This is a genomic window from Clostridium sartagoforme, assembly GCF_039521405.1.
GTDB lineage: Bacteria > Bacillota > Clostridia > Clostridiales > Clostridiaceae > Clostridium > Clostridium sartagoforme.
Genome location: NZ_BAAACH010000011.1, coordinates 288357 through 403699, shown reverse-complemented (window position 1 = coordinate 403699; position 115343 = coordinate 288357). Strand labels below are relative to the sequence as shown.

Genomic DNA, 115343 nt, shown 5'->3' with positions numbered 1-115343 from the left:
CTTATCTCTTGATATGATTTTTATATTATTTTGAGTTATTTTAATTGGATTATTGCTATCTTTATTAATAGCTAATTCTACAGTGTAGACACCTTCTTTAATGCCACTTGGCAATGAATTTATATTATTAGTTTCTCCACTATCATAGTTATTTCCTTTATATCTAATTGTGTAATTAATTGCTCCACTTAATTTGTTTCCATATTCATCATTAAAACTATTACTTTCAATTAAATTATTATTCTCATTTAAATATAATAGGTTATTTAGTTTAACATTATATGTTTTTTCACTTCCTATCATAATTCTTTTACCTTCATTACTGATGAAAGAGTCTTTAATTTCTATATTTTCACTTTCAGGCCCATTATCGTATTCCTTAATAATTGATGCTCTATTTATATAGAAAGTATTTGGTGATACAAAAATATTTTTATTAATATCAAGTGTATTAAATCCATAAGAATCGCTATCTAATGAATAATATAGTTCATCTACAGAATATTTAGATGACTTATATTTTACATTGACTGTTGCATTATTAGTTATACTAGATACTACATTACCTTTTCCTATCTTACTTGATGTAAGATATATATTATCCAAATTTTTGGATTCAACTACTAAGTCATAGTTATCTTCTTTCGCAAAATACTTAAAATATGGTTTTATTTCATCAAATTCTTTTTCAAAGCTATCTGTATTTGAGCCGTAATACGCATTGCTTTTCTTTATCAAGATAAACTTTATAGTATTTATATTCTTAAAGCTATTTTTATCTAAATTAACTGTATATCCAGTAAGAGAACTATCTATTATTTCCTTAGTATCTTTATTTAAGGAATAATCTTTATATATAACCCTATCCCCATTAGCATTAAATCCTTCAATAGAATACTTACGTGATGAACTATTAATTTCATCATTACTAATGTACAAATAACCATCAATTATTTTATATCTACCAACACCACCACTAACCAGGGGTTGTCCTAATGGATCTTTCGCTGGAATAATTTTATATTTTGATTCATCCAAAGTATATTTAATAGTATTAGATTCAAATATTCTTCCGTTAAAATCTATACTATAAAATACATCTATATTCTTACCAAATTCATTCAAATAATTATTTACTGTATAGTGTCCATTTCCACCATTAGTATATATCCTACTTTGTTCTTTGTTCTTTCCATCAACTATCTTATTAATGTATTTATCATTAATAAGATTAGAACCTACCAAATTTTCATACTTATCATATAAATATAAGTTGGCAGTAATTTTCATATTCTGAGTAAATAATAGACTATCTGAGGTTTCAGCTACTAATCTTAAAGGTTCTCCATATTTAATAGCATAGCTATCTGTATTAATTGCACTTGATAGCTTCTTTACATAATTATAACTTTCATAATCTTGAGAGTTATTATTAACTACTTGAAAGCTATAATTATCAAATATATTTTTACTTATATAATCCGAATTTTTTACTTCTAATGTAGCCCAACTACTACCTAATTTAATATAATTTACTTTATAGCCTTCATTATTTTCTATCAAAATTTGAGAAACATTATTATAATCCAAATTTATATTAGTTGTTTTATTATTAACGACTTGTACTAACATACGTTTATTAGAGTTATTGTAGTCCTTGCAATAAGCACCAATCAAAAATTCGCTTCCATCAATATAAATATTTTTATTATTATATTTCTCAAGAAAACTATTAATTGAAAAATTTTCAGAATAATCTTCACTAATAATATCCATATCATAATATTCTATTACACTTTTCTTTTTGGATATTTTAAAATTTAAGCTAAATTCTTTATTATTTGGTATAGAAATATTAAGCTTAGCCTTATTTAATGATGTTCCTTTAACTTCTACTGTTGAATTATCTATTTTTACATCACCATAAAGGACATATTCATCCTTGATTGTTCTACCAAAAACACTAAAATTATTTCCTTGTACTAAATAACTTTTATCTATATATGTAATTCCTTCTGTAATTGGTATTTCTATAGTATTACTTCCAGATCCACTTGTTATTATGAGCTTACCTGAGAATACATTATCTCCATTAGGAGCCTTTACACCTATTTTTAATATATTGCTAGAAGAACTTTCTGTTATAGCTACATATTTATTTGTATCAAATACATGCTCTTGTTTGTTTGATAATTCTCCTAAAGATATCGAACTATTTTCTCCAATGCTATTCTCTTCTAAAAACTCTGCATCTTGATATGATTTCATTTCTTCTTTAAAATCTTTTAATTCAGATAATGTAGTTGCTGATACCTTATAGTGCAAATTGGATAAAGTTATTGTAATTACAAATATATATGTAATAATTAAAGACATTATTTTCTTTCCTTTAGCCATTTATCCCCCTCCAAATATTATTATTCACTTTATAATTTTAATGTATTTGTAATATTTTATCAATATTTGTATTTTATAATAATTTTTGTATATTTATAATCATACTTTTTCCTTTAACCTAAAATAAGACTGCATCATACTGAATGACTCATCCAATATAATACAGTCTCAACTTTTGTTTATTTTTATAAGTTTATGAATATACTAAATAATATAAAAATATTATTATATTATTTTTCTTTATCTAATCAGTACACTTCTTATCAATAAAAGTAAATCAACAATCTATTTTATTCTTTTTGTACATAGTACTAAATCAAATATATCGATTATATTATCTTTGTTAAAGTCTAATCTAGAATTCCAATTTATTTCATCTTTCTTTTTATTGTATTTTAGTGAAACATCTGATAAATCTAAAATATCTACTATTCCATCATCATTTAAATCACATTTATCCTTAATATTGACTTCAATAGTCTTTTCAATATAATTTCCTGCCAAATCCTTTACTCCTAAAGTTATATTTTGTAGTCCTACTTGACTCCAGTTAGGTTCACTAACAAATTCAATATTAACTTGTCCTCTATTATCACTTGCATTTAAAAATTGAGATGCTTGGACTTTTTCATCTTCTATAATTGAATCTATTTTTATTCCATCTATAACTGGTAAAGTTTTATCAATAACAAAGCTAATTGCTTTATCTCCTTCTTCATTTGATCTTGCTTTTGTAATATCTTTAAGAGATATAGTGTATTCTCCCTCTTCATTTAAAATTCCATCATTAACATTATTATATTCTTGTCCACCTTTTACTATATTAAGAATCTTATCATCTATTCCAGAAATATTAACTTCAATGTCACTTTTAAAATATGATAGATTACCTACTGATTCAGTATCACAAACTGTAATCCATCTATAGTCTTCATATATATCTCCATTATTGCCTTTTACTAAATATTTAATTAAATATAGACCTTCTTTATTAATATCTACTTGTCCATAACATTCTAATTTATTTGTAAGGTCGCCTTCTAGGTTATTGAAAAAGTTTACTCCCTTAAGAGGACTAAATTCTTCACCTTTTTTAATTACTTTATTTTCTGTACCATTAAATGAAGACTTTACATTAAAATTATATTGTGTTTTATCTGAATTATTTAAAACTTTATAATTTTCCGCTTTATCAAATAAAGTTATATTAGAAATCCACCAATTGCCACTTTGCATATCTGATGGTATTTTATAATTTAACTCAAAGTTTCCTGTATTCTCATTATATTTAGGTTCTAAAAAGTTTATCATTCTACTTCCATTATATAAATCTACTTTACAATAAGAATTTGCATCAAAACCCGATTCCATATCTGATGCTTTTATTGTTATGCCTAAAGTATCTCCTTGCATAACTTCATTATTTAATATATTTACATTATCTATACTCGGAGCTGTATTATCATTAGCATAATTAATCACTTTAAAATTATATTTTGTTTGGTCTAAGTTATTTAAAAGTGTATAATTCCCTGCTTTATCATTTAAATAAATGGACCTTACCCACCAATTCCCATTTTGCACATCTGATGGTATCTTATAATTTAACTCATAGTTTCCTGTATTTGCGTTATATTTAGGTTCTAAAAAGTTTATCATTCTACTTCCATTATATAAACTTACTTCACAATAAGTATTTAAATCAAAACCTGAATCATCATCTGATACTTCTATTATTATACCTAAAGTATCTCCTGGTTTAGCTTCTTTATTTAATATATTTACATTATTTATACTTGGAGGTGTAACATCAGTAATATCACTAATTACATTAAAATTATATTTTTCTCTATCAGAATTTTTCAAAAGTACATGGTTATTTGCTTTATCATATAAAAAAACAGAGTTTATCCACCAATTCCCATTTTGCATATCTGATGGTATTTTATAATTTAGCTCAAAATATCCTGTATTTGCATTATATTTAGGCTTTAAATAGTTTATCTTTCTATTTCCATTATACAAATCTATTTCACAATAAGTATTCTCATCAAAACCAGACTCTGTATCGGATGCTTCTATTATTATATTTAAAGTATCTCCTGGTCTAACCTCTTCCTTATTTGATATTGTTATATTATTTATAACTGGCGGTGTAGTATCAGATTGTGCATAAGCTGGTAAAGTGTTCATAAAAACTATAATAATAATTAAAAAACAAAGTATTTTCTTTTTCAAGTTGATATCCCCCTATTAATTTCCTATATTTACTTTAATAAGATAATTTTACATTATTTTAATTAATACTTCCAGTTAAATAGAATAAAACCTTTTATAATCTTAAAATTCGTTCTATATTTTTATTGCATTATTTGATAAAACATTAAAACAAAAAAGTGATGATATTTATCTACCATCACTTTTTACTATTTTTAATTATCCTTATTTTTATTTTTCCTAAATTTGTAATAATAGTATCCTAATCCACCTAAACCGACTATAACTATTAGCACATATATTACATTAGCAATATTATTTTTAGATACTTCCATTTTACCATCATTATTATTTGAACTTTTATCTCTATTTTCTTTGTTATCTTCACTATTAGAGCTACTTTCTCCATTTGAATTGTTTTTATCATTAGATTTCCCATCATTTGAACTTTTATTATCACTAGATTGTAAATTATTACCTTCAGCATTACTTAAACTATTGCTTCCTGAATTACCACTATCACTAGTAAAGCTACTATTTCCATCTGCTCCACCATTGCCAGAAGTATTGTTACTTTCATTATTATTTGAACCATTATTAGATTCATTTGATGAGCCACTACTAGAATCATTCACTCCATTATATCCTAAGAACTTATAATCATAATTCCTAACAGTATCTCCATATCTTTGTACTAATTTTACTTTCATATTATCTTCATTAATTGATAATTTATCATCATTAAGTACTTTAGCTTTTATCTTTACTAATGTTCCTGATTCACTTAAACCATCCAAATCTCCTAAAAAAGTAAATGAATAAGATGCAGTATTGCCATTTTTATTGGTTTCTCCCCCAAGTTCCATTATATTATCTATATGTTTTGTAACATATTCCGTAGAATTAATACTTTCTACCTTTAATTGATTTGTATTATATATGAAATCTATAGATGCAGCATATAATTTATCAACATCGCTTAAATTAACAAAAATTTCAATATTAGAATCCTTTTTAATTTCTCCTATTACCTTAGCCTCTACAGATGTATTATTTGCTGCAAAAACTTTAACTGGGGTTATTAATATAAATAACAACAATAGCATTGTTATTATCTTCTTCATCTTTCACCATTCCCTCATTTTAATTATAATGTTTTGATTTATTCTTAAAGAAATATTTTCAATGTTATATTAATTATATTTTATAAAATCCCTTTAGATATATATATCATATCAAACAAATCAATTATTGAATCTTGATTTATATCTATTTCAGGATAAAAGTTATTTGTTTTGTTATAATTTAGTGCTACTAATGACAAATCAGCTATATCAACCTTTCCATCCTTATTAGTATCTAATTTACTATACCCAGGTATGAAAGCAGTTTCTTGATTATTTACAAACTTTATATTTGCATCATTTATAAATCCATTACTATTCCAATCATAATACCCACTATAGATACCCTCATTAATATTAGTTGTTCTATCTGCAAAAATTTGATATCGTCCTGAACCATTTTTATAACTAAATTTTAAAGCTACTATGTTTCCAGCGTATCCACCATATCCACTAACTGTTGGATTTATATTGTATAATACTTCTCCAGTACTTGATAAAACCTCATTAGCTCCAGTATATAATGCAAGCTTATATCCATTATAATCCTTTAGGTTATTAATATCATTGCCAGATAATTGTAAATCTATAGTAAGGGCATGTTGTGCAGCTTTTTCACCCCAAAATGGATCAGATGCATATTTTACATTTGCTCCCAAATACTTATTTCCTAAATATCCCCCATAGTATCTCCAATCTGCAGGGTCTGCATACCCCCTAGATATATAGTTCTTAGAAAACTCTATTACACTATCTCCTGGAGTATTAAATACATCTGCTGCTTCTGACGCATTTGAATCTACTGCATTAATTCCAAAAAGGTTATTTTTCTCTTGAGCAATCCAAGAGTTTCCCCAATTTGATTCATTTATAGCAATTGCTAATGCTAATACAGGATTTACACCATATTTATTTTGAGAATCAATTAATGCTCCGCCTATTCCTCTTAACTTACTTGTTGCTTCTGTGTTATTCTCTATAAATGAATTAATATTTTCTGCAGTATAGCTTGTTCTAGTTCTAAATGGTAAATATCCATAATAATTATAATGTGGCTTATTATAATTTACCGCATTACTGTTATTACCACTTTTTAAGTCGTTAATAAGTTTATTTAATCCATCAACTCTACTTGAGCCACTATAAAAAAATATTCCATCATAACTATAGTACTCAACTCCAGGTACTAAATAATCAGGTGCTACTCCTATTCTTATTGAGTATCCATTGTTATCATTTAAATCAGTCATATTAAAAGATATATAATGATATAAAAAACCATTTTTCACTAAATAGCAACTTGGATTTGTTACTTGATTTATTGGTACAACCACTAAATCATAATTTCCAGATGCAGAATCCTTATTTATCCACCCTGAATAACCATTCACTTGTATTTTAGCAGATTTTCCAGCATCCTCTATAATTGGCACATCATCTATATATCCTTGATTTATATAAGTATATGCCCTACTTAATGATGAGTCTGAATATATATATGTTACTTCTTGAATACCTTGAATAGGAACTCCACCTCTATGATTCCAAACCCTCCCCATAGAATTAGTTGAATAGATAACTTGTCCATCACTGTTTATTATTGATGGAATTACTGAATTATCACTATATACCTTTTTCAACTCCATTACTCCTGATATTGCTTCATTAAAATCATTTGTATCCTCTATATATTCATATGTCCCATCACTATGAGCTAATGTGACTTCATAATTTGATTCAGTTTTTGTCTTTAATACTTTATAATTACTAATAGCATCTATTTTTTCAATTACTTCTTCACTATAATCTTTAGTATCTTTATAAATATACGGCATTAAGTCCTTTGCACTTGCTTCTTCGTAAATTTCACCTTCGATTGGTTTTCCTTTAACTACGGCTTGTACAGGTATTTCTGTAAAAATAAGTAATACAAAAGTTAAGCATAATAAAAATTTCTTCATAGTATAATCTCCTTTTTTAAACTTTAGCTTAAACCTTAACTCTTTTATATAAGTTACTTAATACTAATTATTTTATATATTATAAAATAGTTAAATACTTTATTATAATATTAAATATTTATTGTAACTTATACAATATAATTTGATTATATACTATTAATGTGATTTTTCATAAACCTTTTTATAAAAATGTTTATGAATGTAAGAAAAATTATTAATTCTGTTATTATATTTTAAAGCTACTAAACTTAACTTTAAAATGTCAATAACTCCATCTTCATTTATATATAGAAGCCTCTCCAATAGCATAGTATTTTCCATAATAAGCCCATTATAATTATATCTCTCCCATTAACTATAATTATAGCTTCTTCAATCATCCAATTTATTTACATAATATTTAATTTATAGTAGAATTATATAGAAAACTAATTTTAAATTTTTTAAACTAGGGGGGGATTTAATATTGAAGAATAAATTTAATTTGTATAAAAATAAAATTTCGCTATTTTTATCTATTTTATTTTTATTTCAAGTAGTATTATTTAATACAAATAATACTGTATTTGCTGCCACTACACCTTCGGTTTCATATACTGTAACTGGAGAAACTAGAATAGGAAATACTATTGAAATAGCTGTAAATATATCAAATGTAACTGATTTATATGGTGGCTCTATTGATTTCGTTTATGATACAAGTTTATTAGAAATTCAAAGTGTTACTAAAGGTAATATATTTGGAAGCAATGAAGTTCTTACTCCTTTAGGAGCTAATGGTAAAATAGAAAGCGGACAAGCTTCTTTTGCTGTTTCAATGAAAGGAATTAAACCAGGGGTAACTACTAATAACGGTACTTTAGCCATTATAAAAGCAAAGATTTTAAAGGAAGGAACAGTTAACTTAAAGACAACTAGTGATAACTCTTCTTTAAGCTTAAGTGGATTTACTACAAGAGTTAAATTAAGTTCATCTTTGCCTTCAAAAATAGACTATAGTACTGAAGATAAAATTATTACTCTAAATAATACTATTCCTCTTACGGCTGGTAAATATGAAGAAACTAATACTAATATTTCTTATATTGGATCATGGAATCCTCAAAACCACAGTTCTTACTCTGGTGGTTCTGCTATGCTTTCTAATAAGCCTGGCGATTCTATCACATTCCAGTTTAATGGTACTGGTATAAAGCTTTATTCTTATGCTTCTTCTATTTGTGGTATCTCTAAGATTACTATTGATAATGAGGTTTTCACTATCGATAATTTTTCAAGCATAGCTACACCTAATAAATTAATTGTTGATAAGAAGGGCCTTACTTATGGTAATCATACTGTTACTATTGAAGTTTCTAATACGAAGAATCCAGCTTCCAGAGACTATAATTTTGTTCTAGATAAATTTGAGATTATTAATTAAACAAAAAATGAAAGTATATTTAAATCAATTTAAATATACTTTCATTTTTATTTAAAATTATTTCTATGTTATTTCTATGCCTACATTAGAATCTATTTCCCTTAACTTCTTCGCTGGTACCCCTGTGTATAATCCTAATTTCTCAGTGCTTTTTATAATTAAGCTTCCTGCACCTATTAATGACTCATCTTCAATTGTTAAATTATTTATTATAGTTGAACCTATTCCTATAAAACATCCTGTTTTTATTTTTGTAAATCCAGCTATATTATTTCCAATTGATATAATATTATTATCTCCTAAAGTACTATCATGTCCAATAACTGTATTGCTATAAATAATATTATTACTCCCTATTCTTACATTAGGCTCTATAACAACATTAGATAAAATCAGGTTATTACTACCTATATTTATAGGATTGTTTATAATCACACTTTCATGGATATAGTTTATAAAGTCATATCCTTTTGATTTAATGTCATTATATATCTTATTTCTAATTCTCATATTTTTATATCCAATAGCAGTTATAAACTTATATCTTTTAGCTGGAAACTTAGACTCTATATCCTCAAATGGTATTATATCTTTTCCCTCTAAGTATTTACTATTTATATATTTCTTATCTACAGTAAAACAAATAACATTAAATTTCTTACTAGCATTTAAATAATGATAAACTTGTTTTGCTAAATCTCCACATCCAAATATTATTACATCTATCATTTATAATTCTTCTCCTAACAATATACCCTCAACCTCTAAATATTCATAATATGTATCAAATTGAAATAATATATATCCATATCTGTTAGAACTATCTGTTACCTTTGTAAATACCTTATCTATAGGTAGGAACTTCTCAATAATATATTTGTTTATATGCCCGTAATTTTCTATAATATTATTTAAATCTTTCTTTGTAAAAATAAAATAAACAAAAGAATATTTATTATATTTCTTTTTAACATTGCTAACCTTTCCTAATGCCTTATTAAGTACAACTTTAGTAAAATCAACTCCTGTAGATAACCTTACCAAATCACTTCCTATGAAATCTCCACCCATTCTCGCCCCTATTTCTATAATAAATATTTCGTCTCTATCAACTTTTATCTCAACATGAGATGCTCCGTTACAAATTTCTAATGCATTTAATCCATTAATTGCGATTTCTATAGCTCTTGATAGAATTTCTTCTTTTATTCTTCCAGGTTGAAGATGAGCTTTCTCTATAAAATTTGGTGCTCCTGTAGTGAATTTTTCTGTTATTTGTAAAAATGTATGATTGCCATTGTCACTAAAGAACTCCATACTATATTCTTTGCCTTCAATAAACTCTTCTACAATTACTTCCTTACAAAAAGATTCATTCTGAGCCTTATTAATTGCTTCATCTAACTCATTGATATTATTAATTTTATTTACACCTCTACTACCTGATCTATCAGTTGGCTTTGCTATCAATGGGGTTCTCATGTTATTAATTTCACTATTATCAAATGATGCTCTAACTTTATTAAATTTAGGACAAGGAACTCCATTCCTAGATAATACTTTTCTCATTTCATATTTATCAGTAGAAACTTTTGTACAAAATAGTGAATTGCCCACAAGATTTAATTTTGCTGCAATATAGTTAACTGTTAGTATCGCTAAATCTGAGCCAATTGATAATACTGCATCAATTCCTATTTCTATACACTTTTTTAGGATTCTTTCTTTCTCTGTAATACTTATATTGTAAAAGAAATCACAATATACCTTCCCTACAGCACCATCCTCCCAAGCAAAAACATGAGTCTCTATATTATTCTCTTTACATTTTAATATTAATTTAGCTTGATATTCATTTGCTCCAATTATCGCTATCTTCATTTATAATCCTCCGGATCATTTTACTTTTAATCTTATCTTAATATAATCAAATTATTTATTATAACATATCCACATTATATTAAGAAATCATTAAAATTATTTCAATAGAATCATATAATCATTTCAAGTTAATTTATTTATTTATTTAATAAAAAAGCTGTTAATCTTTTCTATTATATATTGAACTTGCTCTTCTTCCAAACCATAATACATAGGTAGCCTCAATAACCTTTCACTTTCCATAGTAGTATATTTATCCTCTCCGTGAAACACTCCAAATTCTAAACCTGCTTTTGATGAGTGAAGTGGTACATAATGAAAAGCCGTAGATATATTTCTATCTTTTAAATAATTTATTAATTTACTTCTTTCTTCTAAATTTTTAACTTTTATATAGAACATATGTGCATTATGTTCACATTCACTTGGAATATATGGTAATTCAATTATACCTTTATTCTCTAAATCTTTTAACCCTTTATAGTATAAATTCCAACTACTTATTCTATCTTTATTTATCTTTTCTGCTTCTTCTAATTGAGCATATAAATATGCTGCATTAAGCTCACTTGGTAAAAATGATGATCCAATATCTACCCATGAATATTTATCAACCTGTCCTCTAAAGAATTTACTTCTATCAGTACCTTTTTCTCTTATAATTTCAGCTCTTTCAATAAAATTTTTATTTTTAATTAAAATGGCTCCACCTTCACCCATACTATAGTTTTTTGTTTCATGAAAACTATAACATCCAATATCTCCAATTGTTCCTAATGCTTTCCCCTTATAGGTAGACATTACTCCTTGAGCAGCATCTTCAATAACATATAAATTATACTTTTTTGCAATATCCATTATCTTATCCATTTTACAGGAAACCCCTGCATAGTGAACTGGAATTATAGCTTTTGTTTTTTCTGTTATAGCATCTTCAATTAAATTTTCATCTATATTCATTGTATCTGGTCTTATATCTACAAACACAATCTTAGCACCCCTCAGAACAAATGCATTTACAGTAGAAACAAATGTATATGATGGAGCTATGATTTCATCTCCAGGCTTTATATCACATAATATAGCAGCCATTTCTAAAGCATGTGTACATGATGTAGTTAATAAGGTTTTAAGAATATTAAATTCATTTTGAAACCATTCATTACACTTCTTAGTAAAATTACCATCTCCACACAACTTTTTATATTCTTTAATTGCTTTACATATATATTCTTCTTCTTTTCCAACAAAAGGTGGAATGTTAAAACTTATCATATCAAATCCCCAATCTATAATATATTCTTCTATTTAATATCTATGATAAATAAACTATTTATACATTTCATTATAATATTTTAAATAATCTCCTGAAGTAACATTATTCATCCATTCTTTATTATCTAAATACCATTTGATTGTCTTAACTATTCCTACTTCAAAAGTAGTTTCAGGATACCATCCAAGTTCTTCCTTTATCTTGCTTGGATCTATTCCATATCTTCGATCATGGCCTTTTCTATCTTCAACAAACTTTTTTAAATTTTCAGTTACCCTACTCTCTACATTTTCATTGATATATTTAATAACTGTATCAACTATTTGAAGGTTTGTTCTTTCATTATGTCCACCAACGTTATAAACCTCTCCAAGTTTTCCATTATTAATAACCATATCTATGGCTTTAGCATGATCTTCAACATATAACCAGTCTCTTATATTTAATCCATCCCCATAAATAGGTAAGTCCTTTAAATTTAAGCAGTTATTTATTAAAAGTGGTATTAATTTTTCAGGAAATTGGAATGGTCCATAGTTATTAGAACATCTTGTTATGTTAACTGGCATTTTATAAGTATCTGCATATGACTTAACCATCATATCTGACCCTGCCTTACTTGCTGAATATGGGCTGTGTGGATCTAATGGTGTTGTTTCCATAAAATATCCTGTTTCTCCAAGCGAACCATATACTTCATCAGTTGACACGTGTAAGAACTTAACCCCTGTTTTCCATCCTTCTTCTGTTTCCCAAGCATTTTTTGCACAGTTTAATAACTTAACTGTTCCAAGTACATTGGTTTTAGCAAAAATCTCTGGTTCCTTTATACTTCTATCAACATGAGATTCTGCTGCAAAGTGAGCTACATAGTCTATTTCATATTTTTCAAACAATGAAGATACTAAATCAGCATCACATATATCACCTTGAACAAATATATGTCTTGAATCATTTTCAATACTCTTTAAATTTTCTAAGTTCCCTGCGTAAGTTAATTTATCTAAGTTTATAATTCTTATATTTTCATATTTATTAAGCATGTATAAAACAAAATTAGAGCCTATAAATCCTGCTCCACCAGTTACTAAATAAGTCTTCATCCAATCACCTACTTTAATCCTCATTAATAATATCAATCAAATATTTTCCATATCCAGTTTTCATTAATGGTTCTGCTAATTCTCTAACTTGATCTCTTGATATCCATCCCTTTCTATATGATATTTCCTCTAAACAAGCTATGTAAGTTCCTTGTGTATTTTGAATTACTTCAACAAAGTTAGATGCTTGTAACATAGATGAATGAGTCCCCGTATCTAACCATGCCATTCCACGACCAAATATTTCTACTTTTAACTTATTTTCATGCATATACAATCTATTTAAATCAGTTATTTCTAATTCACCTCTTTCAGAAGGTTTTAAATGCTTAACCCTGTTAACAACAGTATTATCATAAAAATATAACCCTGGAACTGCATATTTAGATTTAGGTTTTAATGGCTTTTCTTCTAATGAAATAACATTTCTATTTTCATCAAACTCAACTACTCCAAAGGCTCTAGGATCTTGAACATACTGTCCAAAAACTACAGCTCCTTCCTTTAATTTAGCAGCTCTTTCTAAATATCCAACCAATCCTTGTCCGTAAAATATATTATCCCCTAAAATCATGGTAACATTATCTTTTCCAATGAAGTCCTCACCAATTAAAAAAGCTTCGGCTAGACCATTTGGTGATTCTTGAATTGCATATTCTATTCTCAATCCTAATTCTGAACCATCTTTAAATAGCTCTTTAAAACTAATAATATCTCTTGGTGTAGATATTATTAATATCTCTCTAATACCAGCTAACATAAGAACTGACATTGGATAATAAATCATAGGCTTATCATAAATAGGCACCATTTGTTTTGACATTGCTTTAGTAACAGGATAAAGTCTAGTCCCTGATCCACCTGCTAATATTATTCCTTTCATAATTTACACCTCTATATTTTTATAATTTAGTTTTTAAATATTTCTTGCAAGTCCAATATTAATTTCTCTTTTGAAAAATACTTTTTTACACTTTCAATATTTTTCACATTATCATTTAAATCTAAAGGAGTTAATAAGTCATTAGAACTTGTAGTTGCATCAAATACTGTCAAATCGTGAGCCTTGCAAAACTCCCATGTAGTTATATCACTTCTTATATAAACCTTTTTACCAAATCCAAGTAAAGAAGTTATATTACCCACCGCTTGCTGTCTTTTATGGTTAAATATTGCTACATCTATTTTACTTAATATCTCTAAATATTCCTCACTATTCATAAAATTTAATAATGGACTAAATTTATTACCAAATATTCTTTTACCTTCATTTATAACTTTATTTTTATAATCTTCATCTCCATAAGATAATGGACAAATTATTTTTATATTTTTATCTAAATAATTTTCTAACTTTTTAAAGATATCCAAGTGGTTATTAGTGGGATCTGCAGAATTTCCTATTTGTATATAAATTGTCCCATTATTATTTATATTACTTTTAGGTAAATTATAATCGTTATAAAGATTGCTTGGATACATAAATGAATAAACATACTTTCCTTTTGCTCCGTACCATTCTTTAGCTAACTCATAGTCTCCTTTTATATGAGTTATCAATCCACCTAAATTGCTTATTATTCTTCTTCTAATAACTTCATTTAAATCAGATTTTAAATTTTTATTTCTTATTTTATATAAATATAAGTCTGCACCCCAAATAACCCAATTACTTTTTTTTAGTGTAGTTTTACTAATTAATAAATAATACTTAAGCCAATTAGGAATAAATAATGAGTGTATGATAACTTTATCTGCCTTATTTATATATTTAATAACTTCTATTATATTGTTTTTATTATCTCTATTGACATATATTATATTGTTATATTGTTCTACTTCATATTTTTTATAGTTATCATTTTTACCATGTACTATAAATAAATGCTCATTTACATTAAAAGTGCTATTTATAAATTTAATAAATGGAACAGTAAACTTTTCCTGTGGAAATAAATGTACTACCATATTTACCTCTCTAAACTTATTTCTTTATCTTATTTTTAGCTATATCTATTAGTTCTAAAAATACATCTTTATATAAAAACATCACTATAATTATGTTGATAAAAGTTAAAATTACTACACCTATATTAAATCTATAGAAACTTGAATATGTGGCTAATATATATACTGCTATAGTTGATATAGCAAATTTTTTTAAGTCATAATTAACATTATAAAGTTTTCTTGAAAAATATGTTCTTAACATAAAGAATATTATATATGAGAATCCTGTTGATATTGCTGCTCCAGTAGCTCCAAATTTAGATACAAGGAGTAAATTTCCTATTAAATTTGTTAGTGCTGATATTGCTGCTACATATATATGTTTCTTAGGCTGCTTTTTAAAATTAATACCTATTACTGTAGTTTCTGATATTGTGTACATTATAGGCATAAACACTAAATAAGGAAAAATAAAGACAGCTTCTCTATATTTAGACCCTAGTAATAAAACTATTATATCTTTACAAGAAATAAGCCCAATTGCAATAACTAACATTCCAACTGTTACTATTTTATTTATCTTTTGAAAGAATTCTTTATCATCTGGATTTTCCGAATATTTCTCAAATGCTACTGGTGTCCAAAAAGTAGTAAATGTAGCTTGTACAGCATTTAGCAATGCAATTATAGTCATAGCTCCATTATATAACCCTACTTGCTCATATCCTGAAAACTCTTTAATTGTTATCCTATCTATTGATTGGAATATCCAAGTTACTGCCATAGAAAATACTAGTGGTAAACCATACTTTATAATTTCTTTTCTTGATGTATTTAATTTAGTTATACCCACACTCGTCCACTCTTTATTTTCTATTGCAACAGCTAAGAATGTTATTAATGCATTTGTTAATACTATTGCTAATGTTAATGTCATATAATTATTTTTATAAACAAAAAATATTGCAATAACAAATAACAAATTAGCTATTTTCATTATTATATTAAGTAAAGAATATAATTTAGCCTTTTGCTTCATTCTAATCTGAAGTAAGGCAAATCTTGAAATTATACTTAATAATAAGTTTATTACTAATAATACTGTAACCGCAAATGATTCTTGCTGAACTATATATATTGATATAGGTTTATAAAAAACTATAATTAAAACTCCTATAAATAAATTTATTATTAAAGGTAGCTTAATACAATTCCTTAAAAGCTTTCCTCTATTCTCCTTTTCTTCATCATAATAATATCTAACATACGCTTGATCTAATCCCAGAATTCCTATTATTAATAATAAGTTTGTAACAGTATTAAACATACCAAATTTTCCATTTTCCTCCGGACTTATCATTCTAGTTATTATTGGAGATGATATAAAACCTAACATTAAAGTTACTATACTGCCTATTCCAAACTCCATAAATTTTTTTAACAAATTATTATTCATAAAGATTATTCTCCTAATCCTCCCCTTATTCTGAAATTAATTTTAAAAGTACACTATGATGCTTAAAGCTCTACTAAATAATTCTATTATTCTTATGCTCGGAATCAATATCTCTATCAATTAAAAATAATAGAAGGCAAAATGGAGTGAAAAATACCCTCCCTTGAAATAAATTTGTAGTAATACCTCCAATAATTACAACTAACAACAACTCTAAAACTAATCTGTTTTTACTTAATTTATTACTCTTATATATACTATATAAAAGCAAACAATATCCAATTAATCCAAATATTCCATACGATATTAACATATATAAATAAGAATTATCAAAAGTTGATAAAAATCCTTCTGTACCAGCACCTATAGAAAACAAGTTTCCAAAAGGCTTAAAAAAATTAAAATCTTTAATTAATTCTATCCAATTGATCCACCTAATAAATAAAGTACTATAAAATCCTTCAATAAATCGTGGAATTATTACTAATATTATCATAAATGCTATAGTTGATACTCCCATAATTATAAACTTTATCCTCTTCTTACTACTTCTAATTATTAGTCTAAATATATCTATAATTAACAATATCAATACTGTTTTATTCGTACTTAAAATTATATTACCACTACATAAATAAAGTAAAATTTTCTTTCTTTTTATTGCAGATCCTCTTATAAAAAAATAACTTAAAATATTATAATACGCAAATAATGTACTATCTCCCGCTAAGGATGGTACTCTTAGCATGCCATTAGTTGACCATATCTTTATTCCTGTATATATATCTATTCCATAAAACTGATGTCCAGCATAAAACTGTGAAGTCCATTCCCAACCTAAAATTCTTTGACTTATACCCAAAATAAAACCTAAAACAACTTGAAATGATAAAATAATACAAATATTTTTATATATTTTTTTCTTATTATATTCATCAATATTAATCTCATTTAATAAAGTTAATAGTACAAATGGAAAGTATATATCTCTTAATACAAACAAAAAATTCCTCATGTTTTCTAAGAAGATTAAGTTAATTAAAAATATAATACTTACATAAGAAAATAAACCCCGTGTAAAATACTTACCTTTTATTCTAAATCCCTCTTTTAAAATTATTATCATACTAATTATCATAATTACTAATATAACACAATCTGGTAAAATTGACTTTATAATAAGCAAATTTTCACTAGCTGATACTAGTTTTACAAAAATGCCACTGAATGTAACTAAAATAATATATATATATATTAAATATTCTAAAATCTTTTTCATAGGATGTCTCCTTTTTCTATAGGTATCATAATTATTGCTTACTATATAGCTTTAAAAAAAGTTCTATTTGCTTTTGTAATGAATATTCTAATATATTTTTTTCTATATTATTAAAATACTTTTTCACATATTCCCTACTTGAAAATAATTCAATTCTATTTTTTAAATCTTGTAAATCATCAAACTGAAATGTTTCTCCAGTCTTCGAATTATTAATTATCTCAAATATGCCACCTTTATTTGATCCGATAACAGGAAGCCCATATTGATTTGCCTCAATAACAACTCGTCCAAAAGGCTCGTCCCAAATAGATGGAATAATCAAAACATCATTATTTATGAATTCAATTTTTAATTCTTCTGAGTTTAACTTTCCTTTATATAGTATCCTATCATCATTTAGACAATAATTTTCTACTAATGGTTTTAATTCACCATCTCCGCAGATATTTAGTCTAATATTGCTATTATCTATCTTATTAAATACATATAATAAATTTTTCACTCCCTTAATTTCATACAAACTTCCTACAAACAAAAATTTTATAATGCTATCCTTTTTTCTTCTTTTTTCTTCAATTATTTCTTTTGTATCACTTATGTCTATTTTAATACTATTATTTATATGTTCTTTAATTGAATATTTAAAATATCCTTTATCTATAAATTTATTTAATGTAAATTGTGATGGAGCCGTAACTATATCAACATATTTAGTTTGTCTTCTAAAGTAATATCTATATATAACTAAAGTTAATTTTATAAAAATAGATTTCTTTTTTTCAATTTCTAATGAACATGTTGGTGACAACAACCAATAGTCTCGCAATGTATGAACTATCTTTATATTTTTTTTTTTACATATTTTCCAAAATAACGGAGAAATTCCGAATAAATTATTTGTATGAACCACATCTGGACTAAAGTCACCTAATACAAAGTTAAACTCTCTTAATGCAGTATAATTTCTTAGTTCAATAATTTTATTTTTTATCTTTGATTTTAGATTTCCATTTTTTTTCACCATTTTCTCAATATTAAATAATCCTGCTTTTCCTCTATATACTACAATATCATTTATAACGTCTTTTTTAATATCTTTTTGAAAATTATCTATACAGTATATTGCTAAATCATGCCCTTGTTCTCTCAATCCTTCTGCTAGTAACTTTACACTATGCTCTGTTCCTCCTAACATATTTGGGTAATAAAATGAATTTACAACCAATATTTTCATATAGCACCAATCTTTCCTTTAATAAAAATTTCGTTAATCTATCTGTTTACTATATTTTTATACAATGTCTAGTTCCTATAGCAAAATAATCCATTAAGTTTAATAATATCTATGCAGATTAATAGAGTATTAATTTAATTAATTATTTAAATAAAATTAAATATTATATTCTATAATTCATATATATTAAGCTATATAGTATAATCTCATGCATTTACTTTTATATTATAAGGTATTATTAATTAAAATTTATTTCTTATTAATACTTGAGAATTTATAAATATTTAATATATCTTCAGCTATTTTTTCCCAACCATATTCATTTTCAACAAACTTTCTTGAGTTGTATCCTATTTCCTCCAAAGTAACCTTTTCTATGTTTAATATTTCTTCCAACTTATCTGCAATAGCTATTTCATCTTCTTTTTCAATTAAATAACCAGTTTTTCCATCTTCTATAATTTGTTTTAATCCCCCTACATTTGTAGCTATAATAACTTTTTCACATGCCATTGCTTCTAACGCTGATAAGCTTACAGCCTCCATTAAAGATGGAATTATAACAAAATCTGATAACTTTATAACTTCATTCATACTTTTATAATCTATATTCCCTAATAATTTTATACTACCTTCTAGCTTGTTTTCTCTTATATAATCCTCAACTTGTTTCTTATATTCAGGATAATCGTTATATTCATTCCCTGCAAATATGAAATTATATTGATTTATACCTCTATCATTAAGTATTTTTATACCTTTAACTAAATATATTATACCTTTTGTTGGTGCCCACCTTCTAGGACATATAACAACTTTTTTATTTGCATCAACATCATACTTTTTTCTTAATTCATTAATTTCATTTCTACTAACGTCTTTAAAAATATCTAAGTTTACTCCATTTGGTATATAGCTATATTTATTATCATCAATTATTCCTCTAAAATCAGCTAATTCATTACTTGGAGCTATAATGTAACTAAAATGTTCGGTTAATTTTTTTATTAAAAATTTACTAATAGGTAACTTTTTTAAAAATAGAAATTCTCCAGTATGATTAGTAAATATAACTTTAAACTTCTTTGATAGCTTCTTTGATAGTTTTATACTAGATATAAAATCATGTTGATGTAAAATAATCTCATCGGAATTATCATTTTTAATTTCTTCCATCAAATATTTAAATACTTCCATTAAATATCTATTATAAAAATTTTTTCTTCTATATCCATAAAATAATCCCTTCAAACTCCCATCAGATTTTTTTCTTAATTCTTCATATTTTAATTTATCACTTTCATCACCAATACCTACTATATGTACATTAATTCCATCTAAAATTGAGAATTCATTTTCAACTCCTATAGTAGGCTTTATTATTTTTACATTTATACCCTTTTTGACAAACTCGTTCGATAAATTATATATATGATTTTCTACTCCTCCAATAGATGGATAAAACATAGTTGTTAACATATATACAGTTTTTTTCATTTTATTTATCTCTCCTTAACAATTCTTCGTACACCATCCAAGTTTCCTTAGCACATTTATCCCAGGAAAATTCCTTACTTTTTTCATAACCCTTTTCTATTATTCTATCTCTTAAATTTTTATATTGTATTAAATCAATTAACTTTTTACTTATATCTTCTACTGAATATGGATTACAAAACAAAGCATTTTCACTACCTATAGTTTCCTTAAAAACATCAATGTTAGATAGAAGAACAGCTTTTTTTCTACTTAACGCTTCTAATGCGGGTAGTCCAAATCCTTCATAAATGGATGGATAAGCAACAAATAAACACCTATTATATAATTTTTCTAATTCATCGTAAGTTACATATCCTGTTATTATCACACTAGATTTAATTTGTAATTCATTTATTTTATGTTCTAATTGATTAAATCCCCATCCCTTTTTGCCAACAATAACAAACTTTAATTTAGGATTTATCGTTAATGAATTTTTAAATGCATCTAAGAATCTAATAAGATTCTTAGATGGAGCAATTGTTCCTACAAATAAAATAAACTCCCCATATATTCCAAACTTAGTAATATCAGTATTTGAATTAATATTACTTACTATAGGCTTATTAAATCCATTATTAACTATTCTTATTCTATCATCAGATATATTCGGATAATACTTTTTCAACTCTTTATATGTAAATCTTGAAATACATATTAACATATCAGCATTTTTAATTGTCTGATTAAATAAAAATTTCTTTGTCACTATTTGATTGCTAGTATAGTGTTCTTTAACTGTTATGAAAGCTAAATCATGTATAGTAGCAATCCTTTTTGATTTTGAAACAATCGGACTAGCATAATCCGGAAAATGAATAATATCATACTTATTATATTTATTAGCCAATTTAACTTGTTCAGTTAGTATTCTTGAAGCCGAAGACTTACAATCTTTTACTATAACTTTTTTCAAATTATTAAATTCATTTTTAAAACTATCGTTTAATATTAAATCAATTTCTGTTTTTTTTAAATTATTATATTGAAGCATTAAATTTTTAGCATAACTTGATATTCCTGCACCCTGCTTAGAATATAATAATCCATTAAAAAGTATTTTCATAACTTATCCTCTAATCTATTGAATTTATTAAATTAATTTTCTATAAAATCCTTAAATTTTTTTATATCTTCCATATATTCTTTATTTACTATAAAAATTGTATCCTCTGTTTCTACAGCCATGGTATCCTCTATTCCTATCATTACAATCCTTTTATTATTATTTATTGCCATATTAGATTTTGATTCAATTACTTTTACATTTTTAGTTATTATATTATCATTTACATCCTTTTCTCTATACCTATCTAACGCTTGCCAGTTTCCGACATCATCCCATCCAAACTCACTTGGAACAACATAAATATTCTTAGACCTTTCAAGGACAGAATAATCTATTGAAATTGACTCCGTATTTTTATAATTGTTATTTATAATTTTCTGTATTTGTTCTTCTTTTGCACTCGCTAACAAATGAAGAGCTTCATAAGTATTAGGCGAATATTTTTTAATGTTATTTAAGATATTATCTATACTCCACAAAAACATTCCGCCATTCCAAAGGTAATTTCCTTCATTTATATAGACTTCTGCTTTTTCTTTATTAGGCTTTTCAACAAAGGCTTCAACTCTAATAAAATCTCGATTATTAGTTATTTGATTTTCATGACTATACCTTATATAACCATAGCCAGTTTCTGCTCTCGTAGGTTTCATGCCTAAAGTTATAATTGCTTCATTATTATTTTTTATAAATTCATCGGCACTAAGAACTATATTTCTAAATTCATCTTCATCTTTAATAATATGGTCTGAAGGTAAAACTACCATATTTGAATCTTTATAATATCTTTTTATAATAAATGCTGATAGAGCAATACATGGAGTTGTATTCCTGCCTTCCGGCTCAACTATTATATTTCTTTCTGAAAGTTCTGGAAGTTGTTCTTTTACTAAACCAACATATCTTTCGCCAGTACATACAAATATTCTTTCTATAGGAATAATAGATCTTACCCTATTTACTGTCATTTGAATCATAGTTTCTTCACCTATTAAATTCAAAAATTGCTTTGGCTTCTCTTCTGTTGATAAAGGCCAAAATCTTGTTCCTTTTCCCCCAGCCATAATTAAAGCACATAACATAAAATAACCCCCTTATTATCTCTAGTCTCTTCCAAATAAATCCCTAGTATAAACCTTCTCTTCTACATCTAATAATTCTTCTACCAATCTATTAGAAACAATAACATCTGACATCTTTTTAAACTCATTTAAATCTCTAATCACTTTTGAGTTAAAGAAATTATTTTCTTTTAATGCTGGTTCATAAACAACTACTTCTATTCCCTTTGATTTAATTCTTTTCATTATTCCTTGAATAGATGAAGCTCTAAAGTTATCTGAATCTGTTTTCATTGTTAATCTATATATTCCAACTACCTTTGGATTTCTTTTTAGTATCATTTCGGCAATATGATCTTTTCTTGTTCTATTTGCATCTACTATTGCTCCAATAATATTGTTAGGAATATCTTCATAATTTGCCTTTAATTGCTTTGTATCTTTAGGTAAGCAGTATCCTCCATACCCAAAGGATGGATTATTGTAATGACTTCCTATTCTTGGATCTAATCCTACTCCTTCAATTATATCTTTAGTATTAAGATCTCTTATTTCTGCATAAGTATCAAGTTCATTAAAATATGCGACTCTTAATGCTAAATAAGTATTTGAAAATAATTTCACTGCCTCTGCTTCTGTAGAGTCTGTAAATAGAACTTGTATATCTTCTTTTATTGCTCCTTCTTTTAAAAGGTTAGCAAATTTTTCTGCTCTTTCTGATTTTTCTCCTACTATTATTCTTGAAGGATATAAATTATCATATAATGCTTTTCCTTCTCTTAAGAATTCTGGTGAAAAAATTAAATTGTTAGTATCAAACATTTTTCTTACTTTTTCAGTATATCCTACTGGAACTGTTGACTTTATTACCATAGTTGCTTCTGGATTAATTGCTAATACATTTGCAATTACCGCTTCTACTGTTCTTGTGTTAAAGTAATTTAATTCTGGATCGTAATTTGTTGGGGTTGATATTATTACATATTCCGCTCCTTGATATGCTTTATATGAATCAGTTGTTGCTATTAATTTTAAGTTTTTATTTTTTAAATAATCTTCAATTTCTTTATCTACAATAGGTGATATTTTATCATTAATCATATCCACCTTGTCTTGAATTATATCAAGAGCTACAACCTCATTATTTTGAGCTAATAATATAGCATTTGATAACCCTACATACCCTGTTCCTGCAATTGCAATTTTCATATTAAGTCCCCCTATTTTTTCCCTTTAACAAGCATTTTTATCTCCAAACAACACTCCTGCTGTTTTTAATATTAATTTTAAATCTAACCAAAAGCTTCTATCATTTACATACTGTAAATCAAGCTTCATCCAGTTTTCAAAGTCTATATTATTTCTTCCTGAAACCTGCCAGTAGCATGTAAGCCCCGGCTTTACGCTTAATCTTTTTAGCATCCATGGTTCAAATTTTAATACTTCCTTTGGAAGGCTTGGCCTAGGTCCAACTAAGCTCATTTCTCCTTTTAACACATTTATTAATTGTGGAAGTTCATCTATACTTGTTTTTCTTATAAACTTTCCTACTTTAGTAACTCTAGGATCGTTTTTCATTTTAAACATAGGCCCAGACATTTCATTTTTCTTTGCTAACTTTTCTTTTAATTCTTCAGCATTTTGCACCATGGATCTAAATTTATACATTTTAAATTCTTTTTTATTTAATCCAATACGCTTTTGTGAAAATATTGCTGGTCCTTTTGATTCTAGTTTTATTAAAATAGCCACAACTAGTAAAATAGGGCTTAGAATTATTAATCCTAATGTCGAAGCTATAATATCTAAAGCTCTTTTAGATATATTATATATAGCACTTTCTTTTCTTTCAATTTCTATTATTTCCTGCTCATTGATCTGAAGTCTTTCCATCACTAATTCTCCACCCCTTTTATTTATACATAATATTGTTTATTTAATTTATACTTTATTAAATATCCCAAAAAGTCCTTTTTTCTCTTTGATTAAATTTCCTATATACTTTACTTCTTTATTAATCAAAAGATTTTCTCCTGAATCTAATAAATAATTAAAGTAGTTTTTATCTAATTTTCTTATAGCTTGTACTCCATCTTTCATATTAGGATTTCTTTTTGCATCTCTATGAGCATCTGATCCTATAAAGCTATAAATTTTATTTTTTATATAAATTTCTGCATTTTTTTGTACTTCTTTTCCAAACTCTCCTGTAATACTTCCAAGATTTAATTGAAAAAGAAATCCTTCTCTTATAAATTCATTTATTAGTGAAGGATTTTTTATAAATTTTCTATATCTTTCTGGATGAGCTATAACAGGTACTATACCTTTAAGTTGCAGCTCATATATATTTTCAATAGCTTCTTTACTAGAAAAATCCCTCATGTTAAATTCAATAAGCATGTACCTTGAATTATTTATTGTTCCTATATATCCATTATCATAATTTTCTAATATATTTGATGTGTAATATACTTCTTGTCCACAATATATATCAATATTTAAATTTTCTTCCTTTGCTAAGCTTCTTACAACCTCTGCCTTTTCCTTCACTTCTTCTAGAGGTACTTCAAAATACCCTGGCATATAATGAGGAGTTAAAACTAACTTAGTAGTTCCCCCTAAGACAGCTTGCCTTAGCATATTCAAAGTCATTTCCCTAGACTTCGATCCATCATCAATTCCATATATTAAATGAGAGTGTAAATCTACCATTTAAAAACCCCCTTTTTCTAGGAAACAAGTGTCAGGTAACAGGTCTCACTTAGTACCTGTTCCTTGTTCCCTGTTACCTGTTCCCTTATTCCCTGTTTTTACTTTTCTCCGTAATAGTAATAGTATTTGTTTCTACTATTGTCTAATCCATTTAAAACTGTTCCTATAATATTTGCATTTACTTTTTTTAATAAACTAATTGCATTTTGAACTGAGTCTTTTTTTGTTCTTTCTGCTCTTACTACTAAAATTGCTCCATCTGCTTTTGTTGCTAGTATTTGTGAATCTGTAACAGCTTGAACTGGAGGTGTATCTAGTATTATATAATCAAAGTTTTTCTTTAATGCATCTAGTAATGTTGTCATTGCCTTTGATGAAAGCATTTCTGATGGATTTGGCGGTATTTTACCAGATGTCAATATTACTAAATTGTTATTATATCTATGCATTGCTGTAGCTAATTCTTCTTTTCCTATCATTACATCTGACAAACCTACTATGTTTGAGATTTTAAACTTTTTATGTAGTGATGGTTTTCTTAAATCACAGTCTACTAATATTACTTTTTTTTCTCCTTGAGCTAAACATAAAGCAAGATTTCCAGCTGTAGTTGATTTACCTTCTCCTGGTTCTGAACTTGTAACCATTATTACTTTATATTCTTTATCAAAGGATGAATATTGTATATTTGTTCTTAATGTTCTATAACTTTCTGCTGCTATAGACTTTGGTTCTTTTTCTACTATAAACATATTATCCTCCTAAACTTCCTTTACTGTAGGTATTACACCAATTACTGGAATGTCTAATTCTCTTTCTAATTGTTCTTTTGATTTAAAAGTATTATCTAAGAATTCTAATAGGAAGGCTAATCCTACACTTACCATTAGTCCAAGTAAAAATGCTATTGCAATATTCATTTTTTTATTAGGACTAATTGGGTTTTCTGGTAATTGAACCTCTTCTATAGTTTTTATATTTCCATTTGGAACTAATTCTTTTGATGTTTTTATAAATTCATCTGTTAGTTCTTGTATAACTACCTTTGCTTCTTGAGGATTATTGCTTTTATATTTAATTTGTAGTATTTGTGTATCTGTAACAGGTGACACTGTTAAATTTGCTAAAACATCTTCTGGTTTTAACTCAAGGCTTGTACCCTGTAAACTTCTTGATACTAAATCTTTTGTTTTTATTGCTTCTGAATAAGTTTTCATAAGTTTTTGATACATAAGGACATCATTTTGGTTATATGCTTGATTATCTCCTTCATCTTTACCTATAAAGACTTTTGTACTTGCTTCATATTTAGGTTTTATTACAAAGAAACTTAATGCTGCTGAAATTATAGTAGCTATTAATGTAATTGTAACTATCATTAACCATCTCTTTTTTAAAGCTTCAAATAATTCATCTAATCTTATTACTTGTTCTTCCACTGAAATTTCCTCCCAATATATAATTACGCTTTCAGCTTATTATATCATTAATAGACATAATTTTTATACCCTTATTTAAATTTTTAATAAACTTTATATTATTATTAAAATTTATATTTAATCATTAGTAATATAATTTTTGCAAAAAATCTGTATATTTTTTTCAAGAACAATACAAAATTATAGCACAAATTTATATTATTGTTTTACTTTTTTAACGACAATTTTTCTCTATATTTAAACACAATTTATATATTCGACATTTATTTAAAATTCATAACTTTTTTTATTTATAATATCATATTTTTTATTTATATAGTTAAAATTTAATTATATTTTTTCCTAGAAGTTTATGTGTTTTTTAGAATATTTTTTTATAAATATTTTCTGTGCCACTAAAATTCTATGAATTTTAATTAAATTATTTAATTAAAATGATGTTATTAAAAAAATAACATATGTAATCCTATGTTAACTTAAATTGTATTTTTAATTTCATTTAACACTATACTAATTTTTGTATATATTTGTCGTTTCATATAATATCTATTTTTTAACTTATTTTATATCAATATTATTTTTTGTATAAATATTCTTTTTTATTAATAATTATGCATAATTTTGAGTGTAAAATAAGATACTCAGATAATATCTGAATATCTTATCTAAAAAAGCCATTTTTCTTCTTTTTTGAACTTTTTAAGACTCTTTTTACTCTTACTCCATCTGGCTTTAAAATGAACAAACTCTTTTTACTTAAATCTTCTATTTGCTTATCTATATATTCTGCTTCTATTTGTTCTTCAAAACCAATAAATTGATATATATTTCTTTTTACTAATGCTTTTGCTGCTTTTTGAATTTTTTTACCATACACACCCTTTAAACTTGCAGGATCTAATTGAAATAAACATTCTTCATCTATAAGCTTGTCTATCTTCTTGTTATCTTCTATTATTTCATTTATTTTCTCAGGGCTTACTATTATAGGTACTAAATTTCTAAGTTTATATTCAAAAACGATTTCTAAAAGTTCATCTATTTTACTACATTCCTCTACATCTAGTAAAACAAAATTTGTTTTATTTATACTTCCTAAATTTCCTTTTATATACTCTTTTAAATTTTCATAATTATCTCTTAGTAAATTGGCTGAATATAGAGTTAAGTCTATTTCCTTTGCTTGTAAGTAGGCATTTAATTCTTCAACTATATTATTAACCTCTTCTATGTTGCTTTTGCTTTCTTCATCATAATATGCTGGGGCTAATACTAATCTTTTTATATTTAGCTTTCCTGCTTCATCTATTTTTTTAAGTAAAATTGTTGACTTGAAGTCGCCTTCTTTAACTAACTCCTTAAAAATCAAATTCGCAAATACCATTTTATCCCTCATTCCATCCATTATATTTTAATTATAAATCCAAAAATTTAATTAAACTATACTTTTATTTCTACAGCTTTTGACAGATAAATAGTAATTTTATGTATTTGCTGTAATAAATCGGTCAAATATTTGGTAAATTTATTTTTATTGCCACATTTAGTTCTACTATTTAATTTATATTTTAGTAAGATTAATCTAAAACATCTAAATAACCGTAATTTTTGTATTTTTTTAACTAAAACTTTTTTTATTTTTTTCTCAATTCTTTTATTTTAGGGGTATTTATTAATGAAAAGTTTAATTTAGGAGGAAAGATAAATGAAGGATTTATTAAAAAGAGCAAAGAATAATGATTCTTTAGCTAAAGAGGAAATAATAAAAATGTATTATCCATTAATAATTAAAGAATCTAAAATAATTTATTTAAAAAATAAGTCATTTGAAGATATTGTTCAAATTGGAATATTAAACTTACTTCATGCCATAGATAAATTTGATTTAACTAGAGATGTAGGTAAATTCCCTTCTTATGCCCTTTGGGCTATTAAAAATGGCTATAGATATCTTTGTAGAAATGAAATACGCTATAATGATGAGATTAGTTTAAATAATAAAACTGATAACGACTTTGAATTAGGGTTAAATATAGTTGACGAAAGTATTAATATTGAAGAAAAAGTTATTAATGATATTTTATATGAAGAACTTTACCTAGCCCTAGAAAAACTTGACTATGAAGAAAGAGAAATAATAGAGTTTTTATATATTTCTAATAGCAAACCAAACCTCTCAAAATTCTCTGTTCTTAAAGGAAAAGATTACTACTATTGCAGTTGTTTGAAAAAGAGAGCGCTTAAAAAGCTGAAAGCTTTTTTTAGGTAACAAGTAACAGAGATCAGGTAACAGGTAGTGAAACAAAATATAATGGATAAAAATAATATTTTAAAAACTTTGCACTATAATAACTTAATAAAAATTCAACATCTTCAACTGTATTTTTATATTTAATTTCCATAATATCAACTCCTATATTATGATATAAATTTCGCTAAAAGTATCTTTAGTGAATAATAAAAGCCAATGATTATAAATCATTGGCTTTTCAATTACGCTAAATTCAACTTTAACGCAATTATTTTTATTCAATTTAGATAATAATGGCTTAGATTTTAAGTTTAAAAGATTAGAAATATATGATTATTAATAAGCAACTATATTTCCATATCCATTAGCGGTACTAGGCATTGGAGCATACGGATATCTTGTCCATTTAGTATTAGCTTGTGCATTATACCAATATCCATTATAAGTATATTGATAATATTCAACCATCATTCCATATCCACTATTATAGGCTTCTTGGAAAGGACCATAAATAGCTGCTTCTTCTAATTCAGCTACAGCTGTTACGATACCATATATCGTTGTAGCTGCATTTAAATATTTTATGAAAGCTGCTGCTGCACTTGTAGCCTTAGAAGTAATATAATTCTTTACAGCAGAAATTCCTCCACTAGCAGCTAGGCTAGATAATGTTTTAAAAAAGTTCGCATCATATTGAGAAGCTAACATATCAGCAAGATTTTGACGTGTAAGGTATTCTACTTTTCGATATTTTATTTGATAATTATATGCTGTTGATGTTGGTCCCCCATGTGTGTATGTCCAAGTACCACCATTAGGAGCATAAAATGTTGAACCAGTTAATGCCATAAGAGATATTCCGTTATTATTAGATTGAGCAAATAAAAAACTATCCTCAAAATCTTGTAAATAATTAGATGGTGCATTTAAGTGTCTAAGAACAATTTCCTTATTCTCTTCAATATCTGGATAATCATTTTCGCTCGCAAAAACCGTTAATGAAGGACCCAATAATAAAATTGTATTATATTTTTTACTTTTTACAATATATTGAATTTAATGCTATATTTATATAACAGGGGATATTATGCTATATTTAAAGAGAAAATAAGGAGGTTATAATAATGAAAATTTTTGTGTATTTATATTGCATATGTGTTTTATTTATTAATATTAAAAATTTATTTAATAAAAACTCAACTAAAAAGAAAAAAATAAAATTTATTCTTAATATAGCTGTATTTTCAATTGCTTTAATATTAAATTATTATTCTAGTACTGAGTACAATCCACTATATATTATTTTTCTTATTTTATGTATACCTTTATTAATAATTTCTCTAATAGAGAATTTTAAAGAATAAAAATTATAGTTTTTTGTTTACTATAAATAAACTTATAAAAAAAGGTACTATTTCGCTATGATTATAGCGAAACAGTACCTTTTTACTTTGAATTTATTAAGCTATTTCATTATTCATAATCAATTCAAATCATATATATAACTTTACACCTTGAACATAGTGATTTTTAAAATTAATATTTCTGGGGTTATGAACCCCCCTACAAGCATTTTTACCTGACACATATTCCCTGCTCCCTTTCCCCTGTGCACTGTGAACTAAAAAGAAATTTGCACTAAATAATTTGTGGACTAAATTAATCATTAATTACTAATTGCTGCTTTAATTTTTCCATAACTTTGTCTCTCATATATCTTACCTTATAATATTCAAGCTTTAAATTTTCTGCATAAGCTTTTAGGGTATTTCCCTCCACATAAATTGAGTTAAGTAAAGCTTTTTCTTCTGAATTAAGTTGTTCTATAGCTTTGAATAAGTTGTTATTTAGTTCTTTTTTAATATAGTCTTCTGATATATTTACATCTTCATCTATAATTTCTTTTATTTGTATTGAGTTTGCTATTGAATTGTTTAACTTATTTTCATAATATCTTTTGCTTGCTTTTTCTATTTCTTTATTCATTTGATTTTTAATACTCTTTTGCACATAAGATGGAAAAGAATTGCTTAAATCAACATTAAACTTATCTATTGCTTTTATTATTGTAAGTCTTGCTATTTGCCTTATATCTTCTGATTCATATCCATATATATAGTAACTAATTGATGTTTTATAAACTAATGGTTCAAATTCTTTTAGTATTTTCTCCACTGCTTCTTTATCACCTTGTTTAGCTTTTAATATTAAATTTATCATAAATTATCCCCTCCAAAAACTTTATATTTTAATTATAGCAAACATATGTTCTAGGGGCTATAATTTATTATCGCAAGTTTTGACATGAAAGTTTTTAACCTTGAAATTTTTATTTTTAAGCTTTATGTATTATACTATATATAACAATTAATAATTCACAGTTAACAATTAGCAACTAATAATCAATAGTTAAATATTTGTAACTTATTGATATGTAATTGTTAATTGGCTTTTGGAGGAAATTATTTATGAATCAGAAAATCAAATTAATTTGCATTGATATGGATGGTACTTTACTAAATAGTAACCATGAGATTAGTGAAAGAAACAAGGAAACATTAAGACAAGCAAAAAAGCTTGGCGTTAATATTGCAATTACTACTGGCAGACTTTTTGGATCTGCAAGATATTATTCTAATTTAATTGGAATTGAAAATACTCCTGTTATAGCTTCTAATGGAGCTTATATAAAAACTAATTATGAAGATATTCCTATTTTAGAAAATTCTATTCCCAAGGAAATTGCTATTGAAATATATAAAATTATTAAAAAGCATAATTTAAAAATCAACTTTAATAGTTGGGATACTCTTATGAGGGAAGATGAAGTTCCTGATGATCATGCTTATACTATCATGAATAAACAGCTTCCTGAAGATAAGAAGGTTAAGTTTATTATAAATAGTGATTTTATATCTGCTATAGAAAGTTTTGATGGTAAAATCCTTAAGGGTATTGTAATTGAGAGAGAAAATTTAGATAACCTATGGGCTGCTAAAGATGAGCTTAAAGAAATATTTGGTGATAAACTTCATGTTGTTAGTTCTGGTACTGATAATATTGAAATTATGATTGGAACTACATCTAAAGGAAATGCCGTTGCACATTTAGCTGATATTCTTAATGTAACTGCAGAAGAAGTTATGTGTATAGGTGATTCTGAAAATGATATTTCAATGCTTAAATTTGCAGGTATTGGAGTTGCTATGGGAAATGGTCTTCAAATTACAAAAGATATTGCTGACTACATTACTGATACTAACGATAATGATGGAGTTGCTAAGGCAGTAGAGCACTTTGTGCTTAATTAGTTAGCAGTGCACAGTGCACAATTCGCAGTTAAGGATTAAACTACTGCGTAGTTTTTGAAGTTTAAATTTATAATTCAGCTAAGCTGAATTATCTCCATAACTGTGAACTGTGCCTTGTGAACTGTGAATTGTCTAAAACAGTGAACTAAAATAGCTTTTACACAGTAACTTTTAAGTTTTCTAAAAAGCTCACTAAATTATTAACTGTAGCCATATCTTTTCTTTCTAAATCTGTTGGTTGAAGTTTTATTCCAAATACTTCTTCTATTTTTAGTAATACTTCTATTATTCCTAATGAATCTAGTAATCCTGCTTCAAATAGATCTAAATCTAAATCCTCTCTTATTTCATCTGTTCCTGTAACTTCTTCAAAAATATCTAAAACTTTATCTTCCATTTTTAATCCTCCTAAATTTTAAGTGTATTTTATCTAAAAAGCCATCCTGAAAATAAGAATAGCCCAAAGCATGCTACGTTAAAGTTAATTGCAATTTGTGTATATTGAAACCACTTTTCTTTTTTATGTTTTTTATAAAACTTCCATTTTCTTTGTAGTATATCTGTAAGTACTAGTACTAAGCCTTGATATAATCCGTATATAATATAAAATAAACTCAGTCCATGCCAGATTCCCATAACAAGCATAGTTATTATTTGCGCTACATGTGATGCGGTGAATCTGCTTTTAAACCTCTTTTTTCTCATTGAGCTTAATACAATTCTAGAATATAAATAATCTCCAAACCATTTTGATAAGGATATATGCCATCTAGTCCAAAATTCTTTCATATCTTTACTTAAAAATGGCTTATTAAAGTTATCTGGTGTTTTTATTCCTAGCACATAACTTGTCCCAACTGCGAATGAACTGTATCCTGCAAAGTCAAAGAATAAGTATAAACTATAAGCATACATATAACTTAATCCATTTAAGAATGTTATTTCTGTTGGTATTTTAATCATCCACATAGTATTAATTATGTATGCTATGACAAATTTATATCCAAGGCCTATTATTATTTTTCTAAGACCAATATATAAATAGTCCTCTAGATATTCCTTTTTCTCTATTTTTCTGTTTAAATCTTCTTCAAACCTTCTAAATCTATCTATTGGTCCTGAGCTTAGTGTAGGGAAGAATAATAAGAAGTAAACTAATGTTGAAAATTTAACTTCTTTTATTGCTCCATCATATATTTCGATTATCATTTGTATTGCTTTAAAATTAAGGTATGATAATCCAATAAATCCCATTGGCCCAAAGCTAACAAATACAGATGTTTTTGTTATAATAACTGGTAACATTGATGAAAATAATGCTAAATAATAAATTATTTTATTGTCAGTCTTTTTTCTTATAAATAAATATCCATATATTACTGTAAATTCACCTAAAATAAACATAATAAATAGCATTAAATTATATTTTCCAGTTCCAATAATTAAGCCAACCATCAATATGGATATAATTACTCCATATGACTTTATATTTTTTCCTCTTATCCCCATTATTATTGCAGGTATAAATGATAGCAACAATATATATAGGTATAAATAATCTCCATACTGTGCTAATTTCATTATCTAAGTTCCTCCATAAGTTTCTTTCTATCAATTTTTCCATTTGTGTTTATTGGAAATTCCTTTAAAACCTTTATGTTTCTTGGAATCATATATGAAGGTATATATTTTTTTAGTTCATCCTTTATTAATATTGAATTTTTTAAACTACTTAACTCATTTTCTTCTTTTAATGTAACAAAAGAAGCAAGATGAGATATTTTTTCATCCTTATATACTGGAAATACAACACAGTTATTTACATTAGATACTTTTCTTAAATTATTTTCAATATCTTCAAGTTCTATTCTGAAACCATTAAGCTTTATTTGAAAATCTTTTCTACCACAATAATATATAATTCCATTTTCATAATAAGCTAAATCTCCAGTCTTATATCCTCTTAAAACTTCACCATTAGCTTCCTCATAAAAGAATACTTTATTTGTCATTTCTTCATTATTAAAATATCCTTTACTTATACTTTTCCCTAATGCTAATAGTTCTCCTTTTTCTCCATCCTTTAAAGTATTTCCTTTATCGTCTACAATTTTTAATATTCCTCCATCCATAGGATATCCAATAGGAATAGATCTTTCATCTTCTAACATTTTTTCTGTAACATCTATAGCTGATAATAATACAGTACCTTCAGTTGGACCATATCCATTTATTATTCTTACTCCTTCAAATCTTTCCATCAATTCTTTAATTAGTTTTTTGGAAAGTACTTCTCCAGCAAAAAAGAATGTTCTTAAATTTGGCATAAGACTACTATTAAAATTAGAATCTTTAATACACATCTCTGCAAGAGCTGGTGTTGATACCCACTCTTTAATATTTGATTCCTTTAAATTTGAAAATAAAAGTTTAAAATCTTCTAATGTTTTCTTTGATAAACTATTCAATGTCTTTCCGTATATCAATCCTAAGTATATAGGTATAACTGATACATCAAAGGAATATGACACTTGATTCATCATAACATCACTGCTATCATCTAAGTTCATATATTTTCCAAACCAATTATTGAATGAATCTAAGTTATTCTTACTTATTTGAACTCCTTTTGGTTTTCCTGTGCTTCCTGATGTAAATAAAATATATGCATTTTCATCATCTTTAACCCAATTTTCTTCTGGAACAACTTGTCCCATCAAGCTGCTTATTATATTTTCTATAGATGTCTTATTATATACTTTCTCTATTCCTAAGTCTTCTTCTGTAAAATTTATTACTATCTTAGCTTCAACTTCTTCAATTACTTGTTTTACTCTTTCAACTGGAAAAGTTACATCTAATGGTATATATGCTCTTCCTGATTTTAAAGATCCAAGCATTAAAACTAATATTAAATTTTCTTTATTCCCATGTATTACTATAGGTGACTTATCTTCTTTATATTCTTTTATAAAATAAGTTGCTATTGCATCTGACATTTTATCTAATTCATTATAAGTTAGCTGTTCCCCATCACAAATTACTGCCAAGCGACCTTCATTTGCATATTTTTTTACATTATGCAATATATCCATATTTATTTCTCCTTAATCACTTTATTAATGTTTTATAATTATCTAAATTAATTAATTTCAATCTAAAATTGATTATATATAAATGGTAGATCCTTTAATGTTGATAATATAAATATTAAAAAAATTGCTATTAATATCACTGTTAAAATTAATGAATCTATTAATTCCTTTTTATCTTTCATTAAAGTACTTATACATTTCTTCATTTATATTTAACCAACCTTTCCATCCTAAATGCATTACATCACTTAAGTAATACTTTTCATATTCTTTATTTTGTAAATTTAATACATCAAATCCGTTTTCTTTAGCAATAGATTCTAATGTACCATAAAATTTTATTCTTTCTTCTACAGTCCATCCTAGATGATCGTAATATAAGCCATTAACAGGCATTAATATAATAAGTGGTTTTGTACCTAATTCATTACTTACTTTTAAGAAAAATTTATAATCTTCCAACTCAGGAGCACTCAATAAATCTTTTTCTTTCCATTTATCTTTAACTTCATCATAATTTTCTTTTATATAAGTATTATAATAGTCATCATCTAAGTTTAAGTCATTATTAGTTACCTTTGAAGCCCCTTGCCCTTCTGCCTTATTATATTCTTCTCCCCAATTTATTACTTTTAAAATTTTACCATCACTATTTTTTTTATTAAGTTTTTCTAATGTTTTAATAGTCTGAGCTTTATCTTTTGTTTCTAGCATATACTCTTTTAAATTATAATAAGGTTTTAACATTGTTAAGATAATTTTTGAAAGTATATCATCTCTAACATATAATTTAGCATAAACTGCTTCTTCTATATATTCACCACTTTGCTCTAATAAAGTTCCAACTCTTTCTGCAAAATACCGTTTACTATCATTACTTAATTTATCGTTATGAAAAAAATTATAGAATTGGAATTCTGAGAAATTAACGCTAAACTCACTTCCAGTTCCTTTTATAGGATCAAAATCAAACCATTGTGCAGATACAATAATTGCAATTTTATCTTTAGATTTTAAATTATTGGTACTACTTAAAATAGCCGAATGTTGCAATGTTTGTGTATGCGCTCTTCCATAAATACTTACATCATAATCCGCCCCTTCAAAAGGGAAAAAATTTATTGGATTTTGTTCAATTTTGGCACTCAATTCTGATGATCCTAATAACATTAAATCATCATCACTTTTCATTTTATCCTTGAGAAGTCCCCCTCTATCTCTTACAATATTATTATATGTATGCTTTACACTTGAAATATCCTTTATATCTTTTAGTGATTCATACTTTTTATCTAAAAACTTGTTCAATGCTACGGAAAAAATAATAATTAAAGCTATTGGTATTAAAAAATATTTAAATTTCTTCATGATTACTCCTATTTATTATTTTAATATATAAATATATATATTATTATTCTATATTAATCTCTTCCCTTAAATAATTATTCTCTAAAATATTATTATTAATTTACTCCTCACTTATCATTTTTGTTTTTATTCTTTTAAACTTCTTAGCCTCTTCTAAGGTTTCTGCTGGAGCTCCAACCATCACTTGATTATCTTCAACTGGTTTTGTTATTACTGAACCCATTCCAATTGTAACATTTTCGCCAATTCTTATTCCATTTATAATTGAAGTATTTGGTGCTAACCATGAATTTTTACCTATAATACAACTTCCACTTACTTCTGCACAAGCTGTGACTATTGAATTTTCTCCAATAAATACATTATGAGCTATATGCACATGATCATCAATTTTAGCATAATCTTCTATTATCGTAGGTTTTATTGTTCCTGAACAGATAGTTGTTATTGCTCCTATTTCAACATTATCCCCTATCATTACTCCCCCTATATGAGGAATTCTAAAGTTTTTCCCTTCATAATCCTTTTCAAAACCAAATCCATATCCACCAATAACACAATTTTCTCTAATAATACAATTTTGACCTATTCTTACATTGGCCTTTATTCTTGCACCGGATAAAATTCTTGTGCCTTTCCCTATAGTTACATTTGGCCCTATAAATGATCCTGGTTCTATTTTTACTGAACTATGAATATCAGCAGATGAAGCTATATATGAACCATTTATTGTTTCAACTTTGTAATTTTCTTCTTGCTTTGACAATATAAAGTCTACAAGTTTTGCATATTCAAATCTTGGATTTTTCACAAATATATATGCATTTTCATTATAGGATATATGGTTCTTGTATTCTTCTCTTAATAATATAAATATATTTTTAGCTTTATTAATTTTTTCTATAAACTCTTCTTTATATTTATTAACAAATAAAATTGTATTGTTCTCCATATCATTTAAGGTTGATATTCCTTGTATTTCAAAATTAGAGTTCAATACTATATCTTCATATTCTAATTTTTCAATTACTTCATTAATTGTAATCTTCACACTCATTCTCCTTTACTATAAGATTTTTCTTATTATAAATCGTTATATTATTTGATAAGTCATTACTCATCTTTCTTAATTTATATTGTAAAAAACCTTTTAATCTTTCTTGATTAACTAATGATTTTTCCTTCCACCAAATTGCGTGAGTTAAAAATTGAAGTTTTTCTGGTAAATCTTCATTTAACATACAACAAATACACCCATTTTGCCATATACCTCTACTATCTGATATATAAGCAAACTCTTTAAAGAACCTTTTTGAGTAAGTATTTATATATTTCCCACATTTTAAATCACTATTTAGAATATACTGAGATGGCCTATGAAATGATACGGTTTTTATATCTAAATCAAAATATATCTTTATTATTTCGCTCTCTTTATCTATATACGAAATTAATTCTTCTCTTGAATTACAAATATGTGATGTTTCATCATAATGTAATCCTATTTCATGTCCCAATTCAACTATCTGCATTATAATATTCTTATATCTATTCTCAAATATATTATAAAATGGTGAACTAATCCATATAAAATAAACAGCCTTCATTCCGAGATCAGCTTCGATCTTTGCCATCTCTAATGCAGCATCTAAATCTAGATCAATATCATGTCTTATTATAATTTGTCTACCTTCTATTTCTTCATCAAAAAAGGTACTTTTATATCCTTTGTCTTTTGCTAATGTTAATATTTCTTTATAGTGATTAAATGAAAAATTACACTTCATCAAATTCATCTCCTAATTATATATCTCCCATATAAAACCTATTAAACCAATTTTATATAACACATATGTATTTTTTATTATAATATTTTTTATCTTATCTGTATATAATTGTATATTAAAACCATAAAAATGCAATAAAATGATTATTAAATTCATTTTATTGCATCATTAAATTTAATTATTCTTCACTTTTACCAACACCAGACAATATTAATCCTTTGTTATGATCTAATGCCCAGCTAATACCCCAGTCATTTTGGAATATAAGGATATTTCTATCTTTAAAGTCTTTAACTTTTTTAGTATCTGAAGTTAAATTTAACTTATCCATATCAATATCTTTATTTTCTATCCATCTTACATATCTAAATGAAAGTCTATCCATCTTAATATCAACGTTGTATTCATTTTTTAATCTGTATTCTAAAACTTCAAATTGAAGTACACCTACAACTCCAACTATTATTTCTTCCATTCCTATAAATAGTTCCCTAAATACTTGGATTGCCCCTTCTTGAGCTATTTGTGTAACACCTTTTACGAATTGCTTTCTTTTCATTGTATCTACTGGTCTTACTCTTGCAAAATGTTCTGGTGCAAAGGTCGGAATACCTTCAAATTTAAATTTCTTTGATGGGGCACATAAAGTGTCTCCTATTGAGAATATACCTGGATCAAATACTCCAATTATATCTCCTGCATATGCTTCTTCAACTATTTCTCTATCTTGAGCCATAAATTGTTGTGGTTGTGCAAGTTTGATCTTCTTACCACCTTGCATATGATAAACATCTTCACCTTTTTCAAATTTACCTGAGCAAATTCTCATAAATGCAATTCTGTCTCTATGAGCTTTATTCATATTTGCTTGAATTTTGAATACAAAGGCAGAGAAGTTTTTATCAAATGGATCTATTTCTCCTATGCTTGAGTTCCTTGGTAGTGGTGCAGTAGTCATTTCTAAGAAGTGCTCTAAGAATGGCTCAACACCAAAGTTTGTTAAAGCTGATCCAAAGAATACTGGTGTTAATTCTCCTGATTTTACTTTTTCTATATCTAAATCATCTCCAGCTATATCTAAAAGTTCTATATCTTCCATTAACTTATCGTGAAGAGCTTCCCCTAGTATTTCTCTAAATCTTGGGTCATCTACTGAGCCTTCAACTGCCTCTACTGCACTTTGACCATGATTTCCCGCTGAAAAGGCTATAATTCTATTGTTATCTCTTTCATAAACACCTTTAAATTCTTTACCAGAGCCTATTGGCCAGTTCATTGGATATGTTTTTATTCCAAGTTCATTTTCTATTTCTTCTAATAATCCAAATGGATCTTTTGATTCTCTATCCATCTTATTTATAAATGTAAATATAGGCATTTCTCTAAGAGATGCAACATGGAATAGCTTTCTTGTTTGATCTTCTATACCCTTTGCTCCATCTACTACCATTACAGCACTATCTGCTGCCATAAGAGTTCTATATGTATCTTCTGAGAAGTCTTGGTGTCCTGGTGTATCTAATATGTTTATACAATGTCCTCTATAATTAAATTGCATTACTGAGGAAGTAACTGAAATACCTCTTTGCTTTTCTATTTCCATCCAGTCTGATACTGCATGTGTAGAAGCCTTTCTTGCTTTAACTGAACCTGCAAGTCTTATTGCTCCTCCATATAGTAAGAACTTTTCTGTTAATGTTGTTTTACCTGCATCTGGATGGGATATAATAGCAAAGGTTCTTCTTTTTTCTATTTCATTTATGTAATCTGCCAAAGTAGCTTCCTCCTTAAAATTAAGTTTTAGGCACATGAAAATAAATAATAAACCAAAGATGCGACGAATATTTTGTGTAAGACAAGGAAGTAAATTTTCAGATACTGGTAGTTATCTAAAAATTTACTGACGCAGTATTACGCAAAATAGGCTAGCATACTGGTCTATTATTTATTTGATTGTGCCTTATCTCTATTTCTCTAGTTATTCATTATACCCTAAAGTTTAATAATTTAAAATGAAAATTTGAAATAAATTGCGAATATAAAGGCTACGATAAATAGCTATGTTTCATAAGCTAAATAGCTACGAAAAGAAGTACTAGGCTCGGAGAACTACTATGCCAAGAGTTTTGGTTAAACTCGCTGCGCTCAGACAAACCAACAACACTAAGGCATAGTATTTCTTCCTTCACCAAGTACTTCTAGTTTCTAAACTATATGCTTATTTCACATATTCTATTTACCTTCGCCAACTTATATTAAGAATTTAAATTAATAATGAATTAAGTTATTAGTAAAAAATAATTGGTGATGGACATTAAAAATTTAGTTAAGTGTAGCAGACTATAATTGAGCTTGTTCCCTGTTCCCTGATACCTTTTTCCTAAGAAGCTTGCTTCTCAAAATAAAACAAGTGTTCATTTAAATACTATAAACCCAAAATTGAATGCATTGTTCTAAAAATAAACTTGATTTAACTTTTATAAATCCATCTTTAGGATTATTATAAATTATATTCCCATTATCTATATAATTATTGTTGTCTTTATTACTATCTAAAGCATTAAAATAATTTATTCCATTTATAGTTTCAATTCCATATAAAACTAAGTAATGGCCTTCTGTTGTAAAGTCCCCTTGTCTCATTAATGCAACTGCTATATGCTTCCCATCGCTTACAAGTCTTTTTACTTTTGATATTTCATCGCTATTGAATTTTTCTACATTTAACTTATATCTTTCATCTTTTACTACATTATCAAAGAACTTTACTTCAGTATTATTATTACAATATCCATTTTCTATTGAAAACTCTGCCATTTCAATTGGAGTTATTTCTTTTTCTTTTATGGTTGACTGTATCATCGCCATAGCTGTTACCCCACACCCTGTTTTACCTAATGGATTACTATCAGTTTTGTATGGATATCTTGCCCACTTTTCATCTTCTTGATTGAAGTATTTTATTTTGTTTTCATATTTTTTATTTAATAATATATTATAGTCTATATTTTTATCTCTAATATCATCAAAATTTTCTTGTAGTTGATTATTCATATATTTAGCTTTTTTATTTAATTCTTCATAGCTTTTATAATAAGTAGCCTCTAAGTCCCTAATTTTATTTTGGTACTTTTCATCATTAGTTTCTCCATAAAGTTTCATTAAATAATCATATTGCTTTATATATGCTGCTGGATAAAATCTTTCTCTTTCTAAAACCTCTTCACTAAGATTTAGTGCAGTTTCATTTTGTCCTAAAGCTTCATGTAAATAAGAAAGATTCCATATTACCATTGGATCAAAAGGATTAATTTCTTTGCTATCTTCTAATAGTGAGATACCTTCTTTTAAGTAATTTTCATCTTTGCTTTCATCATATAGATTTTTATTTGCTTTAGCTTTATTAAAATACCCTCTATAATCTCTTTTAAAGGAAATATTATTTGAAAAACTGAAAATCTTATCTGATAAATTTGAATTGGTATCTATAAAGTAATTTCCAATTACTATACTTGTCTCAAAAATTATAAAGTAAATAGAAAGACTAGCTATTGTTATATATAAATACTTACTTAAATTAAAAGCTTGTTTTTTATTGTCTTCATATATTCTTTTGTCTTTCTTATTTTCTCCACCTCTTATGTCTCCTAATGCCACTAGCATAACAAGAATTATTGGAAAGGTGCTAAAAGATAAATCAAAATCTAATAATGAATGTAATAATATAGTTCCATACGATAATATTAAAGAAAATTTGTGCTTACTCTTACTTTTAATTAACATCATTAACCCTAAAATAATTACTGTAATAAATATTAAGGCATTTACTATACCTGTATCATATGCAACTTGCAAATAGGAATTATGTATATACTTAACATCATAAAAAGCTGTTGCATTGGCAAATGACTTATATTGAAACATATTTATTCCATTACCTAAAGGATTCTTTATAATACTTTTTATTGAATCTTCATATATAAGAAGCCTTTCTTGTAGGGTTCCTGTATATAATGAAATATTTTTCAATCTATTTATTAGATTATTATTACTAATGATTAATAAAATCAGTGATATTACTCCTAAGCCATAGTATAGCTTATCTCTAAGTCTAATATTTTTAATAAAATAGTAAAGTATAATAAGTATAGGAATTACTAATAGTGAGTAAATCCTTAGTTTCTCCATAATAATATATAGTATAGTTGCACAAAAAAATCCTTCTAGAGATATTATTACTTTAACATTATTATTTTTGTAATCTGAATATAATTTGTAAGCTATGTATATTAACGATAAAACTAGTGTAGTTCTTGAACCTGTAAATAGTAAAGTTAAAAATAGTATTATTTCTATAAATTCTGTAAGATTATCTTTTTTTCTAATTTTGTTTAAATATAAACTAACTAACGCTAATAAAGCATAACTATTTGCATATCCTATATTTCCAAAAACTCTAATTCCTTGATATAACCCATGATAGAAAATATAAAATAAACTAACTACTATTATTGACAAAAGTATATATTTTGAGATTTCATCTTTATTTTCATATTTAATAATATATCCATAAATTAAATAATATATGGCCATATTTAAGTATAGAAAACTTCCTGAAATACTTTCTATATATGGCGAAATTATTAATTGTGATAATAGGATTAATAAACTCATAACTCCTATTATATAGAAATATTTATTTTCCTTAATTTTATTTTTATTTTTTATAATAAAAATACTTCCTACTAAAAACAAAATTAAAGTAGCTAAATTTTCTTTTAAAATTGATGATGGTATTATAAATGGTAGTATTCCTATTATTATTTCAAACATAAACAATCTCCTTGTTTCAAAAAAATCCATGCAATAGATTTCTAACTGCATGGATTTATACTTTTACTAATTTATTTTAAGCATGTTTTCTTTTTCTAAAAAACATAATTCCACCAATAGCAACTATTCCAATTGCTAAAACTAGAATAACATTATTAGATACTACTGATCCTGTTTCTGGAAGATTTCCTTTTCCTGTCTCAGTATTATTATTTGTATTGTCATTTGCTCCTTCTGATGGAGATGAGCCTCCATTAGTATCTGTTACTTTTTCTGCAACAACATATTTAGAAAAGTGTGGTGTCTTAAATGTTATTTTGTTGCCATTTACTACTGTTTCCATAGCTTCAAAAGTTTTTTCTACATCATTGTAATAATAAACTACAAGCTTGTCTTTATTTAATTCCTTAAGATCTTCATCTGTTAAATTTAGAGTAACTTCAGCTAGTCCATCTTTAAAGTTGTGAATATTTAATGATTCATTACCCTTAGTTATAATTAAGTTGAAATCAAATACTTTATTAACTGCTTTAATTTGCTTAATTATATCTGAATTTTCTACAACATCTAATTTAATAGTAACATTATCTGCTCCTTCTAAAAGGCTCTTATCTATTGTAGATAATGGTAAGTTCATTGTTACTCCATTATTTATAGTTATATTTAAAGATCCTGTTCCACTTTTTAATGACTCAACATCTTTTATTAATACTTCTACCTTCTTAGCTGAAGCTTCTGTATTAACCTTAATTTCATTTTTATCATTAGGATTAATTTTAGATACTTCTGCAATCACCTTATCATCTGATGGTATTACTACTACATTCCCATTATCCCCTGGGTTATTTGGCTCTTCTGGCTTATTTGGTTCTTCTGGATTTGAAGGTTCTCCAAGAGCATCTTTTTGAATTATAGCAAATCCATTATAATTTACTAACATTATGTTATCATTACTAAATACCTTCATATTAGTGTAACCTCTTCTTTTATCATCATCAATTAATTTGTTTACAGATTCAGTCACATCTAAAACTTTATGTAATTCATTATTTTCTATTTTACTAATATATACTTTACTATCATCTTGCTCTAATAACCATATTTGTTTTTCATTATCATTTATACTAACTTGTGAATTTTCCAATGTAGTATAATTTTCTTCAAATATATATTGGTTACCTTCTAGTTTATACTTGCTAATTCCATTTGCAGAGTTAAAGTAAAGCCTATTATTTAAGTCTGCTAAATATCTTTCCCATTCTCCATAAAAATCTATTTTACCACTTGAGATAAACTCTCCATCACTAACTTTTATTATACTATCATTAGTTCTTACCCATGAATCGTCATATGTATACTCATGTATATACATATTATTGTTATCAACTATATAATCAAAATCATTCTTTGCTACATATATATAGTCCTTAAATATCACTCCACTATACATATTTTTCCCACTAGTGTAATTTTTATTATCTACTGCAAATTGAATTATTGATTCATTAGTGTAACTACTATATATTCTTACTTTAAGCTGACCACTATCATTTTTATAAGAATAATAGCTATCTCCATTATCTTCATAATACTTATCATCAATATTTATATTGGTATTTACTTCTTCGTTCACTTTATTAATTATTTTTTGTGTTAATTCTTTTGTTAAAGTATTATTATTATATTCTGGGTTACCTGTATAATTTTCATTCCACTTTTCTTTACTTATACTAGAAAACTTATTAGTTTTAAAATCATATTCTTGATAATAGTCACCTTCTGATGCTTGAATATAACTTTTAAAAACTTTAATCAATGACTTACTATTATCATTTTGGGAAGGTATAATTTGAACATCATGATACCCTTCAATTTCTTTCAATACAGTTTCACTTCCAGCCTTTACTAACGAAATTGTTATTTTCCCTTCCCTAAGTTTATCACTTGCATCTCCATAAGCAACTAAGAAAGAGTTTTCATATTGTCCTTCTGCTCTTAAATAATAATCACTTTTTACTAAAGTTGTATATTCATTTTCTGCCGCTTTAGCTATAGTTTGCAACAAACTTGTAGGTAGTAAAGATATTGCCATAAAGTAAGTTAGCATACTAGCTATAAATAATTTAAATTTTCTCATTTTCCCCTCCATTGAAATATAAATATATTTGCAAAATCAACTGCAAGACTTATTATAATATACATATTTTACATATTCAACTAAATTATACTTTATTTTTACAAGTTTTTCTTATATTTTCACTATATTATTTACATTTTACCAATAATTTAATTCATTATTAATTTAAATTCTTAATATAAGTTGGCTAAGGTAAATAGACTGTGAAATAAGCATATAGCGAGAAACTAGAAGTACTTGGTGAAGGAAGACCTACTATGCCTTAGTGTTGTTGGTTTGTCTGAGCACAGCGAGTTTAACCAAAACTCTTGGCATAGTAGTTCTCCCGAGCCTAGTACTTCTTTGCGTAGCTATTTGGCTTATGAAACATATCTATTTATCGTAGCCTTTATATTCGCAATTTGCAACAAATTCTCATTTTATAGGGAACAAGTATCAGGTCTTAATTATAGAATGATTCGTATTTAAAATATAGAGTTTATTTTACATAAGGTATCCTTATAAAAAATGGATTAAGTTTCTATAGATAATAAAAAGGCATGGTCTAGCCTTCTATTAAGAATTCTATCCATGCCCTTCTTCTATAATTGTATCAATTTAGATTACACTTCTATCTTTTTTCTCTTTAAAGTTAATGCAAAAATTCCAAGTGTACTAATTACTAATCCTATAATTAATATATTAGAACTAGTTTCATCTCCTGTTGCTGGTAATTCTGGGGTAGTTGAAGGATTTCCAAGTTCTTTATTCATTAGCTTTGTAATATCAACAAGAGCATTCAATGCTTTATCAACGTCTTTTTGTGTTGCATTATTATCCTTTATAACTTTTTCTACTGCTTTTAATGCTTCTTGATATTTTCCCCAATTTTCTTTTGAGTGATTTTCTTCTTTATAATAAGCTAAACATTCTTTATAAAACTTTTCTAACTTAGTTTTATCTACTTTATCAACTTGAGGTTTCTCAACCTTTAGCAAATTATCTTGTGCTACCTTAAGCTTTGATAAAGCATTATCTATTGCTGATTGTGTTGATGCATTTATATATACTTCCTTAGCTTCTTTCAATGCTTTTACAAATATATCTTTTTCTGCTCCATCTAGATATTTAGCTAAGTTAATTTTTTCAGCTTCTGCAATTGCATTTCCTAATTCATTTCTATTAACTTCTTCTGGTGTCTCTACTAATTTTAATGCTGCTTGTGCTTCTGAAAGAATTTGGATTGCTTTATTAATTTCATCTTGTGAAACTGCATTTCCAATTAAAGCTTTTGAATCTGCTAACGCTTTTACAAATGCATCTTTTTCTGCTCCATCCTTATATAAAGTTAAATTAATCTTTTCTGAATTTGTAATAGCTTCTTCTAAAGCTGTGTAATCTAAGTTTTGATTTTTAACAGTTACTGTACATTCTGCTGCTAAACCTGCTGCATTTGTTATTTTAATCTTAGCAGTTCCTGCACTTATTCCTGTAAGAATACCATTTTCATTTACCTTTATTACATTTTCATCAGAAGAACTCCATACAATACCTTTTAGAACAGTATTTTTTTCATGTTGTGGAGCTAATAACATTTTTTCCCCTACATTAAGTGTTAAGTCTTCTAATGTTGCTGTATCTGCAACCTTTTGTATAAGAACTGGAACAACTTCTGCTACTGCTGCAAAATTACCTTTACCTTGCTCAACATAAATTTTAATTGTTTTTGCAGTAAGTAGTTTATTAAACTTAGCAGTTTCCCAAGCTCCTCCTAGTGTATTCGAGTCTGAAACAATAATAGAATCTGATACTTCTAAAACATTTCCTTCTGCATCTAAAATTTCATATTTGTATTGTTGTACAATACCATTATTTGCACTTGGTCTTTGTTGTAATTTAAATCCTCCAATTTCAATTTCTTTTCCTAAATCTACAGTTAAAATTGCTGGATTATTTTTACTTACAACAAATCCACTACCACTCCAGTTTGAGTGCCAGAATGTAGAAGAATCTCCATCAGTAGTTGCAGAAGCTACTCCACTTCCTGCTCCTTCACCTGTTGGTTCTTCTGTATTTGCACTTGAACTTATATTACTTAATTCCTCTCTTGGAATGTCTATTACAACCTCATCTACAATTTTCATTTCAAATATAACTTCTTCCCCATTTGGAAGTGTTGCTGTAATAGTTGCATTTCCTCCTGCTAGTGCTTTTACAATATTTGCATCCTTATCTATAGCTGCTATATTTTCATTACTTGAAGTCCATTCAATTTTATCAAGACCACTTCCGTAAATTTTAGCTATTTCGCCTTTATAAAGATTTAAACTTGAAAGTGTAACTGCAATAGCATCTTTATCCTCTGTAATTACTAAATTGTCTAGAACAAAGTCTGTTTGTCCCATAGATCCACTGCCTGCTTTACTTCCATTTTCATAAAGACCAATCCAAGTTTGTCCGCTTCCACTACCAATAACTTGCATATTAACATGTTTTGTCTCTCCAGGAGCTTGTGCAAGATACTGTTCTGCTGTAGGAGCAGTATAATTTGTTCCTTCTCCAATTACCATAGCATATGCTTTGTCTGGTCCTGACTGATAATCAAATTCAACATTATATACTTTACCTGCTTCAAAACGGAAGTTTTGTGGAAGAGTCTGATAAATTATTCCTGTATTCGCACCGTGATGCTTTAGTGACCAATTTCCTGAAATTACATCATCAATTAATCTTCCATTCCAGCCTGCTTGTGTATATGGTTCATGTAATTGTGATAAATGTGTTACAGGATCTGAAATTCCTTGTGCAGAGCTTAATACAAATGGATATAACCCTTGCACTACTGTTTCAAAATCTTGCTTAAATACTCCATCTTCATTAAAATTATTTAATTTCTTTTCTACAATACGGATATCATCCATATAAGTAGAGCCTTGTCCTGCTGATCTAGATAAAGTTAATTTTGCAGTACTCTTTTCTGCTACAAATGAAACTTGCATACGTTGCATTTTACTTCCATTCTTTTGATCAGATTGAACATAGTTATTTAAAATTGAGCCTTCAGTATAATTAGAAACTGTCTTACTTCCTGTATTTACTTCTATAGTTGCCTTTGAATTACTGTTATTTTCTACATATATTTCTGCTACATAGTCAATCCCTTCTTTTAAACCAGAAATAGTTGTTGTTACAGATACATTATCCAAAGGATTATTAAATGCTAATCTTTGATCGCCTGTATTTGCTTTTTCTATTACAACTGATTCATTTTCTATATCTCCTGACCATTCATCTGAAGATAATTTTTCTCCAGCTGCATATCCATTAAATCCTGGATCTATAACATAATCAGATTCACCAAAATTATTTTTTAGCTCCTTAATTTCTGCACCCTTTGCTAATACATAGGCTGTAGCTGCTTTAGCCTCTATATTTATAGAGCCATTATTTACAGGAATATTCACTTCATTTATACGTCCTTGATCAGAAAGTTCATACATTACAACATTTCCAAGTCCTTCCCATCCATTTGGAAGATTCCATGTAGTTTTTCCACCTTCTAAATTCCAGTGGTATAATTTTTCCGATCCATCCTCATCTGTCCATGGTAATAAATATTCAACATCATTTAATACTACTTTGCCATTTAAAGTTATTGTACGTTCAATATTATCATCGCTTCTTTGCTTTTCATTTCTTGTTACAACAACTTCATCTCCTGCATCATTTTTCAATGTGATTTGTTTTTCGTGATTTCCCACTGGTGATTGTCCAGCTTGATAGTTCTCCCAATCTGTTACATAATAATGTTGTAAGAATTTAGTAGGTAGATTTTGATTAAATGTTTGTAGAATGTAGTTATTAAAGTTTTTATCTCCACCCCATCCTTCAAATCCATATAATCTGTATCCTCCAAGCAATGGATTATCTGCTGTTCCTCCATACTTTGGATAATTTAACACTTGTGAATCTCTATGATCGTTTCTGATGAAACGAATAATATCACTATTAAATCCTTTTGCACTTGCTCCACCATAAGCCGCATCTGTTGACCAATGTTGCCATGTAGAATCATATTCTCCTTGCGCACTAAATTCTGTTGTGAATCTCCAGCCAAGAGAATTTATTTCTTTTGCAACATTTCTTGTTTCCCATGCATCTTGATACCATACGTCAAGATATATAAAATCCATATTATCTTTACGACTTTCAGCATCAGCTTTAATTTCTTCTTTTGTTGCAGTTACTTCACCTAGTGAATTTTCTACTGCTTGTGGCCATTCTCTATTATAGAAATCTGTTCCATTAATACGATCATATAATTGTACAAGACGTTTCCATCTTGCTTGACTTGATAAATCCCAAAGCTTATCTATTACATGTGACTGATCTAACCATCCCCATCCATTTCCAAATGGTTTTTGTAACATATCTTCATTAAATGAAGCTGCTTCTGGATATACTTCTTGTGCATTTATGTGGATACCAATGTCAGTATTATAATCATGTGCAATTTTAATTAAACTTTGGAAATCTTCTACTCCACCTTGTCGTTCTGCAATATCTGCATATTCTGAATTTGCAGAATCATGACCTTCATTTCCATAGCCCTTTAATACAACTGATTGTGGAAGTCCATCTGTTGCAAGATATACTTTTTTAATATTATCAGCTGTTGTTAAATAAGGGTTAGATGCCATACTTGCAAAATTCATAACAATACGGTGGTTTACCATATCTTTTACTGTTTCTGATTTATACGGGATATTCATAATATCACGGAATGCAAGTGCTCCATCATTCCAGTCAATATCTTTATCTCCATTTTCATCTGCTGCAATAGATACTTTTGTACATGGTAAATCACTTACTGGATAAGCTTCATATTGGCTAGCTGCTGCTTGTCCCCTCTTATCTCCTAATTCATAATACCATGCTGCACTTGTAAGGCTAATTGAATCCGCACCATTATTTCTAACAACACGTTTATCGCCTTCAGCTTCTGAATTACTATAAAGACCTGCACTTAACTTTTCATTTGTAAGGAATCCATATAAATATGAATCTGTTTCTGATGGAATAAATCCATTTTTAAAATCTATAAAAACATCTCCACTTACTGTAGTTGTTGTAGATGTTTTTGCGCCTGCAAAATTAGAACCTTCTTCTACAGCATCTATTGTTATAAGATTTAAGCCTGGAACATTAATGGTTGCAATCTTAGCACAACCTTCTGCCTTATCTAAGGATATTACTTCCCATGTTAAATCATTTTCCTTTACACTTACTTTTACCTTCATATTTAAATCAATATTATTTTCAGTATTCTTAACATGCATTGCATATATTCTGAAGTTTTCAGCATCTTCTTCCACTGTAACAGTTGGCTCAATTGTTACACCATTGATTGCTATTGTATTAATATCAGTCTCATTACCACGGAAATATTGATCTTTTACCTCTTCTCCATTTTCAAGCATTTGATATCTGGCAACAACTGGGAAGTCTTTTCCTATATATACTTTCATTCTATCTGATGCTATACTATCATATTGTGTTAAATCTAAAGGTGCCTTTTCTTCCAATATAACATCTATTATATTAGCTTTATCTTCAATATTTATAACTTTAGAATATGCTTCATAACCTGGTTTTGTAACAGCCATATTATACTGTCCAATTTCTAATCCATCAAACTGATACTTACCATTTATATCTGCTTCAGTTGAATTTACACCTATACGTACAACTGCCCCTGGAATTACTTTTCCATCTTTTGTTGAAACAGTTCCTGATGCAGGTACAAGTTTTGAATACTTTTCCTCAAAAATTTGTCCTTGACGGTTTGCACAGAATACCCAATTATCTTCCATACAATTTATTCCGTTATATTTTACATCTGAAAAAGAAATTGTTGTTGCTCCATTTGTCTTTACACCAAATCTTCCTTTCCCAGCATTTTTGTTAGCAAAGGTAATCAAATCTTGATTTGTAACTCTAGATGTAACTCCATTAACTGTTACTGATAATGTTTCATTGCTTATTGATATAGACATTTGTAATTCTTCACCTTCAACAGGTGTAGGAAGACCTGGAATCTTTGGATAAGAACCTCTTCCATCTAAATTATATTGGTAATACCATTGACTACTTGAGTCATATCCAACATATAGCCAATTATTATCGTTTACATAAGTATAAAAAACTCCCCAGTTATTGCTTGGCTTTAACTTTAATGAAAGTTGTCCTGAAGCTTCCATCTTTTTATCGTTATCAAGTAATAAAACTGGTGCTTTTGTATTTGCATTACCATAAGCATGTCCTCCACCATTGTTAGATCCTCCTGTTAAAACAAACCACTTTTCCCCTTGTTCAGATGGTGTCTCCTCTTGTGATTCTCCTGGAATCTCTACTGCTGGTTCCCATAGTTGCCCTGCAAGATTTTCCTTATATAATGTCCATGTATTATAGTTACTATCCCCAACTACTACATTTGAGAAATATATATCAGTGTATTCTTCTTGATATCTAGCGGCTCCAAATCCTATTTGTCCATTTTGATCCTTCAGACTAATAAATTCAGCTGTCTTAATTAAAGCTTCTCCACTTTTACCACTTGTCTTATTTTCTACACTTACTTTAAGCCCATCTTCTTGATATTGTGTATTAATGTTTACTATATCATTTTGATTTAATTCTGGTAGTCCATTAACTGATGGATAGCCTGTGCCACCATTCTTATATTCTATAAACCAACCTGTTACTCCATCATACCCGATATATCCCCAATGATTATCATCTACATATTTTGTTACAAAACGAAATCTTGTATGATTCTTTGTACTTCCTACTTTCATTTGAAAACTAATTGACTCATTTGTAATATCATTTTTATCTGATAGCACAAAAGCCTCTGGAGTCGTACTGCCAAAATGACCATTACCATTACCACTTCCAGCTTTTATGTGTGCTGCAATTTTGGGTGCTGCTAAAACATGTAAAGATGGCAACAGGCATGTTGAAAAAAATACAGTAAACGCTATCAACGCTGACCAAAACCTTTTCATTTTCCCTTTTATAATATTAACCATATACATAAACTCCTTTCCCTTAGTTTAAATTTGTGATTGTACTAAATTTTATCAGCTTTTTATCTTTCCTCCTTTCATTTCTCTCCTTCATTTGAAAGTTTCTTACCCTATTATTATAAAATGTAAAATATGTTCTTTTATAATAATAGGAATTTACAAATGTATCTTTTTATTAATCTTTACCCTTTTAGAAATTTTTCTAAACACTGTATTTATATAGTGAATTTGGGTATAAATAGTATGAGCTAATTTTACATTATTTATTAGTAATAAAATATTATTATGTTAGTGAAAAGTTATATTATCTTGCTGTATTTTTTCTCTTTAGATATAGCTTTAACAACTTAACTTCTATAAACAATTTAACCAAATATTCTTGAAATATAATTTCCTATAAAGCAAAAAAAACTCCCTAAGGAGTTTTGACAACAATTATACATTATTCATTTCATCTATTGCTCTTACATTCCACTTAACAAAAATTACAAGTGCAATATTAGCTGCTGCCGTTATAAGTAAAATTATTCCTATTGGTATTCCGGCTTCTATTACCTGCCCGTATAATAATTGCCCTGGGGCTACACTTATAGTTGCAATGGCTGTTGAAAAGGCTGAAACTTTACCTAACATTTCTAATGGTACTTCCTTTTGTATAAATGTTAATGTTAGTACATTTGATAATGATAAAGACATCATAATTGCCATACCAGAAATGCCAAATAAAACTGCTAATACATAGTTATTTGCTTTCACGGCTCCTAATGAAGACATTAGTAAAACTCCTGCAATCATTGGAAAATATGTATAATGTACCTTTTTCATTGAAAACATCTTTGGTTTTATGCTTATCCAAAATCCTCCTATTATCATTCCTAAAACAAATATTCCCTCAACTATTCCATAAATTTGTGATGGTAATCCTAAGAAAATATTTATAAAGTATGGTGCTAGTATTGTTAGCACTGGAACTAAAAAGATATTACATAAAGCATATGAAGCTATAATTCCAAGAACAACCTTTTTCTTTTTTGATAGATATTTGAAGGTTTTGTACATATCTATAAAGGAATCTTTTATAAATCTTACTGATAAAACTTTGTTTTTAGGTTTATTTCTTGTTATTTCAACTGTTGGTGCTATCTCCATATCAGATATATCTGTAACTAAATTTAGATCTTTTTTATCTAAAGAACTAACATTAAAAGCTTCTTCTTCATATACAGTCTTAATTACATCTGGAATATCTAAAAACATTTCCATTACTGCTGAAGCAAAAAAACTAATTGCATTTATTATGACTATTAATTTTAATCCAACTATTCCATATAAAATTCCTGCAAGTATTGGTCCTAAAAAATTTACTACTGATCCTACTTGACTTATTATTCCATTGGCACTTGTTAGTTTTTCTTCATCTACTACTTGTGGAATTGAAGCTGTTACTGCTGGTCCATATAATGTATAGCATATTGATAGCATAAACATAACTGCTGCAACTATCAACTTATGATCATTTCCACTAAATACTACAAAGGCATACCCTCCAATTAGTATTGAGCAGAAAAGGTCCAAATAAACCATTATCTTTTTTCTATTTACATTGTCTGATAACATCCCAGCAATTGGTGCAAATAAGATATATGGTATTGTTGATATAGCTAATATATTTGCAAAGGTAGCTGTACTACCTGTAAACTCTAGTAAGTATAAGGACATACTAAATCTTTGAATTGCGTTTCCAAACAAAGATATAATTTGCCCTATAACTATTATTATAAAATTTTTATTTTTCATGTTCACCCCTTAGAAGTTCATATTCCATACATATTGGATATTCTCCATTTTCACTCCTTTGAAGATTAGCCTCTACTCCATATATTTCTTTTAAAGTACATTTCGTAATAACATCTATTGGTTTTCCCTGACAAATAACTTTTCCCTTTTTAAGACCTATTATGTTATCTGCGAACCTACAAGCATTATTAAGTTCATGAAGTACTATAACTACTGTAATTTTCTTTTCCTTATTAAGTTTTTTTAGTACTTCTAATACCTCAAGTTGATATGACATATCCAAGTAAGTTGTAGGCTCATCAAGCATTATAATATCCGTTTCTTGAGCTAAAGTCATAGCAATCCATGCCCTTTGTCTTTGCCCTCCAGATAAATTTTCAACTTCTCTATCTGCAAACTCTAAAAGTCCAGTTTCTTCAATTGCCCAATCAATAACTTCTTTATCATGGCTATTTAATCCACCTATCATCTTTTGGTGTGGAAATCTCCCGTAAGCTACAAGTTCTCTTACTGTAATCCCACTTGGACATACTGGTCCTTGAGGAAGAAATGCTACTTCTTTTGCTATAGATTTTTCTTTTATTTTCTTTATATCTTTACCATTAATTAAAATATTTCCAGACCTTGGCTTATTAATTCTTGCTATTGTTTTTAAAAGAGTTGATTTTCCACAACCATTTGCTCCAATTATTATACTAACTTCACCCTTTGGTATAGATAGATTCATATTTTCAATTATTATATTATTTTCATATGAAACTGATAAATTCTTTATACTAATAGCTTCCATAATTATTTCTCCTTCATCATTAAATAAATAAAATATGGTACTCCAAATATTGATACAGTAATTCCAACTGGAATTTCAATTGGAGAAAATAAATTTCTTGAAACTGAGTCTGCAAGAAGAATTATTATAACACTTATTATTGCTGATATTGAAACAAAGTGCTTATGATAAGGTCCAACTAGTTTTCTTGCAATATGAGGAGATACAAGTCCTAGAAAGCCAATGTTTCCTGCAAAAGCTGTTGCAGTTCCTGCTAATATAACTACATAGCTTAAAAACTTTTTTCTTTCTTTTTCTATATTTAATCCTAAAGATATTGAAAGCTCATCTGAGAGATTTAAAATATCTAATTTCTTATGGTTTAACAATACTAATATGAACATTAAAGTTATTATTGGTATAATTACTTTAGCATAACTCCACCCTGATCCCCAAAGGCTTCCTGATGTCCAAACTAAAACTCTGTTGTAATCTCCAACTCCCCCTCTAAATGTACTAAATACTATAAATGCATTAAGAGCTGAATTCATACCTATACCAATTAAAAGTAATCTTTTTGGCTTTATTCCATTTTTGCTAGATAACATATACATTATAAATGAAGAAACTGCTGCTCCAATTATAGCCATAAAGGGAAGAACAAAAATAGATAAAGAACCAAGCTCACTATAATAATTTGCTGTTTTATATGTAATGAATAAAACTGCTGCAACTGCTGCTCCTGCATTTATACCTATAATTCCTGTTTCTGCTAAATCATTTTTAGTTATGGTTTGAAGTATTGAACCTGCTGTAGATAATGCAACTGCTACAAATATTCCAACTAACATTCTTGGAAGTCTTATATTTAAAATTGCTGTATTTTGAAGTTTTGTCCCTTTTCCAGCTAAAACATTGATAACTTCTAGTGGAGATATTTTATAGGTACCCCAGCATAGTGTAACTAAGAAGGAGGCTATTAATAAGATTAATAAAATAATTAAAACTATTCTAAATCTTTTCTTTTTCATTATCCTCTCTCCTTTCTAGCCACAGCTATAAAAAATGGTATTCCTATTAAAGCTGTAAATACTCCAATTGGAGTTTCATATGGATCTAATAACATTCTTGCTGCAACATCTGCAAATGTTAAAAGTGTTGCTCCTAATAAAAATGAACATGGTATATTTCTTCTATAATCTTCACCTAATATTTTTCTAACTATTTGTGGAACAATAAGTCCAACAAAAGCTATATTTTTTCCAACTGCTACTGCTGCTGCACACATTGGTATAATAACCATAAGTGTTGTAAATCTTATTTTTTCTGGATTCTGCCCAAGTCCAATTGCAACATCATCTCCAAGGCTTAGAATATTGATTTTAGGTGATAATAAAATTCCTATAATAAGTCCTATAATTCCTACCCAAAACACTAACCTAAAATCTGCCCAACTTGCATTTCTAAAACCACCAGATACCCAAAATCCTATCATTTGAGATTGATTTGATAAAAGTCCTATTATAGTTGTTAAAGAAATGAAAAATGTACTCATAGCTGTTCCTGCTAAAAGTATCTTTGCAATGGAATTATTATTTGCTTTTTTAGATATAAATCCTAAAACTATTAATCCTGTTATAAGTGCTCCTATTAAAGATGCTATCATAACATTTTTAATATTTACTGATATTCCTGCTGCATAAAATATTGCTATAACTAGTGTTGCTCCTTGGCTGACTCCCAGAATTGAAGGTTCAGCTATTGGATTTCTTGTAACACCTTGAATCATTGCTCCTGTTACTCCTAAAATTCCCCCTGTAAATAATACAGATAAAGCTCTTGGAATACGAACATCCCTAATTAACATAAGCTCAAGTGTTTCACTGTAATTAAAGATACTGTCCCAAATCTCTGAAAAGCCAATATGGACAGCCCCTAGCCTTACAGCTAGAAGCAGTCCTATTGTTAGAAGTAACATACTACAAATTGTAAAAATTATCGTACACTTCTTACTTTGTTCCATTTAACATTTCACCTATTTCATCTATTAATAATTCCCTACCTATTGAGCTGTATCCTTGATTAAAATATGGTGATGATTGTAGTTTAACTACTTTTCCTTCTTTAACTGCTGGTAAGCTGTTCCATATAGCGTTGCTTTCAAGTTGTGCTAAATCTTCATCTGTTGCTATTAAGAATATATAATCTGATTTAATTGATGCTAATCCTTCATATGTAACTACTGGAAGACTAATATCACTTTGTTCTGGCATTCCTTCTGGTTTAGCAAGGCCCATATCTTCATATAAAACATTTCCAAATCCTGCTCCATCAAATATAAAGAATTGTCCACCACTTGCTAAGAATGAAAGATAAGTTGTAGATTCACCATATTCTTTTTTAACTTTATCTCCAGCTTCTTTTGCTTTTGATTCATAATTTGAAATCCACTTATTTGCTGCTTCTTCCTTATTAAATACTTTTGCAAATGCCTTAACATCTTCTTTCCAGTTTAATGCTTCTAATTTAATCATAACTGTTGGAGCAATTTCATTTAATTGATCATACATTTTTTCTTGAACTGTTGATATAACTATTAAATCTGGGTTTAAGTTCATAACTGCTTCTACATCCATAGTATCTTGCATGCTATATCCTAAAATTTCTGCTCCCTTTAATGTTTCTTCTAAATATGCAGGAAACTTAGTATAGTCATAAGCATCACTATTTGCTGTTCCTATTACCTTATATCCTAATATAGATAAAATATCACTATTCCCACTTAAATCCACTATTCTTTGAGGTTCTGCTGGAATCTCAACTTCTCCTCTAACATCTGTTACCTTTACAGTTTTATCTGATGCTTTATTTTCAGTTGTAGTTCCATTTGTACCACATCCTACAAGCATTATTGCAGTAACACATGATGCAACTATTGTTTTTAATAAATTCTTCTTCATATATATACCTCCCATTATTTAGTTCACAGTGCACAGGGCACAGTTCACAGTTTTTGTTTAGTTCACAGTGCACAGGGCACAGTTCACAGTTTTTGTTCAGTTCATTGTGCACAAGGCACAGTTCACAGTTTTAGTTCAGTTCACAGGGCACAGGGCACAGTTCACAATTTTGTTCAGCTCATTGTGCACAGTTTTTACTATTATGTATTAATTAATTTTTTATTGATAATACTTTTCACTTGTTTATTACATTAGTAATTGTATGTGATATTCATTCTCAATTCAATATCTGCATCTAATTTGATAATTTTATCATCCAATATAATAATTTTTATATTGAAATTATGGATTTTCTGCTATAATAATTTTTATATAGGAAACAAGTTTATTTAGTGCACAGTTTTTATTCAGGGCACACTGGCTTTGTAAAATTTATTATTTCCTAAGGGAAAAATTTTATTAATATAATAAGATATTTTTATAATTAAAAATAGGGGGACATTAAAAACAAATGATATCAAAATCAACTTATGAGTTTCAAAAAGAAGTTTTGAGTAATATGACATTTTCACCTCATTCTATGGGAAACTACACTATATATAAGAATGATGATAGGCCCGATCTTGGGTATTTTATTAAATATAGTCGAGAAGGATACTATGATTTTGGAGTTGGTGATTATACTATACCAAATGAATTTTCTTTATCTTTTAATCATAAAGAACCAATAATGCGTTTTGGTACTGTATATACTGGGGTTACAAAGTTTAAGATAGAAAATAACCCAATCTCTTCTTTTTCTCCATCTTCATTTTTTGTTGTGGAAAAAAATATAAAAGGATCTCAAGTATGGAAAAAGGGACAACACTTTCATGGAGCAGAAATAACTATTTATAAAAAGTTTTTTGATGATATTATAGATAAAAACTTTCCTAATACACTTGGTTTTAATAACTTTATAACTAATTATACTTATCGCTATCTTCCTCTGGAAATAGCAACTATTGTTCAACAATTAAGAAACTTAGTACAAGCTAATAAATTAACTTTATTATATTTAGAAAGTAAGATTCTAGAAGCAATTGCTTTAATGTCACAAGAAATTCAATGTTCGATTGAAAATACTTTTACAAATCAATTAGATTATGGTGATATTATCATTGGAAAAAATAGACGAGTTTCACTAACAGCTTCTGATGTAAATGCACTACAAAAAGCCCATGAAATCTTAACAAAGGAGGCATGCAATCCCCCTACAATAAATACATTAAGTAAGATGGTATTTTTAAATGAGCAGAAATTAAAAGCAGGATTTTCATCAAAATATCATATGTCAATTAGCCAATATACTACATCTATTAAAATGAATATTGCAGAAAACTTATTATCCACAACAGATTTAAGTATTGATGAAATTTCTAAAATGGTTGGATATAATTATTGCGGAAACTTTGTAAAGATGTTTAAAAAGACTCATGGAAAAACACCGCTGGCTTTTAGGAAAATGAAAGAATAGTAATATTTGGCGAAGCAAAATTTCTAGTGCACAGTTCACAAGGCACAGCTCACAGTTGGTTTCATTTTTTTAGGGAACAGGTAGCAGGTATCAGGGAACAGAGAACAGGGAACAAGCTCAATTATAGTCTGCTACCATTAATATCCTCCAAAAGCTTACTATCTTCTCTTGTTTTTCTTATGAGCCATTCATTTTCTCTTAAATATTTATTTACATATAATCTAAAATCAATTTCCTTAAATTCATCTATAATTAATTTATTTTTACTGTCTAAATATTGCTTTGCTAACCTATTATCATAGTCGCTCATGTTTAAGAATGTTAAATGTATATTTTCATAATTGAAGAACTTCTTCAATATAGGCAAAATTATCTCCTCTAAATTAATTTCATCCATAATATCGTATCTTTTTATCATTAAAACTAAGATATCTATATCACTATTGCCTTCTCTCCAGTATTTAGTGCCATAGCTTCCAAACACGGCTAATGAAATTAATTTATCGATTTTATTAAGTTTTAAATCATTTAATAATTTCATAATATCATTCCTTATCTTTTAACAATTTTCTATATACTATATTTTAACATATATATTCTTCCAATCATCAGATAATTTAAATATTAAGAATGAAAAAGTGATTTTCTATATTAGGATTAGTTATCATATATGCTAAATTGGATAATTTATATTTAAAGATTATTTATATAGTTTTAATTCTTTCCTATATATTTTATTTAAATTCATTAAATTCCTTCTTTGCATATTCATGATGTTTCATGCATGCAACTAAAGGCATATCATATCCATCTTCTTTGAAGTTTATTTCTGTAAGGCTTGTCTGTTTTATAAATGGTGGATCCCATAAAGTATCTATATCTCTATTTTCTAATGCTGTTAAGTAGGACTTTAGTGTAATTGTATGAGTTACAATTAAAATAGTTTTGCCCTTTTCTTTTTCTAAAATTTCATTTATTGCTTCAAAGGCTCTTTCTTTTACTTCGTAGAAACTTTCTCCATTTCCTGTTGGTATATATTTAGATGGTACATTCCAAAAGTTATAATAATTTTCTTCACTTAAAGATTTCATTTCTTCTTGATTTAAGCCTTCCCATCCACCAATCCTTATTTCTTTAAGTCCATCGTGAGTAATCAAAGGAATATTTCTATCTCCTTTAACTATTTTTGCAGTATTAAAAGCTCTTCCTATTGGGCTGGCATATATAACGTCTATATGTAAATCCTTCATTCTATCTCCAAGCCATCTTGCTTGATTTTTTCCTAATTCAGTTAATGGTGAATCTCCCCATCCCTGCATTATTCCTTTTTCATTCCATTCTGTTTCTCCATGTCTTGTTAAATATAATTTAGTCATAAAATACTCTCCTTTTAATATCTCTTGTATTTACTTAATTATATTATACTTGTCTTCTATATTATTTTCAGTATTCATTTTGATTTATATATAAAAGATTGTTGATAGCTTAGCCACCAACAATCTTTTAAAACACATATATATGATGTAATTACCATTGCATACTGAATTACAAATATTTTATTATTTCAAATATTCTTCTGAAATACTTACCTTAAAATCTCTAGCTAAATCTCTAAAGTTTTGTGAACTTATAGTTTGTCTCTTTCCACCCATGGATAAAACTTTTACAAGTATTTCAGCAGATTTTTCTACAGTATCCATAAGACCAAATGTTAAGTCTAAGTCTTCTCCTGAGCAAAATACTCCGTGATGAGCCCATATTACTATGTCATGTTTTTTCATTAATTCACTTGTAGCTTCTGCAATTTGCGCTCCACCTGGAACCATCCATGGCACAACTCCTATTCCACTTGGAAATACTACTGGGCACTCTGTAGCCATTTCCCATAATTCTCTTGTAAATACTACTCCATCAAGCGGTAATACAAATGTTAATGCTATTATATTAGTTGCATGAGAATGCATTATAACTCTATGCTTTCCACTTGTTTGCTCATATTTAACACAATGACTCATAAGGTGTGATGGAAGTTCACTAGTTGGTCTAGCTCCATTTATAAGCCCCCAAACAATTTTGTAGTTTTCTCCTGTTTCATCTATTTTAACTATCCCCACATTAGCTTCTAAATTAATACCTACATTTCTTATAAACTTTCCACTTCCAGTTACTAAGAAATATTCATTAGCTAAGTTTTCAACCTTTACTCCAATTGATTTATATTCTGTAGCTTCATCTATCAGATCTTTAATTTCATTAACTTCTTCTTTTGTTAATCTATAAGTAATATTTCCGCCGTTTCTTTCATGCCAACCCTTAAGCCAAGCATCGTTAGTCATTTTTTGAAAGTTTTTGATAAATTTAATATCATTCATTTTCATTCCTTATTCCCACCTTTGCAATCCATTAATTTCTTTTTGATAACTCAATTTCTTCGTATTCTTTAACTTCTTTTATCCAAGCTTCCCCTACTGGAACATTATTCTTTTCACAGTAATAATTCCATATGTCTCCCATTGGATAAGTTTTCAATTCTTCCATTAAAGCTAATCTTTCTGTAAAGTTACCTTGATCTTGATATTTCTTTAATAATTCATTAGGTGTAAGCATTGCTGACAATAATGCTTTAATCATGTTTCTTGTACCTATAGTCCATGCTGCTATTCTATTTATGCTTGCATCAAAGAAATCAAGACCTATTATAACTCTATCTAAAGCATCATTTCTCACTATTTCTTTTGCAATTTCTTTAAGCTCATCATCGAAAATTACTACATGGTCACTATCCCATCTAACTGGTCTACTTACATGAAGTGCTAATTTTTCATTGAATAAAAGCATGGCTGATAGCTTGTCCGAAACTACTTCTGTTGGATGATAATGTCCTGTATCCATTAAAGACAATATGTTATTTCTAGCTGCAAAGTTTATATAAAATTCGCTTGATCCTACTGTATAGCTTTCTACACCTATTCCAAATACCTTAGATTCTACACAATCTAAATTATATTTTTTATCTATATCGACTGCATAAATTTGTTCTAAAGAATCTTTAAGTCTTGCTCTTGGTCCTAATCTATCACTTGGAATATCTTTATATCCATCTGGTATCCAAAGATTTGTTACACAAGTTTGGCCAAGTTCTTTTCCAAAATATTCTCCTATTTTCCTTGAAGCTATTGAATGTCTTATCCAAAAATCTCTTATGTCCTTATTAGGATGAGATAAAGTTAAGCCATCACAAGCTTTTGGATGTGAAAATATAGTTGGATTAAAATCTAATCCTAGTTCTTTTTCTTTAGCCCAATTTACCCAATTTTCAAAATGCTCTGGCTTTATTTCATCTCTTTCTATAACTTCACCATTTGTTTCTGCATATATTGCATGTAAGTTAACTTTATGTTTACCTGGAATTAAAGATAATGCCTTGTCTAGATCTTTTCTTAATTCTTCTGCATTTCTAGCTTTTCCTGGGTAATTTCCTGTAGCTGCAATCCCTCCTGAAAGTTCACTTTGTGAAACCTCAAATCCAGTTACGTCATCTCCTTGCCAGCAGTGGATTGAAATCTTAACCTTTTTAAGATCTTCTAATACTTTATCTACATTAATTCCAAATTTCTCATAATCTTTTTTTGCTTCTAAATATCTTTCTTTTATATTCATAATGTCCTCCTAATTTATACATTTTATGGCCGTATATTTTTTTATTTCAAAAGATTCTGCTATAAGTTTTCTAGCTTCTCTTAAGTCTTCTATTTTATTAAAACTAAGCAGCTGAACAATTATATTTCCTATTGCTGTTGCCTCAACTGGACCTGCTAAAACTTCTTTATTAGTTCTATCTGCAATTAATTGATTAAGAAGTTCATTTTGACATCCACCACCAAAGACATTAATTCTTTCATATTTCTTTTCAAATATTTCTTCAAGTTCTTTAATAGATTCTCTATAACTAATACCTAAACTGTTAAATACACAATAAGCCACTTCACCAGGAGTTTTAGGTATATCTTGATTAGTTTCTTTGCAATAATCTTGTATTTCTGTAATCATATTTTCAGGATTTAAAAATCTATCCTGATTTACATCTATAATTGATTTAAAGCACTCAACTTCCTTAGCCTTTATAACTAATTCTTGGAAGGAATATTTATCTTTGTACACCCTTTTTACTTCTTGTATAATCCAAAGTCCCATTATATTTTTTAAAAACCTAAACTTATAATCAATTCCACCTTCATTAGTAAAGTTGTAATTCATTGACTGTGGAACACAAATTGGAAATCTATTTTCAACTCCCATAAGAGACCATGTTCCAGAGCTTAGATAAACACTATCCTCATCATTACATACTGAGGATATAAAAGCAGAACCTGTATCATGAGTTGCAGGTAATATTACCTCCATATTAAAACCAAATTCTTCTACTAATTCACTTCTTAAGTTTCCAAGATTAGTTTTAGGAAGCTTTATTTCTTGGAACATCTCTTTATTTATTTCTAAGGAATTTAATATATTATCATCCCATGTTTTATCAAAGGAATTTACTAATTGAGTTGAAGTTGCATTTGTATATTCATTAACTTTCTTTCCTGTTAAAAGGAAGTTAAAATAATCAGGTATCATTAAAAAAGTTTTAGCTTTTTTAAGATTTTCTGGATTTTTCTTTTTAATTGCCATAAGCTGATATATTGTATTAAATCTTTGAAACTGAATTCCTGTATAAAGATATAGCATATCTTTAGGTATTATCTTAAAAACTTCTTCCATTATCCCTTCTGTTCTATCATCTCTATAAGCTACTGTATTTCCTAATATATCTTCATTTTCATCTAATAACACAAAGTCTACTGCCCAAGTATCTATCCCTATACTTTTGGGGATTTTGCCTATTTCCTTACATTTTTTTATTCCATTTTTTATTTCTAAAAATAAGTTTTTTAAATCCCAGCAATATTCATTATTAACCTTTTTTATTCCATTACTAAATCTATAAATTTCTTCTAATTTAAGCTTACCATCTTCTATAAATCCTAATATATGTCTTCCACTAGAAGCACCAATATCAATGGCTAGATGATATTCCATAACCTATTCCCCCTATCAAGAAATCATTTACACATCTTGATTATATTATTTATAAAGATTATATTTAATAACTCTATTTGTTTAATTTATTATCCTTATTTGCAAAATAAAGAGTGAATATATATAAATTTTCTTATTACATCTCTTCTATGCAAAGTCAACGCTAACTTACATATACCCACTTGAAAAATAGAGAAAAAAAGTAGAAGACTATTAGAAATTTCTAATAGTCTTCTACTTTTTTTCTCTATATTCTTTAGGAGTAACTTTATACTTTGTTTTAAATATCTTATAGAAATAAGTAAGATTTTCATATCCAATTAAATCTATAACTTCAACTATAGGATATTCTGTAAACTTTAAAAGCTCTACAGCTTTGCTAAGTCTTTTTTCTTGCAGTAGTTCTTTAAAAGTCATCTTAGTATGCCTTTTAATTAATTTGCTTAACTTATAATGTGGTTGCTTAAGTTCTTTAGATAGCTCAAAAAGATTCCCTTCTCTGTAAAACTCATCTATATATTTTAAGCATTGAATTATTAACATCTTTTCATAATTATCCACAGAATACGTCTCTACATCTTGTGAATTTTTTACGAGTTCTACTATTAATAACCCTACTAAAAGTTTAATTGTAGCTTTACTCATTATAGAAGGAGTGTACAGTTCCGTTATTATTTTCTCTACTAAGTTTTGTATCTCTTTGTTATCTGCAACTTTAAAATATAAATATTCTCCTTCTTCATAATTAGTATATAAGGTTGTTATTAAGAATCTGCTTATTATATTATCATTTTCTAATAATCCTAATATATAATCGAAGAATTCAGGCTTTATTATAAAATTTATTATTATATCTTCTTCTTTAGAAGCTTCAATTTCATGAGTAATATATTGATTTAAGAAAATTAACTCTCCCCTTTTAAGTATTATTTTCTTATCATCAATTATCTCTGTTAAGCTTCCTTGATAAACATAGTTAAATTCAATATAGTTATGCTTATGCTTTGGAAAATCTATAAACCTCGTATGTTTTCTTATATCTATAAGTTCTTCTTTTCCTAACAACTTATTACTGTCTATTATAAATTGACCATTGTCAGTATATAAACTTTTATTAACTTCATGCTCACCATTTAAAATTTTATTTTCTTCATCTGTTAGTGCTATTAATTTATTATGAATATACTCCTTCATAAGTTTTCTCCTACTGGCACTTATTTTTATTTACCTTTATTTTAGCATAAGTAAATTTTCACAACAAATTAATCAATTTTTAGTATAATATAGCTCTCTTATGAAAAAAACTAATATAGGCTATTAAATAGCTCCATATTAGTTTTTTATATTAATATTAAATTACTCTAGCAACTTCACTTGCTTCTGCTACAGCATTAAGTGCTCTACGTGCACGAACGGCATCACCAACAGCATGACATGGAATTCCATTTTCTTCACAATACTTGCTTATATTATCAAAGTTTCTTGATTTTGCTCCTATAGCAACTATCACTGAGTCAGATGGTAGTTTTTCAATATTATTATCCTTCTCTATAACAACTGAATTATTTTCTATTTCAATACATTTTGCATTAGTTACAGTATTTACACCTTCAGTGTATAAACTCTCCATTACGCAAATCTTACGTAATTGTCCTAAATCTTTTGCAACTTCATCAAGCATTTCAACAACTGTAATACTTTCAGCTTTTCCATTTAAATATTCTGCAACTTCAAGTCCTACTAATCCTCCACCTATTACTACTACCTTTCCTGAAGCTGTTGCTTTACCAGAAAGTATATCATGTGAATTTGTCACATTAGGAAGATTTGCTCCTGGAATATTTAAATTCATTGGAGCTGAACCTACAGCTATTATAACTTCATCTGGATTTATTTCTCCTATTAATTCTGTTGTAACAGGTGTATTAAGTTTAATTTCAACACCTTCATTTATTGCTTGTTGTCCCCTAGATAGTGCTGCTTCTTTCATTTCTTCTTTTCTTGGAGCTGCTCCAGCTAATGCAAATTGACCTCCAAGAGAATCAGATGCTTCACAAATTATAGGGTTATGTCCTCTTTTCTTTAATATTATAGCTGCTTCAAGCCCAGCAATTCCACCACCAGCTATTAATACTTTCTTTGGTGTATCAGTTTTAACTATTTTATATTCAGCTTCTCTTCCTAAAGCGGGGTTTCTAAGACAAGTTATAAATGGCATTTCAGTAGAAACAAAACCATCATAACAACCTTGGTTACAGCCAACACACTTAATTATACTGTCCTCTTTCCCATCCTTAGATTTATTACAGAATTCTGGATCTGAAAGTTGAGATCTTCCTATTACAACCATATCAGCTTTGTCATTTTCTAAAATTTCCTCTGCAAGAGCTGCATCATTTATTCTTCCTACTGCAACAGTTATAAGTCCTGTTTCCTTTCTTATTCTTGCAGCATTTTCTACATTAAACCCTCTTTGTAAATCAACTGGAGGAACCTCAAATTTTATTGCTGCACTTGAGAAATTACCACGAGATACATCTACTACATCAACTCCTGCTTCTTTAGCCATTTTACAAAATTCTATAATGTCTTCTATAGTAAGTCCGCCTTCTAAATAGTCGTCTTGAGCAACCACACGCATAAATAAAGGCATATTTTCTGGTATGTTTTCTCTAATAGCTTTTATAGCTTCAATTGAAAATCTTGCACGGTTTTCAAGGGATCCACCATACTCATCTTCTCTTTTATTAAAGAAAGGGCTTAAAAATGAATGAGGAACATAATTGTGTCCTGCATGAAATTCTATTGTATCAAATCCAGCCTCAACAGCACGTCTTGCTGCTTCTCCAAAGGATTTAACTGCTTCTTTTATAGTTTCAAGACTTGCTCCAGGCATTATATAATCTGTTCCTTGCACTGGAATATCACTTGGAATAATAATCATTGCCTCTGGATCACTAGCAACAGCAAGTCCACCAAGCCAAAGCTGAACTCCAGCCTTACCACCTGCTTCATGAATTGCATCTGTTAATTTTTTTAATCCTTGTATATACTTATCTTCAGCTATAGATAAAAACTTTTTAGGAGATGCAGGTGCATATACTGAGCATACCTCTGTAAAGTTAAGCCCACAGCCACCTACTACTCTTGCTACATGATAATCAATAATTTGATCTGTTACAAACTTGTCCTCTGTTGCCATTTTGGTTCCCATTGCTGGGAACATTATTCTATTTTTTAGTTCTAATCCTTTAATTTTTATTGTACTAAATAACTTGTTATATGCCATTTAAGTTTCCCCCTATATATTAATTTATATTACTGTTACCATTTTTCATACTTCGAAGCTACATTAATAATATATCAGTCTTTATTAAGTTATTATTTTAACAGTATTTTATAAATTTTTTTCTCTAAATAATATTTAACTGTTTACAGAATAATTATTTAGAGATTATCTACAAAAACATTATAGAATATTTAACAATTTAAAGCAATATGTTTAATACATTTTGTTTTAATTTTGTAATATTCAGATTATTTCTAGAAAATAAAAAAGACTACCTTTTAAGTAGTCTTTAAAACTTTTATTATATTTTTTATAAATTCTATTCTTTTTTCCTTTGTATTTACCATCTCTTCAGCAAATCCAATAATGTCAGCATTCTCAATAATATGAGTAATTGATGCCATAAATATAGCCATTTTATGCTTTAAAGTCATTTTATTATTTACAGTAATATTATATAATATTTCCTCAATTTTTTTATACATCTCATCATTTTCATTTACAATAAGTTTTGATATTTCATCATTTTCATGACATTTTATAGCTTCTCTTAAAATTACAGTTACTCCTGGAAATCTTAGCATATATTCCATTATTTCATTAGAAGCTAAAATCAATCTTTCTTCATCTTCGTATTCATGGCTGTTTAGTATTGATGAAACTGTTTGAGTATTAATTAGATAAAACTGTTTAACCTGTTTTAACATTTCTTCCTTTGTCCTAAAATAATAATTTATGGCACTTACATTTACATTTGCTTCTTTTGCAATTGCACGAACAGGCACATCCATAGTTTTATTTTTTCCTATTAAATATAATGCTCTATCTAAAATTTTCTCTTCAACACTCTTTAATTCTCTCATTTCTAAATAAAACTCCCATCTATAATACTGCTATGCTATATTATAAACCATATATTAATTTATTTAAACTTCTTTGGAATTATATTTTATTACAACTTAATATAATTAGCCATAAAAACAAAATGAACATATATAAGTTTATTAAACCTATATATGTTCATTTATTCACTAAAAATAAACAAAACCCTATTTAATTAATTTAAAATAATCTCTTAATCTTTAATTTATAAAATTACAATTAATTTACTTCATAATTACTGCATCTATTACATGTATTACTCCATTTTTGGCCATAATATCAGTAACTATAATCTTTGCTCCATTAATATATACTTCATTATTTTTGACTTCTATTTTTGCTTTATCACCATTAACCATCTTTATTTCTTTTCCATTCAATTTTACTACATCTGCTGCAGTAAGTTTTCCTGGTGTAACATGATAAGTTAATATTTTTGATAAAGCATCTTTATTTTCTGGTTTTAAAAGTTCAGTAAGTGTTTCATTTGGGATTTTTGCAAATGCTTCGTCTGTTGGTGCAAATACAGTAAATGGCCCTTTTCCTTTAAGAGTTTCCACTAAACCTGCAGCTTTTACAGCACTTGTTAATGTTTTAAATCTACTGTCACCACTAACAATTTCAACTATATCCTTTGACTGATTATCTCCTCGCATATATGCATAGCAATTTACTTCCAAAATGTTAAATACTAATACGGTCATAACTAAAGCTATAATTTTTCTAAATTTGTTTTTCATACTAAAGCTCCTTTTCTCTTGTTTTTTATTCAGCCTTAGTATTTGAATTCAATTACTATTATATTCATTTTATAAAGCTCCAATTATTTCAAAACTTTATAGATACTTCTTTTATTGGTTTATTTTCTAACAAATTTAAAAAGGCATTTGTTTAATAACATCTTATGTATATATATAATATATTTATAAGATGTTATTATTTGATTGAAAATATAGAAAATAATACTACTACCCTATTAGATTTTGATTTTTCAAACATGAATGAAATAAAAGATGAGTTATTTATAAAACAAGTTGAGATAGAATAGTAAATCAATATGTTGATGCAATTGCCTTCCTTTCATAACTTCTTTATATTCTTTATTAGTTTTACAGTCACTACCACAAAACATACATAACATAAATTTTCATCTCCCTCTAAAATAAATACTATCCTCCTACTATTAAAAAATATCTAATTATATTTAAATTAATTGACAGAAAAGCAGCATAGTAAACGAATATTATATAGAGAAATAAATAAGGAGGAGATTCTTTGGAGTCAAATGATTACTCTTTGGTTGAAGGTATTAAAAATAAAGATAAAACTAGCCTTTGTAAATTGATGAATATCTATGGCAAATTAGTTATTTATATTTCATCTAAGATACTAAACACCCCTTGCGAAAAGGAATTTGTTGATGAATGTTATAATGATGTATTTACTACTATTTGGTTTAACATTGATTGTTTCAATGAAGAAAAGGGGTGCTTTAGGAACTGGTTAATATCTATTACTAAATACAAGGCCTTAGATATAAAACGTAAAAACTACAAAGTTAATAATTCAGTGGAATATATTCCAAATATAATTCCATCTGAAGAAAATAATTTTGAAAAATTTGAAAATATAGAAATGATTAATTTGCTTTTAGAAAATATAGATGAAAAAGATAGGCTTATACTAATGAAAAGATATTACGAGGGCTTTTCTATAAAGGAAATAGCCTTAGAATTAGACTGTACTGAAGACTATATTTACACAAGAATATCAAGAGCTAGGAAAAAATTAAAAAGATTTGTAGGTGAATAGTATGGAAAATAAAGATTTATTAAAACTCTTAAACTCAATAGAATACTCTGATGATGAAATTATAGCCTTAGAAAGTATATCACTTGATAAAGAAAATACCATTGGTCAGGATTTTTATAAAATAAAAAATGATAAAGTTTTAAAAAAGATTGCATTTTTAGAATTGGAGAGTCTAGTTATATCTAAATTATCTAAGAATGATAGAATTAAATATAAAATTATTTCTCTTCAGAGTTATTTTGAAAAGGATGTTCATAGAATTTGGGCTGGAGCAATGGGTGGAGACCCAACAATATATCTTGGAATATTCATTACTAATTATAAAATCTTTATATATAAAATGGGACGAACTTATAATCTATTAGAAGAAGGATATTCCAATGAAATTGAAAATATAGAATGTTTAATTGACATGTGGAATCAATGTGAAACAATAGGTATTAAGTTTAAAGATGGAAAAGAATTTTCCCCAAGACCCTTTGGTGATAAAACTCAGCAACTATTTTTAGATATAATTAAACATTTAAAAGATGAAAAGTCCATCAATATAATTGATTATAAAAAAAATGAATTATCTTCCTTTGAAAAAATTCTTCTTTTCTTTTTTTATTTATTGCTTTTATCAATTCCACTTTCACTTATTTTTAAATAATTTGAATAACTTCTCACAATTGAAAAAGGGAGCAGTCTCCAGCAATTGATTCAAAAATCAATTGGAGACAGCTCCTTTATTTAGCCATATCTAAATTTACGTCCTGAGAAATACCTACCATATCTAGTATTTTTTCAGATCTTTCTTTTGTTGAACCAGTTATTTCTGTATATCTAACATTTTCTGCTTCTAAAAAGCTTAATATAGCCTTGTCCACAGCTTGTGCTACTTCTTCATCCTGCCATCTTACTCCATCTTTTGAATAACCAAATTCTCTTGGAACAAAGAATATATGATCATACTTAGGTAAATCTCTTAATGCTAGTACATAAAGATCCTTAAGTATTTCTATTTCTTTTATTGTTCTTTTTTTATCTCCAAGCATGAATCTTGCATATATGTAAGGTACAAACGTAGCGTAATCTGTTATTGCATAATCAAATTCATTTAAACTTTCTTCTAAGTGAAGTTGTCCTAAATAAATTCCATATTGTTCTGCTATATTTTCTATCATACCTTTATCTCTTAGATAATCTGTGCTATACTCCGTTGCTACTCCCACGCTTAAGTCTCTGATTTTCATTTCTACATAAAGTTGTTGTATTAATGTAGTTTTACCACATCTTGGGCCACCTAAAATGGCAATTCTCTTTGGCATTTCAAACCCTCCAAAAATTTCTATATAAAAGTAAATTCTCTTTTAAAACAGATTTTAATTATATCAATAATCGACATAAATTTCAATGTATATTGAAGGGAATGTTATTAAATACAAAATATTAGGGATAATTCTTGTCAAAAGAACTATCCCCTAATTTTTTCATTCCTTCATTATAAATAACTCATCATTAAGTTATCTCCATAACTTTTTCACTTTTCCCTCTTCACTATTCAACTAGACCTTCTGACTTTAAGAATTCATTTGCAACTACTTTAGCATCTCTTTTATTTACATCTACTTCATAATTTAATTTTCTCATTTTCTCATCTGTTAATTTTCCATCTAATTCTCCTAAAACATCTCTAAGTTCTGGGAATTTTTCTAAAGTTTCTTCCTTGACAATTGGGACTGCGTGGTATGGTGGGAAGAAACTTTTATCATCTTCTAAAACAGTTAATTTAAACTGCTCTATTAATCCATCTGTTGTAAATGCGTCAATTACTTGTGTCTCATTACTATTTAAAGCTGTATATCTTAACCCACCATCTACTGGATTTACTGTTTTGAAGTTCATATTATAGGCTTTATTAAGTCCTAATAAACCATCTTCTCTATTTGCGAACTCTATTGTAGGTCCTGCTATTAATTCTCCAGATACCTTGGCTAAATCTGATACTGTCTTTAAGTTATATTTATCTGCTGTTTCTTTAGATACTGCCATTGCATAGGTATTATTAAATCCCATTGGATTTAATACATCAATACCAAAATCTGCTTTAAATCTATCTTTCATTACATTATATACTTCATCTGTATTTGAATTAGGCTCTGTTATGTTTAATATATTTACATATCCTGTACCTGTATATTCAACATACATATCTATTCCACCTGATTTTAGTGCATTAAAAGCAACTTGAGTTCCACCTAAATTTAGTTTTGTTTGTACATCTATATCTGTTTTATCTTCAATTAATTGTTGAAGCATATTTCCTAAGATTATTTGCTCTGTAAAGTTTTTAGATCCTATAGTTATTTTATTGCTATTATTTGATATACTTGAAACAATTACTCCACCTACAACTGCTATTGCTAATATAGATGCTATAACTATATTTCTTTTTCTATTCTTATTAGAAGAAGTTCTTCTTACTTTCATAGTTCCATCTGATTTTTTAATTCCATTTGGCATTGTTGCTTCTTCTATTTTTCCTGTTATCCAGTCTATAACTAAAGCTAGTACAGCTGCTGGAATTGCACCAAATAATATAAGGTTATTATCTACTGTTTGAATACCTGAGAACACTAAGTATCCAAGTCCACCTGCCCCTACAAAGGCTGCTATTGTCATAAGACCAACTGCTGTAACTGCTGCCATTCTTATACCTGCCATCATAACTGGCATAGCTAGAGGGATTTTTATAAGCTTAAGGGTTTGACCACTTGTCATACCCAGTCCCTTTGCTGCTTCTAGCATATCTGGATTTATATTTGTAATTCCTGTATAAGTATTTTTTATTATAGGCAGCATAGAGTATAGAACTACCATGGTTATTGCTGGTGCCGATCCTATACCTATAACTGGTATCAAGAAACCTAATATAGCTAAACTTGGTATAGCTTGAGTTAAGTTTGCAAACCCAATTACAGCATTAGCTAATTTTTTATTTTTAGTTATTAAAATACCTAGTGGCACTCCGATTACTACTGCTATTAATACTGCTATAATTGTAAGTTGTATATGTTCTAATAGAAGAGATAGTATTTCTGACTTCTTCGTCATTAATTGTTCCATAAAAGTATTCATTAATTATCTCCTCCCATTTCTATATATTGGCTACTTAAAACTGATATTAAACTACTTCTTGTTACTAATCCTAAAAGTTTCCCTTCATCACTACATACTGGTAAGTATCCCTTCTTTAAATTATTAAATATTTCTAATAATTCTGGTAGATTCTTATCTCCACATACACATTCTGGGTTTTTATTCATTACTTCTTCAACCAATATATTTTTTTCTTCTATTTTTTGTATTGCTTCTAAAGTGATATATCCTAAAAGCTTTCCTTCTTTATTAATTACTAATAGACTATCTACTTTTTTTTCTCTCATTATTTCTCTTGCTTGAAGTAAATTTCTCTTTGGACTAACTGTTACTGGCTTTGATATCATAACATCTTCTGCCTTAATCATTTCAGGCTTAGTCCATATTTTATTTTTACCAACAAACTCTTCAACATATTCTCCTGCTGGATTTTTTAATATATTTTCTGGAGTATCATATTGAAGTATTTTACCATCTTTTAGTATACATATTTTATCTGCTAAATTTATAGCTTCATCCATATCGTGAGTTACGAATACTATTGTTTTTCTATATTCCTTTTGAATATTAAAAAGCTCTTCTTGAAGCTCTGCTCTTGTTATTGGGTCCAAAGCACTAAAAGGTTCGTCCATTAATATTATTTCAGCATCTGTTGCAAAGGCTCTTGCAACTCCAATTCTCTGTTGCTGTCCTCCACTTAGTTCTACTGGATATCTATCACTATATTTTTCTGGCTCTAATCCAACCATATTCAATAAATCTATTGTTTTTCTATCTATTTCTTCTTGGCTTTTTCCCATAAGTTTAGGAATTATTTCTATGTTTTCCTTCACTGTCATATGTGGAAATAAACCTGTTTGTTGAATTACATATCCTATACTTCTTCTAAGTTCTATAGGATCCATATGATTTATGTTTTTTCCATTAACTAATATTTCTCCTGATGTGGATTCTATTAATCTATTTATCATTTTTAATAAAGTTGTTTTACCACAACCACTTGATCCTATTAGTACAACTAGATTTCCATCTTCTATATTTAAGTTGAAATTTTCTAATATAACGTTATTTTTATAGCTTTTCTTTATATTTTTAAATTCTATCATAAATTACCTCCCCAATCTTTTAACAACTCTATACTAACATTAAGTTGTCAGATTGTCAAATTTTTTGCCTAGAAATTTTTACAAAAATTGTATTTTGATTGTAAACATTTTTCTTTACAAAACTTACAATTACATAAATATAGAATTTTTTTAATTGGGAAATTTCTTAACCTTATTTTAAAAATTGGATTTAATTAATAATTTATTTGTTTCTTTATCTAAAGTAGTTCAAAAATAAGCCTTTTAATCATTCTTACAATATCAATATATTATATACGTTAATAATAATTTGACGTGGATATCTTGACCAAATTCTCTATTTAATGATTTTTGTAAAACTGTATACTCTTTAGCGGCTTTCATCATTCTTCCATCTGCATTTGCTTTTCTATATGTGCAAATAATATTATATTTTCTAATTCTTCTTCTATTATCAACATTATATATATTTTTTTAGTTAATATTTTGATTTCTTAATTTTTAAATAACTTCTTACTTAAATTAAGACTACTAATATTATTTATTAATACTATATATAAAAGTACCCTACAAGATAGAATTTCTTATATTGTCTATCTTATAGGGCATATTCCATATAATATATAGTTTTTTATTTAGTTAGACAACTCTACTGAATAAAATTATTTTATATTATAAATAAATTTTAATTTTTCGTTTTCTTCAATAGTAACCTCATAATATATAATATTTTCCTTTGAAAATATTATATTAGTATTAGTATTATAGCTCTCTTTTATTATTGGAATAAATATATCATTAGTAAAATCATAAACATAATTTCCATTTCTTAAAGAACTTGTCCAATATAATAAATCTGAATTATATGCTAATGCAAATATTGATTCTTTAGGTTCAAAAACATAATTACTAATAATATTTTCTTTAAACTTTGTCCATTTTTTACTTTCAATATCAAATTCAACTATATAATTTGATGAATAACTATCATTTATTTCTTCATCAAAATATATATTTTGTTTTATTCCTAATAAAATATTCCCCTTAAAAATAGGATTATAAATTAATTCATTATCTGATAATTCATTTATGCTATTAGTTTTTATATCATATATATATATTATTGACTTTTCAGTATCCATACATGACCAAACTATAGATGAACTATTAATATTAGGTTGCGAAATATACTTCTTATTAGAATTATTTGATTCATATGAGGATATTATATTCATTTCTCCTGATTCTAAATTTACCATTTTTATATTAAATAATTTTTCATCAGCTATATAGTAAACTACTTTATTATCACTTACGGACAATTGAGGTAATATTTTATTTGTAGTTTCATCTATTAATAATATATTATCTGAATCATAATACTTAATATATATTTTACTTGATATATTAGGTATATCTTTTGTCTCTACCCATATAATCCCATTCTCAAATGTATTTACTGAATTTACATTATATCCATTTTCTACTGATACTAATACATTCTCCCTTTTTGATTTTTTCAAATTATACTTTATTAGTTTTTCTCCATCTTGAATTATTATATTATTTTCGTCTATGATTCCTTTTACATCCAGATTACTATTAATTTTGTAAGTATAATTAAACTTATTCATTAATTTATAATTATTAATATATTTATTTATTTTATTTTTAAAAATAAATAAAATACTAAAAGTACATACAATTAATATAAGTAAATATATTAGATTTCTTTTTTTCTTCATTCTACCATACTATTCCAAGTTCTCTTGTCGCTTCTTTTAGCTTATCAACAGTAGTCCAATATTTTATTGGTAAATTTGGATGAGTATTTGAATCAACTATTAAAACTTCTGCTGGTATTATATCTGGTCTATCATCATATCCCACAACAGCTACATAATGATATGTGTTAGTAGCATATGAATATCCTGGGTGCAAATGGGTGGATGTATCCGTTGTTATTCTGCAATCTGCTATAACTGGATAACCTTTATCTATTGTGTAAATTATTGCATCTTTTAATTTTGATCTCCAGTCAGAGTAGCTACTAGCCCAAATTGCTGCATAATTATTTCCTGGCTTATCTGTATTCATAACATATGTCCATGTTCCTGGAAATGGAGTACTCCCATACATATTAGTAAGTAAGTCTTGAGCATATGCTTGTTGTGTACGAACCCCATTTGTAGCATTATACGCTGCAGCAGGTCCACACCAATTTCCTTGTTGTTGAACAACTGCTTGATAATTATATAATGTTTTAATAGATCCATATCCCCTTAATCTACTTTTACTTTTTACATATTCTTCTGCTAATCTTAATTTTTCCTCTCCAGCTAAACGTTCCCCATCAGTAAGTTCAGTAATAACTTGTTCATTCATCTCATTAAAATTAACAGGAATATTTTCCATTGCCCTTGCCTGTATACTTCCTCCTAAAATACTTAACATTATAGCAGAGCACAGAATTGTTTTAATAAAAATTTTTTTCATAATTTATCACCTCACCATAATTATACAGTATTTTACATATATGTACAAATAATAAACTTTTTTTATTATTTAACTTTTATTTTAAACAAATATTCAAAATTATGAGTATCGTCCCACTCTATATTAAATGAATAATAATATTCACCTTTCTCTTGTGGAACATTAAATTCATAAATATCATTTGTTATCTTTACTCTCTTTCCTGAAACAACTTCAGAAAACTCTATATTATATAAAGTTATTTCCTGTATATTATCTAAATAGCTTATATCGAAACTTAATTTTTCATTGGAATTAACTTCTATAAATGATATTTCATTAAACTTTTCATTTATCGGCCCTATAAAACTATTTCCTCCTCCCATTTCTTTATCAAACCAAGTTCCTTCACCTTTTATGGTATTATATTTATCTCCATTAACAATAATGTTCACATTAGGTATATTATTGGGTAGTTTATTACTCCTATTCCCACAACTAGAAATCATAAATATTCCTAAATATATTGTAATACAACATATTAATATTTTTGTATATTTACTTTTAAATGACATTTTCATATGTATGTCCTCCTTTAGAATTAATATATTAATATTATAGATTATATTAGTATATTAATAAAGTAAATATTTGAATATCTTACTTTATTTTATACCTTTTCTTTTTATATACTAATTACCAATATTCTCCCAAATATTTTTTTTTACAATACAATCAAAAGTTATAGTTTTTAATTGACTATAAATAAACTTATAACAAAAAAGCTATTACTTCGCACTTATTAATACGAAGTAATAGCTTTTCGCTTTATTTAATTCCTCTTAGTTTTTCTATATCATTACAGTTTCTTGCAGTAACTTCCTCAACAAAATTAAGATCACTTTTAATACTAATTACATCTTCAGCACTTCTAGCTACTTGATCATAGGTTATATCTATTTTATTTTCAATTCTATCTAACTTTTCATTAGCTCTTTGTTGCTCTACTTTTAAGGCATTAATATCTTGATGCATTGTTTCCATACCTTGTTGCATAGTTTTCATTTCATGCTTCATTGCCTGCATATCTTGTTGCATTGATTTTAAGATATCCAATGCTTCTTTTTCCACTTCTCATCACTCCTTATGTACCAATTCATAATTAACAATGCACAAGGCACAGTTTATAGTTTCTGATTATAATGGGTGGAAGGGAACAATTAACAAGTAACAGAGAATTTTGCAGAGCAAAATTGATTTAATTTTTCGTTTTGATTCTTAATTTTAAATTTATAACCTGTTACCTGTTCCCTGTTACCTTATCCCTAAAAACTCTGAATTGTGAATTGTGCACTGCGAACTGCAAGAAGTTCACTATTTTAGTTGGCAAAATTCCACAATTTCTTCACATATTTTATGTGTAATTATAGAATCACTAATTGATGGATTTGGAAGTTTATTTTCCTTAACACAATTAATAAAATAGTCTAGTAAATTTTCAAATCCTCTTTTATATAATGTTGTTTCCCATCCACCAAAGGTAGTTTTGGTTTTTCCATCATTGTTAACTTCTATCATATCTACTAAATCTTCAACAACATACTTATTACCTTTAATCATATATTCTATATTTTCTTCTGTAATTTTTGCTGTTCTATTCATTACTCCAACTGCAGTTGTATTTTCTCCTTTAAAAGTAACAACTACACTATTAAGATTATTATTATCTTTTGAGTAATTAATATCTAATGATTTTACTTCTTCATCCATTAAAAATCTTAAAGTATCCACAACATGAATAAAATCTTCCACAATAAATCTTCTAATATCCCCAGGTGGATACTCCCTATTTTTTTGCATTATTATTATGTCTGCTTTTCCCTTATCTTTAAGTGCTTTAATTTGTGGGCAAAATCTTCTATTAAAACCTACCATAGCAATAACATTATTTTCTTTTGATAAAGCTTCTATTTCTTTCGCCTCATTAAAGTTAAAACTAATTGGCTTATCTATATATACATTAACACCCTTTTTTATTAACTTTTTAGCTATTTCGTAGTGTCCATCTGCATGAGTTGAAATTATTGCAGCATCTATCTCTTCTTCTAATAAGTTTTCAATGTTATTATATGCTTTGTCTATCCTATATTTATTAGAAACCTCTTCTAAAACCTCTTTATTCCTAGTAGATATTAAAAGTTCCACGCCTTCCTTTACTGTTAAGATTGGTAGATAAGCTTTTTTAGCTATTGCTCCTAAACCAATTATTGCAATTTTCATAAAATCTCCTCCTCTCTTTTGTTCAGTGCACAGTTGTCAGTTCACAATTCACAGTCTCAATTAGTTCAAAGTTTACAGTTCGCAGTTCCCTGTTACCTTGTTACCTATTACCTGACACCTGTTCCCTGTTACCTGTTCCCTAAACCGAACTGTGAACTGTGCCTTGTGCACTGTGAACTGATTAAATTAGTTCTAACTCTTTAAGTCCTTTATAAATCCCTTCATTTTCAACATCTTCTGTAAAATCAAAAGCGTGTGGCTCTAAATCTTTATGATACCCACCCATAGCTATACCATATTTTATAGCTTGAAACATTTCTATATCATTTTCACCATCACCAAAAGCATATGCATAGTCTTTAGAAATATCAAGTCTCTCTAATAAATGTTCTACGCCATACCCTTTTGTGTATTTAGCTATATATATTTCAAAAGTATCACCAAATTGGTTTGCCATAAATGCAAATTCTTTTTCCTTATATTTTTCACGGACTATCTTATAAGAATTTTCATTCTTACCTATAGCTATTATCTTGCTTGTTTTTACATCTTCTTTAGTCCAATTATCTGTAAAACTATCTATATCTAAATTAGCTTTATCTATAAGATATTTAACTTTTTCGTTATTTATATCTAAAACATAATTCTTTTCTTGACCCTCTAAAATATATACTATTTCATTTTCTTCAAGAAAATATAGTAGATCTTTAAGTTTTTCATTATTTATGCACTCATTAAATATCACTTCATTTTCAATTTCTGCATAAGCTCCATTAGACGCTATATATCCATTTAAACCTAAAGCCTCTATCTCTTCAGTAATAGAACTCTTTGGTCTTCCTGTTGCTAAAACAGTTAAATAACCATTTTCTTTTAATTTATTTATAGCTTCCTTTGTAGTTTTAGTTGGAGAATGGATACCTTTTGTCCAATCAATTAGTGTTCCATCTACATCAAAAAAAACTATTCCTTTTTTATTCATTTGTATTCCCCCTTACGACTTTGCCTCTACTCAATTTTATAGCTTTCTAAACCAAGCTGTGAACTGTGCCTTGTGCACTGTGAACTAAAAACCTGTTACCTGTTACCTGACACCTATTACCTTACACCTGTTACCTTGTTACCTTGTTACCTGTTACCTAAACCAAGCTGTGAACTAAATATTATTTCATTATAAATATAGTTTATCACAATATATAAAATATTTCTTACGGATTTTATCTTCTAATTATAATAACTGGTTTAAAGAGTAAAAAAGTGAACATATATAATTTTACTTATATATGTTCACTTAAGAGCTAATTAAAGACATTAGATTAATTTTTTAGAATTTGTATTACCTCTTATGATATAGATTCTATATACTGATCTCTATTAGATATTTCTAGCTTCTCAAATTCTCCTATAGTCATTGGTTTACCATATAAATATCCTTGTACAACTTCACAACCTACACTTTTTAGGAATTGTGATTGTTCTAAAAATTCTACTCCTTCAGCAACAACTTCTAAACCTAACTCATTTGCCATATTAATAATATTTTTTATAACTATTTTACCTTTTTCTGATATATCCCTTTTATCTAAAAATAATTTATCCAATTTTATTATATCTATTGGAATATTTTTTAATATATTTAAAGATGAATATCCGGCGCCAAAGTCATCTAAGGATACTTTAATGCCAATCTTCTTTATTTCTTTTATTATAGAAACAATCTTATTTGTTTCCCTAAACATTATTCTCTCTGTTAATTCGATTTCTAAAAATCTAGTATCTATATCATATTTTTTTATTATATTCTTTAAGTCTATTACGAAATTATCATTTTCACTCATAGTTATCTTAGATATATTAATTGATATAGGCACCAAACTAACATTATTTTTTGACCATCTATTAATAATTTTGCAAGCTTCTTCAAACATATACATATCTAACTTTACTATATTTTTATTTTTTTCAAGTATAGGAATAAATACTTCTGGACTAACTATACCATCATTTCTATTATTCCACCTTGCTAAAGCCTCAGCCCCTACTATACTATCACTTTCCGAGTTATATTTTGGCTGAAGATATATTTCAAACTCACCTTTTTCTAAGGCTTTATTTAAACTTTTCTCAATACTATTTTTAGAATTTTTTCTATTTACAAATTTTAATATGTACTTAATAGCTACTACTATTAAAATAAATATAACTACTTCACTTATTATTCTAACCCACATATTACTTTTATCATTCCTTTGTTCATTATCTTTAATTATTTGTATTTTTATTATTTATTTCATCAATTCAACAATGCTTCAATTATACTTTTTTTATTTATTGGTTTTGATATATGCTTATCCATTCCTATATTAAGCGATTCTTCTTTATCTTCTGGGAATGTATTGGCAGTCATTGCTATTATTTTTATATTTCTTGAATCAGGTCTCATACTATTTCTAATTTCTTTAGTTACATTATATCCATCAATAATTGGCATTCTAACATCCATAAATATATAGTTATAATAATTAATATCTGATGCTTTAAACATCTCTATAGCTTCTTTACCATTTGTAGCATACTCTACAATTAAGCCTAGATCCTCTAAAATTTCTATTGCTATCATCCTATTTATTTCATTATCTTCTGCCAATAAAACTTTCTTATTTCTTAAAATATCTAAATCTAATTCATTATTAACAATTTTTCTTTCTTCATCAAAATGTTTATCAAAATATAAATAAAATCTAAATACACTCCCCTTTCCTAAAGTACTTTCCACAATTAAATTACTACCCATTAATTGTATTAGTTCCTTACATATATAAAGACCTAATCCTGTACCATCAAAGTTGCTATTATTAAAATTATCTACCTTCAAGAATGGCTCGAATATTTTTTCTATAAACTCTTCACTTATTCCAATTCCATTATCTTCAACTTCAAACATTACTTTTACTTTTTCATCTATATTATCATTAATCCGCTTTACCTTTAATGTTATCTCTCCTTTCTCTTGAGTAAATTTATTCGCATTTATCAATAAATTTAATATAACTTGCTTAAGCTTTACTTCATCACCTATTATATTTAAGTTATCTATTCCTTCTGTAATTACTTTGTAAGTTTGATTTTTCTCAATTGCTTTATCTTTTATAATTATATTAATGTTTTCTATCATGCTATTTATATTTATTTTTTGTTTAAGGATTTTTATTTGTCCTAATTCTACTTTAGAAGCATTTAAAATATCATTTACTAATTCAAGTAAATTTTCAGATATTAATTTAACTTTTTCTAAATTATCTTTAACTTTATTTTTATCATTAATTTCTTTTTGAGCTTTTGATATTAGTCCTATTATTCCGCTTATAGGTGTCCTAGCTTCATGCCCCATGCTAGCTAAAATCATTCTTTTATTGATATTATCATTCTTTAATTTTATATATTTTCTATTTAATCTTATGATTATTACAAATAACACAATTACTATAATAATCATTGTAATTACTAAGAATATAATAAATATCAATATTTTGTTAAAATCAGAAACAATCATTTCTTCACTTAATGCTATTTCATTTTCTTGGTTTAATTTATCAAAGAAATTTTCCTTGGAATCTATTATATATATTAATATTTGTTGTGAATCACTATTATCATAATCTAATTCTAGTTTTTCATCTTTGAACTGCATAGATATCGATTTTACCGGAATATTTTCAATAAACTTATATGTATCTTCTATTAGTAAGCTTTTTATATGTTTAATAAATATTACTGTCCCTACTAATAATATTAAAGTAATAAATATTGCTGCTTTTATTATATTGTTATTATAAAAATTTTTTTTAATTTTATTGTTCATAATGCTATCCTTTAATTAAACATTTTAGTAATATATCTAATCATTAAGTTTTTAACATTATAAAAATTAATTTATCATATCACTTATCTTTTTTATCTAAGCCCCTAATCTCATATATGCTTTTATATTTTTCATAATTAGATATTTGTTTTTCAAGTATTATCTTATCCATAAGCCTGCTTAGTTTTATTACCTCTTCGCTATTTCTCTCATTTATATACTTTTTTTCTAGATCACGTCTTAACTTTTCCTCCATTGAATACTCCTACCTTTTTTATTATTCTAAATACTAGCATTATATTTTATTAATAAGAGTTGTACCTAAATATATAAGGTAAACTAATTTTTAAAATATCATAAACTTTGTAAGAATTTCCTTATTATACAACCCATTTAAAATAATATTATAAATATAATATTATTTTTGTTTTTTTGCATAAAAAGGTACTTTTTTGATGTGAAATGTATAAAAAATAGACAAGAAATCTCTATTTCTTATCTATTTTTAAAGTAAGCATTTAAGCTCTAATATATAATTTTCCTTTTTAACTTCTATTATTGCATTTAAATTTTTTGCTTTTTGTATTATTTGTTTTATTATAGTATATTCTAGTTCATCGTTTTCATTGTTAAAGGCATTTAATTTTATATATAAAAAAATTTTTTCCCCCTTACTTTTTACTTCGCAAATTATTTTTCTATCATAATATTCATCTTCTATTAAACTTATACAGCTATATAAAACCTTTATAAGAAATTCTGTAAAATCTAATATTTCCATATTATTTTTTTTTATATTTGCTTTAACTAATAAGTCTATAGATTTTATATTACATATCTCATTAAAATTATATAAAACAGAATCTAAAACTAAATTATTTGTATAATTTATAATATTAATCTTCTTTAAGTTATCTTCTATTTCATTAATATATTCTTTTGCTCTTTCAAATTCATTTCTATTTATTAATATATTTATTGCTATCAAATGATTTTTAGTATCATGCTTAAATTCCTTATATTTTTTATAACTTTCTTCATATTTTTCATAATGTTTTATTTGCATATAATATTGGCTTTCTAGTATTATATTTTTTTCTTCTAATGTTATAATTTTATATGCTTCTTTTAATTTAATTATTATAATATATATCATTAATATTAAGCTAACTATTATATAAGTTAAGTTTATGTAATTTAATACATGTTTATATACATAAATTCTTGTTAGTACTAATAAAATCATTATTATACTTAATAATATACATATTTGCATATTATTATCTTTATGAAATAAAATCTTTTTGACAAAAAACTTTTTTTTATTTATTATAGGTCTAGTTATTATATGTACTAATAAAAATATTAACATTATAAAAATAAGACTTTTTTTATCATTTATATATGTATTATAATTTTCAATAGAATATATATTACTAATAATCATGAAGATAATTAAATCTATAATTGAAATTATTAAAGATAGAAATGTACTAAATAAATATAAAATGCTTTTATTATCATATAAAATCAATAGCTCTATTAGCATAATTATATATCCACCTATTAATAACTCAATATTACATGGATTGAATAATTTAAAAATACTTATACTAAAGGTAAATAACATAATATATGTACATAAATCTTTTTTATTAATATTATATTTACTAAATAAATTAATATAATAACTTCCTACAAATCCACTTATTAATATATTTATACTTACGTGAAAAATTATACTTTCAAGATTCATCCATTCCTCCGTATTCTTTATCTTCAAATATATAGTCTAAATATGCTTTTTTTACAGCTTTACTTCTTAATCTGCTTAATAAAACCTCTTTACCACAAACTAATTTTACTGTAGAAGTGTTAATGTCTTTTATCTTAGTTATATTTACTAAATAGGATCTATGTGTTAGTATGAAATTTTTATTTTTTAGCCTTTTTTCTATATCCTCCATCTTTCCATTGAAATCTATGCTTTCATCTACCGTATGAATGGTGATTGTCCTATTTCTTACTTCTATAAATTCTATTTCCTTTATATGTATAGTCCTTATTGAGTTTCCTAAATTAATTAAAAGATAATCTTTATAATTTTTATTAATCTTATTTATGGCTCTCATAAATATTTCTTTAAGCTTTTTATCTTCTTGCCCTTTTATTAAATATGCACTTGCTTCTACATCATACCCATCTAACATATAATCACTTGAGCTAGTTATAAATATTATTTGTATTCTGCTATCAAAACTTCTAATTCTTTTTGCAGTTTCTATACCATTAATATCATTCATTAATATATCTAAAAATAATATATCATAAATACATATATCTCTTTTTAAATATTCTAATAATTCTTTTCCTGAACTATAGCAATCTATTTCTACATCCAGACTTTCCTTTTTACATAATAACTTCAACTTATTTTTTATGGTTTCTTGGAAAATATATTGATCGTCACATACTGCAATCCTCACCATATAACCAATCTCCTTTTAATATATTCAACCTTATTACTAAGTAAAAATAAAAAATTCTCATTTTTTTCATATAATTGCTATAAGTTCCTTAATATTATATATCTTATGTAAACAGTATGTCCATTGTATTTTATAATATCTTAAACTATATTAAATTTTCATTAATTACTTTTTATATAATTGATCAATTCATCTATAATAAATCTTTATTTACCAAATACAACTAGGCTGCTAAACTATTCTTTAGCAGCCTATCTTATCCTATAGGAAATTATTTTATTAATACTTTAATACTTTTTTCTCGAATTCTTTTAATTCAATTGGCTTACAATACAGATACCCTTGTACAGTTTTGCATCCTATGCTTTTTAGAAATTCAGCTTGCTCACTATACTCTACACCTTCTGTAATCACTTCTAGTCCTAATTCATTTGCCATATTAATGACATTATTTAAAACTATCTTCCCTTTTGTTGAGAGGTTCTTTTTATCTAAGAATAATTTATCTAATTTTACTATATCTATTGGAAGACTTTTTAATATATTTAAGGCCGAATAACCAGCACCAAAGTCATCTAATGCAATCTTTATACCTAATTCTTTTATTTCTTTAAGAACTTTTATTATTTGTTCAGATTTCTCTATCATTGTTCTTTCTGTTATTTCTATTTCTATTGAATTTTTATCTATACTATAGAAATCTATTATCTCTTTTATATACTCTATAAAATTATATTCTTCTTTCAGTGTTTCGCTAGAAATATTTATTGATATAGGAAAAATATTATTGTAATTATTCTTCCACCTTTGAAGTATTTTACACACCTCTTCAAACATATACTTATCTAATTTTACTATAAAATTATTTTCCTCCAATATAGGAATAAATTTATCTGGAGCAACCTTACCAATCTCCTTATTATTCCATCTAACTAATGCTTCTGCCCCCACTAGTAAATTATTTTCTAAATTATATTTTCCTTGAAGATATACTTCAAACTCTCTATTTTCTATAGCTTTATTTATATATTTCTCTATTTTTAATTCTTTTTTAAAATTGGAATTACACTTACATCTATATAGATATTTTATAATAATTTTGGAATATATATATACCCCTATTATTAATAGAAATATATAAAAAAACCTTTCTGTTAGCCATAATAAGTTAATCATTTAATTGTCTCTCCATCTTTAGTTTACTATCCCTAATATTATATTCAGTTAACTTTAATATGGCTACTATATTTATTTTTCCTTCCTTATTGTTAATTTAAATATAGCTTTTTATATTTTTATCTTGTTTCTTATTGATAACATTATTTTTTATTGCACCATAAGCTAGTACTAATATAGCTATTAATATGATAGATAAGTATGTTAATCCAAATACATGTATTCCAAATCTTTCATATAGTCTTCCTGTAGATAAATTTAATAAGCTAGGCAATATTGTAGATGAAAATGAACTTAATAATATAAATGCTATAAAATGCTGGTCTACTGGTACCATTTGTCCAATTAATTTATTTTGAACTTGTAAGACTATTGCTGTAACGATTCCATGTAGTGTTGTTACAATTAAAATCAATATATATGAAGTTGTATATGCCATCGCTCCCCATCTAATAACTAAAAATCCTAGTGCTATTGCCAGTGCTACATCATTTTTCTTTAATACTTTAATTTTATCAAAGGTTAATAATAATAAAACTTCAAATATAACCATTACAAATGGTATTAAAGCTATTACTGATTTTGATATATTTAAATCAATCATCATCATTTGAAGTCCATATCCTGAAGCTGCATTTTGTGTTCCTGTAATTATTGATATTATTATTAAAGCTTTTATATAATCTGTATTTTTTATTAATTCTTTTAATGAGCTAACGAGATTTTTTTCTCTCACCTTAATTATTTTATGATTTTCTAAAGCTTCATCTGGTATTTCTTGAATATTATTTAACATAATAACACTTAAAGTCACCAAAAGTATTCCAGCAAATATAGCTAAATACACATCTCCTATTCCTATTGCTATTGGAGCTACTATTCCAGCTAGTCCATATCCTATAGTAGATCTTACTCTTATATTTCCATATGATCCTTTATTAATCTTTGATATATTCAATAAATATTTATCATTTAAAGTCCCGTTCGGTTGAAGTAAAATTGATCTTAACAAATTTATTATAAAGAATAGAATAAAATTGTTTATTATTATAAGTAATCCTATAGTTACTATATTAGATATATGCACAATTCTACTAAAGCCTATTACCTTTTTATACTTATCTAATATGCTGCCCCAAATAAAAAATATAGGTAATATTATTAATGGAGTAGTTCCTACAATTAAACTTATTTCTCTTACGCTAAACCCCTTGATAGAACTTAAAAACAATACAAAAACACTTCCAATTATATTTACTCCTAAAGAAGAAACTAATAGATAATTCGAAAACTTCTTAGTAGATATATTTACTATTTTAACTCCCCCCTTAGCATTACTTAACACTTTACTCATTTACAACAAATATCATTATAGGTTTATTATTTATTAATCACAATGTAATATAATTTAATTTTATATACTATATTTCTATATCAACCCTGGGGTCCAAAAAAATGAAGCTGTCTCATAGACAGCTCAATTAATAGCTAATTTTTTAAAAGTATTATTGTAAATTCATATGGTTCTAAAATAATATTTTTATCTTTTTTAGTTTTACCATATAGTATTTCGCCAATAGTTTCTTCTCTGTATTTTATATTACTAAAATTTATTATCACCTTAATCTTTTGTTCTTCATATTTTCTTTCAAAAGCTAAAATACCATCATATAAAGAAATATTTTCATATCTTCCATATAATAAACATTCATTATTATATCTTAATTTAATTAAGTCTTTATATAGATTAAGTAAACTATCACTAGTATTTTCACAATATTCAACAGTTTCTATATCTCTTTTATCATCAATATTAATCCAAGGCTTCATTTCTGAAAATCCGTAATATTTACTGTTATTCCATTGCATAGGGCTTCTAGATTTATCTCTAGAACTATTATTCGCACTTTCTAATGCTTCTTTATGGCTTTTACCTTTATTTATTTCTATATTATATTTTGTTACTCCTTGGACATCATTCATTTTGTTTATATCGTTACAAAATAAATTTTTCATTCCAATTTCTTCTCCAAAATAAATAAATGGAACTCCATAGGCAGTTAATAGAAATACTGCTATAGCTCTTTCTATTCCAACGCTCTCCCCCTTTGGATTAAATTTTGATATACTTCTTTCCATATCATGGCTATTAAAAAATATAGTAGGAATTTGATTTTCTGAATACTTATTGTTCATTTCTTTTATTTCTTTATATAATTTTTCTGCTGAAAAATCTTTCATACTTCCTAAATTAAAATTAAATACTACATCTAAAAGATCTTTTCCTGAATAATTTATTAACTCGTCTATTTCCTCTGAACCAACTTCACCAACAAGGAATGCATCTTTTTTAATACTTTTTATGTCCTTTGAAAGTTTTTTTATAATATCTAAAACTCCATTTTGATCTTTATCAAATTTATGAATTTGCTCTCCATTTTCATCATAAGGATTATTATTTTCTAAATTTTCATTTACTGTTAAGAAATTAATAACATCAAATCTAAATCCATCTACTCCAATATTTAGCCAGAACTTTAAAATCTCTAGCATTTCATGATAAACTTTTGGATTTGCCCAATTTAAATCTACTTGTTCCTTTGCAAAAGCATGATAATAGTATTCTTTGGTTAAATTATCATATTCCCATGCATCTCCTCCAAAAAATGATTCCCAATTGTTAGGCTTATTTTTTCTCCAGATATAGAAGTCTCTTTTATCATTATCCTTAGAACCTTTTGACTTTTTAAACCATGGATGTTCGCTGGAAGTATGGTTAAGTACTATATCAATAATTATTTTTATATTTAAATTATGTGCCTTTTCTAAGAAATTTTTAAAGTCATCTAAAGTCCCATAATCTTTATCTATATTATAATAATCTGATATATCATATCCATTATCAACCTTAGGTGATGGATAAAATGGAGTTAACCAAATTCCCCTAACTCCAAGTTCACTTAAATAGTTTAATTTTGAAGTTATTCCTTTAAAATCTCCTATACCATCATTGTTGCCATCCTTAAAACTAGGCATATATATTTCATAAAAAACACTTTCTTTCCACCATGTTTTTATCATAATAAGCCTCCTATTTAAATGGATTATCTATTTCGATTAATTGAGCTTCTGCATCACTAATTCCTGCATAAAGTACTGCTCTATCTCTATTTAAAACTAATCCGCCACTAAAAACCACATCTTCTAAATCTAATCTCTTTGCTTCTCCTGGCTTGAAATTTTTTCTTATTGCTATTATCTTTTGATCCCTAACCTCTAATGTATTTATATCTAATTTAAAAGTCATTGGATAATAGTGTCTATTCATTTCCTTATCAAAACAAGCAATATGCCCAAGTATTCCTAATGTTGAATCATTTAAAGCTCTTGCCTCATTAGCTCCTCCCCATTCTTCATCTATAAATAAACTATCTATAAGGGGAGCATTATCTATAATATCTATATTTAAATCTTCTAATTCAGATATTATAGTAAAGCCAATCTTTCCTCTTCCACCCTTTTTCCCTTGAGGTCTTGTAAGTACTCCAATTTTATTATTTTTTAATTGAACTAATCTTAAATCCTTCATTCCATCAGGGCCTGCAAAGAATTTTTTTAAAGAAGAAATATTTTCGCCTTTATAAAAAATAGTTCTCCATTTTAAAGTATTTTCTTTTTCTGGATCTTTGAATACTTCAACGCCACCAATTATTAATTCATTATTTATTTTGGTAAAGAAAGGGTCTTGTAGATTAAACCTTGGATATTCCTCAATTTGGTGCCATACATTCTCTTTTTTTTCAAAAAAGTAAACTGTAGAATCCTCACTATCTCTAGCCTCTACCCTACCAGCAATAACTAATTTTTCTTCATTAATAAAAGGAGCTGATATATTATAAACATCATTTTTTCCTACATTAATAAATTTTATTTTTTCTACATTATATATATTAATTTTATTGTCTAAGTATTTTCTTAATAATGTTGAGCATGTTTCTTTTATTTTCATTTGTCCCATCCTCCAATAAGATAAACTAAATTATCATTATTTCATACTATTTTTATTATATTACCATATGTATATTACTGATGTTTTCAATATTTAATCTATAACTTAATTAGTCATACTTTTTTCCTACTGAATCTCTCTCAACTATTTCTACACTAAGTATAGTCTTTTCATCTGGATAATTCTTATTTTCTAATCTCCAAATCAATCTCTCTACTGCTTTTCTACCCATAAAGTCCTTCTCTACTCTCACTGTTGTTAACTTAGGTTCTATAAGCGAACCTAAAACTATATCATCAAATCCAACTATTGCTATATTAGTTGGGACACTGTATCCAAGTTCTTTTAATGCTGATATCAATGATATTGCAGCATTATCATTAGAACAGACAAATGCTTCAGGCATTAATTTTATATTTTTCACTGTTTCTTTTACTGCCTCTAAATTTTTATTTATTATATGGTCTTCAATTTCATATAATATAGAATTACTATCTATAAATTCATCTAATTCTCTATATGTTTTGAATTCTAAAAATTTTTTCATTGATTCTCTATATCCAAAGTATCTTTCCTTTATGCTTAAAGAATAATTTAGATCACCAAAAAAACCTATATTTTTATATCCTCTTTCTATTAATAACTTTGTAATATTAAAGCTTCCCAGTTTATTATCAGTTAGTATACTATCAGTACTCTCTAACAAAGATGTATGATCTACCAAAACCACAGGTATCTTATAAGATTTTAGTTTTACTAAGTAATCATCATCTATATTTCCTATTACTATTATTCCACATACCTTTTTACTTTCTATACAGCTTGGTATACTCTTTTCTGATTCATTTATTAGGCATGTAATGATATCATATCCTTTACGCCTTGATTCATCTCCAATACCCATCATAATCTTGCCATAGAAATTATTATCTTCAAAATAATATTTCTTAATAATTACACAAATATTTTTATTCGCAAAAGTCTTTATAAATTTAGGTGACTTATCTAAATACCCTAATTCTTCTGCCATATCTAAAACTTGCTTTCTAGTTTCTTCGCTAACCCCTGCCTTGCTATTTAAAGCTAGTGACACGGCATTAATTGATATATTTAATTTTTCAGCTATATCCTTCATTGTTATTTTTCCCATGCTCAATCTCCTAATAATCCCGTTATTTTGTATTTAATCTATTTATTAATTCTTTATAAAGGCCTATTAATCCTTTACCTAGAATTACTTTTCTACATATTTTTCTATAATTTATTATTATAACTTAAGAATATTAACAGTTTTAATAAGTAATATAGCGCTGAATCTTATACAAGTTTTGAATCTTCACACTATATTGTTTACTGATTTACTTTATAATCTTAAAAATATCATCAATCATTATATCAGCTCTACAAATTTTATCATCTGCTGCACCGTAGTATATTTTTACAGTTCTATCTTCGTAAATGCATCCACAAGTAAATACTACATTTCCAAAGAAGCCTTCTTTTTCATAATCTGCTTCAGGTTCTAGTATAGCTTCTGTAGTTTTACCTAATATTTTACTTGGATCATCTTTATCTAATAAAAATGCACCTAAACAATATCTATCATTTTCATCTGCTGCATGATAAATCTTAATCCATCCTTTTTCTGTTAAGAAAGGTACTGCACCTCCACCAACTCTTCCATTTTCCCAAGATTCTTCATTTGATACACCATAAAAATGTTTTTGTTTACCCCAATGTATTAAATCAGGAGACTCTGCAAGCCACATATCTGGTCCTCCAATAGCTGATGGAACTGGTCTATTAAATGTCATGTACTTTCCATTTATCTTTTCAGGAAATATTGTTACATCTTTATTTTCAGGGGCAAAAATAATTCCATGTCTTTCATAGCCTACAAAATCCTTTGTTGATACTAAAGATGTAGCTGCTCCATTTCTAGTAACTGAAGTATAATTTATATAATAAGTATCTCCTATTTTTGTTATTCTTGGATCTTCTATTCCCCATTCTTCTTCTGAAGCTATTGGTTTTATAAATGCTTTATCATCAATTGTAAAGTTTTCTCCATCCTTTGATCTTGCAATTCTAATATGAGATAATGATGTTAAATAAGCTATCTTCTTTGCTCCTTTACTATTTAATGTCCATAAAGAACGTGAGTCTGAATAATCATATTGTGTATCTATCTTTTTGTTAAAAGAAATTATATCTATAACATCTTTTCCATCTTTATTAACTACTACAGGTATTTTTACTTCATCTTCATCTTCTACTTTAACTGATTCAGCTACTCTACAAAGTAATATATATTCATCATTATATTTACAGGCTCCACAGTTAAATACACCATCTACTTTAAAATCCTCTCTACTTGGATTTACATCACCTGGCTTTATTAGTGGGTTTCTTTCACTTCTTTTTACTACTATCTTATTTGTCATATCTAATTCTCCTTTTACTTTAACATAAAGTTTATACCCTCTTTAAAATGTTTAGAGAAGCATAAAAACATTATTACTATTGGTAATGTCAATATTACTGAAGCTGCATACATAGGCCCTGGTAAATTCCCCATTGGTTTAAATTGTGTTGAAATTAATACATTTAATGTTTGCATATTAATCTTTGGAGAAATAAGCATGTCCCACATAAGTTCAGACCACCTTGTCATAAATGTTGATAAAAATACTATAGTTGTAACTGACTTTGTTACTGGAAATGATATATGCCATAATATTTTTAATTCTGAAGCCCCATCTATTCTAGCCGCCTCAAATACAGTATCTGGTAATGACTTGAAATAATTTATATACATGAATATACCCCAAGTTGATACTGATAGCGGTAGTATCATTCCTAAATAGGTATTGGTTAATGGTTTTGATATTATATATCTAGGAACAAGTAATATAATCACTGGAAAAAACATTTGAAATAATAATGAATTCATTATTATTTTTCCACCTTTAAAATTTTTCATTTTAGATACAGAATATCCCACTAGTAATCCGACTAATACTGAAATTATTGCTGTAGGCGCGGAAACTATGAATGAATTAGTTAATGATTTTATCCACATACCTGCATTAGCTCCACCACTTCCACCAAAAAGATATTCATAGCTTTTTAAAGTAAATCCATCTGGTACCATTACCTTATCTGTTTGATCCCAAGGTGCTAGTGATTGAACTATCATGTAAAAGTATGGAAATAATGAAATTCCTAATATTAAAACAGTTGCCGCTACTACTAAAATAGTCTTTATATTTAACTTCTTTTTCATATTATTATCCTCCAACTTAATATTTACATACCATATTTGTTATTAAACTTTTCCATTATAAATGTAATTATCTTAATTGATACAAAGATATGTACTGCATTAGCTATTGCAATAGCTGCACCATATCCTGATTGGAAATTTGTAAATGAAGTATTATAAATTTCAAGTTGCCATGTAGTTGTTGCTAAATTTGGTCCTCCACCTGTTAATAAATAAGGTTCTGTAAAAATACCAAAGGCAAGTCCAGCTGCTAATACAACTACTGTTGTTAAAGTTGGTATAATCATAGGTAATGTTACACTTATAAATTTTTTTAACCCAGTTGCTCCATCTATTTTACATGCATCGTGTACATCATCTGAAATAGACTCTAATGCTGATAATATAAATAGTGCATAGTAACCTGACATTTTCCAAACTACTATTCCAAAAATTATTATGAAAGACCATTTAGGATCTCTAAACCAATCTATATTAATACCTTTCTCTCTCAAATAAACATTTAGTACTGAATTATAACTGAAGAAGTATCTTACTACTACTGATATGGCGACACCTGAAGTTAAGTAAGGTATAAAAAACAATACTGCTGTGATTCCTTTAATTTTGTCTGGTAACTTATGAACTAATAATGCTATAACAATTGCTACTGCTACTGTAAAAATAACTATAGGTACTAGATATTTAAATGAGTTTATAAATGCTGCCTTAATTCTTGGATCGGAGAATAGTACTTTAAAATTATCTAATCCTACGAAATTTTTACTTTTAGACATTAAGTTCCAATCTGTTAAAGATAACCAAAATGCCCACAATAATGGTATTAAGAAGAAAATAACTGAATAAGCCAAATATGGTATATTAAATAGCCATCCTAAAAATCCACTTCTATTTTTAAAACTTTCTATTTTATTCTTCATTTAGTGCCACTCCTTTATAAACAAAGCAAAGATAAAATTATTCATCTTTGCTTTATTTTAATAAACTATTCTAATCCACCAGCCTGCTTCATTGATTCAAAAGCTTTATCTACATATTGTGTTGCATCAGCTGCTTTTAAGCTATCTGATGATAATGTTGTTTCTAAATATGCAGCTAAGCTAGTACCTAATGCTTCTTGAATTTGTGCCATTTTATCATGTGGCATACTTGGAATAGAGTATTCTACTTGTGCAGCTAAAGCTTTTAATTCTACATTTTCTTCTAGATATTTAGAGAATGCCTCATTAGTAACTAAGTCTCCTCTAACTGGTAACATTGTTGTAGCTTGTACCCAATCTAAATCTGTTTGTGCTGAATTTTCTCCATTATATAACCACTTAATAAATTCTACTGCACCTTGATGAATTTCATCTGTTATATTATCATCTTTATATAAAACTAATCCTTTTGCATCTGCAAAGTTATAAGGTGTATCCCCTTGATTCTTAACTATCATTGGGCCATATTCATAATCCTCTCCATATACTTTTCCGCCTTCTCTTAAAGCTTGAATTTCCCATGGAGCTGCTATTGTAAATAATACTTGTGGTTTTTCTTCAGCCCAGATATTTGGGACTTCTGAAGTTAATAAAGTATCACCTAATGTTCCAAAAAACTCAAATGCTTCTTTAGTTAAATCCTTTTCTAAAACTAGTTTATTTCCTTCAACCCAAGACTTACCACCACTATATGCTAAATAAATATTTTGGAAGTCTGACCATCTGTCCCACCATTGATCTGGTCTTATTAAGGAATTTCTATAAAATACATGTGTAACTCCTATAGCTGACATCTTATCTTTACTTGCTCTAAACTTAGTTATTACATTTTCTAATTCTGCTTTTGTTTCAGGAACTTTATCAAATCCTAATTCCTTCAATGCTTTAGTATTCCATTGTAATACCATTGGATTAACATACATTGGTATTACATATTGTTTACCTTCAATTTCCCAACCTGGCATTACTGAGTCTAATGCTCTATTTTTAACTATATCCTTGAACCATTCTTCACTTTCTAATGAGTAAACTGCATCTGATTGAGATAATGTTGTAGCAAATCCTCTATTTATGTTTTCTGAAATTGCTGGAGCAGTATCTGTTGCTAAAGCATTTTGTATTCCTGCCTCTGATGATGGTGTTTCAGGCATTTGTTGAACTTCAAGTTTAATAACTTTTCCTTCTACTTTTGTATTAGTAGAATTGAAAGCCTCTGCTTTCTTTGTCCAAAAATCATACTGTACTTTTTGTGGTGCTGTCCAGAAATTAACTGTTATAGTATCACCTGATGAAGTTCCCCCTTCATTTTTACCACCTGAACATCCTACTAATGAAGTTATCATTATTGTAGATAATGTTAGAGCTGATATCATCTTTGTAATTTTACTCATAAAAAAATCCCCCTTGATTTAATAAATATATTTTTTTACTTAACTTTAATTTGAAATTATAAGATATCTTTTAATTTATAAATTCTTCTTTAAATTTATTTTGTAAACCTTTCAATTATTATTTTAAATTTAATTTACTTTAATTACAACGATATATTACTTTAATTTTATTTTTTGTAAATTTATTTTCAATTTAATTTTAAAGTAAAAAATGTGAATATAAATTGCTATTTGCTTAGAATAATCCAAGTTATAACAATCTTATATTCACACTTATATTTATTAAACTTATTCTATTTACTTATAACATCATAAATCTTATCTATTGTAAATACTGTTATAATTTTAATTTTATAGATTACTATTAAAATTAAAGATTTAATTATAGTAATTTATTTAATATATACTCTACTTCTATATTTGTAATTACTAACAAGCCCTCTTCGTCTATATCAAACAAATCATTATGATGTGCTACTGAAGTATTTGCATTTTTCAAATTTTTAGTACCTACATGAATATATGACCCTGGTACTTCTATTAAGAATTCTGCAAAATCGTCAGCTCCTAACCTCTTTGGCGAATTAGTTATTACATTTTCTTTTCCAACTATATCACTAGCAATAACCGCCACTTCTTCACTGACTTTTTCATCATTTATAAGAGGTGAAGCATAGTCTCTAAATTCTACTATAACTTCTGCTCCATATATTTCTCCAATAGACTTTGCTATTTTCTCTACTGATTTATTAGTTTTTTCTCTTGATTCAAAAGTAAAACTTCTTGTTGTTCCTTCTAAAACAATTTCTTCTGCTACTGTATTGTAAGTAGTTCCCCCTCTAATCAAACCAACTCCTACTACTACTGTATCAACTGGATCAGTTTGTCTACTTACTATTGACTGTAGATTTACTACTATTTGGCTTGCAATATATAAGGCATCAGTTGATAAATGTGGTGCAGATACGTGACCGCCTTTTCCTTTAACAGTTATTTTAAAATAATCACATGAAGCAGAAATTGGACCACTTGTTACTGATACTTTGCCTACCTCTAAATGGGATGCCACATGTGCTCCAAGTATTTCTTCTACACCATCTAAGTATCCTTCCTTTATAAATACCTTAGCTCCTTGTCCAACTTCTTCAGCTTGTTGAAAAATTAATCTTACTTCTCCATTTAACTCTTTTTCTTTTTCTTTTAAAATTTTTGCTGTTCCAAGAAGACTAGCTGTATGCCCATCATGACCACAAGCATGATTATATCCATTGCTTTGTGATTTATATTCTACATCTTTTGAATCTGGAACTTTAAGAGCATCTATATCTGCCCTTATTGCTAAAATTCTATTTGATTCATTTTTACCTTTTATTATTCCTAAAACACCAGTTGCCCCAACTCTCTTATGTGGAATATTCAACTTATCTAATTCTTCTTCTATTTTTTTTGCTGTATTATATTCTTTTAAGCTTTCTTCTGGATGTTTATGAAAATACCTTCTTAAAGAGGTAATATAATCTTTTTCCTTTATTACATAATCTTTTATATTCATTAAAAAGCCCCCTTATATTTAGTACTATCTATTAAAGCCCTATAAGATAGATACTTATTTAATAATATTCTTTATTATTTCCAAGTTGGTATATAAGCCCCTTTATATACTTCTTCTATAACCTTTGCTACATCTTCTGATCTATAGGCATCTACAACCTTCTTATACAGTTCATTGTCTTTATCCTCAGTTCTTGAAACTATTATATTTATATAAGGATTATCAGTACCTTCTTTAACTTGTTCTAAATAAATAGAATCATTTTTAGGATTAAATCCTGCATCAACTGCATGTCCACCGTTTATTAATGCTGCAGCTACATCGGCTAATAATCTTGGAGTTTGTGCAGCTTCAACTTCTACAAATTTAATATTTTTAGGATTTTGCGTTATATCACTTAAAGTTGGAGTATATCCTGCTGTTTCATTTACTTTAATAACTCCTGCTGATTCTAAAACCTTTAATGCTCTTCCCCCATTAGTTGCATCACTTGGTATTGCAATGGAATCACCATCTTTTAATTCATCTAAAGATTTTATTTTATTAGAATATACCCCAAGTGGAGCTATTATCGTTTCTCCAATAACTGATAAATCTAAATTTCTATCTTTAATATCTTGATTTAAATATGCATAATGTTGGAAGGAATTTAAATCTATTTCTTTATCTGCTAAAGCTTGATTTGGCTGACTATAATCAGAAAAGGTAACAAGCTCTAAAGTTATTCCTTCTTCTTGAAGATTCTTTATTACAGGCTCCCATTGATCTGTATTTTCACCAACTACTCCTACCTTAACTACTTTATTCTTTCCATCTGTATTCTCTGTCTTTGCCCCTTGGCATCCTGCCAATGATAAAAGTAATGTTCCTGATATTATAATATTTAATAATTTTCTTGTTTTCATATTTTAACGCCCCTTTTAATTTATTTCTTATTGCTTAATTTTAATGTGTTGTTTTTTTTATTATTATATTTCCTGCCCCTTGAATTATATTTACTAAAATAAGTAGGATTATAACAGTTACAAAAGTTATATCTACTTGATATCTTTGATATCCATATCTAATTGCTAAATCTCCAAGACCACCTCCTCCCACTGAACCTGCCATAGCTGTTAATCCAACTAAGCTTACAAAAGTTATTGTTGTAGCCCTTACGATGTTTGGTACACCTTCTTTTAAATATACTCTAAAAATTATTTCAAATGGTGATGATCCCATTGCTTCAGCAGCTTCTATTATCCCCTTATCAGTTTCAGATAAAGCACTTTCTATTTGCCTTGCAAAAAATGGTATTGTTCCTAAAACTAATGGTACAAAGGAACCTTTTGTTCCTATAGCTGTTCCTACTATGGCCCTAGTTAATGGTATAACAGCTGCTAATAATATAATAAATGGTATTGATCTAGTTATATTTATTACTTTTTCTAAAACAAAATATACTGGTTTATTTTCTAATATATTTCCTTCTCTCGTTACTACTAATATGACTCCTAAAATAATTCCTATAACAAATGATATAAGGCCTGCTACTAAAATCATAATTAGTGTTTCTCCTGTAGCCTTGAATATATCTGGTATCTTTGTTATTACATTAGGCAGTAATTTTTGCACTAAGCCTTCCATCTTTAATCACCTCAACTTCTACATTATTTTCTTGTAAATAACTTATAACATTATTAATCTTGGCTTCTTCACCTCTTATTATTACAACAAGTCCCCCCAGCGGAGATTCTTGAATTATTTCTATATTCCCAAATATTATATTGGTATCTACATTAAATTCTCTGGATACTATTGAAATTATTGGCTCTGTTGTACTGTTTTCTATATATTTTAATTTTAAAATTTTTTCATTTTCTTTAATATCTACAACTGAAGATTTATTTTCTATCAAATCATATATATTGCTTAGTGAAGATGTACTATCTATAAAGTTTTTTGTAACTTTTTCTTTAGGCTCTGAGAATATTTTAAATATACTTCCTTCCTCAACTACCTTACCATTTTCCATAACTGCTGCCCTTGTACATATTTCTTTAACAACTTGCATTTCATGAGTTATTATTACTATTGTTATTCCAAACTTTTTATTTACTTCTTTTAAAAGTTTTAATATAGACTTTGTGGTTTGTGGATCTAAGGCACTAGTTGCTTCATCACAAAGCAAAACCTTTGGATCATTTGCTAAAGCTCTTGCAATTCCAACCCTTTGTTTTTGTCCTCCACTTAATTGAGATGGATAAGAATCTGCCTTGTCATCAAGTTCAACAAGTTTTAATAAATCTTTAACTTTATTTTTTATCTCTTCTTTTGAGTAACTACTCCCTTTAAGTGGATAAGCTATATTTTCAAATACTGTTCTAGATTTCATCAAATTAAAATGCTGAAATATCATTCCTATCTTTTTTCTTTCTTCTCTAAGTTCCTTATTTGATAAAGTACTTAAATCTTTCCCATCTATAACTACTTGTCCATTAGTTGGTTTTTCTAAAAAGTTTATACATCTAACTAATGTTGATTTTCCTGCTCCACTAAATCCTATAATTCCATAAATTTCACCTTTATTAATATTTAGTGTTACATCCTTAACTGCTTCTATTTTATTAGCTTTTGATTCATAGGTTTTGTGTAAATTTTTTAATATAATCATATTTTCCCTCCTTTTGCCCCAAAAAAGTGGACACATATAATTTTGTTTGTTTTGTTTCTTAGCTTCAAGTAATCACATTACTCAAATTTTAAACTATTCATAATTTCCTAAGGAATAAAAAAAACTGCTTTCCTAAAAATAAGAAAGCAGTGTATTATACACATATATATTTTTCTCATTCTTATCTTTCAGATGCAATTACATCTGCAGGATTTAGCACCTTAAACTATAAAAGCTTATAATTATAACTAATATAATTATAATATAATTCAGGTTGCCAGACTTCATAGGGCCAGTCCCTCCGTCTTTCTTGATAAAAACTTATTTAATTTTTGTTCTTGTTTCGTATTATATCCCTATATATTTTTCATGTCAATAGTTTTATTTCTTTTTTTAGATAATTAATCTAGTAAATAATTTTATTTTGAATTCAATATTGCTTCAATCATTTCGATTTCCCTGCCACTAAAAACTAAATTATTTATTATATTTTTATTGTCTATTATTTGCTCTGGCTTACTAGCTCCAATAAGAACTGTTGTAACCAAATCATCTCTTAATACCCAAGCTAAAGCCATTTGTGCTAAACTTTGATTTCTACTTTCTGCTATTTTGTTTAATTCCATTAGCTTATTAATTTTTTCAGTAGTTATATCTTTTTCATTTAAAAATCTACTACTTATTTTTTTAGCCCTTGAATCTTCTGGAATTCCCTTAAGATATTTATTAGTCAATACTCCTTGAGCTAAAGGTGAAAATGCTATTGATCCTATTCCTTCTTCTCTATGAACTTCATGCAAGCCTTCAACTTCACTCCAACGATTAAACATACTGTAGCTAAATTGATGAATAAGGCATGGAGTCTTGTTTTCCTTTAATATTTTAGAAGCTTCTTTTAATTCTTTAGGATGATAATTTGATAATCCTACATATAGTGCTTTTCCTTGTTTAACTATATCAGTTAAAGCTGACATTGTTTCTTCTAAAGGTGTATTTGGATCTGGTCTATGATGGTAAAATATATCAACATAATCTAAACTCATTCTTTTTAAACTTTGGTCTAAGCTTGAAATCAAGTATTTTCTTGAACCACCATTACCATAAGGACCAGGCCACATATCATAACCTGCTTTAGTAGATATTATCATTTCATCTCTATAACTACTAAGATTATTTTTTAATATTCTACCAAAATTTTCTTCAGCAGATCCATATATAGGTCCATAGTTGTTTGCTAAATCAAAATGTGTTATTCCATTATTAAAAGCTTCAAATATGATTGCCTTTTGATTTTCCATAGGGTCTACCGATCCAAAATTATGCCATAATCCTAAAGCCACTCTTGGCAGCAATAATCCGCTACTCCCACATCTAATATATTTCATCTTTTTATATCTGTCTTCGTTTACACTGTGCATATTTTCACTCCTCATTTCAATATTATAAAATTTTATTTTTTATTATTAGATTTAGCTTTTACATTGTTTTTCCATTCATAGTTACGCCCTTATTTAATATAATTATATCTCTTCGATTTCTTTTTTTATATATTTTTTATATTAGTTTTTCAAATACTAAGTTATTATCAGAAAAGTTTCTCTTTGTACACAATAAAAAATAAGCCCCAACTAATAATTAAATTAGCAAAGGGCTTCTTTAAAATCATATTTTATTTACCTCTTTAGTCTTTAAGCTGTTTATAATATATAACTAATCCACTTCCGAGAATTCATCTTTACCTACTCCACAAAGAGGACAAAGCCAATCTTCTGGCACATCTGCAAATGCAGTTCCTGCTTCTACCCCATTATCTGGATCCCCTACTTCTGGATCATATATATACCCACATACATCACATATAAAACTTTTCATAATAATTCCTCCATATTTAATATATTAAATTTATAATATTGAACTTATATAATCTGCTGCTCTTTCTACATCTTTTTCTGATTCTTCATTAAGGGAGAATCTAACTCTTACAGGGAATTTAGTATCAATCATACCTGTTGATTTTATTATTGAAGATGTGTTTAAAACATTAGCATTAGTTTCATTTAAATAATCTTGAATTATTTCTATTGGTTCCCCACTCCATCCAAAGGATCCAAATGCACAAGCTACCTTGCCTTCTAAGTTTATATCCTTTAATTTCTTTAATACATTTTCAATTGAACCTATTAAATCACCATATTTTGTTGATGTACCAAATAATATTGCATCTGAACTTTTAATAGCTTCTAATATTTCTTCTTCATCAGTCTTATCTGGATTTAATACTAATACTTCAATATCTTCTGCTTCAAATTCTTTTTTAAATTTGTCTGCAATTCCCTTTGTTGAATTTCTCATTGTTGTATAAACTATTGTGGCTTTTTTACCTTTTTTAGTTTCTTTACTCTTTTCATCATATATAGAAATATATTTTTCAATATTTTCATCTAGTATATATCCATGAGAAGGCGCTATTATATCTATATCAAGCTCTTTAACTGCTGAAATCATTGGTCTTACATACTTTTTATGTGGTGACATTATTAAATCGTAATATACAGTAAAAGCTTCTGTTATATCTGTATTTGCCTTGCTTGAAAGATATTCCTTAGCTTTTAAATGTGTACTAAATATATCACAAGGGAATAATACCTTATCTTCCTTACAGTAAGTTATCATAGTTTCTTCTGTGTGAAGATATGGAGTCATTTTAAATAATAAGGTTTTTCCTCCAATATCAAGGGTATCTCCATCACCTACAACTAAAAATCTTTTTTCTTCAATTTTATATAATTCTTTTAAGTGATAAACAGCTTTTTCACTACAAACTACAGTTGCATTAACAGCTTGTCTTGCAAGTCCTCCCAAAGCACCTGAATGGTCTGGTTCTGTATGATTTATAACTATATATTCTATATCCTTTAAATCAATAATTGATTTTAAATTTTCTACATATTCTCTTGTGTATATTAAATCTACTGTATCTATTACTGTTGGTTTTTCTGTTTTTAATAAATAACTGTTATAAGTTGTACCATCTAATACTAATCTATGAAATGGAACATCTCTATCATCTATAATTCCAACTCCATAAATATCATTTTTAATTTTGAATTCTTTTCCCATTTCTATTCCTCCTAAATTTATAGTGTTTTATAAATTATATATGTCTGTTTTTCATATCAATCTTTACACTATTTCTATCTTTACTAGCTTTTAAGTAAATTCTATATTTTTATTATAAGAATTCACCTTGGAACTTTATGTGATTAGAATCAAAATTTATATTATTATATATTAACATTATTTTCATGTTATTCTATTAAAAATCCTGCTCCTTTAAGCCCAGCATCATCTCCAATTTTTGCTACTCTTATATCTACCTTGTCTTTATTTATTACCTTTTCTTTAACCTTTTCTTTAACCTTTTCTATTATTATTTCAATAAGTGATTGGTTATATAAAATTACAGAGCCTCCTAAAACTATAACTTCAGGGTCAACAACTGATATTATATTTGAAATTCCCTTTGATAAATTTTCACATAATTCATCAACTAAAACTTTTATTTCTTCATTATTATTTTTATATAATTCAAAAACTTCTGGTGTTTCTATACTTCTTCCAAGAACTTCACTTGCTTTTCTTGCAATATTTGGTCCACTACATTGTCCTTCAAGCCCACCTTGAACTAAACCTGAATGACTATATTTATCTTCATTTATTATCAAATTGCATATTTCTCCTGCAAAGCTATTTGCACCATTTACTATCTTATTATTTATTATTAAAGCTCCACCAACACCTGTTGATGCAGTGATATAAAATACACTTTCAGCTCCTTTTGCACATCCTATCATTGCTTCTGCAAGTCCAGCAACATTTGCATCGTTGTTTACCTTGGTTTTCAACTCAGTTTTACTTTCTATATACTTTTTTACATTGAAATTATCCCATCCAATTAAATTAGGAGCCTTAAGTATTGTTCCTGTTTTAATATTAAGTGGCCCAGGACTTCCAACCCCTATTCCCTTTATACCTTTACTCTTCCAATTAATATTTATGTAATTTATTATTTTATCTAAATTATACTCTGGACCCTTACTTACTTCATTTTTTATTTTGATCTTATCTAATATATTTCTTTCTTCATCTAATAATGCTGCTCTAATATTGGTTCCACCTATATCAATTCCAACTATATACTTCATTTTCAACCCTCTTTATTTTCCAATTTTTTGGACCTCAGGGGTCCAAAAAATTGGACCCCTGAGGTAAATAAAATTTATTTTAATTTAACTTTAAATGTCTTTATTTCAAAAGGATTTATTGTAAAGTTAATGCTATTTGCATCTACATTTGCAGCTTCTAGATCTTTTTCTAGTAAATTACACTCTGTAGCATTTACTATATCATTTAAGAATGTTAATTTTGCATTTGTCTTTTTGTTATGGAATTCATACATTCTAACTATTAAGGCATCAGTATCTTCTGCTTTCTTTATAACTTCTATAATTATATTTTCTTTATTTACTTTAGCTAAGCTTAATTCACTTGGTAACTTACCTAAGTGTTCTTCTTCAACTTTAGCAAATAAAGGAACATTTAACTCATAAGCTTGGTTTACAGTCTTTGCTTCTTTCCAAGTTCCAGTATGTGTGTATATTGAATATGTGAAGAAGTGCTCTTCTTTATCTGCATCTGGATTTGGATCACATGATGATTTTAATAATGTTAATCTCATGTTTCCATCCTTTATATCGTGACCATATTTAGAATCATTTAATAATGAAACTCCAAAATCTCCTTCTGATAAATCTGCCCATTTATGTCCACAAACCTCAAAAGCTGCTACATCCCAAGATGTATTGTTATGAGTTGGTCTAGTTACATTTCCATATTGAATTTCATAAGTTGCTTCTTTAGCATTTATTTCTATTGGGAATGCTGCCTTTACTAACACATCTTTTTCCTTCCAATCAGCATAAGTATTAAAATCTATTCTTGGAATATCATTATAAATGTATATCTTTTGAATTATTGTTGATTCAAGGAACTTTCTTTCTATTCTTAAGGTACTTCTTATTGGTCCTTTTTCTATAACTTCTATGCTTTGAACATCATCTATTTTCCACATTTTTTCTTTATAGAAAATATCTATATCCCAGTTATCAAAACACATAGGCTTATCTTCAAATGCTTGAAGTTCATTAGCTATTTCTCCATCTTTTAATATTTCTCTATTAGCTTCTTTATTTATAAAGGATGTTATTTGTCCTTTGTTATCAAATTTTATTTTGAAGAATTTATTTTCTGCATAAGAATCAGTTAATTCTATAACCTCATTTGTTGTTTTAGTAGCTTCAACTATTTCAAATGATTTATATCCATTAGCTGGGATTCCTTTAGCAAAGAATATAGCCTTATTGTCCTCTATTCTTTGACATATTATTTCTTCTCTATTTGAATTTAACACTGCTGGATTTTTTATATCACTTGGTACTTCAAACATTGCAATATCATCTCTATCAAAGCCTAATGTGTTAGTTACTATAACACTTCTTTTAGCTAAGTTAATATTATTTGCTACATTATTTATTCCATCATCTATTAATGTATTAACATTATTTAATAACTCTTTATACTCAATCTTTGTGACATCATAAACTTCTTTAATTGATGAGCCTGGAATAATATCATGGAATTGATTTAATAAAATTGTTTCCCATGAATTATTTATATTTTCTTGAGGATATTTCTCTCCAAGTAACATAGATAATGAATTTACTTTTTCTGCTGCAGTATATAAGTTTTCGCACTTTCTATTATCTCTCTTATTTCTTGCCATTGAAGTATATGTTCCTCTATGATATTCAAGATATAATTCTCCAACCCACTTTGGCAGTTTTTTATTTTCTCCAACCTTTTCTTCTAATCTCTTGAAATAATCTAAAGATGTACCCATTTTAACTCTTGGAGCTCCTGGTATTCCCTTAGCTAGCCTTCTTCCATTTTCAAGCATTTCTATGGTAGCTCCACCACCACCATCTCCCCATCCAAAGGAAACTAGCACATCATTATTTATATTCTTATTTTGGTATCTTCTCCATGAGCCCATTATAGCATCAGGTTGAATATGTCCATTATATGTTGTGAAATGTGATTCTCTATCTTGTCCTGGACCTGTAGTTGTTATAAAATGCGTTAATACTTCACTACCATCTATACCTCTCCACATAAATGTATCATTTGGTATTTTGTTAAATTGATTCCAAGCTATTTTTGTTGTCATAAAATAATCTATGTCTGATTTTTTAAGTATTTGAGGCAGTGCTGCTGAATATCCAAATACATCCGGCAGCCATAATATCTTATTATCTACATTAAATTCTTCCTTAAAGAATCTCTTTCCATGCATTATTTGTCTTACTAGTGATTCTCCAGAGGTAACATTACAATCTGCTTCAAGCCACATAGAACCTTCTGGCTCCCAAACACCTTCTTCAATTTTTTTCTTTACTTTTTCGTATATCTTTGGATGATCTTCCTTTAACATCTTATATAATTGTGGTTGAGATGACATAAAGATGTATTCAGGATATTCTTCCATTAGTTTTAATACTGTTGAAAAACTTCTTGCAACCTTTTCTCTTGTTTGTGCAACTGTCCAAAGCCAAGCAACATCTATATGAGTATGTCCAACACATGTTGCAATAACATCTTCATGTCCACAAAGTTCACCGTAAAATTTATCATTTAAAAATTTATTTGCTTCTTTGACACTTTCATCATATTCTTTTGATTTAGGCCTTCTTAAATCAATTAAATTTATAGAGTCATTTAAAACAGTTATCATATCTATTCTATTTTTATCTTCTTTTTCAAGCTCTTTACATACATCTACTGGTACTTTTAAGTTCCAATATAGTTCCCTAGAATCCATATCTATTTCTACTAGTTTTCCATGCAATGTAGCTTTTTTATCTGCAAGCATTCCTGCATAAGCATGTAAATCTATCTCATATTTTGTTCCTGCAATTGCATTATGAGTTAATATAATTTCTCTATGGTTGATATCTACCCCTTGTATTTGTTCACCATTAACATATAAAATAAATTGCGGATTAGTAGCATCCCATCCTTCCTCGAAAGTATGGAAGTTAAGAGCTATGGTCTTTTCTTTAAATTCCTCTGGGACTTCTACAGAGCATTTAAACCATCCATGCTGATCTTTTCCTCCCCATAAATCTCCAGTTTTAAATTCTCTCCAACCATCCTTTGGTGCTTCTTTAATTAAATCTATATTATGATAATTACCATCTATATACATATAGTTTTCAAGTTTGACTTCATTTCTATATATATTTTTTGCAATTTCATTACAAGTTTTTTCAATTCTTTCTAATAAATAAAACATATTTTTTCTCCTCTAAATCTTATTAAATATTTTTTGTATCTTCTTAATATATTTATATTAAAAATTTTATTCCTTTACTGCTCCAACAGTTAGTCCACTAACAAAATACTTTTGGAAGAATGGATAAGCAAATATTATAGGTAGTGTTGTTATAACTACTATTGCCATTTTTACTGTCTCTTTTGGCATTTTAGCAGCTTCTTGAACTGCTGTAGTTCCAAGTGCTGATGAATTATTGACTAAAAATTCTATAGAGGTTTCTAATTTAATCAATAAATATTGCAGAGGTATTAAGCTATTTTTATCTATATAAAGCATTGCATTAAACCAATCATTCCAAAATCCTAATGTTAAAAATAAAGCTATAGTGGCTATTGCTGGAAGTGATATTGGCAAAACTATTTTTAAAAATAGTAAAAATTCTGAAGCACCATCTATTTTAGCTGATTCTATAATTGCATCTGGTACAGAAGTTTTAAAGAAGGTTCTTAGAACTATTATATTAAATGAACTTACACAAATAGGTAGTATAAGTGCTAGTATATTATTTTTTAATCCTAAGAATCTAGTTACTACTAAATATGATGAAACCATTCCACCCGAGAATAACATTGGGATAAATATTAACTTAGTAAAGAATTTTCTATATGCAAAATTCTTTCTTGATAATGCATAAGCATAGGTTGTCATTATTACTAATCCTAGAAGTGTTCCTGCGACTGTTACTGTAATAGTTATTCCATAAGATCTGATTATATTACTTCCGGATTCAAATATATATTTATAGGCTTCTAAGCTCCATTCTTCTGGCCAAAATCTATATCCATTTGCTTGTAGGGATTGTTCGCTAGTCAATGAAATTATTAAAACAAAGAAAAATGGTAATATGCAAAGTGCTGCTAACATTCCAAAAAATATATTTAAAACTATATTTGTAGGTTTTGATATTGAATTGAATTTATTTACATTGTCTGTTTCTTCATTTTGATCTTTATTTCCTTTGAAAATACCTTTTAGTTTATCTGTCATATTCTCCACCACCTCTATTTTAGAAAAATGCATTTTCATTATCTACTTTTCTAACAATTCCATTAGTTACTAGTATTAAAATAAGTCCTACAAAGGATTGGTATAAAGCTGCTGCTGAGCTCATTCCTATATTACCTAGATTGGTTAATCCTCTATAAACATAAGTATCTATAACATTCGTTACTGAATATAAGGCACCTGAATTCTTCGGAAGTTGATAAAACAATCCAAAGTCAGCTCTAAACATTCCCCCAACTGCAGTTATAAACATTATTATTAAAACAGGCTTTAATGATGGAATAGTTATATACTTTATTTGCTGCCATTTACTTGCTCCATCTATCATTGCAGCCTCATAATAAGACTTGTCTATTCCACAAATAGATGCTAGATAAATAACTGTTCCATATCCAACACCTTTCCATTGACTCATAAATATTAGAATAAAAATCCAATATTTAGATTCTGTGTACCAAGATATTTTGTCTCCTCCTAAGGATGTAATAATTCCATTTATGTAACCTTTTTCTGGGCTTAAAAATGCAAATAGACAATAACTTACAACAACCCAAGACAAGAAATACGGTAAAAACATTGAACTTTGATAAAACTTAGATAGTCTCTTATTTAATAATTCCTTTAATAAAATAGCAAACGTAACAGGAAGGACTATTCCTAAAATTATAAATACAATATTATATAAAACCGTATTTCTTGTAATTAACCAAGCATCACTACTATTGAATAAAAATTTGAAATTATCAAACCCTACCCATTCACTTTTAATTAAGCTTTCTATAAATCCACCACTTATTTTCCAATTTTTGAAGGCAATTATTATACCGAACATTGGTAAATAAGCAAATATTAGAAACCAAATAGTTCCTGGTAACGTTAAAAATAAGAATTCCTTATTCTCTTTTAATTTTTTTAGCACTGACTTATTGTTGTTTTTATTTAATTTTTTAGCTTTAGACATTGCTCCAACCCCTTTCTTTGTAAACGTTTCTTGAACTACTTAAAATATATCACAGATGTATTTTAGCTTTAAAGTTGAAATACTTTAGATTTAGTGAATAAATTAAAGAAAAAAAAGGAGATAAATATTGTACTTCTTGCTCTGTGGTAAATTCCAAGTCGCAGAATACAATATTTATCTCTTTATACACTGAAGGTAATAACTTCTCAGTTCTTCATTTAATAATTTTTCATTTCTCGTAATGTAGATGGTGAAACACCATAATATTTTTTAAATTTCCTATAAAAATAACTAGTATCTATATATCCAACTTCTTTAGCTATATCGTTTATTCTCATATTTGTATTAAGTATTAATTCCTTAGCCTTCATATTTTTAATTTTATTTAAATATTCTGAGAAGGAAGTACCTGTTTCCTTTGAAAATATTTGTCCTAAATATGAGCTATTTATATTATATTGGTGTGCTAGTGTTTTTAAGCTTAACTCTTCATAATATCTATCATTTATTGCATTTACTATTTGTTGAACTACAGGGCTATACTTTATAATATTTACGTACATAGCTTCTATAAGTTCTTCTATTTCTCTAATTATAAATGCTTTAACACTTTCTCTGGTACTTTCATTGCATAACTTTATAATTGTATTACTTAAGCTATCTTTTCCATATTTTTGATCCAACTTAAATTCATTAGATATATTATCAATTAATATTATCACTTTTATTGAAAAGTCATATATATTTTTAGGTGTTAATTCCTTATTATCTAATATACTCGATATATATTTTTCCAAGTCACTGATATTTTTTTCGATAATTAACTTATTAATATGCTCTATTTCTTCCTTAAAACTTTTATTATGCTCCTTTACGTCTTTTAATTTCTCCTTATATACACATTTATTAGTACCTTCTGTTAATATATATTTCTTTAATTTTTTGGCAGTACTATAGCTTTTGCTTAATTCCTTTATATCAAAAACTATATCTCCTATTGAAATAAATATTTCTTCATTAGATTCCTTAATAAGCTTATCCTTAATGTCTTCATAATAATTTATTATTTCTGCTCTAGATATTTCTTTATCCCATGAGTTTATTAATATAGCTTCATCGTCATATTTGTGTAAAACCTCATACTTATCTTCGGTATATCTTTCTAATATTTCACTTACATTTATATAAATTCCATCTTTGTATTTTCTACTAATATTTATATTTGATACAGTATAGGCTTTATCTTTAATATCTATGGATAGTAAGTTTTTCATATCATAAATATACTTTTCATTTAACTTTCCTTCTATATATTCAATTAGCTTTGTGTTCTTATCTAATACTTTGTTTTTTTCTTTCTTTTTATTATCTAAATCTCTAACCATTTTCACTAATGTTTCTTGAAGCTCTTCTTCATTTATTGGCTTTAAGATATAGCTTTCTACTCCATATTTTATAGCTTCTTTTGCATAAGCAAATTCATCATAGCCTGTTAAAATTATAAATTTTGTTTTTGAATTTATCTCTCTAATTTCTTTAATTAATTCTAGTCCTGTTAATCTTGGCATGCTTATGTCTGTTATAATAATATCTACAGATTTTTCCTTGAATTTTTCTAGTGCTTCATATCCATTCAGAGCTGTTTCTACTACCTTTAAGCCAATTTCTTCCCATTCAATAATATTCGTTAATCCTTGTATTATTAACTTCTCATCATCAATTAACATAACATTATACATAAACTACACCTCTTTACATGATATTTTTATAATTAAAGTAACTCCTCTATCTTTATTTTGCTTCAATCTTACACCATAATTTTCTCCATATTCATTTACTATTCTTTCATTAACATTTGATATTCCTATAGAATTTCCTAGTTTCTCTCTTTGAATTAATTTATAATTAATTATTTCTAAAGCCGTTCTAGTAATCCCCTTGCCATTATCTATTATTTTTATTAAAATATCATTTTCTTCTTTATAAACTTCTATTTTTAATAAATTATCACAATCTTCAAGCCTTATACCATGAACAAAATAGTTTTCAATTAAAGGTTGTATGGTAAACTTATTTATCTTATACTTTTCTAAGTCGCTTGGACAACTTATTTCAAAATTAAAATTATCATAATATCTAAATTTAAATATCTCTATATACTTAGTGCAGTAATCCAATTCTTCTTTTAAAGTTATTATATTACTATCCTTTACTTGCTTTCTAAATAAAAATGAAAGTGTATACAGCATCTTACCTACCTCTTTATCTCCATTGCATATAGCCTTCATTCTTATAGATTCTAATGTATTATATAAAAAATGTGGATTTATTTGGTTTTGAAGTGCTGTCATTTCAGCTTTTTTTTGCTCAATTTCTGATAAATATATCTTTTTAATGTACTCATCTAAATCCTTACACATTTTATTAAAATTTTCTGATATATAATTAATTTCATCATTATCTGAAGTAATTGGAATCTGTACTTCTAAATTACCATTTTTAACTTCATCCATAGCAACTAATACCTTATCTGTTCTATCGCTTAAAAGTTTTAATTTAATATATATGATTGATAAAGAAATTATTAATACTAAAGCATCTACAAATACTATGGAATTTATTAGTCCAATAGAAACCTTATTTACTTCACTTTTCCCTATTTTAGCTACAGAAATTATCCCTAAAGGATTAATCGTTTTGTTTATATAATAATTTTTTTCTAGTTTAGCTTCTTTATTACTATTTAATATTTCATCATAATATCTATATTTTTCATAATTATAATCTTTATCAGAGCTATGAATAACATATCCGTTCCTGTCTACTATTATAATTTGATGTTTATTTTCATATTTCTTAAATACATCATTAACATGATTTAAGTTATATTTAATTATTATTATTCCTTGACTTTTAAGGTTAATTGGATTTTTTATATCTCTTACAAACTCTATTGTATTTTTATTTGTAGAAACATTATTAAAACTATTTTCTGACAAAAATTCACTTTGTTCTACATGCTCTGTTTTAATTTGATTTTTTCTGTTAAAAGAGTTCTTTTCCATTCTGTCATAACTTATAAAAGATATTTCTTCTAAACTATCATTTAAGCCGAAGGATAAATTTACAAATCTTTCTATTCCATTATAATAATAGCTATTATTCTCAGAAAACTTATCTAGTTTAGTTCTTAAGTATGAAACCTTATCTAAATTCATGAAAAGCAGTATATCTTCAAGTACACTTATATCGCTATACATATTTTCAATTATTTTATTACTTGAATTATTTATCTTATTTATTTCCTCATTAACATCATAAGAAACCTTTTCATTAATATAAGTACTTCTATCTATATTATTTTTAAAAAATCTATTAATAAAATAAAAATCTAATGTTCCTATTAAAAAAATTGTGACTATCATATAAGTAGCAAATAATCTTTTATATATTGTTGATTTTTTTATTTCCATAATATTTATCCTTTCAAAGAATCTATATATACATTTAATCATATTAAAATCCTTAGTAAAAGCTTTTCATAAGTGCTAATTTATATTTTTAGTGTACTTTTTCTATATATTAATGTAATTTAGACATAAAAAATTGAATTTGTGAATTCATTAAACTATACTACTTATACAAGTAAACATTTACGGAGGGGTTTATATGTTTAATAATTTTTTTAACTTTGAGAAAATCTTTGATGCATTTAATTATGTTTTTTGGTTTTTCTTATTAAATTTATTTTTTATGCTATTTAACATTCCTTTGGTACTTTTTTTCATTTTTATTGGCATAAGTAATTTATTTAACTACTTTCCTTTATTTTTAATTTGTTTACTTCCAACAATGCCTACATTTACTGTATTGCTTTATTGTATGAATAAAATAGTATTTAATAAAGATTTAAACGTTATAAAAGATTTTGTAAATGGAATAAAACTAAACTTCAAACAATCATTTCTAATTTGGTCTATTGAGATAATCGTACTTCTAATACTTTATTTTAATATGAGATTCTTTTCACTAGTGAAATATAACATTTTTTTAATTTGCTTATTTTCTACAGTTCTTATAATTTTATTTGGAGTAACTCCATTCATTTTTATGCTTATTAGTAAATTTAAAATGAAAACCATTGATATATTAAGAACATCATTTATTTTATGTTTCACAAGACCAATATTAGCAATAGTAAACTTATTATTATTTGTCTTTTCTCTTATACTATTTGAAATTACACCTGGAACAATAATCTTATTTATTTCTAGTTTATTATCCTTTGCATTAATATTTATAAATAAGGCCTTAATACAAGAACTTGAAAATATGTCTAAAATGCAAGCTTTTGAAAACATATCTAATCAACAAAATATACTTTGACTAATAAAAATATAAATCAGTGTACAAACTCTAAAAATATATAACTTTTTATAGAAATATCCTTCTAACTACT

91 protein-coding genes, 1 pseudogene and 1 riboswitch (1 of these 93 only partly in view) are annotated in these 115343 nt (G+C 27.1%); of the genes and pseudogenes, 7 read left to right on the top strand and 85 right to left on the bottom strand.

Annotated features, from left to right (window positions below; translation table 11 throughout):
• From ABDZ60_RS05375 to ABDZ60_RS05360, 4 genes are all read right to left on the bottom strand, one after another.
• Nucleotides 1–2397: the 5' portion of a hypothetical protein gene (locus ABDZ60_RS05375; protein WP_343776681.1), read on the bottom strand. It extends 1224 nt beyond the left edge of the window; 2397 of the gene's 3621 nt are visible here — the first part of the coding sequence; it begins with the start codon at nt 2395–2397; its stop codon lies off the left edge, out of view.
• Between the two features lie 285 nt (nt 2398–2682).
• Nucleotides 2683–4635 carry an immunoglobulin-like domain-containing protein gene (locus tag ABDZ60_RS05370; protein ID WP_343776679.1) on the bottom strand — a complete coding sequence of 651 codons (1953 nt, stop codon included), beginning with the start codon at nt 4633–4635 and terminating at the stop codon, nt 2683–2685.
• A gap of 194 nt (nt 4636–4829) precedes the next feature.
• Nucleotides 4830–5738 carry a cohesin domain-containing protein gene (locus ABDZ60_RS05365; protein WP_343776677.1) on the bottom strand — a complete coding sequence of 303 codons (909 nt, stop codon included), beginning with the start codon at nt 5736–5738 and terminating at the stop codon, nt 4830–4832.
• A gap of 80 nt (nt 5739–5818) precedes the next feature.
• Nucleotides 5819–7699 carry a glucosaminidase domain-containing protein gene (locus ABDZ60_RS05360; protein ID WP_343776675.1) on the bottom strand — a complete coding sequence of 627 codons (1881 nt, stop codon included), beginning with the start codon at nt 7697–7699 and terminating at the stop codon, nt 5819–5821.
• 466 nt (nt 7700–8165) lie between these two features.
• Here ABDZ60_RS05360 and ABDZ60_RS05355 point away from each other — a divergent pair, with 466 nt between their 5' ends.
• The gene (locus ABDZ60_RS05355; protein WP_343776673.1) at nt 8166–9122 is read left to right on the top strand and encodes a cohesin domain-containing protein; all 957 of its coding nucleotides are present in this window, start codon (nt 8166–8168) and stop codon (nt 9120–9122) included.
• 63 nt (nt 9123–9185) lie between these two features.
• Here the strand turns inward: ABDZ60_RS05355 and ABDZ60_RS05350 are convergent, their stop codons facing one another.
• The 18 genes from ABDZ60_RS05350 to ABDZ60_RS05265 all read right to left on the bottom strand — a co-directional run bounded on the left by ABDZ60_RS05350 (nt 9186) and on the right by ABDZ60_RS05265 (nt 28511).
• Complete coding sequence (locus ABDZ60_RS05350) at nt 9186–9851, bottom strand: NeuD/PglB/VioB family sugar acetyltransferase (protein ID WP_343776671.1); 666 nt, start codon at nt 9849–9851, stop codon at nt 9186–9188.
• Nucleotides 9852–11003 (bottom strand): ATP-grasp domain-containing protein, encoded by a 1152-nt coding sequence (locus tag ABDZ60_RS05345; RefSeq protein ID WP_343776669.1) that lies wholly within the window; start codon nt 11001–11003, stop codon nt 9852–9854. It lies immediately after the preceding gene.
• Nucleotides 11004–11144: 141 nt separating this feature from the next.
• On the bottom strand, nt 11145–12278 hold the full coding sequence (gene rffA / locus ABDZ60_RS05340; protein ID WP_343776667.1) for a dTDP-4-amino-4,6-dideoxygalactose transaminase: 1134 nt from the start codon (nt 12276–12278) through the stop codon (nt 11145–11147).
• 54 nt (nt 12279–12332) lie between these two features.
• Nucleotides 12333–13382, bottom strand: coding sequence for a dTDP-glucose 4,6-dehydratase (rfbB, locus tag ABDZ60_RS05335; RefSeq protein ID WP_343776665.1), 1050 nt, complete (start codon nt 13380–13382; stop codon nt 12333–12335).
• A 13-nt stretch (nt 13383–13395) separates the two neighbouring features.
• Nucleotides 13396–14265 carry a glucose-1-phosphate thymidylyltransferase RfbA gene (gene rfbA / locus ABDZ60_RS05330; protein WP_343776663.1) on the bottom strand — a complete coding sequence of 290 codons (870 nt, stop codon included), beginning with the start codon at nt 14263–14265 and terminating at the stop codon, nt 13396–13398.
• A gap of 26 nt (nt 14266–14291) precedes the next feature.
• A complete protein-coding gene (locus tag ABDZ60_RS05325) occupies nt 14292–15350 on the bottom strand; it encodes a TDP-N-acetylfucosamine:lipid II N-acetylfucosaminyltransferase family protein (protein ID WP_343776661.1) in 1059 nt (352 codons plus the stop codon).
• A 16-nt stretch (nt 15351–15366) separates the two neighbouring features.
• Nucleotides 15367–16788: an oligosaccharide flippase family protein gene (locus ABDZ60_RS05320; protein WP_343776659.1), complete on the bottom strand. Its 1422-nt coding sequence runs from the start codon at nt 16786–16788 to the stop codon at nt 15367–15369.
• 73 nt (nt 16789–16861) lie between these two features.
• On the bottom strand, nt 16862–18067 hold the full coding sequence (locus ABDZ60_RS05315) for a hypothetical protein (RefSeq protein WP_343776657.1): 1206 nt from the start codon (nt 18065–18067) through the stop codon (nt 16862–16864).
• 31 nt (nt 18068–18098) lie between these two features.
• Nucleotides 18099–19304 (bottom strand): glycosyltransferase family 4 protein, encoded by a 1206-nt coding sequence (locus ABDZ60_RS05310; protein WP_343776655.1) that lies wholly within the window; start codon nt 19302–19304, stop codon nt 18099–18101.
• A 249-nt stretch (nt 19305–19553) separates the two neighbouring features.
• Nucleotides 19554–20801, bottom strand: a complete 1248-nt coding sequence (locus ABDZ60_RS05305) for a glycosyltransferase family 4 protein (protein WP_343776653.1) — start codon at nt 20799–20801, stop codon at nt 19554–19556.
• Nucleotide 20802: 1 nt separating this feature from the next.
• Entirely contained in the window at nt 20803–21909 is a 1107-nt protein-coding gene (locus ABDZ60_RS05300; protein WP_343776651.1) for a glycosyltransferase family 4 protein, read from the bottom strand.
• Nucleotides 21910–21941: 32 nt separating this feature from the next.
• A complete protein-coding gene (locus ABDZ60_RS05295) occupies nt 21942–22994 on the bottom strand; it encodes a mannose-1-phosphate guanylyltransferase (protein ID WP_343776649.1) in 1053 nt (350 codons plus the stop codon).
• Between the two features lie 21 nt (nt 22995–23015).
• Nucleotides 23016–24182 (bottom strand): nucleotide sugar dehydrogenase, encoded by a 1167-nt coding sequence (locus ABDZ60_RS05290; RefSeq protein WP_343776647.1) that lies wholly within the window; start codon nt 24180–24182, stop codon nt 23016–23018.
• Nucleotides 24183–24206: 24 nt separating this feature from the next.
• Nucleotides 24207–24866: a sugar transferase gene (locus ABDZ60_RS05285; RefSeq protein WP_343776645.1), complete on the bottom strand. Its 660-nt coding sequence runs from the start codon at nt 24864–24866 to the stop codon at nt 24207–24209.
• Between the two features lie 48 nt (nt 24867–24914).
• Nucleotides 24915–25688, bottom strand: coding sequence for a tyrosine-protein phosphatase (locus tag ABDZ60_RS05280; protein ID WP_343776643.1), 774 nt, complete (start codon nt 25686–25688; stop codon nt 24915–24917).
• Between the two features lie 98 nt (nt 25689–25786).
• Nucleotides 25787–26440, bottom strand: coding sequence for a CpsD/CapB family tyrosine-protein kinase (locus ABDZ60_RS05275; RefSeq protein WP_343776641.1), 654 nt, complete (start codon nt 26438–26440; stop codon nt 25787–25789).
• A 9-nt stretch (nt 26441–26449) separates the two neighbouring features.
• On the bottom strand, nt 26450–27127 hold the full coding sequence (locus ABDZ60_RS05270; RefSeq protein WP_343776639.1) for a YveK family protein: 678 nt from the start codon (nt 27125–27127) through the stop codon (nt 26450–26452).
• Between the two features lie 661 nt (nt 27128–27788).
• Nucleotides 27789–28511 (bottom strand): CpsB/CapC family capsule biosynthesis tyrosine phosphatase, encoded by a 723-nt coding sequence (locus ABDZ60_RS05265; protein ID WP_343776637.1) that lies wholly within the window; start codon nt 28509–28511, stop codon nt 27789–27791.
• Between the two features lie 321 nt (nt 28512–28832).
• Here ABDZ60_RS05265 and ABDZ60_RS05260 point away from each other — a divergent pair, with 321 nt between their 5' ends.
• Entirely contained in the window at nt 28833–29396 is a 564-nt protein-coding gene (locus ABDZ60_RS05260) for a sigma-70 family RNA polymerase sigma factor (RefSeq protein WP_343776635.1), read from the top strand.
• A gap of 318 nt (nt 29397–29714) precedes the next feature.
• Here the strand turns inward: ABDZ60_RS05260 and ABDZ60_RS05255 are convergent, their stop codons facing one another.
• Both ABDZ60_RS05255 and ABDZ60_RS05250 read right to left on the bottom strand, forming a co-directional pair.
• Nucleotides 29715–30389, bottom strand: a complete 675-nt coding sequence (locus tag ABDZ60_RS05255) for a hypothetical protein (protein WP_343776633.1) — start codon at nt 30387–30389, stop codon at nt 29715–29717.
• Between the two features lie 648 nt (nt 30390–31037).
• A complete protein-coding gene (locus tag ABDZ60_RS05250; protein WP_016205577.1) occupies nt 31038–31598 on the bottom strand; it encodes a sigma-70 family RNA polymerase sigma factor in 561 nt (186 codons plus the stop codon).
• A gap of 248 nt (nt 31599–31846) precedes the next feature.
• Between ABDZ60_RS05250 and ABDZ60_RS05245 the strand changes: the two genes are divergently transcribed.
• The gene (locus ABDZ60_RS05245; protein ID WP_343776630.1) at nt 31847–32689 is read left to right on the top strand and encodes a Cof-type HAD-IIB family hydrolase; all 843 of its coding nucleotides are present in this window, start codon (nt 31847–31849) and stop codon (nt 32687–32689) included.
• Nucleotides 32690–32846: 157 nt separating this feature from the next.
• Here ABDZ60_RS05245 and dltC read toward each other — a convergent pair whose 3' ends face one another.
• The 15 genes from dltC to ABDZ60_RS05170 all read right to left on the bottom strand — a co-directional run bounded on the left by dltC (nt 32847) and on the right by ABDZ60_RS05170 (nt 58502).
• Nucleotides 32847–33086 (bottom strand): D-alanine--poly(phosphoribitol) ligase subunit DltC, encoded by a 240-nt coding sequence (gene dltC, locus ABDZ60_RS05240; RefSeq protein WP_343776628.1) that lies wholly within the window; start codon nt 33084–33086, stop codon nt 32847–32849.
• 29 nt (nt 33087–33115) lie between these two features.
• Nucleotides 33116–34270 carry a D-alanyl-lipoteichoic acid biosynthesis protein DltB gene (gene dltB / locus ABDZ60_RS05235; RefSeq protein ID WP_343776626.1) on the bottom strand — a complete coding sequence of 385 codons (1155 nt, stop codon included), beginning with the start codon at nt 34268–34270 and terminating at the stop codon, nt 33116–33118.
• Nucleotides 34270–35784 (bottom strand): D-alanine--poly(phosphoribitol) ligase subunit DltA, encoded by a 1515-nt coding sequence (gene dltA / locus ABDZ60_RS05230; RefSeq protein WP_343776624.1) that lies wholly within the window; start codon nt 35782–35784, stop codon nt 34270–34272. The genes dltB and dltA overlap by 1 nt, the downstream gene beginning before the upstream one ends.
• Before the next feature lie 171 nt (nt 35785–35955).
• On the bottom strand, nt 35956–37152 hold the full coding sequence (gene dltD / locus ABDZ60_RS05225) for a D-alanyl-lipoteichoic acid biosynthesis protein DltD (protein WP_343776622.1): 1197 nt from the start codon (nt 37150–37152) through the stop codon (nt 35956–35958).
• Between the two features lie 100 nt (nt 37153–37252).
• Complete coding sequence (locus tag ABDZ60_RS05220) at nt 37253–38203, bottom strand: UDP-3-O-(3-hydroxymyristoyl)glucosamine N-acyltransferase (RefSeq protein ID WP_343776620.1); 951 nt, start codon at nt 38201–38203, stop codon at nt 37253–37255.
• Complete coding sequence (locus ABDZ60_RS05215) at nt 38187–38939, bottom strand: polysaccharide deacetylase family protein (protein ID WP_343776618.1); 753 nt, start codon at nt 38937–38939, stop codon at nt 38187–38189. Before ABDZ60_RS05215 ends, ABDZ60_RS05220 begins: the two co-directional genes overlap by 17 nt.
• 178 nt (nt 38940–39117) lie before the next feature.
• Nucleotides 39118–40713: a peptide chain release factor 3 gene (locus ABDZ60_RS05210; protein WP_343776616.1), complete on the bottom strand. Its 1596-nt coding sequence runs from the start codon at nt 40711–40713 to the stop codon at nt 39118–39120.
• A gap of 644 nt (nt 40714–41357) precedes the next feature.
• A complete protein-coding gene (locus tag ABDZ60_RS05205; RefSeq protein WP_343776614.1) occupies nt 41358–43772 on the bottom strand; it encodes an O-antigen ligase family protein in 2415 nt (804 codons plus the stop codon).
• Nucleotides 43773–43848: 76 nt separating this feature from the next.
• A complete protein-coding gene (locus ABDZ60_RS05200; protein WP_343776612.1) occupies nt 43849–45909 on the bottom strand; it encodes an LPXTG cell wall anchor domain-containing protein in 2061 nt (686 codons plus the stop codon).
• Nucleotides 45910–46511: 602 nt separating this feature from the next.
• Entirely contained in the window at nt 46512–52979 is a 6468-nt protein-coding gene (locus ABDZ60_RS05195; RefSeq protein ID WP_343776610.1) for an endo-alpha-N-acetylgalactosaminidase family protein, read from the bottom strand.
• A gap of 432 nt (nt 52980–53411) precedes the next feature.
• On the bottom strand, nt 53412–54773 hold the full coding sequence (locus tag ABDZ60_RS05190) for an MFS transporter (RefSeq protein WP_343776608.1): 1362 nt from the start codon (nt 54771–54773) through the stop codon (nt 53412–53414).
• The gene (locus tag ABDZ60_RS05185; protein ID WP_343776606.1) at nt 54763–55563 is read right to left on the bottom strand and encodes an ABC transporter ATP-binding protein; all 801 of its coding nucleotides are present in this window, start codon (nt 55561–55563) and stop codon (nt 54763–54765) included. Before ABDZ60_RS05185 ends, ABDZ60_RS05190 begins: the two co-directional genes overlap by 11 nt.
• A 2-nt stretch (nt 55564–55565) precedes the next feature.
• Nucleotides 55566–56573, bottom strand: a complete 1008-nt coding sequence (locus tag ABDZ60_RS05180) for a FecCD family ABC transporter permease (RefSeq protein WP_343776604.1) — start codon at nt 56571–56573, stop codon at nt 55566–55568.
• The gene (locus tag ABDZ60_RS05175; RefSeq protein WP_343776602.1) at nt 56573–57565 is read right to left on the bottom strand and encodes a FecCD family ABC transporter permease; all 993 of its coding nucleotides are present in this window, start codon (nt 57563–57565) and stop codon (nt 56573–56575) included. Before ABDZ60_RS05175 ends, ABDZ60_RS05180 begins: the two co-directional genes overlap by 1 nt.
• Nucleotides 57552–58502, bottom strand: coding sequence for an iron-hydroxamate ABC transporter substrate-binding protein (locus tag ABDZ60_RS05170; protein ID WP_047001972.1), 951 nt, complete (start codon nt 58500–58502; stop codon nt 57552–57554). The genes ABDZ60_RS05175 and ABDZ60_RS05170 overlap by 14 nt, the downstream gene beginning before the upstream one ends.
• Nucleotides 58503–59013: 511 nt before the next feature.
• Here ABDZ60_RS05170 and ABDZ60_RS05165 point away from each other — a divergent pair.
• On the top strand, nt 59014–60018 hold the full coding sequence (locus ABDZ60_RS05165) for a helix-turn-helix domain-containing protein (protein WP_343776599.1): 1005 nt from the start codon (nt 59014–59016) through the stop codon (nt 60016–60018).
• A 121-nt stretch (nt 60019–60139) separates the two neighbouring features.
• Here ABDZ60_RS05165 and ABDZ60_RS05160 read toward each other — a convergent pair whose 3' ends face one another.
• The 9 genes from ABDZ60_RS05160 to ABDZ60_RS05120 form a co-directional block, all read right to left on the bottom strand.
• Nucleotides 60140–60559: a nucleotidyltransferase domain-containing protein gene (locus ABDZ60_RS05160; RefSeq protein WP_343776598.1), complete on the bottom strand. Its 420-nt coding sequence runs from the start codon at nt 60557–60559 to the stop codon at nt 60140–60142.
• Nucleotides 60560–60752: 193 nt separating this feature from the next.
• Nucleotides 60753–61394, bottom strand: coding sequence for a histidine phosphatase family protein (locus tag ABDZ60_RS05155; RefSeq protein WP_343776597.1), 642 nt, complete (start codon nt 61392–61394; stop codon nt 60753–60755).
• Between the two features lie 183 nt (nt 61395–61577).
• Nucleotides 61578–62396: a rhamnulose-1-phosphate aldolase gene (gene rhaD / locus ABDZ60_RS05150; protein ID WP_343776595.1), complete on the bottom strand. Its 819-nt coding sequence runs from the start codon at nt 62394–62396 to the stop codon at nt 61578–61580.
• 25 nt (nt 62397–62421) lie between these two features.
• Entirely contained in the window at nt 62422–63678 is a 1257-nt protein-coding gene (rhaA, locus tag ABDZ60_RS05145) for an L-rhamnose isomerase (RefSeq protein WP_343776593.1), read from the bottom strand.
• A 9-nt stretch (nt 63679–63687) separates the two neighbouring features.
• Nucleotides 63688–65103 carry a rhamnulokinase gene (gene rhaB, locus ABDZ60_RS05140; RefSeq protein ID WP_343776591.1) on the bottom strand — a complete coding sequence of 472 codons (1416 nt, stop codon included), beginning with the start codon at nt 65101–65103 and terminating at the stop codon, nt 63688–63690.
• A gap of 234 nt (nt 65104–65337) precedes the next feature.
• Nucleotides 65338–66297, bottom strand: coding sequence for an AraC family transcriptional regulator (locus ABDZ60_RS05135; protein ID WP_343776589.1), 960 nt, complete (start codon nt 66295–66297; stop codon nt 65338–65340).
• 157 nt (nt 66298–66454) lie between these two features.
• A complete protein-coding gene (gene baiCD / locus ABDZ60_RS05130) occupies nt 66455–68392 on the bottom strand; it encodes a bile acid Fe-S flavoenzyme BaiCD (RefSeq protein WP_343776588.1) in 1938 nt (645 codons plus the stop codon).
• A 278-nt stretch (nt 68393–68670) separates the two neighbouring features.
• Complete coding sequence (locus ABDZ60_RS05125; RefSeq protein WP_343776587.1) at nt 68671–69255, bottom strand: TetR/AcrR family transcriptional regulator; 585 nt, start codon at nt 69253–69255, stop codon at nt 68671–68673.
• Nucleotides 69256–69498: 243 nt separating this feature from the next.
• Nucleotides 69499–70014, bottom strand: a complete 516-nt coding sequence (locus ABDZ60_RS05120) for a fasciclin domain-containing protein (protein WP_343776585.1) — start codon at nt 70012–70014, stop codon at nt 69499–69501.
• 535 nt (nt 70015–70549) lie between these two features.
• On the opposite strand from ABDZ60_RS05120, the gene ABDZ60_RS05115 reads away from it, so the two are divergent.
• Both ABDZ60_RS05115 and ABDZ60_RS05110 read left to right on the top strand, forming a co-directional pair.
• Nucleotides 70550–71086 (top strand): sigma-70 family RNA polymerase sigma factor, encoded by a 537-nt coding sequence (locus ABDZ60_RS05115; RefSeq protein ID WP_343776583.1) that lies wholly within the window; start codon nt 70550–70552, stop codon nt 71084–71086.
• A 1-nt stretch (nt 71087) separates the two neighbouring features.
• On the top strand, nt 71088–71738 hold the full coding sequence (locus ABDZ60_RS05110) for a hypothetical protein (RefSeq protein ID WP_343776581.1): 651 nt from the start codon (nt 71088–71090) through the stop codon (nt 71736–71738).
• 76 nt (nt 71739–71814) lie between these two features.
• Here the strand turns inward: ABDZ60_RS05110 and ABDZ60_RS05105 are convergent, their stop codons facing one another.
• From ABDZ60_RS05105 to ABDZ60_RS04930, 36 genes are all read right to left on the bottom strand, one after another.
• Nucleotides 71815–72396 carry an AAA family ATPase gene (locus ABDZ60_RS05105; RefSeq protein ID WP_047001241.1) on the bottom strand — a complete coding sequence of 194 codons (582 nt, stop codon included), beginning with the start codon at nt 72394–72396 and terminating at the stop codon, nt 71815–71817.
• Between the two features lie 229 nt (nt 72397–72625).
• A complete protein-coding gene (locus ABDZ60_RS05100; protein WP_343776576.1) occupies nt 72626–74206 on the bottom strand; it encodes an ABC transporter permease/substrate-binding protein in 1581 nt (526 codons plus the stop codon).
• A complete protein-coding gene (locus tag ABDZ60_RS05095; RefSeq protein ID WP_343776574.1) occupies nt 74206–75333 on the bottom strand; it encodes an ABC transporter ATP-binding protein in 1128 nt (375 codons plus the stop codon). The genes ABDZ60_RS05100 and ABDZ60_RS05095 overlap by 1 nt, the downstream gene beginning before the upstream one ends.
• Before the next feature lie 641 nt (nt 75334–75974).
• Nucleotides 75975–77057 carry a hypothetical protein gene (locus ABDZ60_RS05090; RefSeq protein ID WP_343776572.1) on the bottom strand — a complete coding sequence of 361 codons (1083 nt, stop codon included), beginning with the start codon at nt 77055–77057 and terminating at the stop codon, nt 75975–75977.
• A gap of 1 nt (nt 77058) precedes the next feature.
• Nucleotides 77059–77808: a C39 family peptidase gene (locus tag ABDZ60_RS05085; protein WP_343776570.1), complete on the bottom strand. Its 750-nt coding sequence runs from the start codon at nt 77806–77808 to the stop codon at nt 77059–77061.
• 65 nt (nt 77809–77873) lie between these two features.
• Entirely contained in the window at nt 77874–78368 is a 495-nt protein-coding gene (locus ABDZ60_RS05080) for a hypothetical protein (RefSeq protein WP_016205633.1), read from the bottom strand.
• Nucleotides 78369–78615: 247 nt separating this feature from the next.
• Nucleotides 78616–78918: a hypothetical protein gene (locus ABDZ60_RS05075; protein ID WP_016205634.1), complete on the bottom strand. Its 303-nt coding sequence runs from the start codon at nt 78916–78918 to the stop codon at nt 78616–78618.
• 243 nt (nt 78919–79161) lie between these two features.
• Nucleotides 79162–80067, bottom strand: a complete 906-nt coding sequence (locus ABDZ60_RS05070) for a Gfo/Idh/MocA family protein (RefSeq protein WP_343776567.1) — start codon at nt 80065–80067, stop codon at nt 79162–79164.
• A 181-nt stretch (nt 80068–80248) separates the two neighbouring features.
• A complete protein-coding gene (locus tag ABDZ60_RS05065) occupies nt 80249–81049 on the bottom strand; it encodes a Cof-type HAD-IIB family hydrolase (protein ID WP_343776565.1) in 801 nt (266 codons plus the stop codon).
• Between the two features lie 361 nt (nt 81050–81410).
• Nucleotides 81411–82298, bottom strand: a complete 888-nt coding sequence (locus ABDZ60_RS05060) for an EAL domain-containing protein (protein ID WP_343776563.1) — start codon at nt 82296–82298, stop codon at nt 81411–81413.
• A gap of 62 nt (nt 82299–82360) precedes the next feature.
• Nucleotides 82361–83929 carry a hybrid sensor histidine kinase/response regulator gene (locus ABDZ60_RS05055; protein WP_343776561.1) on the bottom strand — a complete coding sequence of 523 codons (1569 nt, stop codon included), beginning with the start codon at nt 83927–83929 and terminating at the stop codon, nt 82361–82363.
• Between the two features lie 79 nt (nt 83930–84008).
• Entirely contained in the window at nt 84009–84185 is a 177-nt protein-coding gene (locus tag ABDZ60_RS05050) for a hypothetical protein (RefSeq protein WP_343776559.1), read from the bottom strand.
• A 249-nt stretch (nt 84186–84434) separates the two neighbouring features.
• The gene (locus ABDZ60_RS05045) at nt 84435–85685 is read right to left on the bottom strand and encodes a hypothetical protein (protein ID WP_343776557.1); all 1251 of its coding nucleotides are present in this window, start codon (nt 85683–85685) and stop codon (nt 84435–84437) included.
• The gene (locus ABDZ60_RS05040; RefSeq protein WP_047001247.1) at nt 85675–86418 is read right to left on the bottom strand and encodes a LytR/AlgR family response regulator transcription factor; all 744 of its coding nucleotides are present in this window, start codon (nt 86416–86418) and stop codon (nt 85675–85677) included. Before ABDZ60_RS05040 ends, ABDZ60_RS05045 begins: the two co-directional genes overlap by 11 nt.
• A gap of 279 nt (nt 86419–86697) precedes the next feature.
• Nucleotides 86698–87594 (bottom strand): EAL domain-containing protein, encoded by an 897-nt coding sequence (locus tag ABDZ60_RS05035; protein ID WP_343776555.1) that lies wholly within the window; start codon nt 87592–87594, stop codon nt 86698–86700.
• A 97-nt stretch (nt 87595–87691) separates the two neighbouring features.
• Nucleotides 87692–88948, bottom strand: coding sequence for an MFS transporter (locus ABDZ60_RS05030; RefSeq protein WP_343776553.1), 1257 nt, complete (start codon nt 88946–88948; stop codon nt 87692–87694).
• Nucleotides 88949–89082: 134 nt separating this feature from the next.
• Nucleotides 89083–90675, bottom strand: a complete 1593-nt coding sequence (locus ABDZ60_RS05025) for an alpha-glucosidase (RefSeq protein ID WP_343776551.1) — start codon at nt 90673–90675, stop codon at nt 89083–89085.
• Nucleotides 90676–90685: 10 nt separating this feature from the next.
• On the bottom strand, nt 90686–91603 hold the full coding sequence (locus tag ABDZ60_RS05020) for a DUF1861 family protein (RefSeq protein ID WP_343776549.1): 918 nt from the start codon (nt 91601–91603) through the stop codon (nt 90686–90688).
• Between the two features lie 109 nt (nt 91604–91712).
• On the bottom strand, nt 91713–92753 hold the full coding sequence (locus ABDZ60_RS05015; RefSeq protein ID WP_343776547.1) for a LacI family DNA-binding transcriptional regulator: 1041 nt from the start codon (nt 92751–92753) through the stop codon (nt 91713–91715).
• A 208-nt stretch (nt 92754–92961) separates the two neighbouring features.
• Nucleotides 92962–94047: a glycoside hydrolase family 130 protein gene (locus tag ABDZ60_RS05010; RefSeq protein WP_343776545.1), complete on the bottom strand. Its 1086-nt coding sequence runs from the start codon at nt 94045–94047 to the stop codon at nt 92962–92964.
• A 14-nt stretch (nt 94048–94061) separates the two neighbouring features.
• The gene (locus tag ABDZ60_RS05005) at nt 94062–94889 is read right to left on the bottom strand and encodes a carbohydrate ABC transporter permease (protein WP_343776543.1); all 828 of its coding nucleotides are present in this window, start codon (nt 94887–94889) and stop codon (nt 94062–94064) included.
• Nucleotides 94890–94912: 23 nt separating this feature from the next.
• On the bottom strand, nt 94913–95809 hold the full coding sequence (locus ABDZ60_RS05000) for a carbohydrate ABC transporter permease (protein WP_343776541.1): 897 nt from the start codon (nt 95807–95809) through the stop codon (nt 94913–94915).
• Nucleotides 95810–95874: 65 nt separating this feature from the next.
• On the bottom strand, nt 95875–97260 hold the full coding sequence (locus tag ABDZ60_RS04995) for an ABC transporter substrate-binding protein (RefSeq protein WP_343776539.1): 1386 nt from the start codon (nt 97258–97260) through the stop codon (nt 95875–95877).
• Nucleotides 97261–97642: 382 nt separating this feature from the next.
• Complete coding sequence (locus ABDZ60_RS04990; protein ID WP_343776537.1) at nt 97643–98812, bottom strand: M20 metallopeptidase family protein; 1170 nt, start codon at nt 98810–98812, stop codon at nt 97643–97645.
• 74 nt (nt 98813–98886) lie between these two features.
• Nucleotides 98887–99717: a MetQ/NlpA family ABC transporter substrate-binding protein gene (locus ABDZ60_RS04985; RefSeq protein WP_016205644.1), complete on the bottom strand. Its 831-nt coding sequence runs from the start codon at nt 99715–99717 to the stop codon at nt 98887–98889.
• Nucleotides 99718–99757: 40 nt separating this feature from the next.
• Nucleotides 99758–100438 carry a methionine ABC transporter permease gene (locus ABDZ60_RS04980; RefSeq protein ID WP_016205645.1) on the bottom strand — a complete coding sequence of 227 codons (681 nt, stop codon included), beginning with the start codon at nt 100436–100438 and terminating at the stop codon, nt 99758–99760.
• Entirely contained in the window at nt 100407–101465 is a 1059-nt protein-coding gene (locus tag ABDZ60_RS04975; protein WP_343776534.1) for a methionine ABC transporter ATP-binding protein, read from the bottom strand. Before ABDZ60_RS04975 ends, ABDZ60_RS04980 begins: the two co-directional genes overlap by 32 nt.
• Nucleotides 101466–101643: 178 nt before the next feature.
• Nucleotides 101644–101785, bottom strand: a riboswitch (SAM riboswitch).
• Between the two features lie 99 nt (nt 101786–101884).
• Nucleotides 101885–102883, bottom strand: coding sequence for an L-glyceraldehyde 3-phosphate reductase (mgrA, locus tag ABDZ60_RS04970; RefSeq protein ID WP_343776532.1), 999 nt, complete (start codon nt 102881–102883; stop codon nt 101885–101887).
• Nucleotides 102884–103175: 292 nt separating this feature from the next.
• Nucleotides 103176–103337 (bottom strand): rubredoxin, encoded by a 162-nt coding sequence (gene rd, locus ABDZ60_RS04965; RefSeq protein ID WP_016205647.1) that lies wholly within the window; start codon nt 103335–103337, stop codon nt 103176–103178.
• 30 nt (nt 103338–103367) lie between these two features.
• The gene (locus ABDZ60_RS04960) at nt 103368–104585 is read right to left on the bottom strand and encodes an FprA family A-type flavoprotein (protein ID WP_343776530.1); all 1218 of its coding nucleotides are present in this window, start codon (nt 104583–104585) and stop codon (nt 103368–103370) included.
• Between the two features lie 188 nt (nt 104586–104773).
• A complete protein-coding gene (locus ABDZ60_RS04955) occupies nt 104774–105670 on the bottom strand; it encodes an ROK family protein (protein WP_343776528.1) in 897 nt (298 codons plus the stop codon).
• Between the two features lie 74 nt (nt 105671–105744).
• Entirely contained in the window at nt 105745–108876 is a 3132-nt protein-coding gene (locus ABDZ60_RS04950) for an alpha-mannosidase (protein WP_343776526.1), read from the bottom strand.
• Between the two features lie 66 nt (nt 108877–108942).
• Nucleotides 108943–109905 (bottom strand): carbohydrate ABC transporter permease, encoded by a 963-nt coding sequence (locus ABDZ60_RS04945; protein ID WP_343776524.1) that lies wholly within the window; start codon nt 109903–109905, stop codon nt 108943–108945.
• 19 nt (nt 109906–109924) lie between these two features.
• The gene (locus ABDZ60_RS04940; protein WP_343776522.1) at nt 109925–110884 is read right to left on the bottom strand and encodes an ABC transporter permease; all 960 of its coding nucleotides are present in this window, start codon (nt 110882–110884) and stop codon (nt 109925–109927) included.
• A 218-nt stretch (nt 110885–111102) separates the two neighbouring features.
• Nucleotides 111103–112623, bottom strand: coding sequence for a response regulator transcription factor (locus tag ABDZ60_RS04935; protein WP_343776520.1), 1521 nt, complete (start codon nt 112621–112623; stop codon nt 111103–111105).
• Nucleotides 112624–112626: 3 nt separating this feature from the next.
• Entirely contained in the window at nt 112627–114357 is a 1731-nt protein-coding gene (locus ABDZ60_RS04930; RefSeq protein WP_343776518.1) for a sensor histidine kinase, read from the bottom strand.
• A 196-nt stretch (nt 114358–114553) separates the two neighbouring features.
• On the opposite strand from ABDZ60_RS04930, the pseudogene ABDZ60_RS04925 reads away from it, so the two are divergent.
• Nucleotides 114554–114841 (top strand): annotated as a pseudogene (locus ABDZ60_RS04925) (DUF624 domain-containing protein); the annotation flags it as partial.
• A 47-nt stretch (nt 114842–114888) separates the two neighbouring features.
• Here the strand turns inward: ABDZ60_RS04925 and ABDZ60_RS04920 are convergent.
• Nucleotides 114889–115245 (bottom strand): hypothetical protein, encoded by a 357-nt coding sequence (locus tag ABDZ60_RS04920; RefSeq protein WP_343776811.1) that lies wholly within the window; start codon nt 115243–115245, stop codon nt 114889–114891.
• Nucleotides 115246–115343: the final 98 nt, after the last annotated feature.

Bases quoted from the DNA above. Each gene is read 5' to 3' on its own strand.
- ABDZ60_RS05310 (WP_343776655.1), bottom strand. From the start codon at position 19,304: ATGAAAATATTGGTTGTAAATTCATTTTATTACCCAAATATGTTAGGA.
- ABDZ60_RS05265 (WP_343776637.1), bottom strand. From the start codon at position 28,511: ATGGTATTTGCGAATTTGATTTTTAAGGAGTTAGTTAAAGAAGGCGAC.
- ABDZ60_RS05155 (WP_343776597.1), bottom strand. From the start codon at position 61,394: ATGACTAAATTATATTTAACAAGACATGGAGAAACAGAATGGAATGAA.
- rhaB (WP_343776591.1), bottom strand. From the start codon at position 65,103: ATGGAATATCATCTAGCCATTGATATTGGTGCTTCTAGTGGAAGACAT.
- ABDZ60_RS05095 (WP_343776574.1), bottom strand. From the start codon at position 75,333: ATGATAGAATTTAAAAATATAAAGAAAAGCTATAAAAATAACGTTATA.
- dltB (WP_343776626.1), bottom strand. From the start codon at position 34,270: ATGAAATTAGCACAGTATGGAGATTATTTATACCTATATATATTGTTG.
- ABDZ60_RS04930 (WP_343776518.1), bottom strand. From the start codon at position 114,357: ATGGAAATAAAAAAATCAACAATATATAAAAGATTATTTGCTACTTAT.
- baiCD (WP_343776588.1), bottom strand. From the start codon at position 68,392: ATGGCATATAACAAGTTATTTAGTACAATAAAAATTAAAGGATTAGAA.
- ABDZ60_RS05055 (WP_343776561.1), bottom strand. From the start codon at position 83,929: ATGAACAATAAAATTAAAAAAAATTTTTATAATAACAATATAATAAAA.
- ABDZ60_RS05190 (WP_343776608.1), bottom strand. From the start codon at position 54,773: ATGAAAAATAAAAATTTTATAATAATAGTTATAGGGCAAATTATATCT.
- ABDZ60_RS05070 (WP_343776567.1), bottom strand. From the start codon at position 80,067: ATGAAAATTGCAATAATTGGTTTAGGAGCAATAGCTAAAAAAGCTTAT.
- ABDZ60_RS04955 (WP_343776528.1), bottom strand. From the start codon at position 105,670: ATGAAGTATATAGTTGGAATTGATATAGGTGGAACCAATATTAGAGCA.
- rd (WP_016205647.1), bottom strand. From the start codon at position 103,337: ATGAAAAGTTTTATATGTGATGTATGTGGGTATATATATGATCCAGAA.
- ABDZ60_RS05105 (WP_047001241.1), bottom strand. From the start codon at position 72,396: ATGCCAAAGAGAATTGCCATTTTAGGTGGCCCAAGATGTGGTAAAACT.
- ABDZ60_RS04960 (WP_343776530.1), bottom strand. From the start codon at position 104,585: ATGGGAAAAGAATTCAAAATTAAAAATGATATTTATGGAGTTGGAATT.
- ABDZ60_RS05025 (WP_343776551.1), bottom strand. From the start codon at position 90,675: ATGATAAAAACATGGTGGAAAGAAAGTGTTTTTTATGAAATATATATG.
- ABDZ60_RS04945 (WP_343776524.1), bottom strand. From the start codon at position 109,905: ATGACAGATAAACTAAAAGGTATTTTCAAAGGAAATAAAGATCAAAAT.
- ABDZ60_RS05260 (WP_343776635.1), top strand. From the start codon at position 28,833: ATGAAGGATTTATTAAAAAGAGCAAAGAATAATGATTCTTTAGCTAAA.
- ABDZ60_RS05245 (WP_343776630.1), top strand. From the start codon at position 31,847: ATGAATCAGAAAATCAAATTAATTTGCATTGATATGGATGGTACTTTA.
- ABDZ60_RS04985 (WP_016205644.1), bottom strand. From the start codon at position 99,717: ATGAAAACAAGAAAATTATTAAATATTATAATATCAGGAACATTACTT.
- ABDZ60_RS05215 (WP_343776618.1), bottom strand. From the start codon at position 38,939: ATGAAGTGTAATTTTTCATTTAATCACTATAAAGAAATATTAACATTA.
- dltD (WP_343776622.1), bottom strand. From the start codon at position 37,152: ATGAAGAAATTTAAATATTTTTTAATACCAATAGCTTTAATTATTATT.
- ABDZ60_RS05015 (WP_343776547.1), bottom strand. From the start codon at position 92,753: ATGGGAAAAATAACAATGAAGGATATAGCTGAAAAATTAAATATATCA.
- ABDZ60_RS04940 (WP_343776522.1), bottom strand. From the start codon at position 110,884: ATGTCTAAAGCTAAAAAATTAAATAAAAACAACAATAAGTCAGTGCTA.
- ABDZ60_RS05295 (WP_343776649.1), bottom strand. From the start codon at position 22,994: ATGTTATGTGCTTTAATTATGGCTGGGGGAAAAGGAACAAGATTTTGG.
- ABDZ60_RS05020 (WP_343776549.1), bottom strand. From the start codon at position 91,603: ATGAAAATAAAAGAAACATGCTCAACATTATTAAGAAAATACTTAGAC.
- dltC (WP_343776628.1), bottom strand. From the start codon at position 33,086: ATGGAAGATAAAGTTTTAGATATTTTTGAAGAAGTTACAGGAACAGAT.
- ABDZ60_RS05250 (WP_016205577.1), bottom strand. From the start codon at position 31,598: ATGATAAATTTAATATTAAAAGCTAAACAAGGTGATAAAGAAGCAGTG.
- ABDZ60_RS05195 (WP_343776610.1), bottom strand. From the start codon at position 52,979: ATGGTTAATATTATAAAAGGGAAAATGAAAAGGTTTTGGTCAGCGTTG.
- ABDZ60_RS04975 (WP_343776534.1), bottom strand. From the start codon at position 101,465: ATGATTATATTAAAAAATTTACACAAAACCTATGAATCAAAAGCTAAT.
- ABDZ60_RS05180 (WP_343776604.1), bottom strand. From the start codon at position 56,573: ATGAAAAAGAAAAGATTTAGAATAGTTTTAATTATTTTATTAATCTTA.
- ABDZ60_RS05085 (WP_343776570.1), bottom strand. From the start codon at position 77,808: ATGAAAAAAATTTTTATTAAAACAATTCTGTGCTCTGCTATAATGTTA.
- ABDZ60_RS05280 (WP_343776643.1), bottom strand. From the start codon at position 25,688: ATGGTAGATTTACACTCTCATTTAATATATGGAATTGATGATGGATCG.
- ABDZ60_RS04990 (WP_343776537.1), bottom strand. From the start codon at position 98,812: ATGAATATAAAAGATTATGTAATAAAGGAAAAAGATTATATTACCTCT.
- ABDZ60_RS05290 (WP_343776647.1), bottom strand. From the start codon at position 24,182: ATGAAAATTGCAATTGCAGGAACAGGGTATGTAGGGTTATCAAATGCT.
- ABDZ60_RS05200 (WP_343776612.1), bottom strand. From the start codon at position 45,909: ATGAGAAAATTTAAATTATTTATAGCTAGTATGCTAACTTACTTTATG.
- ABDZ60_RS05000 (WP_343776541.1), bottom strand. From the start codon at position 95,809: ATGAAGAATAAAATAGAAAGTTTTAAAAATAGAAGTGGATTTTTAGGA.
- ABDZ60_RS05165 (WP_343776599.1), top strand. From the start codon at position 59,014: ATGATATCAAAATCAACTTATGAGTTTCAAAAAGAAGTTTTGAGTAAT.
- ABDZ60_RS05030 (WP_343776553.1), bottom strand. From the start codon at position 88,948: ATGAGTAAAGTGTTAAGTAATGCTAAGGGGGGAGTTAAAATAGTAAAT.
- mgrA (WP_343776532.1), bottom strand. From the start codon at position 102,883: ATGCACAGTGTAAACGAAGACAGATATAAAAAGATGAAATATATTAGA.
- ABDZ60_RS04995 (WP_343776539.1), bottom strand. From the start codon at position 97,260: ATGAGTAAAATTACAAAGATGATATCAGCTCTAACATTATCTACAATA.
- ABDZ60_RS05060 (WP_343776563.1), bottom strand. From the start codon at position 82,298: ATGTGGGTTAGAATAATAAGTGAAGTAGTTATATTTATTTTAATAGTA.
- ABDZ60_RS05160 (WP_343776598.1), bottom strand. From the start codon at position 60,559: ATGAAATTATTAAATGATTTAAAACTTAATAAAATCGATAAATTAATT.
- rhaD (WP_343776595.1), bottom strand. From the start codon at position 62,396: ATGAAAATGAATGATATTAAATTTATCAAAAACTTTCAAAAAATGACT.
- rfbA (WP_343776663.1), bottom strand. From the start codon at position 14,265: ATGAAAGGAATAATATTAGCAGGTGGATCAGGGACTAGACTTTATCCT.
- ABDZ60_RS05010 (WP_343776545.1), bottom strand. From the start codon at position 94,047: ATGACAAATAAGATAGTAGTAAAAAGAAGTGAAAGAAACCCACTAATA.
- ABDZ60_RS05365 (WP_343776677.1), bottom strand. From the start codon at position 5,738: ATGAAGAAGATAATAACAATGCTATTGTTGTTATTTATATTAATAACC.
- dltA (WP_343776624.1), bottom strand. From the start codon at position 35,784: ATGGATATATTGCATAATGTAAAAAAATATGCAAATGAAGGTCGCTTG.
- rhaA (WP_343776593.1), bottom strand. From the start codon at position 63,678: ATGAATATAAAAGAAAGATATTTAGAAGCAAAAAAAGATTATGAGAAA.
- ABDZ60_RS05050 (WP_343776559.1), bottom strand. From the start codon at position 84,185: ATGGAGGAAAAGTTAAGACGTGATCTAGAAAAAAAGTATATAAATGAG.
- ABDZ60_RS05065 (WP_343776565.1), bottom strand. From the start codon at position 81,049: ATGAATAAAAAAGGAATAGTTTTTTTTGATGTAGATGGAACACTAATT.
- ABDZ60_RS05320 (WP_343776659.1), bottom strand. From the start codon at position 16,788: ATGAATAATAATTTGTTAAAAAAATTTATGGAGTTTGGAATAGGCAGT.
- ABDZ60_RS05360 (WP_343776675.1), bottom strand. From the start codon at position 7,699: ATGAAGAAATTTTTATTATGCTTAACTTTTGTATTACTTATTTTTACA.
- rfbB (WP_343776665.1), bottom strand. From the start codon at position 13,382: ATGAAGACTTATTTAGTAACTGGTGGAGCAGGATTTATAGGCTCTAAT.
- ABDZ60_RS05350 (WP_343776671.1), bottom strand. From the start codon at position 9,851: ATGATAGATGTAATAATATTTGGATGTGGAGATTTAGCAAAACAAGTT.
- ABDZ60_RS05205 (WP_343776614.1), bottom strand. From the start codon at position 43,772: ATGTTTGAAATAATAATAGGAATACTACCATTTATAATACCATCATCA.
- ABDZ60_RS04920 (WP_343776811.1), bottom strand. From the start codon at position 115,245: ATGTTTTCAAAAGCTTGCATTTTAGACATATTTTCAAGTTCTTGTATT.
- ABDZ60_RS05080 (WP_016205633.1), bottom strand. From the start codon at position 78,368: ATGAAAATGTCATTTAAAAGTAAATATACAAAAATATTAATATGTTGT.
- ABDZ60_RS05175 (WP_343776602.1), bottom strand. From the start codon at position 57,565: ATGGAACAAAGTAAGAAGTGTACGATAATTTTTACAATTTGTAGTATG.
- ABDZ60_RS05045 (WP_343776557.1), bottom strand. From the start codon at position 85,685: ATGAATCTTGAAAGTATAATTTTTCACGTAAGTATAAATATATTAATA.
- ABDZ60_RS05040 (WP_047001247.1), bottom strand. From the start codon at position 86,418: ATGGTGAGGATTGCAGTATGTGACGATCAATATATTTTCCAAGAAACC.
- ABDZ60_RS05275 (WP_343776641.1), bottom strand. From the start codon at position 26,440: ATGTTTATAGTAGAAAAAGAACCAAAGTCTATAGCAGCAGAAAGTTAT.
- rffA (WP_343776667.1), bottom strand. From the start codon at position 12,278: ATGATAAGTTTTAACATTCCACCTTTTGTTGGAAAAGAAGAAGAATAT.
- ABDZ60_RS05125 (WP_343776587.1), bottom strand. From the start codon at position 69,255: ATGAGAGAATTAAAGAGTGTTGAAGAGAAAATTTTAGATAGAGCATTA.
- ABDZ60_RS05100 (WP_343776576.1), bottom strand. From the start codon at position 74,206: ATGAATACTTTTATGGAACAATTAATGACGAAGAAGTCAGAAATACTA.
- ABDZ60_RS05325 (WP_343776661.1), bottom strand. From the start codon at position 15,350: ATGGTAGTACATTTATTTCCACAGGAAAAGTTTACTGTTCCATTTATT.
- ABDZ60_RS05120 (WP_343776585.1), bottom strand. From the start codon at position 70,014: ATGAAAAACAAATTTAGAAAAATTATAGCTTTAGTTATGACCGTATTA.
- ABDZ60_RS05305 (WP_343776653.1), bottom strand. From the start codon at position 20,801: ATGAAAAAAACTGTATATATGTTAACAACTATGTTTTATCCATCTATT.
- ABDZ60_RS05315 (WP_343776657.1), bottom strand. From the start codon at position 18,067: ATGAAAAAGATTTTAGAATATTTAATATATATATATATTATTTTAGTT.
- ABDZ60_RS05090 (WP_343776572.1), bottom strand. From the start codon at position 77,057: ATGAAGAAAAAAAGAAATCTAATATATTTACTTATATTAATTGTATGT.
- ABDZ60_RS04935 (WP_343776520.1), bottom strand. From the start codon at position 112,623: ATGTATAATGTTATGTTAATTGATGATGAGAAGTTAATAATACAAGGA.
- ABDZ60_RS04950 (WP_343776526.1), bottom strand. From the start codon at position 108,876: ATGTTTTATTTATTAGAAAGAATTGAAAAAACTTGTAATGAAATTGCA.
- ABDZ60_RS05300 (WP_343776651.1), bottom strand. From the start codon at position 21,909: ATGAAAATACTTTTTAATGGATTATTATATTCTAAGCAGGGTGCAGGA.
- ABDZ60_RS05110 (WP_343776581.1), top strand. From the start codon at position 71,088: ATGGAAAATAAAGATTTATTAAAACTCTTAAACTCAATAGAATACTCT.
- ABDZ60_RS05285 (WP_343776645.1), bottom strand. From the start codon at position 24,866: ATGGAAAGACTTCAGATCAATGAGCAGGAAATAATAGAAATTGAAAGA.
- ABDZ60_RS05135 (WP_343776589.1), bottom strand. From the start codon at position 66,297: ATGAAGGAGTATATTCATAATAAATTAATAGCACTAACAGATGAAGAA.
- ABDZ60_RS04980 (WP_016205645.1), bottom strand. From the start codon at position 100,438: ATGGAAGGCTTAGTGCAAAAATTACTGCCTAATGTAATAACAAAGATA.
- ABDZ60_RS05005 (WP_343776543.1), bottom strand. From the start codon at position 94,889: ATGAAAAAGAAGTTAAATATAAAGACTATTTTAGTAGTAGCGGCAACT.
- ABDZ60_RS05185 (WP_343776606.1), bottom strand. From the start codon at position 55,563: ATGGAAGCTATTAGTATAAAGAATTTATCAGTTTCATATGAAAATAAT.
- ABDZ60_RS05170 (WP_047001972.1), bottom strand. From the start codon at position 58,502: ATGAAGAAGAATTTATTAAAAACAATAGTTGCATCATGTGTTACTGCA.
- ABDZ60_RS05035 (WP_343776555.1), bottom strand. From the start codon at position 87,594: ATGATTAACTTATTATGGCTAACAGAAAGGTTTTTTTATATATTTCTA.
- ABDZ60_RS05345 (WP_343776669.1), bottom strand. From the start codon at position 11,003: ATGAAGATAGCGATAATTGGAGCAAATGAATATCAAGCTAAATTAATA.